The 115,343-nt window shown below is 61.6% G+C and carries 105 protein-coding genes and 3 pseudogenes; 57 read left to right on the top strand and 51 right to left on the bottom strand.

Going from position 1 to position 115,343, the window contains the following annotated elements:
• Nucleotides 1–3: 3 nt before the first annotated feature.
• Nucleotides 4–635, top strand: a pseudogene (locus tag HAQ05_RS13060) (DUF2931 family protein).
• 122 nt (nt 636–757) lie between these two features.
• Here the strand turns inward: HAQ05_RS13060 and amaA are convergent.
• A complete protein-coding gene (amaA, locus tag HAQ05_RS13065; RefSeq protein WP_190421468.1) occupies nt 758–2,047 on the bottom strand; it encodes an L-pipecolate oxidase in 1,290 nt (429 codons plus the stop codon).
• Between the two features lie 82 nt (nt 2,048–2,129).
• A complete protein-coding gene (gene amaB / locus HAQ05_RS13070) occupies nt 2,130–3,620 on the bottom strand; it encodes an L-piperidine-6-carboxylate dehydrogenase (RefSeq protein ID WP_190421232.1) in 1,491 nt (496 codons plus the stop codon).
• Between the two features lie 261 nt (nt 3,621–3,881).
• Between amaB and hglS the strand changes: the two genes are divergently transcribed.
• On the top strand, nt 3,882–5,294 hold the full coding sequence (hglS, locus tag HAQ05_RS13075) for a 2-oxoadipate dioxygenase/decarboxylase HglS (RefSeq protein ID WP_190421234.1): 1,413 nt from the start codon (nt 3,882–3,884) through the stop codon (nt 5,292–5,294).
• 112 nt (nt 5,295–5,406) lie between these two features.
• Here hglS and HAQ05_RS13080 read toward each other — a convergent pair whose 3' ends face one another.
• A complete protein-coding gene (locus tag HAQ05_RS13080) occupies nt 5,407–5,682 on the bottom strand; it encodes an HU family DNA-binding protein (RefSeq protein ID WP_190421236.1) in 276 nt (91 codons plus the stop codon).
• Nucleotides 5,683–5,897: 215 nt separating this feature from the next.
• Nucleotides 5,898–6,065 (bottom strand): rubredoxin, encoded by a 168-nt coding sequence (locus HAQ05_RS13085; protein WP_190421238.1) that lies wholly within the window; start codon nt 6,063–6,065, stop codon nt 5,898–5,900.
• Between the two features lie 89 nt (nt 6,066–6,154).
• Here HAQ05_RS13085 and HAQ05_RS13090 point away from each other — a divergent pair, with 89 nt between their 5' ends.
• The 5 genes from HAQ05_RS13090 (at nt 6,155) to HAQ05_RS13110 (ending at nt 11,353) form a co-directional block, all read left to right on the top strand.
• Complete coding sequence (locus HAQ05_RS13090) at nt 6,155–6,709, top strand: chorismate lyase (protein WP_190421240.1); 555 nt, start codon at nt 6,155–6,157, stop codon at nt 6,707–6,709.
• A complete protein-coding gene (ubiA, locus tag HAQ05_RS13095; RefSeq protein WP_190421242.1) occupies nt 6,709–7,599 on the top strand; it encodes a 4-hydroxybenzoate octaprenyltransferase in 891 nt (296 codons plus the stop codon). The genes HAQ05_RS13090 and ubiA overlap by 1 nt, the downstream gene beginning before the upstream one ends.
• A 158-nt stretch (nt 7,600–7,757) precedes the next feature.
• On the top strand, nt 7,758–8,447 hold the full coding sequence (phoB, locus tag HAQ05_RS13100; RefSeq protein ID WP_190421244.1) for a phosphate regulon transcriptional regulator PhoB: 690 nt from the start codon (nt 7,758–7,760) through the stop codon (nt 8,445–8,447).
• 126 nt (nt 8,448–8,573) lie between these two features.
• Nucleotides 8,574–9,887: a phosphate regulon sensor histidine kinase PhoR gene (phoR, locus tag HAQ05_RS13105; RefSeq protein ID WP_190421246.1), complete on the top strand. Its 1,314-nt coding sequence runs from the start codon at nt 8,574–8,576 to the stop codon at nt 9,885–9,887.
• 122 nt (nt 9,888–10,009) lie between these two features.
• Nucleotides 10,010–11,353 carry a hemolysin family protein gene (locus HAQ05_RS13110; protein ID WP_190421248.1) on the top strand — a complete coding sequence of 448 codons (1,344 nt, stop codon included), beginning with the start codon at nt 10,010–10,012 and terminating at the stop codon, nt 11,351–11,353.
• A 101-nt stretch (nt 11,354–11,454) separates the two neighbouring features.
• On the opposite strand, the gene HAQ05_RS13115 is transcribed toward HAQ05_RS13110, so the two are convergent.
• The 8 genes from HAQ05_RS13115 to HAQ05_RS13150 all read right to left on the bottom strand — a co-directional run bounded on the left by HAQ05_RS13115 (nt 11,455) and on the right by HAQ05_RS13150 (nt 21,747).
• Nucleotides 11,455–12,348 carry a peptidoglycan DD-metalloendopeptidase family protein gene (locus HAQ05_RS13115; RefSeq protein WP_190421250.1) on the bottom strand — a complete coding sequence of 298 codons (894 nt, stop codon included), beginning with the start codon at nt 12,346–12,348 and terminating at the stop codon, nt 11,455–11,457.
• 198 nt (nt 12,349–12,546) lie between these two features.
• Nucleotides 12,547–13,452 (bottom strand): response regulator, encoded by a 906-nt coding sequence (locus HAQ05_RS13120; protein WP_190421252.1) that lies wholly within the window; start codon nt 13,450–13,452, stop codon nt 12,547–12,549.
• Between the two features lie 151 nt (nt 13,453–13,603).
• Entirely contained in the window at nt 13,604–14,362 is a 759-nt protein-coding gene (phoU, locus tag HAQ05_RS13125; protein ID WP_190421254.1) for a phosphate signaling complex protein PhoU, read from the bottom strand.
• A gap of 63 nt (nt 14,363–14,425) precedes the next feature.
• A complete protein-coding gene (gene pstB / locus HAQ05_RS13130; protein ID WP_190421256.1) occupies nt 14,426–15,253 on the bottom strand; it encodes a phosphate ABC transporter ATP-binding protein PstB in 828 nt (275 codons plus the stop codon).
• Nucleotides 15,254–15,280: 27 nt separating this feature from the next.
• A complete protein-coding gene (gene pstA / locus HAQ05_RS13135) occupies nt 15,281–16,951 on the bottom strand; it encodes a phosphate ABC transporter permease PstA (protein WP_190421258.1) in 1,671 nt (556 codons plus the stop codon).
• 17 nt (nt 16,952–16,968) lie between these two features.
• Nucleotides 16,969–19,254 carry an ABC transporter permease subunit gene (locus tag HAQ05_RS13140; RefSeq protein ID WP_190421260.1) on the bottom strand — a complete coding sequence of 762 codons (2,286 nt, stop codon included), beginning with the start codon at nt 19,252–19,254 and terminating at the stop codon, nt 16,969–16,971.
• Between the two features lie 97 nt (nt 19,255–19,351).
• The gene (locus tag HAQ05_RS13145) at nt 19,352–20,344 is read right to left on the bottom strand and encodes a phosphate ABC transporter substrate-binding protein PstS family protein (RefSeq protein WP_190421262.1); all 993 of its coding nucleotides are present in this window, start codon (nt 20,342–20,344) and stop codon (nt 19,352–19,354) included.
• Between the two features lie 113 nt (nt 20,345–20,457).
• On the bottom strand, nt 20,458–21,747 hold the full coding sequence (locus tag HAQ05_RS13150; protein WP_190421264.1) for an MFS transporter: 1,290 nt from the start codon (nt 21,745–21,747) through the stop codon (nt 20,458–20,460).
• A 345-nt stretch (nt 21,748–22,092) separates the two neighbouring features.
• Between HAQ05_RS13150 and HAQ05_RS13155 the strand changes: the two genes are divergently transcribed.
• Together HAQ05_RS13155 and HAQ05_RS13160 are read left to right on the top strand one after the other, a co-directional pair.
• The gene (locus tag HAQ05_RS13155; protein ID WP_190421266.1) at nt 22,093–22,494 is read left to right on the top strand and encodes an acyl-CoA thioesterase; all 402 of its coding nucleotides are present in this window, start codon (nt 22,093–22,095) and stop codon (nt 22,492–22,494) included.
• 55 nt (nt 22,495–22,549) lie between these two features.
• Nucleotides 22,550–23,452 carry a D-hexose-6-phosphate mutarotase gene (locus tag HAQ05_RS13160; RefSeq protein ID WP_190421268.1) on the top strand — a complete coding sequence of 301 codons (903 nt, stop codon included), beginning with the start codon at nt 22,550–22,552 and terminating at the stop codon, nt 23,450–23,452.
• A gap of 248 nt (nt 23,453–23,700) precedes the next feature.
• Here HAQ05_RS13160 and HAQ05_RS13165 read toward each other — a convergent pair whose 3' ends face one another.
• The 4 genes from HAQ05_RS13165 to HAQ05_RS13180 form a co-directional block, all read right to left on the bottom strand.
• Complete coding sequence (locus HAQ05_RS13165; protein WP_190421270.1) at nt 23,701–23,949, bottom strand: GlsB/YeaQ/YmgE family stress response membrane protein; 249 nt, start codon at nt 23,947–23,949, stop codon at nt 23,701–23,703.
• A gap of 78 nt (nt 23,950–24,027) precedes the next feature.
• Nucleotides 24,028–25,104: a 5-(carboxyamino)imidazole ribonucleotide synthase gene (locus HAQ05_RS13170; protein ID WP_190421272.1), complete on the bottom strand. Its 1,077-nt coding sequence runs from the start codon at nt 25,102–25,104 to the stop codon at nt 24,028–24,030.
• Nucleotides 25,105–25,116: 12 nt separating this feature from the next.
• On the bottom strand, nt 25,117–25,608 hold the full coding sequence (purE, locus tag HAQ05_RS13175; RefSeq protein ID WP_190421273.1) for a 5-(carboxyamino)imidazole ribonucleotide mutase: 492 nt from the start codon (nt 25,606–25,608) through the stop codon (nt 25,117–25,119).
• Nucleotides 25,609–25,787: 179 nt separating this feature from the next.
• Entirely contained in the window at nt 25,788–26,705 is a 918-nt protein-coding gene (locus HAQ05_RS13180) for a LysR substrate-binding domain-containing protein (protein WP_190421275.1), read from the bottom strand.
• Between the two features lie 176 nt (nt 26,706–26,881).
• Here HAQ05_RS13180 and HAQ05_RS13185 point away from each other — a divergent pair, with 176 nt between their 5' ends.
• Entirely contained in the window at nt 26,882–28,306 is a 1,425-nt protein-coding gene (locus tag HAQ05_RS13185) for an aspartate ammonia-lyase (RefSeq protein WP_190421277.1), read from the top strand.
• 205 nt (nt 28,307–28,511) lie between these two features.
• The gene (locus HAQ05_RS13190) at nt 28,512–29,495 is read left to right on the top strand and encodes an aliphatic sulfonate ABC transporter substrate-binding protein (protein ID WP_190421279.1); all 984 of its coding nucleotides are present in this window, start codon (nt 28,512–28,514) and stop codon (nt 29,493–29,495) included.
• 118 nt (nt 29,496–29,613) lie between these two features.
• Here the strand turns inward: HAQ05_RS13190 and HAQ05_RS13195 are convergent, their stop codons facing one another.
• Nucleotides 29,614–30,453 carry an SDR family oxidoreductase gene (locus HAQ05_RS13195; RefSeq protein WP_190421280.1) on the bottom strand — a complete coding sequence of 280 codons (840 nt, stop codon included), beginning with the start codon at nt 30,451–30,453 and terminating at the stop codon, nt 29,614–29,616.
• A gap of 111 nt (nt 30,454–30,564) precedes the next feature.
• On the opposite strand from HAQ05_RS13195, the gene HAQ05_RS13200 reads away from it, so the two are divergent.
• From HAQ05_RS13200 to HAQ05_RS13215, 4 genes are all read left to right on the top strand, one after another.
• Nucleotides 30,565–31,461, top strand: coding sequence for a LysR substrate-binding domain-containing protein (locus HAQ05_RS13200; protein ID WP_190421282.1), 897 nt, complete (start codon nt 30,565–30,567; stop codon nt 31,459–31,461).
• Between the two features lie 247 nt (nt 31,462–31,708).
• On the top strand, nt 31,709–32,707 hold the full coding sequence (locus tag HAQ05_RS13205; RefSeq protein ID WP_190421284.1) for an asparaginase: 999 nt from the start codon (nt 31,709–31,711) through the stop codon (nt 32,705–32,707).
• A gap of 445 nt (nt 32,708–33,152) precedes the next feature.
• The gene (locus HAQ05_RS13210; RefSeq protein ID WP_190421286.1) at nt 33,153–33,839 is read left to right on the top strand and encodes a GNAT family N-acetyltransferase; all 687 of its coding nucleotides are present in this window, start codon (nt 33,153–33,155) and stop codon (nt 33,837–33,839) included.
• Between the two features lie 294 nt (nt 33,840–34,133).
• Entirely contained in the window at nt 34,134–34,988 is an 855-nt protein-coding gene (locus HAQ05_RS13215; RefSeq protein ID WP_190421288.1) for an AraC family transcriptional regulator, read from the top strand.
• 140 nt (nt 34,989–35,128) lie between these two features.
• On the opposite strand, the gene HAQ05_RS13220 is transcribed toward HAQ05_RS13215, so the two are convergent.
• From HAQ05_RS13220 to HAQ05_RS13240, 6 genes are all read right to left on the bottom strand, one after another.
• Nucleotides 35,129–36,595 (bottom strand): efflux transporter outer membrane subunit, encoded by a 1,467-nt coding sequence (locus tag HAQ05_RS13220; RefSeq protein ID WP_190421290.1) that lies wholly within the window; start codon nt 36,593–36,595, stop codon nt 35,129–35,131.
• Between the two features lie 89 nt (nt 36,596–36,684).
• Nucleotides 36,685–37,035 (bottom strand): hypothetical protein, encoded by a 351-nt coding sequence (locus tag HAQ05_RS28680; RefSeq protein WP_238936522.1) that lies wholly within the window; start codon nt 37,033–37,035, stop codon nt 36,685–36,687.
• A 37-nt stretch (nt 37,036–37,072) separates the two neighbouring features.
• Entirely contained in the window at nt 37,073–37,765 is a 693-nt protein-coding gene (locus tag HAQ05_RS28685) for an MFS transporter (protein WP_238936523.1), read from the bottom strand.
• 1 nt (nt 37,766) lies between these two features.
• On the bottom strand, nt 37,767–38,861 hold the full coding sequence (locus HAQ05_RS13230) for an HlyD family secretion protein (protein WP_202988067.1): 1,095 nt from the start codon (nt 38,859–38,861) through the stop codon (nt 37,767–37,769).
• A gap of 320 nt (nt 38,862–39,181) precedes the next feature.
• Nucleotides 39,182–41,002, bottom strand: coding sequence for a sodium-extruding oxaloacetate decarboxylase subunit alpha (gene oadA / locus HAQ05_RS13235; protein ID WP_190421292.1), 1,821 nt, complete (start codon nt 41,000–41,002; stop codon nt 39,182–39,184).
• 101 nt (nt 41,003–41,103) lie between these two features.
• Entirely contained in the window at nt 41,104–42,519 is a 1,416-nt protein-coding gene (locus HAQ05_RS13240) for an acetyl-CoA carboxylase biotin carboxylase subunit (protein ID WP_190421294.1), read from the bottom strand.
• A 185-nt stretch (nt 42,520–42,704) separates the two neighbouring features.
• Between HAQ05_RS13240 and HAQ05_RS13245 the strand changes: the two genes are divergently transcribed.
• A complete protein-coding gene (locus tag HAQ05_RS13245) occupies nt 42,705–43,685 on the top strand; it encodes a LysR family transcriptional regulator (RefSeq protein ID WP_190421295.1) in 981 nt (326 codons plus the stop codon).
• Here the strand turns inward: HAQ05_RS13245 and HAQ05_RS13250 are convergent.
• Nucleotides 43,669–43,809: a PA3496 family putative envelope integrity protein gene (locus tag HAQ05_RS13250; protein WP_190421297.1), complete on the bottom strand. Its 141-nt coding sequence runs from the start codon at nt 43,807–43,809 to the stop codon at nt 43,669–43,671. The two genes, HAQ05_RS13245 and HAQ05_RS13250, sit on opposite strands and share 17 nt — an antisense overlap.
• Before the next feature lie 96 nt (nt 43,810–43,905).
• On the bottom strand, nt 43,906–44,772 hold the full coding sequence (gene hexR / locus HAQ05_RS13255) for a transcriptional regulator HexR (RefSeq protein ID WP_190421299.1): 867 nt from the start codon (nt 44,770–44,772) through the stop codon (nt 43,906–43,908).
• Nucleotides 44,773–45,059: 287 nt separating this feature from the next.
• Here hexR and uvrD point away from each other — a divergent pair, with 287 nt between their 5' ends.
• The 4 genes from uvrD (at nt 45,060) to HAQ05_RS13275 (ending at nt 50,215) form a co-directional block, all read left to right on the top strand.
• Nucleotides 45,060–47,240 (top strand): DNA helicase II, encoded by a 2,181-nt coding sequence (gene uvrD / locus HAQ05_RS13260; protein WP_190421301.1) that lies wholly within the window; start codon nt 45,060–45,062, stop codon nt 47,238–47,240.
• 250 nt (nt 47,241–47,490) lie between these two features.
• Complete coding sequence (locus HAQ05_RS13265; protein WP_190421309.1) at nt 47,491–48,342, top strand: Tim44 domain-containing protein; 852 nt, start codon at nt 47,491–47,493, stop codon at nt 48,340–48,342.
• A 270-nt stretch (nt 48,343–48,612) separates the two neighbouring features.
• Nucleotides 48,613–49,020, top strand: a complete 408-nt coding sequence (locus HAQ05_RS13270; RefSeq protein ID WP_190421311.1) for an SMI1/KNR4 family protein — start codon at nt 48,613–48,615, stop codon at nt 49,018–49,020.
• A gap of 697 nt (nt 49,021–49,717) precedes the next feature.
• The gene (locus HAQ05_RS13275; protein WP_190421313.1) at nt 49,718–50,215 is read left to right on the top strand and encodes an acyl-CoA thioesterase; all 498 of its coding nucleotides are present in this window, start codon (nt 49,718–49,720) and stop codon (nt 50,213–50,215) included.
• A 112-nt stretch (nt 50,216–50,327) separates the two neighbouring features.
• Here HAQ05_RS13275 and pdxY read toward each other — a convergent pair whose 3' ends face one another.
• Nucleotides 50,328–51,194 carry a pyridoxal kinase PdxY gene (gene pdxY / locus HAQ05_RS13280; protein ID WP_190421315.1) on the bottom strand — a complete coding sequence of 289 codons (867 nt, stop codon included), beginning with the start codon at nt 51,192–51,194 and terminating at the stop codon, nt 50,328–50,330.
• A gap of 119 nt (nt 51,195–51,313) precedes the next feature.
• Between pdxY and HAQ05_RS13285 the strand changes: the two genes are divergently transcribed.
• Entirely contained in the window at nt 51,314–51,703 is a 390-nt protein-coding gene (locus HAQ05_RS13285; RefSeq protein WP_190421317.1) for a DUF3301 domain-containing protein, read from the top strand.
• Here HAQ05_RS13285 and HAQ05_RS13290 read toward each other — a convergent pair.
• Nucleotides 51,694–52,650 (bottom strand): CobW family GTP-binding protein, encoded by a 957-nt coding sequence (locus HAQ05_RS13290; RefSeq protein WP_190421319.1) that lies wholly within the window; start codon nt 52,648–52,650, stop codon nt 51,694–51,696. The genes HAQ05_RS13285 and HAQ05_RS13290 overlap by 10 nt on opposite strands.
• 18 nt (nt 52,651–52,668) lie before the next feature.
• On the opposite strand from HAQ05_RS13290, the gene HAQ05_RS13295 reads away from it, so the two are divergent.
• Nucleotides 52,669–53,022, top strand: a complete 354-nt coding sequence (locus HAQ05_RS13295; protein WP_190421321.1) for an NADH:ubiquinone oxidoreductase — start codon at nt 52,669–52,671, stop codon at nt 53,020–53,022.
• A gap of 155 nt (nt 53,023–53,177) precedes the next feature.
• Here the strand turns inward: HAQ05_RS13295 and HAQ05_RS13300 are convergent, their stop codons facing one another.
• Nucleotides 53,178–53,699 carry a DUF3617 domain-containing protein gene (locus tag HAQ05_RS13300; protein WP_190421323.1) on the bottom strand — a complete coding sequence of 174 codons (522 nt, stop codon included), beginning with the start codon at nt 53,697–53,699 and terminating at the stop codon, nt 53,178–53,180.
• A 131-nt stretch (nt 53,700–53,830) separates the two neighbouring features.
• Here HAQ05_RS13300 and cls point away from each other — a divergent pair, with 131 nt between their 5' ends.
• The 18 genes from cls to HAQ05_RS13390 all read left to right on the top strand — a co-directional run bounded on the left by cls (nt 53,831) and on the right by HAQ05_RS13390 (nt 73,444).
• A complete protein-coding gene (cls, locus tag HAQ05_RS13305) occupies nt 53,831–55,270 on the top strand; it encodes a cardiolipin synthase (RefSeq protein WP_190421325.1) in 1,440 nt (479 codons plus the stop codon).
• A 108-nt stretch (nt 55,271–55,378) separates the two neighbouring features.
• Entirely contained in the window at nt 55,379–55,678 is a 300-nt protein-coding gene (locus tag HAQ05_RS13310) for a hypothetical protein (protein ID WP_190421327.1), read from the top strand.
• Between the two features lie 422 nt (nt 55,679–56,100).
• Nucleotides 56,101–57,249, top strand: a complete 1,149-nt coding sequence (locus HAQ05_RS13315) for a leucine-rich repeat domain-containing protein (protein ID WP_190421329.1) — start codon at nt 56,101–56,103, stop codon at nt 57,247–57,249.
• Between the two features lie 740 nt (nt 57,250–57,989).
• Nucleotides 57,990–58,631 (top strand): gluconate 2-dehydrogenase subunit 3 family protein, encoded by a 642-nt coding sequence (locus HAQ05_RS13320; RefSeq protein ID WP_338050218.1) that lies wholly within the window; start codon nt 57,990–57,992, stop codon nt 58,629–58,631.
• A gap of 36 nt (nt 58,632–58,667) precedes the next feature.
• Nucleotides 58,668–60,437, top strand: a complete 1,770-nt coding sequence (locus HAQ05_RS13325; RefSeq protein ID WP_190421333.1) for a GMC family oxidoreductase — start codon at nt 58,668–58,670, stop codon at nt 60,435–60,437.
• An 11-nt stretch (nt 60,438–60,448) separates the two neighbouring features.
• Complete coding sequence (locus HAQ05_RS13330; RefSeq protein WP_190421335.1) at nt 60,449–61,813, top strand: c-type cytochrome; 1,365 nt, start codon at nt 60,449–60,451, stop codon at nt 61,811–61,813.
• 415 nt (nt 61,814–62,228) lie between these two features.
• On the top strand, nt 62,229–63,131 hold the full coding sequence (locus tag HAQ05_RS13335) for a LysR family transcriptional regulator (RefSeq protein ID WP_190421337.1): 903 nt from the start codon (nt 62,229–62,231) through the stop codon (nt 63,129–63,131).
• Nucleotides 63,132–63,260: 129 nt separating this feature from the next.
• Entirely contained in the window at nt 63,261–64,094 is an 834-nt protein-coding gene (rutD, locus tag HAQ05_RS13340; protein ID WP_190421339.1) for a pyrimidine utilization protein D, read from the top strand.
• A gap of 2 nt (nt 64,095–64,096) precedes the next feature.
• A complete protein-coding gene (locus HAQ05_RS13345; RefSeq protein ID WP_190421341.1) occupies nt 64,097–65,215 on the top strand; it encodes an LLM class flavin-dependent oxidoreductase in 1,119 nt (372 codons plus the stop codon).
• Complete coding sequence (locus tag HAQ05_RS13350) at nt 65,215–65,610, top strand: RidA family protein (protein ID WP_190421343.1); 396 nt, start codon at nt 65,215–65,217, stop codon at nt 65,608–65,610. Before HAQ05_RS13345 ends, HAQ05_RS13350 begins: the two co-directional genes overlap by 1 nt.
• Nucleotides 65,611–65,666: 56 nt before the next feature.
• A complete protein-coding gene (locus tag HAQ05_RS13355) occupies nt 65,667–66,629 on the top strand; it encodes a BMP family protein (protein WP_190421345.1) in 963 nt (320 codons plus the stop codon).
• A 5-nt stretch (nt 66,630–66,634) separates the two neighbouring features.
• Nucleotides 66,635–68,143, top strand: a complete 1,509-nt coding sequence (locus HAQ05_RS13360) for an ABC transporter ATP-binding protein (protein ID WP_190421347.1) — start codon at nt 66,635–66,637, stop codon at nt 68,141–68,143.
• Complete coding sequence (locus HAQ05_RS13365; protein WP_190421348.1) at nt 68,136–69,221, top strand: ABC transporter permease; 1,086 nt, start codon at nt 68,136–68,138, stop codon at nt 69,219–69,221. The genes HAQ05_RS13360 and HAQ05_RS13365 overlap by 8 nt, the downstream gene beginning before the upstream one ends.
• A complete protein-coding gene (locus HAQ05_RS13370; protein WP_190421350.1) occupies nt 69,203–70,144 on the top strand; it encodes an ABC transporter permease in 942 nt (313 codons plus the stop codon). Before HAQ05_RS13365 ends, HAQ05_RS13370 begins: the two co-directional genes overlap by 19 nt.
• A 59-nt stretch (nt 70,145–70,203) precedes the next feature.
• Nucleotides 70,204–70,605, top strand: coding sequence for a Rid family hydrolase (locus tag HAQ05_RS13375; RefSeq protein ID WP_190421352.1), 402 nt, complete (start codon nt 70,204–70,206; stop codon nt 70,603–70,605).
• Between the two features lie 20 nt (nt 70,606–70,625).
• On the top strand, nt 70,626–71,633 hold the full coding sequence (locus tag HAQ05_RS13380; RefSeq protein ID WP_190421354.1) for an aldo/keto reductase: 1,008 nt from the start codon (nt 70,626–70,628) through the stop codon (nt 71,631–71,633).
• Between the two features lie 39 nt (nt 71,634–71,672).
• Nucleotides 71,673–72,119 carry a flavin reductase gene (locus tag HAQ05_RS13385; RefSeq protein ID WP_202988068.1) on the top strand — a complete coding sequence of 149 codons (447 nt, stop codon included), beginning with the start codon at nt 71,673–71,675 and terminating at the stop codon, nt 72,117–72,119.
• 332 nt (nt 72,120–72,451) lie between these two features.
• Entirely contained in the window at nt 72,452–73,444 is a 993-nt protein-coding gene (locus HAQ05_RS13390) for an oxidoreductase (RefSeq protein WP_338050219.1), read from the top strand.
• 163 nt (nt 73,445–73,607) lie between these two features.
• Here the strand turns inward: HAQ05_RS13390 and HAQ05_RS13395 are convergent, their stop codons facing one another.
• The 4 genes from HAQ05_RS13395 to HAQ05_RS13410 are packed head-to-tail and all read right to left on the bottom strand — an operon-like array spanning nt 73,608 to nt 77,666.
• Entirely contained in the window at nt 73,608–74,063 is a 456-nt protein-coding gene (locus HAQ05_RS13395) for a Csu type fimbrial protein (protein ID WP_190421356.1), read from the bottom strand.
• Nucleotides 74,060–76,423, bottom strand: coding sequence for a fimbria/pilus outer membrane usher protein (locus HAQ05_RS13400; protein WP_338050220.1), 2,364 nt, complete (start codon nt 76,421–76,423; stop codon nt 74,060–74,062). Before HAQ05_RS13400 ends, HAQ05_RS13395 begins: the two co-directional genes overlap by 4 nt.
• A complete protein-coding gene (locus HAQ05_RS13405; RefSeq protein WP_338050221.1) occupies nt 76,420–77,151 on the bottom strand; it encodes a fimbrial biogenesis chaperone in 732 nt (243 codons plus the stop codon). Before HAQ05_RS13405 ends, HAQ05_RS13400 begins: the two co-directional genes overlap by 4 nt.
• A gap of 11 nt (nt 77,152–77,162) precedes the next feature.
• Nucleotides 77,163–77,666, bottom strand: coding sequence for a Csu type fimbrial protein (locus HAQ05_RS13410; RefSeq protein ID WP_190421362.1), 504 nt, complete (start codon nt 77,664–77,666; stop codon nt 77,163–77,165).
• Between the two features lie 871 nt (nt 77,667–78,537).
• Between HAQ05_RS13410 and HAQ05_RS13415 the strand changes: the two genes are divergently transcribed.
• Together HAQ05_RS13415 and HAQ05_RS13420 are read left to right on the top strand one after the other, a co-directional pair.
• Nucleotides 78,538–79,707: a GlxA family transcriptional regulator gene (locus HAQ05_RS13415; RefSeq protein ID WP_190421364.1), complete on the top strand. Its 1,170-nt coding sequence runs from the start codon at nt 78,538–78,540 to the stop codon at nt 79,705–79,707.
• A 511-nt stretch (nt 79,708–80,218) separates the two neighbouring features.
• Nucleotides 80,219–81,361: an alpha-hydroxy acid oxidase gene (locus HAQ05_RS13420; protein ID WP_190421366.1), complete on the top strand. Its 1,143-nt coding sequence runs from the start codon at nt 80,219–80,221 to the stop codon at nt 81,359–81,361.
• A gap of 53 nt (nt 81,362–81,414) precedes the next feature.
• On the opposite strand, the gene HAQ05_RS13425 is transcribed toward HAQ05_RS13420, so the two are convergent.
• From HAQ05_RS13425 to HAQ05_RS13445, 5 genes are all read right to left on the bottom strand, one after another.
• On the bottom strand, nt 81,415–82,146 hold the full coding sequence (locus tag HAQ05_RS13425) for a class II aldolase and adducin N-terminal domain-containing protein (protein WP_190421368.1): 732 nt from the start codon (nt 82,144–82,146) through the stop codon (nt 81,415–81,417).
• 57 nt (nt 82,147–82,203) lie between these two features.
• A complete protein-coding gene (locus HAQ05_RS13430; protein ID WP_190421370.1) occupies nt 82,204–83,037 on the bottom strand; it encodes an ABC transporter substrate-binding protein in 834 nt (277 codons plus the stop codon).
• Between the two features lie 27 nt (nt 83,038–83,064).
• Nucleotides 83,065–83,937 carry a phytanoyl-CoA dioxygenase family protein gene (locus HAQ05_RS13435; RefSeq protein WP_190421372.1) on the bottom strand — a complete coding sequence of 291 codons (873 nt, stop codon included), beginning with the start codon at nt 83,935–83,937 and terminating at the stop codon, nt 83,065–83,067.
• Nucleotides 83,938–83,972: 35 nt separating this feature from the next.
• Nucleotides 83,973–85,496: an amino acid ABC transporter permease/ATP-binding protein gene (locus HAQ05_RS13440; RefSeq protein WP_190421374.1), complete on the bottom strand. Its 1,524-nt coding sequence runs from the start codon at nt 85,494–85,496 to the stop codon at nt 83,973–83,975.
• Nucleotides 85,497–85,913: 417 nt separating this feature from the next.
• Entirely contained in the window at nt 85,914–86,888 is a 975-nt protein-coding gene (locus tag HAQ05_RS13445) for a LysR family transcriptional regulator (RefSeq protein ID WP_190421376.1), read from the bottom strand.
• A 314-nt stretch (nt 86,889–87,202) separates the two neighbouring features.
• Here HAQ05_RS13445 and HAQ05_RS13450 point away from each other — a divergent pair, with 314 nt between their 5' ends.
• From HAQ05_RS13450 to argE, 12 genes are all read left to right on the top strand, one after another.
• Nucleotides 87,203–88,453 carry a flavin-containing monooxygenase gene (locus HAQ05_RS13450; protein WP_190421378.1) on the top strand — a complete coding sequence of 417 codons (1,251 nt, stop codon included), beginning with the start codon at nt 87,203–87,205 and terminating at the stop codon, nt 88,451–88,453.
• A 195-nt stretch (nt 88,454–88,648) separates the two neighbouring features.
• Nucleotides 88,649–89,074, top strand: coding sequence for a RidA family protein (locus tag HAQ05_RS13455; RefSeq protein WP_190421380.1), 426 nt, complete (start codon nt 88,649–88,651; stop codon nt 89,072–89,074).
• 28 nt (nt 89,075–89,102) lie between these two features.
• On the top strand, nt 89,103–90,263 hold the full coding sequence (locus HAQ05_RS13460) for an ABC transporter ATP-binding protein (RefSeq protein WP_190421382.1): 1,161 nt from the start codon (nt 89,103–89,105) through the stop codon (nt 90,261–90,263).
• A gap of 72 nt (nt 90,264–90,335) precedes the next feature.
• A complete protein-coding gene (locus HAQ05_RS13465) occupies nt 90,336–91,340 on the top strand; it encodes an NAD(P)H-quinone oxidoreductase (RefSeq protein ID WP_190421384.1) in 1,005 nt (334 codons plus the stop codon).
• A gap of 44 nt (nt 91,341–91,384) precedes the next feature.
• The gene (locus HAQ05_RS13470; protein WP_190421386.1) at nt 91,385–91,999 is read left to right on the top strand and encodes a glutathione S-transferase; all 615 of its coding nucleotides are present in this window, start codon (nt 91,385–91,387) and stop codon (nt 91,997–91,999) included.
• 16 nt (nt 92,000–92,015) lie between these two features.
• Nucleotides 92,016–92,465, top strand: a complete 450-nt coding sequence (locus tag HAQ05_RS13475; protein WP_190421388.1) for a type II 3-dehydroquinate dehydratase — start codon at nt 92,016–92,018, stop codon at nt 92,463–92,465.
• Entirely contained in the window at nt 92,462–93,394 is a 933-nt protein-coding gene (locus HAQ05_RS13480) for a 2-hydroxyacid dehydrogenase (protein WP_190421390.1), read from the top strand. Before HAQ05_RS13475 ends, HAQ05_RS13480 begins: the two co-directional genes overlap by 4 nt.
• Nucleotides 93,395–93,592: 198 nt before the next feature.
• Entirely contained in the window at nt 93,593–94,621 is a 1,029-nt protein-coding gene (locus tag HAQ05_RS13485) for a polyamine ABC transporter substrate-binding protein (RefSeq protein WP_190421393.1), read from the top strand.
• 73 nt (nt 94,622–94,694) lie between these two features.
• Entirely contained in the window at nt 94,695–95,549 is an 855-nt protein-coding gene (locus HAQ05_RS13490; RefSeq protein WP_190421395.1) for an ABC transporter permease, read from the top strand.
• A gap of 1 nt (nt 95,550) precedes the next feature.
• Complete coding sequence (locus HAQ05_RS13495; protein WP_190421397.1) at nt 95,551–96,369, top strand: ABC transporter permease; 819 nt, start codon at nt 95,551–95,553, stop codon at nt 96,367–96,369.
• A gap of 60 nt (nt 96,370–96,429) precedes the next feature.
• On the top strand, nt 96,430–97,104 hold the full coding sequence (locus HAQ05_RS13500; protein ID WP_190421400.1) for a DUF1028 domain-containing protein: 675 nt from the start codon (nt 96,430–96,432) through the stop codon (nt 97,102–97,104).
• Nucleotides 97,105–98,253, top strand: coding sequence for an acetylornithine deacetylase (argE, locus tag HAQ05_RS13505; RefSeq protein WP_190421401.1), 1,149 nt, complete (start codon nt 97,105–97,107; stop codon nt 98,251–98,253).
• Between the two features lie 172 nt (nt 98,254–98,425).
• Here the strand turns inward: argE and HAQ05_RS13510 are convergent, their stop codons facing one another.
• The 5 genes from HAQ05_RS13510 to HAQ05_RS13530 all read right to left on the bottom strand — a co-directional run bounded on the left by HAQ05_RS13510 (nt 98,426) and on the right by HAQ05_RS13530 (nt 104,388).
• A complete protein-coding gene (locus HAQ05_RS13510) occupies nt 98,426–98,938 on the bottom strand; it encodes a flavin reductase (protein ID WP_190421473.1) in 513 nt (170 codons plus the stop codon).
• A gap of 8 nt (nt 98,939–98,946) precedes the next feature.
• Nucleotides 98,947–100,752, bottom strand: coding sequence for an ABC transporter permease subunit (locus HAQ05_RS13515; RefSeq protein ID WP_202988069.1), 1,806 nt, complete (start codon nt 100,750–100,752; stop codon nt 98,947–98,949).
• Entirely contained in the window at nt 100,749–102,080 is a 1,332-nt protein-coding gene (locus tag HAQ05_RS13520) for an LLM class flavin-dependent oxidoreductase (protein ID WP_190421403.1), read from the bottom strand. Before HAQ05_RS13520 ends, HAQ05_RS13515 begins: the two co-directional genes overlap by 4 nt.
• 42 nt (nt 102,081–102,122) lie before the next feature.
• Complete coding sequence (locus HAQ05_RS13525; RefSeq protein WP_190421405.1) at nt 102,123–103,193, bottom strand: extracellular solute-binding protein; 1,071 nt, start codon at nt 103,191–103,193, stop codon at nt 102,123–102,125.
• Nucleotides 103,194–103,269: 76 nt separating this feature from the next.
• Nucleotides 103,270–104,388: an ABC transporter ATP-binding protein gene (locus HAQ05_RS13530; protein WP_238935027.1), complete on the bottom strand. Its 1,119-nt coding sequence runs from the start codon at nt 104,386–104,388 to the stop codon at nt 103,270–103,272.
• 630 nt (nt 104,389–105,018) lie between these two features.
• Here HAQ05_RS13530 and HAQ05_RS13535 point away from each other — a divergent pair.
• Nucleotides 105,019–105,693, top strand: a complete 675-nt coding sequence (locus HAQ05_RS13535) for a DUF1028 domain-containing protein (RefSeq protein WP_190421407.1) — start codon at nt 105,019–105,021, stop codon at nt 105,691–105,693.
• A 24-nt stretch (nt 105,694–105,717) separates the two neighbouring features.
• Here the strand turns inward: HAQ05_RS13535 and HAQ05_RS13540 are convergent, their stop codons facing one another.
• The 3 genes and pseudogenes from HAQ05_RS13540 to HAQ05_RS28695 form a co-directional block, all read right to left on the bottom strand.
• Complete coding sequence (locus HAQ05_RS13540) at nt 105,718–106,644, bottom strand: LysR family transcriptional regulator (protein ID WP_190421409.1); 927 nt, start codon at nt 106,642–106,644, stop codon at nt 105,718–105,720.
• A 350-nt stretch (nt 106,645–106,994) separates the two neighbouring features.
• Nucleotides 106,995–107,345 carry a hypothetical protein gene (locus tag HAQ05_RS13545; RefSeq protein WP_190421411.1) on the bottom strand — a complete coding sequence of 117 codons (351 nt, stop codon included), beginning with the start codon at nt 107,343–107,345 and terminating at the stop codon, nt 106,995–106,997.
• A 179-nt stretch (nt 107,346–107,524) separates the two neighbouring features.
• Nucleotides 107,525–107,741, bottom strand: a pseudogene (locus tag HAQ05_RS28695) (EamA/RhaT family transporter); the annotation flags it as partial.
• Between the two features lie 144 nt (nt 107,742–107,885).
• On the opposite strand from HAQ05_RS28695, the pseudogene HAQ05_RS28700 reads away from it, so the two are divergent.
• A pseudogene (locus HAQ05_RS28700) lies at nt 107,886–108,137 on the top strand (hypothetical protein); the annotation flags it as partial.
• A gap of 74 nt (nt 108,138–108,211) precedes the next feature.
• On the opposite strand, the gene HAQ05_RS28705 reads toward HAQ05_RS28700, so the two are convergent.
• Nucleotides 108,212–109,252, bottom strand: a complete 1,041-nt coding sequence (locus HAQ05_RS28705) for a hypothetical protein (protein WP_238936525.1) — start codon at nt 109,250–109,252, stop codon at nt 108,212–108,214.
• A 128-nt stretch (nt 109,253–109,380) separates the two neighbouring features.
• Between HAQ05_RS28705 and HAQ05_RS13555 the strand changes: the two genes are divergently transcribed.
• Entirely contained in the window at nt 109,381–109,941 is a 561-nt protein-coding gene (locus HAQ05_RS13555) for a hypothetical protein (RefSeq protein WP_190421413.1), read from the top strand.
• A 543-nt stretch (nt 109,942–110,484) separates the two neighbouring features.
• Here HAQ05_RS13555 and HAQ05_RS13560 read toward each other — a convergent pair.
• Genes HAQ05_RS13560 through HAQ05_RS13580 form a run of 5 tightly spaced genes read right to left on the bottom strand, consistent with a single transcriptional unit; the run spans nt 110,485 to nt 115,177 of the window.
• Entirely contained in the window at nt 110,485–111,765 is a 1,281-nt protein-coding gene (locus HAQ05_RS13560; protein WP_202988070.1) for a M20 family metallo-hydrolase, read from the bottom strand.
• Nucleotides 111,758–112,852, bottom strand: coding sequence for an arginase family protein (locus tag HAQ05_RS13565; protein WP_190421415.1), 1,095 nt, complete (start codon nt 112,850–112,852; stop codon nt 111,758–111,760). The genes HAQ05_RS13560 and HAQ05_RS13565 overlap by 8 nt, the downstream gene beginning before the upstream one ends.
• A gap of 38 nt (nt 112,853–112,890) precedes the next feature.
• Entirely contained in the window at nt 112,891–113,727 is an 837-nt protein-coding gene (locus HAQ05_RS13570; protein ID WP_190421417.1) for a substrate-binding periplasmic protein, read from the bottom strand.
• Between the two features lie 8 nt (nt 113,728–113,735).
• Nucleotides 113,736–114,491: an amino acid ABC transporter ATP-binding protein gene (locus HAQ05_RS13575; RefSeq protein ID WP_190421419.1), complete on the bottom strand. Its 756-nt coding sequence runs from the start codon at nt 114,489–114,491 to the stop codon at nt 113,736–113,738.
• 17 nt (nt 114,492–114,508) lie between these two features.
• Entirely contained in the window at nt 114,509–115,177 is a 669-nt protein-coding gene (locus tag HAQ05_RS13580) for an amino acid ABC transporter permease (protein WP_190421421.1), read from the bottom strand.
• Nucleotides 115,178–115,343: the final 166 nt, after the last annotated feature.

The raw sequence follows: 115,343 nt of genomic DNA on the forward strand, positions 1-115,343 counted from the left end.
GTATTGGCAATCGTTGCGTCGCTACTCGCTTCCTGTACCAAAGGGCAAAGCGGCCTGCCTTACGATGCTTGGCGCTTGGGCTTTTTTGCACCTAACTACATGGACGTTTGGATCGAAACCGCTGATGTCGTCGACATCAAGGGCCGGATTTTTCGGAGGGCGATGGCGGGGGTTGCGTCAATTAGCAGGCCCGCCGGATTGAAAGGCAACCCAAGGGGCTGGCCTACCGATCCTGGCTGGGGCGCCGGCAAGCATGTACGTGGCGCAGCGCTCCCTCGACTGATATACGTTCGCTGGCAATCGCTGGTCGAACCACAAACCTACGAAGCTTACATCCCCATCCCCGAAGCCACACACATCGCGATGGTGAAAGGCAAAAAACATTTCGCGAGTTCGACGGCAAATGGATCATCGACCACCGCTACGGCCTGACCGTCGGTCTGGCGCCTGGAGGCATCGCCAAGGTCTGGATCTCAGGGCCCTGCTTGGCCCCTATCGAGGTCACGAGGGTGCAAGCCGACGTCGCGAAACTGGGCCCCGATAGCGGCCGCTCGGGCGGCGTTTATGCGCTTCCCCTCAAGCCCCAGAGCGAAGCCTACATTCAGAAATACGGCATTCCTTACGACACCTGGTGACCTCGCCGGGCCAAGGCGGGTGGCGGCCAACCACCTGCCTCATACCTAAAAAATAGCTCTGCCTCGTTGCTGCCACCCCGCAGAGCCATACCCTCGGCGTGGGCGCGGAGCAAACCTGCCGCTTACAAAATCACCCGCAAGCACTGCCCGGCGTGGTACAGCGAAAACCCGGTTTCATAAAATGCACTGCGCAGCCCCGGCACGCTGACCGGTTTATTGGCCGAAAACGGAATGGGCAGGTCTTCGGCGCGGTCGGTCAACAGGAATTCAGCCAAGGCGCGGCCCACCACCGTGCCGGTGGTGTTGCCCCGGCCGTTGTAGCCGGTTACGGCTACCAGCCCGGCGGCTGGTTCATACAGGCGCATCAGGTGGTCGGGGGTGAAGTCGAGCATGCCTGTCCAGTGCATGTCCCATTCCACCTTGCCCAGCGCGGGAAAGTAATGGCGCTGGATACGGTCGGCCCACGCCTTGATGAACCAGGCCGGCTTGTTGTCGACCCGGCCCAGGCTACCCAGCAATAGCCGGCCCTCGCTGTCGCGGCGGATGCTGCTGAGCACCGCGCGGGTGTCCCACGAGCCCTGGCCGTGGGGCAGCACGCCCTCGGCCGCGGCGCCTTCCAGCGGGCGCGAAGCCACTTGGTAGTAATAGCCACGGAAGTAATTGCCGCGTACCACGCTCCATTCACCCTCGGTATAGGCACCGGTGGAGATCACCACTTTATCGGCCAGTACACTGCCGGCGGCGGTATGGGCCCGCCAGCCGAACCCCTCGCGCTGCAGGCCGGTGACTGCGCTTTGCTGGAACAACCTGCCGCCCAGGCGCTCGACCACCGCGGCCAGGCCACGGGCGTAGGCCATCGGGTTGAGGGTGCCGGCACGGCGGTCTAGCAGCGCCGCCGCCACCTTGTCGGTGCCGCAGTACTCTTCGCAGCGCCCGCCGCTCAGCAACTCGACGTCCGCGCCACGGCGGCTCCATTGCGCGTGGCGGGCGCGCAGGTCTGCCACCCCGGCGGGGTTATGGGCCATGTGCAAGGTGCCTTCGTTGCGGGCCTGGCAGTCGATGCCGTGGCGCTCGATCATGGCGAACACCTCGGCCGGGGCCTGGCCCAGTACGCTGTTCAAGCGCGCACCCTGCACCGGGCCTAACGTGGCCTCCACGTCGTCGGGCTTGATCCAGGTACCGGCGTTTACCAACCCCACATTGCGCCCGGAGCCGCCATGGCCGACCCGATTCGCATCGATCACCACCACCGTGCGGCCCTGTTCCAGCAGATGGATCGCCGCGCATAAACCGGTAATCCCCGCACCGATCACGCACACCTCGGCGGTGGTTTCCCCAGCCAACGGGGTGCCGGGCGCGGACGGCGGCAGCACGTGTTCCCACAAACATTGTTGACGCAGTTGGCTGGCCATTTGGTTTTGCGGACCTCGCGAAGGCATGAATTAACCCACGAAAGTGCCCGCCAGGGCGGGCACAAACCGAGGATACCGGGGCTCAGTCGAAGACGATACCCTGGGCCAGGGGCAACTCCCGGGAATAGTTGATGGTGTTGGTCTGCCGGCGCATGTAGCCCTTCCAGGCATCAGAGCCAGACTCACGGCCGCCGCCGGTTTCTTTCTCGCCGCCGAAGGCGCCGCCGATTTCCGCACCGCTGGTGCCGATATTGACGTTGGCGATACCACAGTCGCTGCCCGCCGCGCCCTGGAAACGCTCGGCTTCGCGCAGGTCGGTGGTGAAAATGCACGATGACAGCCCTTGGGGCACATCGTTGTTGAGCTTAAGCGCTTGCTCAAAGCTGTCATAGCCGAGCACGTAAAGGATCGGCGCAAAGGTTTCATGGCGCACCACGGCGGTTTGCCCCGGCATGTCGACAATGGCAGGGGCGACGTAATAGGCATTGGGGTACTGCTCGGCCAATTGGCGCTCGCCGCCGGATACCTGCCCGCCTTCTTCACGGGCTTGGACGAGGGCGCTTTGCATGGCCTCGAAAGAGGCTTTGTCGATCAACGGCCCGACCAGGTTGTTCTGTCGCGGGTCGCCGATGCGCACCTTGGCATAGGCGGCCTTGACCCGGGCTAGCAGTTCATCCTTGATCGAGTGGTGCGCGATCACCCGGCGCAGGCTGGTACAGCGTTGGCCGGCAGTGCCCACAGCGGCGAACAGGATGCCACGCACGGCAAGGTCGAGGTCGGCGCTGGGGGCGACGATCATGGCATTATTACCGCCCAGTTCAAGGATGCTGCGGCCAAAGCGGGCGGCCACGCGCGGGCCCACTTCGCGGCCCATGCGGGTGCTGCCGGTGGCGCTGAGCACCGCCACACGGGGGTCGTCGGCCAGGGTTTGGCCCGCTTCACGGGCGCCCAGTACCACGCTCGCCAACCCCACTGGGGCGTCACCGAACCTTTGCAGGGCTTTTTCGAGCAGCGCTTGGCAAGCCAGCGCGGTCAGCGGGGTTTTCTCCGATGGTTTCCACACCACCGCGTTACCGCACACCAACGCCAGGGCGGTGTTCCAAGACCATACCGCTACCGGGAAGTTGAACGCGCTGATCACCCCCACCACACCCAGCGGGTGCCAGGTTTCACGCATGTGATGGCCGGGGCGCTCGGAGGCGATGGTCAGGCCATACAGCTGCCGCGACAGGCCCACGGCGAAGTCGCAAATGTCGATCATTTCCTGCACTTCCCCCTGGCCCTCCTGGGTGATCTTGCCCGCCTCGATGCTCACCAGTTCCCCGAGCGCAGCCTTGTTCTCGCGCAGCACTTCGCCGAACACCCGCACCAACTCACCACGGCGCGGCGCCGGCACATTGCGCCAGTGCTCGAACGCCAACTGGGCTTGGCCAAGGGCCTGCTCAACCGCCGCTTTGCCTTGCAGCGTCACTGAAGCGATCTGGCTGCCGTCGATGGGGGTATGCACCGGGTGGTTGCCGTTCTGGTAGGCCGAAGCCGGTACGCCCAAGCTTTGAAGCAGGCCATCGATCATGGGAGCTCTCCTGAGAAGCAGGTAAAAAACGCGTGATATCGCACCGAGTATCGGCCCGCCAAGGCCCCACCGACAAGCGAGGAATCGGCAGCATATTATTCCTTGCCGGAATGCTCTATGGGCGAGCACGGCCTATAGGGGCTATGGTTCGCGCCCCACGTTCGCTACTTTGCGGAATGACACCCGGACTTTTTTTCGCTTGCGCCGCTTGTTTTTCCTCGCTTTGATGAACCCCCACGCCACGTTGCCGGAGCCCCCACCATGCCTGCCTCAGGTTTTGTCAGCCCCGATGCCATCCGCGCACAGTTTTCGCGCGCCATGTCGGATATGTACAAGCAGGAAGTACCCCTGTACGGCACCTTGCTGGAGCTGGTGGCCGCTACCAACGAGGCCGTGCTGGCCGAGCAACCCGCCGTTGCGCAGGCCCTGCGCCGCAGCGGCGAGTTGCAGCGGCTTGGCGCCGAGCGCCATGGTGCGATCCGTGTGGGCACCGCCGAGGAATTGGCCACCGTGGCCCGGCTGTTCGCGGTGATGGGCATGCAGCCGGTGGGTTACTACGACCTGACGCCCGCCGGCGTACCGGTGCATTCCACGGCATTTCGCGCCGTGCATGAAGCGTCGCTGCAGGTGAGCCCGTTTCGCGTGTTCACCTCGTTGCTGCGCCTGGAATTGATCGCCAACGCCGAGTTACGCGATACCGCCGCGCAGATTCTCGCCCGCCGGCAGATTTTCACGCCTGGCGCCCTGGCGCTGATCGAGCAACACGAAACCGCCGGCGGCCTCGACCCAGCCCAGGCGGATGAGTTCGTGCGCCAAGCGCTGGAAACCTTCCGCTGGCACCATGAAGCTACCGTCACCTCGGCGCAGTACCGGGCATTGCATGAGCAACATCGCCTGGTCGCCGACGTGGTAGCGTTCAAGGGGCCCCACATCAACCACCTGACCCCACGCAGCCTCGACATCGACCGCATTCAGCAGGGCATGCCGGCCAAAGGCATCGTGCCCAAAGCGGTGATCGAAGGCCCGCCACCACGCCGCCACCCGATTTTGCTGCGCCAAACCAGCTTCAAGGCACTGCAGGAGCAGGTCGCGTTCACCGACCAACGCAGCGCCGAAGGCAGCCACACTGCCCGCTTTGGCGAAATCGAACAGCGTGGCGCCGCCCTGACCCCGGCCGGCCGGGCACTCTACGACCGCCTGCTGGCCACCTCGCGCGAGGCGCTTGCGGGTGTGCCCAGCGAAGGCAACGCCAGCGATTACATGCGCCTGCTGGGGGAGCATTTCAGCGAATTCCCAGATAACCTGGAGCACATGCACAACCAGGGCCTGGCGTGGTTTCGCTACCGCCCCACCGAGCGGGGCCTGGCCGCCGCGGCTGGGCATGGTCGCACCCTGGACGCGCTGGTCCGCGATGGGCATGTGGTGTTCGAGCCGATCGTGTACGAAGACTTTTTGCCGGTGAGCGCCGCCGGTATTTTCCAATCGAACCTGGGCGACGATGCACAAAACGAGTACGGCCAAAACGCTAACCAGGCTGAATTCGAGGCCGCGCTCGGCCGTGCGGTGATCGACGAAATGAGCCTGTATCAGGCCACCCAGCAGCGGTCGATCGAGCAGTGCCTGCAGCGCTTCGGGTTACCGGCTGCACCTGAGGCGGGTAGCATGCCCTCGTAACGGCATCGTCGAGGGGTTTGCCACAGGGCGCACATTGAGCATAACGGCCACCCCTGGAAGGGGTATGGCCGTTGCGAGGTGGCCCCACCGGTTCGCTTGGGCGAAGCCGGCCTTAGGACAGCACGCACTCCTTGAGCTTCTTGCCAGGCCGGAAGGCTACCGTGTTACTGGCGCGAATTTTCAAGGGTTCGCCGGTTTGTGGGTTTTTCCCCGCGCGGCCGCCGCGGTGGCGCTTTTCGAAGGTGCCGAAGCCCACCAGCGTAACGTTCTTGCCCTGCTTTACGCTCTCGGTGATTTCCTCAAGCAACGCATTGAGAACCAGGGTGGCTTTGTCTCGGGTTAGGTCGGCCTTTTCGGCGATGGCATTGGCCAGGTCGGGTTTGCGCATTGGTGATACCTCGTGTTTGGTTTTTTGTTTTTATAACGCGCTGCTTTGCCGCAGCTACGCCACAGCCCACGGGCTCTGGCCCGCGGCTGGTAGGCAGGAGAATGGCACGGCCAAGGGCGCCGCGCCAGTGGCGGCGAAGCGTTTAACCCTGGGAAAAGCGGGGGTTTCCGACGAACAGTAAGGCAGTTTGGCCAACTATCCCAGCGCCCGCTCGATCACCCAATGGCCACCATTTCGAAGTCGCCCTTGCCGACGCCACAATCCGGGCATAGCCAATCTTCGGGAACGTCTTCCCAGCGCGTGCCGGGCTCAATACCATCGTCAGGCCACCCCAAGGCCTCATCGAAGATGTAATCGCACACCACGCATTGCCACTTTTTCATCATCACCACCCACTTGCCGTTGCGAGCCAAACCCGTATGGCAAACATGCTAAGCTGCTGCCCCTTCAATTAGCCAATGCCTTTGACCCCGTGCCACATCAACCCTTGCATGCATCGCTCGCGAGCTGGGCCCTTGAAGCGACCGGCGCCACCGACCAGGTGCGGCAGTGGCTGTACGACAGCAGCTCGCTGACCCGCAAACTCACAGCCGCATCCGCGCACCGGTTCACCGTCACACCCCTGCGCGAAGGCTGGCAAACCCTGCGCGACGACGAATGCCTGGCGCTGGGCCTGCCGGCGGCCAGCCAGGGCTGGGTGCGCGAGGTATTCCTGCGCGGCCGTGGCGAAGCCTGGGTGTTCGCCCGCAGCGTGGCAGGGCGCCAAGCCCTGGAAAACGACGACTTTGCCCTGGCCGCGCTGGGCACCCGCTCGCTGGGCGAGTTGCTGTTCAGCGATGCGGCGTTTCAACGCCAGCCTTTCGACGTATGCCGTTACCCACGCGGCTGGCTGCCCCGGGAGGTCGCCACGGATGGCCTCTGGGCGCGCCGCTCGCGGTTCGACCGGGCAGCCCTTGCGGTGTTGGTCATGGAAGTGTTCTTACCGGCGCTGTGGCGAGCGGTCGGCACCTGCGAAGAGAACCCTTGATGTATGTGAACCTGCTGCGCTCGCTCAACCGGCTGCACCCACGCTGCTGGGATTTTATCCAGTTGGCGCGCTTCGACAAGCCGATCGGTATCTACCTGCTGCTGTGGCCCACCCTGTGGGCGCTGTGGGTGGCCGGTGAAGGCTCACCGGCGCCGGCCAATGTGCTGGTGTTCGCGTTGGGCGTGGTATTGATGCGCGCGGCCGGCTGCGTGATCAACGACTTCGCCGACCGCAAGTTCGACGGCCACGTGAAACGCACCGAGCAACGCCCGCTGGTCAGCGGCAAAGTGCGCGGCCGCGAAGCCCTGGTGTACTTCGCGGTGTTGGTACTCGCCAGTTTCGCCCTGGTGCTATGCACTAATGCCGCCACGGTGTGGTTGTCGTTCGGCGGGTTGTTGATCGCCTTTTGCTACCCCTTCATGAAGCGATACACGCACTACCCCCAGGTGGTACTGGGCGCAGCGTATTCCTGGGGCATGCCGATGGCCTTTACCGCCGAAACCGGGCATGTGCCGGCCGCCGCCTGGCTGTTGTACCTGGCCAACCTGCTGTGGACGGTGGCGTATGACACCTACTATGCCATGACCGACCGCGAAGATGACCTGAAGATCGGCGTTAAATCCACGGCGATTCTGTTCGGCGACTCCGACCGCTTGATCATCGCCATCCTCCAGGGCCTGGCTGTGGCCTGCCTGTTGCTGGCGGGGGCGCGCTTCGGCCTCGGTGGCTGGTTCTACCTGGGGGTGGCCGGGGCGGTGGGCTGCTTTGCCTGGGAGGCCTGGAAAACCCGCCACCGCGAGCGGCTGGCGTGCTTCGAGGCATTCTTGCACAACCACTGGGCAGGCCTGTCGATTTTCCTGGGTATCGCCGCCGATTACGGCTTACGCTGAAACCACCCTCGCCTGGTGTGGCGGCTCTGCGGTTCGCACGCGTCAAAAGATGCTGCCAACGCCCGAGCCACCACACCCGGTGCCCGCTTTGTCACATCGCTGCAATAATTCCGTTATCTAATGCTGCGCATAACACGGAATTGAAACGAGGCTAAAGCATGGTTGGCAGGAATATTCTCATCGTTGACGACGAGGCGCCTATCCGCGAAATGATCGCCGTCGCGTTGGAGATGGCCGGCTATGAGTGTTTCGAAGCGGAAAATGCACAAAACGCCCATGCCATCATCGTTGACCGCAAGCCCGACTTGATCCTCCTCGATTGGATGCTTCCTGGCACTTCGGGCATCGAACTGGCCCGCCGGCTCAAGCGCGACGAGCTTACGGCGCGCACGCCGATCATCATGCTTACGGCCAAGGGTGAGGAAGACAACAAAATTCAGGGCCTGGAAGTGGGTGCCGACGACTACATCACCAAGCCGTTCTCGCCCCGCGAGCTGGTCGCGCGCCTGAAGGCGGTGCTGCGCCGCGCCGGGGCCAGCGATGGCGAAACGCCGATCGAAATCGGCGGCCTGCTGCTCGACCCCGCCAGCCACCGGGTGACCATCGATGGCCGCCCGGCCGAGATGGGGCCCACCGAATACCGCCTGTTGCAGTTCTTCATGACCCACCAGGAACGCGCCTATACTCGTGGCCAACTGCTCGACCAGGTTTGGGGCGGCAACGTTTATGTCGAAGAGCGCACCGTCGACGTGCACATCCGCCGCCTGCGCAAGGCCCTGGGCGATGCCTACGAGAACCTCGTCCAGACCGTGCGGGGCACTGGCTATCGTTTCTCCACCAAAAACTGAAACGCGCATGTGGGGTTGCACCCGGGCGGTAACCTGCTGCCGAGCGGCGTGGCTAAAAGGGCTGTTTAATGGCGCCATCGCCCTGCGGGGTTATCCGCACCAGGTTTTGCATGGGGTGGGCGCTCATTGAACCGGAACTGGCTGCGCGCCCTGGTTCGCCATTTGGCGCTATTGGTCGCCGCCTGCCTGCTGGTCGGGTTGGCCACGCAGCACATCGGCTGGAGCCTGGCGGCGGGGCTAGGGCTGTACCTGGCCTGGACCCTCAACCAACTGCTGCGCCTGCATCGCTGGCTGCAGGGCCATGCGCCTGGCGAACCCCCTCCGGAAGCTCGTGGCTTATGGGGCGACGTATTCGACAGCATCTACCTGATCCAACGCCGCGACCAACGCGCCCGCGAGCGCTTGCAAGCGGTCATCGACCGCGTGCAGGAATCCACCGCGGCGCTGCGCGACGGTGTGATCATGCTCGACAGCGACGGCAACCTTCAGTGGTGGAACCACGCCGCCGAAGCACTGCTGGGGCTCAAATCGCCGCTGGACGGCGGCCAGCCGATCACCAACCTGGTGCGTAACCCGCGGTTCTTCGAGTATTTCCATGGGGGCAACTACACCGACCCGCTGGAGATGCCCTCGCCCATCCACGATCGGCTGCGTATGCAGGTGATGGTCACCCGCTACGGCAATAACGAACACTTGGTGATCGTGCGCGACGTCACGCGGCTTTACCAGCTCGAGCAAATGCGCAAGGATTTCGTGGCCAATGTCTCCCATGAACTGCGCACGCCGCTGACCGTGATCACCGGCTACCTGGAAACCCTGCTAGACAACAGCGAAGGCATCAACCCGCGATGGCTGCGCGCCCTGCAGCAGATGCAAACCCAGGGCAGCCGCATGCAAACCTTGCTCAACGACCTGCTGCTGTTGGCCAAGCTCGAAGCCACCGATTACCCTTCGGACAACCAACCGGTAGCCCTGGGGCCGCTGCTCAAGGCAATCCGCAACGACGCCTTGGCGCTGTCCGGGGCACGCGCGCACAGCATCATCGTGGAAGCCGAACCGGGCCTGCACCTCAAAGGCAGCGAGCCGGAACTACGCAGCGCGTTTTCCAACCTGGTATTCAATGCGGTGAAGTACACCCCGGACAACGGCCGCATCGTTATCCGGGCCTGGCAAGATGACCACGGCGCGCACCTGAGCGTGAATGACTCAGGGCTAGGCATCGATGCCCAGCATATCCCGCGCCTGACCGAGCGCTTCTACCGGGTGGACTCCAGCCGAAACGCCGATACCGGCGGCACCGGGCTGGGCCTTGCTATCGTCAAGCATGTGCTGCTGCGCCATCGTGCGCAGCTGGCGATCACCAGCGTGCCAGGGCATGGCAGCACCTTCACGTGCCACTTCGCAGCGGTGCAAATAGCCACCCCGGCGCCGGCTTCCTGAACAGATACCGGGTTTTTTCCCTTTGCAAGCGGCGCACTAATCGCTAAATTGCCAGGTTCGCGCGGGCCATTTGCCCGTGGCGTACCCCTAATGTTTACACACGGATTCTTACACGCCCCATCATGGACCCTTCCCCCGGTTTAAGCCTTACCTCCCTTTTTGCCGACTTCGGCATGATCATCTTTGCCTTCTTGCTGGTGCTGCTCAATGCCTTTTTCGTGGCTGCCGAGTTCGCCATGGTTAAACTGCGCTCGACCAAGGTCGAATCGCTCGCCGAGCAGAACGGCTGGCGCGGGCGCATCCTGCGCACAGTACACAACCAACTCGACGCCTACCTGTCGGCCTGCCAGTTAGGGATCACCCTGGCGTCGCTGGGCCTGGGCTGGGTCGGTGAGCCGGCCTTCGCCCACCTGCTCGAACCACTGCTGCATGCCGCTGGCGTGCAGGCACCGGAGCTGATCAAGGGGGTATCGTTTTTCACAGCGTTTTTCCTGATCTCGTACCTGCACATCGTGGTGGGCGAGCTGGCGCCGAAGTCGTGGGCGATCCGCGAGCCGGAGCTGCTGTCACTGTGGACGGCGGTGCCGTTGTACCTGTTCTACTGGGTGATGTACCCGGCTATCTGGGTGCTCAATGCCAGCGCCAACGGCATCCTGCGCATCGCCGGGCAAGGCGAGCCAGGGCCACACCATGAGCACCAGTACAGCCGCGAAGAGCTCAAGCTGATCCTGTACTCCAGCCGTGGCCAGGACCCCAGCGACCAAGGCATGCGGGTGTTGGCCTCGGCGGTGGAAATGGGCGAGCTTGAAGTGGTCGACTGGGCCAATTCCCGTGAAGACCTCATCAGCCTGGACCATGGCGCCAGCCTGCAAGACATCCTCGATAAGTTTCGCCGCCACAAGTACAGCCGTTTCCCGGTCTACGACCCGGAAAAAGGCGAGTTCATCGGCCTTTTGCACATTAAAGACCTGCTGCTGGAACTGACCGCCCGCGACCACGTGCCCGAAGCCTTCGACCTCGACGAACTGATCCGCCCCGTGGAGCGCGTGTCCAAGCACATGCCGCTGTCACGCCTGCTCGAACAATTCCGCAAGGGTTCAGCGCATTTTGCCTTGGTAGAAGAAGCCGATGGTAAGGTGGTCGGGTACCTGACCATGGAAGATGTACTGGAAGTGCTGGTCGGCGATATCCAGGATGAGCACCGCAAAGCCGAACGCGGGGTGCTCGCCTACCAACCCGGCAAACTGCTGGTGCGGGGCGACACCCCGCTGTTCAAGGTCGAGCGCCTGCTGGGCGTTGACCTCGACCATATCGAAGCCGAGACGCTCGCCGGCCTGGTGTACGAAACCCTCAAGCGCGTACCCGAAGATGAAGAAGTGCTAGAGGTCGAGGGCCTGCGCATCATCATCAAAAAAATGAAAGGGCCGAAGATCGTGCTGGCGAAGGTGCTCAAGCTCGGCACCTGAGCCTGGTGTGGTGTTCAGAAGGGCGAGCAGCGGCAACGCAGCCGTGCAGCAAAAAGCATCGCCAAAAGCGTGCAGCCCCACGCCAGAAACACCCCACCAGGTTAGCGCCCGCCCACCGCGAAGTTGGGCAGGGCATTGACCGGTTGATCGAATTGGTAGGGGATAGACTCCAACGCCAACCCGGTATTGCGCTGCACCACGAAATGCAAGTGCGGCCCGGTGCTGTTGCCGGTATTACCCGAGCGCGCCAGCGCCTCGCCCACGGCCACCGGCTGGCCCTCGCGCACGACCACCGAGCCGCGCAGCAAGTGCAGGTATACGGCCATGGTCCCGTCGTCGTGCAACACCCGCACAAAATTACCCGCCGGGTCATTGCCCCGGCCACTTTGGTCGTTCTCCACCTTTACCACCACGCCCGCGCGGGCGGCGACGATGGGGGTGCCTTCCGGCATCGCGATGTCGATGGCATAACGGCCCTTGGGCCCGGTATGGCTATAGGGGCCATTGGCGCCCTGGCTGATACGAAACGGCCCGCCCAACCAGGGTAAGGCGTAGCGGTAGCCCTGGGTCGCCAGCGCGGGGTCGCCCAGGTAATAGCTGAAGTTGGGCTGGTAGTGCATGGGCTGGCCCGCGTCACGGGCCTCCAAGGTGGCCAAGGTGAGCCGGCTGCGCGGCGGGACCACCCGGCTGACGCTGGCCGGGGCCCCTGCCACGTTGGCCAGCCCGCTGAAGCGCAGTTGCACTTGCACCGGGGCATACAGCTCGTTGCGTGCGCTGAACACCGCTTTGCCGTGGGGCGTGTCTACGTCCAGGTGCACCTGCCGCTCAAGGTGCTCGGCCATGCGGTCGTTGAACACAAACACCCGGGCACCGGCGGTCGGTTTGTCGGTGTAGGTGGTTACGCCGTTGGCATCGACGTATTTGTACACCGTGGGGCGGGCCTGGGCCCCCAGGCTTGCCAATACCAGGCAAATAATTAGCAGGTTACGAGGCATGAGGTTCAAAACGGCGGGTGGGTTCCGCCAGCATAGCAGCGCCGCCCATCAGCGGCATGGCCATGCTGCCTGAAAGCCCCAAGGCAGGGCGGCACTGCTGGCACCCGGGGGCAATGCCTCAGAAGCATTGACGCACCAATGTGTTACCGGGCAATGCGCCGCAAAAGCGTGCGACCAACTGCCAAGGCCCCCTAAGCGTCACGCACCTGGCACGAAGTGCTTCAGCGTAGTGCCGCGGGCGATCAGCCGGGACAGGTAATCGAGCTTTTGCGCATCCTGGTCCACGAAGCGAAAATTCAGTTGCAACCAGTCGCTGTCAGGTTTGGGCTCGACGGCGGTAATGGCATGTAGGTAACCGTTCAGGCGTGCTATTTCGGCGTTTTCGCCCTGTTCGAGGTCGAGTACCGCGTGTTCCAGGACGTGTGGCAGTTGTTCGCCACGCTTGGCCACCAGCAGGGCTTCTTTAAGGCTCAGCCCCTTGATCACCACGTGCAGGCTAGCACCGCTGGCCAAACGTAACTGGGCCTGGCCACGGCCGTTGGCGGTCGCGCTACTCGGGGCGGCAGCGGCCGTAGCCCGCGCAACGGGCGCAGCGCTCGGGCGCGCCGCAGCGGGGGCGGCAGCCGTTTCGGGGCGCCCGCCCGTTAGGGCATTCAATGAGTCATTGGCCAGGGCATTGGCCATGGGCCGGGCCTGTGCGGCGCTGGCCAGTGCGTCCAACTTGCCGGCCTTGTGCAGGGCTTTTTTAACCTTGGCCACCAACTGCTCGTTGGTGAACGGCTTACCGACGTAATCCGATACGCCGGCATGGATGGCTTGCACCACGTTGTCTTTGTCACCACGGCTGGTCACCATGATAAACGGTACATGCTTGCCGCCCTCTTGCTGGCGCAACCATGTGAGCAGCTCCAGGCCGGACATCTCTGGCATTTCCCAGTCGCACAGCACGAGGTCATAGGGTTCGCGGGCCAACAGTGCCTGTGCCTTACGGCCGTTGACCGCGTCTTCGGTATGTATGCCGGGAAACGCATTGCGCAAACACTTTTTCATCAGATCGCGGATGAACGGCGCATCATCCACAACCAGAACACTGACCTTAGCCATCGACCGCTCCTAAAAAACCCCGCCCAGCATAGCGCTGTATAATGGCCAAGTGCCAAAAAAAACGGGCGGCCACCGCCGGGTGGCCCACACCAACCTCTGCCCCCTGAACGAAAACGCCCGGCCGAGGCCGGGCGCGCAAACACAGGCAAACTTATTTATCGTCGGCGGCGGGCGAAACATTAGCCCGGTCGGTGCCACGTTGCACTTCCTGGCGCATGCGCTCCAAGCCCAAATGGCGAACGTCTGTCCCTTGCACCAGGTAAATCACCAGTTCGGCGATGTTGCGCGCATGGTCACCGATACGCTCCAATGAACGCAACACCCAGATCACGCTGAGCACCCGCGAGATCGAGCGCGGGTCTTCCATCATGAAGGTCACCAGTTCGCGCAGGGCGCTTTTGTACTCACGGTCGATGGTTTTGTCGTACTGGGCCACCGACAGCGCCAGGTCGGCGTCGAAACGGGCAAAGGCATCCAGGGCATCGCGGACCATGGCGCGCACCTGGCCGCCAATGTGGCGTACCTCGACGTAACCCCGTGGCGACTCGCCTTCCTCGCACAGTTGGATGGCGCGCCGGGCGATCTTGGTAGCCTCATCGCCAATCCGCTCCAAGTCGATCACCGACTTGGAAATGCTGATGATCAGCCGCAGATCCGAGGCGGCCGGCTGCCGGCGCGCCAGGATACGCAAGCATTCTTCATCGATGCTGCGCTCCATCTGGTTGATGTCGTCATCGATCTCGCGCACTTGCTGGGCCAGGCCGGAGTCGGCCTCGATCAGCGCGGTCACGGCATCGTTGACCTGCTTCTCGACCAAGCCACCCATCGCCAGAAGATGGCTGCGAACCTCCTCGAGCTCGGCGTTGTATTGCTGGGAGATATGGTGATTAAGGCTGTGCTTGTCAATCATGGTCAAAAACCCTTTGGAGCGTCCGGTGGAGGGGTGCTGCAACGTATCCAGGTCACCCGGCCATCAACCGTAGCGGCCGGTGATGTAATCTTCCGTGTGTTTCTTCGCCGGGTTGGTGAACAACCTGTCGGTATCACCGAACTCGACCAGCTTGCCCAGGTGCATGAAAGCGGTGTAGTCCGAAACGCGTGCCGCCTGCTGCATGTTGTGGGTGACGATGACAATGGTGTACTTGGATTTCAATTCGTAGATCAGCTCTTCCACCTTGAGCGTGGAAATCGGGTCCAGGGCCGAGCATGGCTCGTCGAGCAACAGCACCTCGGGTTGTACCGCGATGGTGCGGGCAATCACCAACCGCTGCTGCTGCCCACCGGAAAGCCCCAGGGCGGACTCGTGCAGGCGATCCTTGACCTCATCCCACAGCGCCGCGCCACGCAACGCCCATTCAACGGCCTCGTCGAGTGCGCGCTTTTTGTTCACCCCCTGGATGCGCAACCCGTAGACCACGTTTTCGTACACGGTCTTGGGAAATGGGTTGGGCTTTTGGAACACCATCCCCACGCGGCGGCGCAACTCGGCCACGTCATGGCCCCTGGCATAGATGTTCTGCCCTTCCAAGTTGACCTGGCCGTCGACACGGCAGCCATCGACCAACTCGTTCATGCGGTTGAAGGCCCGCAGCAGCGTTGATTTGCCACACCCTGAGGGGCCGATAAAGGCTGTGGCCCGTTGCCGGGGAATGTCCAGGTTCACATCGTGCAACGCCTGGGTAGCACCGTAATAGAGGTTCAGGCCCAGCACCTGCAGGGCGATATCCGACGGCTGCAGTGCAGTGCGCGGGTTGGGCGGGGCCAGCCCCCGGCTGCGTTGGGGTGAGTTGAATCGGTCCATGGTCGCTCTCTTGTGGGCACGCCAGCCTCAGCTGTCGAGCGCCTTGTATTTTTCCCGCAGGTGGTTACGTAGCGCCACCGCGGCCAGGTTCAGCAACACGATGACCAGCACCAGCAGCAGGGCGGTGGCGTACACCAAGGGCCTCGCCGCTTCGACATTGGGGCTCTGGAAGCCGACATCGTAGATATGAAAGCCCAGGTGCATGATTTTTTGGTCCAGGTGCACATAGGGAAAATGGCCATCTACCGGTAGCGAGGGCGCCATCTTCACCACCCCGACCAACATCAAGGGGGCGACTTCGCCCGCCGCGCGGGCGATGGCCAGGATCATCCCGGTCATCATCGCGGGGCTTGCCATCGGCAACACCACCTTGAACAGTGTCTCGGCGCGGGTAGCGCCCAATGCCAAGGAGCCTTCGCGCAGGCTGCGCGGGATGCGTGCCAGGCCTTCTTCGGTAGCCACGATCACCACCGGCACGGCCAACAGCGCCAGGGTCAGCGATGCCCACAGCAGCCCCGGCGTACCCAAGGTGGGCGCGGGCAGCGCTTCCGGGAACAACAGCCGGTCCAGCGAGCCGCCCAGTACATACACGAAAAAGCCCAGGCCAAACACCCCATAAACAATCGACGGCACGCCCGCCAAGTTATTCACCGCAACGCGAATCAAGCGTGTGACCCACCCCTGGCGCGCGTATTCGCGCAGGTATACCGCGGCCAATACGCCGAAGGGGGTCACGATCACCGCCATGATCAGTGTCAGCATCACCGTACCGAAGATCGCCGGGAATACACCGCCCTCGGTATTGGCCGCGCGCGGGCCGCTGCTCAGGAACTCCCACAACTGGGTGCAGTAAAACCCCGCCTTGGCCAGCGGCCCCATGGCATTGGGGCGGTAAGCGTGGGCGACCTGCCCGAGGCTGATGGGCACGGCCTGGCCACCGGCTTCGACGGCCGTGAGGCTGTCGCGGTCGATCTGCGCACGCAAGGCTTCAAGCCGCGCCTCGGCTTCATCGTAGCGTGCGTTGAGGGCGCTTTGCTCGGCACCCAGGTCGGCCTGGGCGGCCGCATCGAAACGGCCGCTGAGTTGCAGCTTGCGGGCCTGCAAGCGGGCGTTTTCCAAACCGCGGTTGATCGCGCTTAGCTCCTGCGCTTCGAGGCGGTCTAGCGCGCGGCGCAAGTGGCGCACGCGCTCAAGGCGGGGCGCCAGCTCAGCCCAGGCATCGGCCCCTTGGGCGACCACCTGGCCGTGCTCACGGATGTCCAGCAGCCGCCCATAGAAATTGCCCCATTCGCGGCGCTGCAGCACCAGCAGGTCGGCGGGGGCCTGCACGTCGGCAAGCCAATCGGCCACTACCCACACGAAATCGCTACCGTATACGTCGCGGTTGCCTACCTTGAGCAGTTCGCGGGTCATGGTCAAGGGGCCGTCGGCCGGCACTGCGGTGCTTGTAGCACGCAGGCGCGCGCGCGGCACCTGTTCGCGCGCCACCACTTCGCCCACCAACGTTTGCGCAGGCGAGCCCGGCACCTGATAGCTGGCCTGCAGCACATCAGCCGGCCAGAAGTAACCCAGCCCGCGTACCGCGATCAACAGCAGCAGGCCCACGGTCATGATCACCGCGATGGAAACGGCGCCCGCGCTAAGCCACACCCCGGGGGCGCCGCTTTTGATCCAACCTTTTATGCTTTGGTTCTTCACCCTGGCCTGCCTTGGCGTCACAACGACGAGTATTTGTTGCGAAGCCGCTGGCGGATCAGCTCGGCCAGGGTGTTCATGGCGAAGGTGAACGACAGCAATACCAATGCCGCCAGGAACAATACGCGGTAGTGGCTACTGCCTGTCGCCGACTCGGGCATTTCCACGGCCACGTTGGCGGCCAGCGTGCGCATGCCCTCGAACAGGTTCATGTTCATGATCGGCGTATTGCCGGTGGCCATCAGTACGATCATGGTTTCACCCACGGCGCGCCCCAGGCCGATCATCAGGGCCGAAAAAATGCCGGGGCTGGCCGTGAGCAGCACCAACCGGGTCAAGGTTTGCCAGGGCGTCGCACCCAGCGCCAACGAGCCGTGGGTAAGGCTGCGCGGCACGCTGAAAATGGCGTCCTCGGCAATGGAGTAAATGCTCGGGATAACCGCGAACCCCATCGCCAGGCCCACCACCAGCGCGTTGCGCTGGTCGAAGCCCAGCCCCAGGTTCTGGCTGAGCCACTGGCGCATGTCGCCCTGGAACCACCAGGTTTCCATAGTCGGGCTTAGCCACAAGGCTAACCCGCCTACCAGCACGATCACCGGGACCAACAGGGCGCTTTCCCAGCCGGCCGGCAGCCCTAGCCGCCAGCGCGCCGGCAACCGGCTAAAGCCCAGCGCCGCAAGCAATATGCCCAGCGGGGTCACGATCAACAGGCCGAAGATCCCCGGCAGGTGCCCCTCTACATAGGGCGCCAGCACCAAGCCGGCAAAGAACCCCAGAATGACCGTGGGCATGGCTTCCATCAGCTCGATCACCGGCTTGACCTTGCGGCGCATCGGCGCGGCCATGAAATACGCCGTGTAAATGGCCGCCGCGACCGCCAGCGGCGCGGCCAGCAACATGGCATAGAAGGCGGCCTTCAAGGTGCCGAAGGTTAACGGTGCAAGGCTAAGCTTAGGTTCGAAATCGCTGTTGTCCGCCGTGGACTGCCACACGTATTCGGGTTTGTCGTAGTTTTCGTACCAGACTTTTTCCCACAGTGCGCTCCAGGACACCTCCGGGTGCGGGTTGTGCACTGCGATCGGCAACCACTGGCGGCCTTGCTCGACCAGTAGTAAATCGGCACGCGGCGACAGCGCCATGGCGTCCCCGTGGGTGGCCACTTGTTGCACCAGCAATGTGCGATGGGCCGTGCTATGAAACACGCCCAACCTCCCGGCACTGTCGAGGGCGAGGAAGCCCTTGCGGCGCTGCTCGGCGCGGATAAATGCAATGGGCTGGTTACCCAGGGTGAAATCGCGGATATGGCTCAGCCGCGGCTCACCGTCGACGTCGCGGGCCATGAACCATTGGCTGAGGGTGCCCTTGGACGTACCGATCATCAACGACACACCACCGGCCAATTGCTGGCTGGCGGTCACATACGCCTCGGCGTCTTCAAGCAATTTGTAACGGCCGTTGAGGGCACGCGTTCGCAAATCGAACACATCGGCTTGGGCACGGCCGTTGAGCACGTACAACCATTGCTGGCGGGGGTCGAGGTAAATTGCCTTCACCGCCTCGGCCATTTGCGGCAAATCGATGTGCGCCTGCTCAAGGCGCGGTTGCCCGGCCAGGGGCCCAGCGGCTTGGGTGAGCGCCAGCACGTTGACCTGCGCGCCGCTGGCGCCGGCCAGCAACAGCCTGCTGTCGGACGCTGTCACGGCCACGTGTTCGAGGGCCCGGCCTTGGGGGTCCACGGTGAACGGCGCCTGGCCGTAAGGGAACTCCAACGCTGGGCTGAGGGTAGCGCTGTTTTGTGGGTACGGCGCCGTGTAGCGGGTACGCATCAGCAACACCTGGCCATTGGACAGCCCCGCCACCCACCAAGGCGTACCGGGCTCACTGCCGGCGATCGACACCAACCGCACCCCGTTTGGCAACGGCAGGCTTAGCGTTGCCAATACGTCGCCTTTTTGCGCGTCGAAAAACACCGCCTGGCCTTGGTCGGATACCCGCAGGCCCACCTTGTTCTGCTCTTCGACGGTAAGCAGCAGCGGCTTGCCCGCGCCCTGCAACCAGCCGGGTGCTACCGGCGCCCCTGCCTGCAGCCGCGCACCTTGGAACAGCGGCAGCACCACGTAGGCCAGGTAGAAAAAAATCATCGTAATGGCCACTAATACCGCCAAGCCACCCACCAGCACGTAACCGTGGGTCAAACGGTCGACCCAGGCACGCAGGCGACGCTTGCGCCGGAAACCGGGCGCATTGAAGTCGATGCGGGGCGCAGGCGAACCCTGAGCCATTTTAGGATCAGTCAGGTCATTCATCCACACACCCTAGCCGGCCGATATGACAGAAACATTACAGCGCCTGGGCGCAGTGGGCCTACTGTGGCGTATCAGAAGTTGACGCACCACAGTAGCGTCAATGGGCGGCGGGGCTGCCCTGTGGGCTCAGGCCAAGCTCTGCCAGCGAATGCTCGATGGCCCCAGCCGGCAGTGGAATATAACCGTCTTTGCTGACGATTTGCTGCCCAGCCTGGGACAACACCAGCTTGATGAATTCGGCCTCCAGCGGCGCGAGCGCGCGATCCGGCGCCTTGTTCACGTACACGTACATATAACGCGCCAGCGGGTAGCGACCGTTGAGCGCGTTGGCTTCGCTGTCTTCCACATAGGGCCCGCCCGCGTCACGGGCCAGGGGCACACTACGGACGCCAGCGGTGCGATAGCCAATACCGGAGTAGCCGATGCCATTGAGCGAGCTGCTGACCGCTTGCACCACGGACGCCGAACCCGGCTGTTCGTTCACATTGGCCTTGAAGTCGCCCTTGCACAGGGCTTGCTCCTTGAAGAAGCCGTATGTGCCCGACACCGAGTTGCGCCCGTACAACTGCAAGGGGGTGCCCGCCAAGCCGGCGCCCACGCCCAGCTCACCCCAGGTGCGCACCGGCGCGGGGGCGCCGCACAGGCGGGTGGATGAAAAAATCGCGTCGACCTGTGCCAGCGTCAGGCCCTGAATGGGGTTGTCCTTGTGCACGAACACCGCCAGGGCATCCATCGCTACCGCCACGGCAGTGGGCTTGTAGCCATACTTTTGTTCGAACGCCTGCAGTTCGACATCGCGCATCTTGCGGCTCATCGGGCCCAGGTTGGCGGTGCCCGCGGTCAGCGCGGGCGGGGCCGTCGAAGAACCCGCAGCCTGCACCTGCACGTTCACGCCGGGGTATTCGTGCCGAAACGCCTCGGCCCATAGGCTCACCAAGTTGGCCAGGGTATCGGAGCCCACGCTGCTGAGGTTGCCGGCCACACCACTGGTGGTGTGATACGTCGGGATCAGCGGGTCGACCTCGGCATGCGCGATGCCCAGGCCCGCCATGGCCAGGGTAAGGATACCCACGAACTGCTTGAACGCCATACCCTGGGGGCCCCCGGCAAGCTGGAAGTGCTACAGCGTTGGCAGCGCGCGTGCGCTGCGGGGCCACTGTATGAAACGCATATGAACCTGATATGCCAGTAGGCTCGCCCTGCTCAGCGCCGTTTGGCCAGTAAATATAACCCCAGCACCACGCCCATGGCGCATACCGCGGCAACGTATACGGCGGGGCCCATCGGGTTGGTCTTCATCATCAGGCTGACCACCATGGGCGTGAGCCCACCAAAAATCGCATACGAAAGGTTGTATGAGAACGACAGCCCGCTGAAGCGCACCACTGGCGGAAAGGCCTTGACCATCACGTATGGCACGGCACCAATGGTACCCACGAACAGCCCCGCCAGCGAATAGAGCGGGAACAACCATTGCGGGTGGTCACCTAGCACGTGATAGAGCAGCCAGGTACACACCCCCAGGCCCAGGCTGCCGAAGGTAAATACCCGCCCCGCACCAAAACGGTCGGCCAAATGGCCCGCGCCGATACAGCCGATGCTGAGGAACACAATGGCTAGGCTGTTTGCCTGCAGCGCCTGCTTGGGGCTGAAGCCAAACAGTTTTTGCAGCAGCGTGGGGGTCATCAGGATAACCACCACGATGGCGGCCGATAACAGCCAGGTCAGCAGTATCGAGATCGTCACCGCGCCCAGGTGGTCGCGCAACACCGCCCGCAGGGGCAGCTCGGCGGCCAATGCCTTGCGCTGCTGCAGCTCGGTGAACACGGGGGTTTCGTGCAGCCAGCGGCGCAAGTATACCGAGACCAAGCCGAATACACCCCCGAGCAGGAACGGGATGCGCCAGGCAAAGCCGGCGACCTGTTCGGCGCTGTAGTGGCTATTGATCGCGGTGGCCACCAACGAGCCCAGCAAAATGCCGGCAGTGAGGCCGCAGGTCAGGGTGCCGCAGGCGAAACCAACGTTACGCCCCGGCACGTGCTCAGAAACGAATACCCAGGCGCCAGGCACTTCGCCACCGATGGCTGCGCCCTGGATTACCCGTAAAAGCAACAACAGTATGGGTGCAGCCAAGCCGACCTGGGCATAGGTCGGCAGAAGGCCCATCAACAGGGTGGGCAGCGCCATCATGAAAATGCTCAGGGTGAACATCCTCTTGCGCCCCAACAGGTCACCGAAGTGGGCCATGACGATGCCGCCCAGCGGCCGCGCCAGGTAGCCCGCGGCAAATATACCGAACGTCTGCACTTGGCGTAGCCAGTCGGGCATGTCGGCGGGGAAGAACAATTGACCCACCACCGCTGCAAAAAACACAAAGATGACGAAATCGTAGAACTCCAGGGCGCCCCCCAAGGCAGCCAGGGAGAGGGTCTTGTAATCGTTTCGGGTCAGCGGGCGCGAAGGCTGCGCGACGCTGGAAGGCACACTACTCATGTTGGCTTCTCTTATATAGCTATATAGCGCGACCCTGATGAGGTGTTCAGCCATTGCCTACACCGTTTCAACGCAGGAATATTGCTGCCAGCGGCGCTGCCAGCGCAGCATAGCCCTGCTATGGCGCGGCATGGCGCCCTGCCTGGCAGCACTATTCATGCGCTAAGGCGTGTACCCATGGCTGAAATCCGTCATCAGAAAAGTCGCATACGGCTCGGCAGGTGTCGCAAGATAGCAAATTGCTTGAAAAAGCACATATATCTATGGTTGAACGGTTATGTGGCTTGGCATGGCTCTATATACTGAGCCAGCCACCTTTCTTGAGTTTGGTTCAGAGGCACTCGCATGATTGAGCTCGAACAAGAAGATCCGATCCCTCAGGGCGACCTGGCCCTGCAGATTACCGCGCTGCCCCGGGAAACCAATGGTTTCGGTGATATCTTTGGCGGCTGGCTGGTGGCGCAGATGGACTTGGCCGGCACCGCCATGGCGAGCAAGCTGGCGGGCGGCCGGGTCGCCACCGTGGCGATCGACCGCATGGCGTTCCTGGTGCCGGTGGCGGTCGGCGCGCAACTGACCTTCTACACCCAAACACTGGAGGTCGGCCGCAGCTCGATCCGCATGATGGTCGAGGTCTGGAGCGACGACCCGCTGTCCAGCGAATGGCGCAAGGTGACCGAGGCCACGTTCGTGTTCGTGGCCATCGATGGCAGCGGCCGCACACGCAGGGTGCCACCGCGCAGCTAAACTTCGGCGCACTGTCGTGGTCAACCCGCCACCCCCTGCTCACGAGGAAGTTCGCATGCCCACACCCGACCTGGAATCGGTAACCGTTGGTGAATTGCCCTGCTGGCGCATCCGCAATGGCCAGGCCGAACTGCTGGTGGCCCAGCAAGGTGCCCAGGTGCTGAGCTATCAGCGCGAAGGCGAACAGCCGCTGATCTGGCTCAACGACCACGCCACGTTCACACCGGGCACCCCCATCCGCGCCGGTGTACCGGTGTGCTGGCCGTGGTTCGGCAACCTTGGCAAGAACCCCGAGGCCGTACAAGCCATGCACCAAGGCGAAGGCTCGGCGCCCTCCCATGGCTTGGTCAGGGCGCTGCCTTGGCAACTCGATAACCTCGAGCACGCGGGCACGCAGACCACGCTGCATTTGTCGCTGCCACAAGCGGCGGCGGGTAGCCTCCCTGGCTGGCCGCACAAAGCCGAGCTCAGGCTTGCCCTCACCCTGGGTGACGACCTTGCCGTACAACTGACCACCCGCAACCTAGGGGAGCAACCGCTGGCGATCAGCCAGGCGCTGCATACCTATTTCGCCGTCAGCGATGTTCGGCAGGTTAACGTTGCCGAGGTGGCGGGCCTTAACTACATCGAAACCCTGGAAAATTGGGAAACCCGTAACCAGCAGGGGCCGCTGGAAGTGGCCGGGGAAACGGACCGCATTTACCTCGATACCCCAGCCCGGCTCAGCATTGCCGACAGTGGCTGGAACCGCCGCGTGCTGATCGACACCGAAGGGTCACACAGCACAGTGATCTGGAACCCGTGGATAGAACGCGCCATGGCCTTCCCCGACATGGCCGACGACGGTTGGCAGCGAATGTTCTGCATCGAAATCGCCAATGTACTGGGCGACGCGCTATCGCTGGCCCCAGGCGCTAGCCATACGCTGGGCTACCGGGTGGCTAGCGAGCCGCTGTAAAAAAGGGCGCCTGCGCCTAATAGCCCAGGCGCCATGGCCGATGCATTCATGGCGTAAGCCGCATCGGCCCTGGTGTGGTGTTTCAGAAGTCGGCTGCACCATTTGGCAGTGGCTTTTGCTGGCGGCCTGCGTCGCCGCGCCTCGCCATAGCCCTGCTATGGCGCGTCACGACGCCTTGCCCGACAGCAACATTCACGCGTCAATTCTCACGCGAACGCCTGAAACGCCATACCGGCGCTGCAGCGGCCTCAGCGCTTCTTGACGATCAAGCCGTAAATCACTAACAGCACGACCGCACCGACCAACGCACCGAGGAAACCGGCAGCTTGGCCGGCCTGGTAGATACCCAGCGCTTGGCCGCCGTAGGTGGCGACCAATGAGCCGCCGATACCCAGCAGAATGGTCAGAATAAAGCCCATGCTGTCGTCGCCGGGCTTGAGAAAGCGGGCCAGCAGGCCAACGATGAAACCGATGACGATAGTCCCGATAATACCCATGTGAATCCCCTCCAATGGCTGCGCCGCGGTATAGCGGCCTCAGCCATCAGAGAGCAAGGGCAAGGGTTGGTTCCGCCATTAAACCAGCGCCTGTACCTGCACAATGCGCTTTTTCAGCGTGTCGCTGTCTGAACAGCGCAGCGTGGCGTGGCCCACCTTTCGGCCAGCCTTGAACGCCTTGCCATAGTGGTGCAAATGGCAATCGGCTACGGCAGCCACCTGGGCGACCGGGGGCACTTCGCCGATGAAATTGACCATCGCGCTTTCGCCCACTTTGGCGGTGGACCCCAGCGGCAGCCCGGCCACCGCACGCAGGTGGTTCTCGAACTGGCTGCACTCGGCGCCTTCGATGGTCCAGTGCCCGGAGTTATGCACCCGCGGGGCGATTTCATTGGCCTTCAGCCCGCCGTCTACCTCAAAAAACTCAAAAGCCAGCACGCCCACGTAGCCAAGGTGTTCGAGCACCCGGCCGGCGTACTCTTCGGCCAGGGCCTGCAGCGGGTGTGCATCACTGGCCACCGACAGGCGCAAGATGCCGTTCTCATGGGTATTGTGCACCAGCGGGTAAAAGCGCGTCTCGCCGTCACGGCCGCGCACCGCCACCAGCGACACTTCGCCCGTGAAGGGCACGAAACCTTCCAGCAGGCAGGGTACGCTGCCCAGCTCGGCGAAGGTGCCTTCGACGTCTGCACCGCTGCGCAGAACCTTTTGGCCTTTACCGTCGTAACCCAGGGTGCGGGTTTTGAGCACCGCCGGCAGGCCGATGTTGGCTACCGCCGCCTCGAGGCCCGCCTGCGACTGGATATCGGCGAAGGCCGGGGTGGGGATGCTCAGGTTTTGGAACAGGGTTTTTTCGAACAGCCGATCGCGAGCCACCCGTAGGGATTCAGCGCTCGGAAAAACCGGTACGAATTGCGACAGGAATGCCACCGTTTCGGCTGGCACGCTCTCGAATTCGAAGGTGACCAGGTCCACTTCGTCGGCCAACTGGCGCAGGTGGGCCTGGTCGTTGTAGTCAGCCCGCAAGTGCTCGCCCAAGGCAGCCGCACAGGCATCCGGGGCTGGGTCGAGGAAGGCGAAGCTCATGCCCAGCGGGGTTCCTGCCAGGGCTAGCATGCGGCCCAACTGGCCGCCACCGATAACACCGATTTTCATGGATCAAAAACCTCAGGCCTGGCGCGGGTCGGGGTTGTTCAGCACGGTTTGCGTCTGTTCGGCGCGGAACCGCTCGAGCGCCGCGTGGTACTGCGGGTACTTGCCACCCAAGATGCTTGCCGAGAGTAACGCGGCGTTGACCGCCCCAGCCTTGCCGATGGCCAGCGTCGCCACCGGAACGCCCGCGGGCATCTGCACGATAGACAGCAGCGAATCGACGCCGGACAGCATCGACGACTGCACGGGCACGCCCAACACCGGCAAGTGGGTTTTCGCCGCGCACATGCCTGGCAGGTGAGCCGCACCGCCGGCACCGGCAATGATGACCTCGATGCCATGCCCGGCGGCCTGTTCGGCATACTGGAACAGTAGGTCGGGGGTGCGATGGGCCGACACCACCTTCACTTCGAAGGGGATGCCGAGCGTTTCCAGCATATCGGCGGTGTGGCTAAGGGTGGACCAATCGGACTTCGAGCCCATGATCACGCCAACCAGTGCACTCATCGTCGAGCCTCTTTCATCGTGGCGCCGCGCGGCGCGTCAAAAAACAACAAGCCACGCGGGAAACCGGCGTGGCTTGTGGCGATGGCCGACCGGTGTGTACCACCGGCCAAAGGCCGCGCAGTATACCGCAAACGGTAGGAAAAAACGGCCTAACCTAAAGGTTGCCGGCCGAGCGCCCGCTAAACGGTTACAGGGGGCTGCGCGGCCTTGGCTTCCAGCTTGCGCCACAGCAGCCGCACATTGGCCTTGCGCATCAGGGCGCATCGGTACAAGCGAATCTCGAGCGGCACCTGCCAGCGCGGCCCCCCGCACACCGCCAATTCGCCCCGGGCCAATTCCGAGCGCACACTCAGCCGAGGCACCCAGGCCACCCCTAGCCCTTCGAGCGCCATGGCCTTGTGGCTATCGGCCATGGCCGTTTCGTACACAGTGGTGTAGCGCAGGTTTCGCTGGCGCAGCAGGCCACTGACCGAGCGCCCGAGAAACGCCCCAGCGCTGTAGGCCAACAGCGGCACACTGGTGTCGCTGTCAAGGTCGTAAAGCGGTTTGGCGTTGGCGCCCACGGCGCACACCGGGAGCATTTCCGTGACGCCCAGGTGCAGCGAAGGGAAGATCTCCGGGTCCATTTGCATGGCTGAATCCGGGTCGTAGAACGCCAGCATGATGTCGCAGCCACCCTCGCGCAGGGCGTGCACGGCATCCCCCACATTGGTGGCGACCAGCCGGGTAGCCATCGGCAGGCCGTCGTTACGCAACTGCGCCACCCACCCGGGGAAAAAGCCCAACGCCAGCGAATGCGCGGCGGCAACTTGGATCACCTCACCCTGGCCGCCTTCAAGGTGGTGCAAGTGGCGCAACACTTCGGCCAGTTGGTCCACCACCGTGCGCGCCGTCACCAGGAACAACTGCCCGGCCTCGGTAAGCTCGATGGGGGTGCGCGAACGGTTGACCAGGGTCAGCCCGAGCGCGGCCTCAAGGCTACGGATGCGCCGGCTGAAGGCCGGCTGCGTCACGAAACGGCGCTCGGCGGCCTGGGAAAAACTGCGGGTACCGGCCAGCGCGCTGAAATCTTCGAGCCATTTGGTTTCAACGTTCATCACCCACTCCGGTAATACCGTGGCCCCACACGCACGCATGCAGCATAAGGTCACATCGATCATTATGCCGTTTGTGCATAGGCCAGTGTGGAACAGCATTGGCCAGCGTGCGGCTACAAGCTCAGTATTATAGGCATTCCGGCATTGCCCGGGCCATCACCGAGATGATCTCTATCATGTCCTCTGCTGCATCACTGCGCATCGAAAAAGACCTGCTTGGCGCTCTGGAAGTCCCCGCCAGCGCCTACTACGGCATTCAAACCCTTCGAGCGGTGAACAACTTCCGTTTGTCGGGTGTGCCGTTGTCGCATTACCCCAAACTGGTCACTGCCCTGGCGATGGTCAAGCAGGCGGCGGCAGACGCGAACCACGAGCTGGGGCATCTGGCGCAAGCCAAGCATGCGGCGATCAGCGAGGCATGCGCCCGCATCATCCGCGGCGATTTCCACGAGCAGTTCGTGGTCGACATGATCCAAGGCGGCGCCGGCACCTCGACCAACATGAATGCCAACGAGGTAATCGCCAACATCGGCCTGGAGGCAATGGGCAAACAAAAGGGTGAGTACCAGTACCTGCACCCCAATAATGACGTGAACATGGCGCAGTCGACCAACGACGCCTACCCCACCGCCATTCGCCTAGGCCTGCTGCTGGGCCACGATGCCCTGCTGGCCAGCCTCGACAGCCTGATCCAAGCTTTTGCCGCCAAGGGCGAAGCGTTCGCCCACGTATTAAAGATGGGCCGCACGCAGTTGCAAGACGCCGTGCCGATGACCTTGGGCCAGGAATTCCATGCCTTCGCCACCACTTTGGGCGAGGACCTCAACCGCCTGCGCAGCCTGGCGCCAGAATTGCTCACCGAAGTGAACCTGGGTGGCACCGCGATCGGTACGGGCATCAATGCCGACCCGCGCTACCAGCACTTGGCGGTACAGCGCTTGGCGACCATCAGCGGGCAACCGCTGGTACCCGCCGCCGACCTGATCGAAGCCACCTCCGACATGGGCGCTTTCGTGTTGTTTTCCGGCATGCTCAAGCGTACTGCGGTGAAGCTCTCGAAAATCTGCAACGACCTGCGCTTACTCTCCAGCGGCCCACGCACCGGCATCAACGAAATCAACCTGCCAGCGCGCCAGCCGGGCAGCTCGATCATGCCTGGCAAGGTGAACCCGGTGATCCCGGAAGCGGTGAACATGGTCGCCTTCGAGATCATGGGCAACGACTTGGCGTTGACCATCGCCGCCGAAGGTGGCCAGTTGCAACTCAACGTGATGGAGCCCTTGATCGCTTACAAAATCTTCGACTCGATCCGCCTGTTGCAACGGGCCATGGACATGCTGCGCGAGCATTGCGTGGTGGGCATTACCGCCAACGAACAACGCTGCCGTGAATTGGTCGAGCACTCCATCGGCCTGGTGACCGCGCTGAACCCCTACATCGGCTATGAAAATGCCACCCGCGTGGCCCGCACCGCGCTGCAAACCGGCCGCGGTGTGTTGGAACTGGTGCGTGAAGAGGGCTTGCTCGACGAAGCCATGCTCGCCGACATCCTGCGCCCGGAAAACATGATCGCACCGCGGTTGGTGCCCCTGAAGGGCTGACCGCCATCCCGCCTCACCAGGTCGAGAGGGTAGACACCTCTCACCTTTCAAGGCTCCAGGGCCCCGCCCGGAGCCTTTTTTTTCGCGAAGGCTTCCCACGCCCGCGAAGCATAGCCTTATGCAAATAAATTATAAATATGCAGCCATTCAATAACCTCCAGCAATGATAAATTGCCGCCCAAGGGGATTATCAAGGAGCGGCACCATGGATAACGGTAACAATAAACGGCTCAACGCCCTCTCCCGGCGCAACGTGATCAAGGCGGGTATCGGCCTTGCCGCCGCATGGCAACTTGGCTCGGTGCACGCCGCCGAGGCCAGTACGCTGCGGATCGGCTATCAGAAGTTCAACACACTCAACATCCTCAAGGGCACCGGCCTGTTCGAGAAGGCGCTACAGCCCCACGGCATCCAGGTCGAGTGGCGCGAGTTTCCCGGCGGTTCGCAATTGGTCGAGGCGCTCTACACCGGGGCCATCGATGTGGGGCACGCCTCGGACGCGGTGTCGGTATTCCAGCAGGCCACGGGGAAGAACCTTAATTATCTGGCCGCCGAAAGCCCGTACCCGGGAGGTATTGGCCTGCTGGTCAAGGAGGATTCGCAGATCACCCAAGTGGCCCATTTGAAGGGGCGCCGGGTCGGCGTGGGCAAAGGCTACAACATCCAGTACGCGCTGATCCGGGCTCTGCAAAGTCATGGCCTGGCGTATAGCGATATCGAGCCGGTGTACATCGTCACAGCCTCCGATGCGGTGGCCGCCTATCAGGCCGGTAGCATCGACGCCGTGGGCTTGTGGGACCCGTTCCTCGCCGGGGCGCAACTGGCCACGCCGTCACGGTTGTTGTTCGATGGCACAGGGCTGTCGAATAACCGCACGTTCCATTTAGCCCGCCCCGAGGCTATCGAACCGCACCGTCAGGCGCTCGCACTGCTGTTCGAAACGCTCAAGCAGACCAACCAGTGGGCCGAGCAAAACCCCGATAAAGTCGTGGCGTTGCTGGCGCCACAGTTGGGCATCGACCCGAACATCCTTGACCTGGCGACCAAGCGCCGACGCTATGGCATCGTCCCGCTCAGCGCCGCCATTGCCGAAGAACAGCAACGCATGGCCGACGTTTTTCTTGAGCTGAAGCTGATCCCCAATAAAATCGATGTGCAAACGCTGTTCAGCACAGCAGTGGTGGTGTAGGTACAACTGTTGCCGGCGCCTGGTGTGGCGTTATGAAGCTGAAATGAAGCCCGTGGCGTAAAGCCCACCGGTGCCGATCGAACTGGCCGACGCCACATCAACAGCTGATAAACGCCGCCTAAAGGTGGCTTGAATCGATCTCGGTGCTCATGGCCACTTCCCGTTGCCGCTCCAGCGCGGCTAATCGCTCAGCCAACGCTGTGTGCACCCGGGCATAGGCACCGCTACCGAGCAATAAACGCCTGGGCGCAGGCTGGGCGTCGGCCACCTCAAGCATCGCTTCGGCCATTTTTTGTGGGTCGCCCGTCAGCGGGAAAGCACCACTGGCCACCGCTCTACGCACGTCACCGGCAGGCGTGTGCTCATACTCGGCCATCACCGGGGGGCTAACCAGCGCCGCGCCAAAGTTGGTGCGTGTGGGGCCGGGCTCTACCAGGGTGAATTCGATTCCGAATGGCGCCACCTCTTGGGCGACCGATTCGACAAAACCTTCAATGGCCCATTTGCTCGCGTGGTACAGGCTGAAGTTAGGGTAAGCGAGTTGCCCGCCCTCCGAGGACACCTGCAATACCCGGCCCCCACCTTGCGCGCGCAAAAAAGGTAAGCACGCACGGATAACCTGGATCGAGCCCACTAGGTTCGTGCGCAACTGTTGGTCGATTTGGTCGTCGCTGACTTCCTCCGCCGCGCCAAATAGTGCATACCCGGCACTGTTCACGACCACATCGATGCGGCCCAGCTCGGTAAACGCCCGGTGGACCACATCGCGGATGGCCACTGTGCTGTTCACGTCCAATTGGGCCGCCCATAGCCGTTCCCCATAGCGCGCTTTGAGCTCGCTCAACGCATCCGGGTGGCGCAGGGTGGCAGCAACGCGGTCGCCGCGCGCCAGCAATTGCTCGACCAACGCTCGGCCGATGCCAGAGGAGCTTCCGGTGATTAACCAGGTGTGGTTCATAGGCTTAACCTCAACGTGCGTAGCCAGTTTGGCTATCGAGGTGTAAACACTACGCGCCCTGAACTGCTGCTACTATCCAGCCAATCAGGGATGCACCCATGAAATTCACCCATGAATAAACTGCCGCTTTCCCTTTCCGAGTTGCGCGCGCTGGCAACGATTGCCACCTACCGAAGCTATCGCAAGGCAGCAGATGAACTCGGCTTGTCGGCTTCTACCCTGAGCCACATGATGCGAACCCTGGAGGCGAACCTGGGCGTGCGCCTGCTTAACCGCACCACGCGGAGCGTGGCCGTTACAGCGGCAGGTGCGCAACTGCTCAAGCGGTTGGCACCGCTGTTGCGTGAATTCGAGTTGGCCGTGGAAGAGGTTAATCAGTTTCGCGAATTGCCCAGTGGCACACTTCGAATCAATGCCAGCGAGCCGGCTGCACGCATTCTAATGGAGGCCATCCTGCCCAGGTTCCTGATGCGTTTTCCGCAGATGTCGGTTGACCTGGTCACCGAAGGCCGCCTGGTCGATATCGTCGCCAATGGCTTCGACGCCGGCATCCGCTTGGCCGAGTCCGTCCCTCAGGACATGATCGCGGTGCCCATAGGCGCGGATACGCGTTTTGTCACCGTCGCTTCGCCGGCCTACCTGGCGAGCCGCTCCAGGCCATTGGCACCAGATGATCTGTTGCGGCACCCGTGCATCTGTATTCGCATGCCCAGTGGTAAACCCTACCGTTGGGAATTCGAAAAGCGTGGGCAAGCGCTGGTAATAGACGTTAAAGGCCAACTGACCCTCGACAATGCAGAAATCATGGCCGACGCAGCCGTTCAAGGGCTGGGCATCGCCTATGTGCAGGAGCACACGGTGGCCCGGCATTTGGCCGCCGCGCAATTGGTGACCGTTCTGGAAGACTGGTGCCCCCGAACCGGCGGCTTGTTTTTATATTATCCGGGGCATCGCCATATCCCGGCAGGGTTGCAGGCGTTCATTGAAGTGTTGAGGGGCATTGATTGAGCCAGCGCATTGGCCGCAAGCGCGGGCTGCGTACCGGCGGGGCGGTAGTTTTTGTCACTCTTTAATCGCGCCGGCCACTTCGTGGCAAGCGCTCGTTTCGTTCGTGGGTATTTCGTAGGTATAGTGCCCGCCCATCTCCCGTAGGCGGCCCAAACCGCCCCTGCGCCGCGGCGCCGCTGAGCGGCGCAGGGGCGCTGGCGCAACCGGGGGTACTGCTTGGCGACGCATTCACAACGGAGGCTTGTGCATGAATACCCCTCAACCGGCTCGCCACATCCGCGTGCTTTATACCGGTGGCACCATCGGCATGCTGCAGAACGCCAACGGCAGCCTGGCGCCGGCAGCAGGCTTCGAAGCGCGCATGCGTGCGCAGTTGCAGGGGCAGGCAGTGGCCGTGCCGGCCTGGAGCTTCCAGCCCATGCAGCCGCTGATCGACAGCGCCAACATGGCGCCGGCCTATTGGCAACAACTGCGTGAGGCGATCGTCGCAGCGGTGGACACCGATGGCTGCGATGCGCTGCTGGTGCTGCACGGCACCGATACCCTGGCGTACAGCGCGGCGGCGATGGCCTTCCAACTGCTGGGCCTGCCGGCGCCGGTGCTGTTCACAGGCTCCATGCTGCCAGCCGGGGTGCCCCAAAGCGATGCTTGGGAGAATGTGAACGGTGCCCTGGCCATGCTGGCCGCTGGCCAGCCGCCCGGCGTACAGTTGTACTTCCATGGCGAGCTGATCGCACCGAGCCGCTGTGCAAAAATTCGCAGCTACGGCCGCCGGCCATTTGCCTCGTTACAGCGCAATGGCGGGGCGGCACCTGCCCAGGCACTGCCGGTGCAGTTGAGCTACCGCCAGCATAAAGAAGTGGCCAACGTTGCCGTACTGCCCTTGGTGCCGGGCTTTGACGCCGCGCTGCTGCATGCGGCGGTCGGCCAAGGTGCGCAGGCGCTGGTGCTGGAATGCTATGGCAGCGGTACGGGGCCCAGCGACAACCCGGCCTTCCTTGCGGCACTGCGCCAGGCAACGGCCAACGGTGTCATTGTGGTCGCCATTACTCAATGCCATGAGGGCGGCGTGGACCTGGACGTATACGAAGCCGGCAGCCGCCTGCGCGATGCCGGCGTGCTCAGTGGCGGCGGCATGACCCGCGAAGCGGCCCTGGGCAAGCTGCACGGCCTGCTCGGCATTGGCCTGGCACCGAGCGAAATCCGCCGCCTGGTCGAACTCGACCTGTGCGGCGAATTGCGCTGAGGCAGCCTTTTAGACCAACCTGTGGATAACCCTGGGCGAAGCTGTGGATGAAACTGCGGGCCGTTTCACATTGTGCCGCCGGGCATGAAAACTTCGCCACCCAACCCGTGCTGCCAGGGGGCCTGCGCGCGAGCCAGGCAGGCTACCGCTGCGTTGGCTGCACGGGGTAGCCGCCCAGCGGGGCAGGCTCATCAGGTTTGCTACCGCGGTTGTTCAATGCTTAAGAACTCTTGCTATCCGCGGCATCTAATCGTCTGCGGGGCTGGATGCAGCCACGCCATAAGGCAGCGGTCGGATGGCGACCTATACCAGCAAGCCAAGGCCATTGGATGGGCGAATCGGTACCCGCTGCCCCTGAAACCTAGCCTTCGTTATCGGCTGTCATTGAAAACGCGCCGAGCACTACGGTTTCATACCTTTCGTAAAGGCCACCTAGGAGCCAATAATGCCTACAGCATTGCACTGGAACCCCGTGAAGGCCCCTGTGGCCAAGACGATCGAAGGCCGCTTCATGCGCTTGGAAAAGCTCGAGCCGGCGCGCCACGGGGATGATCTGTGGGAACTGCTCCATGGGCCGGCCGCCGACGAAAAGCAGTGGGAGTACCTGCCCTATGGCCCCTTTGGCGACCGGGAGAGGTTCGACATCTGGCTCGATGGCTACGCGGTAAGCCCAGACCCACTCGGCTATTGCGTGGTGGATAAACAAAGCGGCCAAGCACAGGGCATTCTGAGCTTGATGTCGATCGTGCCAGCCCATGGCCGTATCGAGATAGGCCACGTGGCGTTTTCCTCGGCGATGCAGCGTACCCCCAAGGGCACCGAGGCGATCTACCTGCTGGGCAATATGATCTTCAGCCTGGGCTACCGCCGGGTGGAATGGAAATGCGACGATGAAAACGCACGCTCCAAGCGCGCTGCCGAGCGCTTCGGCTTTACCTTCGAGGGGGTGTTTCGCCAGCATATGGTGGTCAAGGGCCACAACCGCGACACCGCCTGGTTCTCCATCCGCGACAGCGATTGGCCAGCCATCGCGCAGGGGTTCGAGGCCTGGCTGGCAGAGGCGAACTTCAAGCAGGGCCAGCAGATACACAGCCTGGAAACGCTGCGCGGACGGTACGCCATCAAAAAGTGATACCGGTTAGCGGATCCCGGTCAGTCCGGCAGCATTCCTCGAAGCGCCGCGCCCGCCAGCGCGGCCTGCGGATTTTAGAGATATAGCCGCACCGTATGAAGGCGCGCGCTGCGCGGGCATTGGAAGAAACACCTTTTCCCCTATAAGGCGCCATTCCATAAGGGTATGGCCTTTCGTTCAAGCAAAATGGCTTTCATGCGACCGCGTAGGCCGCTGGACGCCGTCGCATAAATTCATAATGATGGCGGGCAATTCCGCCAAACGAACCGCCCCGATTAAGGCCAAGCCCCCAGCATGTCGAAGGCGATAAGCAAGAATTTGATCGTAACCAAGGATGTGGATAGCGTCCCTCGGCCTGTTTTCGCCGTCGGTAACACAATGGTGTCCAAAGACTGGGAAGCGGCGAGGCATCAGCACCGCAAAGCCCAACTTTTCTATTCCGTGCGTGGCGTCCTTAACTGCGAGATCGAAGATGGCGTGTGGATTGTGCCGCCACAATGTGCGGTGTGGATACCGGGGGGTTTACCGCATTCGGCACGCGGCTCCGGAGAAACAGAATGCTATTGCCTGTTCGTGGAGCCCAACGCCGCACCGGACCTTCCGAAAACCTGCTGCACCCTCGCGGTATCACCGCTGCTACGCGAGTTGATTCTGACGGCCGCAGGGTTCCCTGAGCTCTATGCACGAGGGGGCCGCGAAGACCGCCTGATCGCCACGTTGCTGGATGAGCTGGCGGCTGCCCCGGTGGAGGGCCTGCATTTGCCCATGCCACGCGATGCGCGGTTATGCCGGCTCGCGGAAATGCTGTTGGCCGACCCTACTGACAAAACCTCGATGGGCGACTGGGCTACCCGTATCGGGATGAGCGAGCGAAGCATGAGCCGGCTTCTGTTGCACGAAATCGGAATGAGCTTCGGCCGCTGGCGCCGGCAACTGCATGTAATCCTTTCGCTTCAGCGCCTGACCAAGGGTGACAGTGTACAGACGGTGGCGCTAGACCTGGGCTACGAGAGCGCGAGTGGTTTTGTCACCATGTTCCGTAAAGCCGTAGGCAAACCACCGGCGCGATACCTTTCGGATCGAATGGCCAACACCACGGGTGGCGAAGCCCACGTTGGCCCGGGCATCATGCTTTCTAACCAGGGTTAATCTGGCTCGCTTAACGTGAACCCCACCCTGCCTCAGGGGTGAGCGCCTCGATATCCACAGCGGGCCACCTTCTCTGCCATTGCGCACTTGCTGTATTCAGCATTGACCATCGCCGCTGTAGTTCGATGGTTGCGCCTTATTCACTGATCGCTTCCATTTGCGGCAGAAGTGGACAAGACAGCGCTATCACTTTCGGCAGCACTGTTTCCCCGCGACCCAAGCGGAGGATCGGTGATGCCGCCGCCTACCGCCAGGAATAGGTTGACTGTCTGTACATAACGCTGCGTTCGCGCTTGAACCAGCTGAATCTCTGCAAGTTGCTGAAGGCGTTGTGCATCGAGAACCTGAACGACCCCGGTATTGCCCATGCTGTATCCCAACCGGCTCAGCCTGAGCGCGTCGCTGGCCGAGTGCAGTGCCTGCTGCTCGGTCACCAGTGCATCAGCGGAGTTTGCCAGCCCGTGTAAGTGATCTGCGACCTGTTTGAATGCGTCGAGCACCGTTTGCTGGTATTGCGCAAACGCCGCCTGATAAGCGTCTTGCATTTCGCGGCGATGTGCCGAGAGCGCACCTCCGTTGAAGACGGGCGCCGTCAGGCCGCCGATGAGATTCCAAGCCATGCTGGCAGGGCCGGAGAATAGCCCTTGCTGGCTGATGCCCGAACTCAAGGTGAGGTGCGGATACATATCGGCCGTGGCTATGCCTACCGCAGCGCTGGCGGCATGAAGCCTGGCTTGCGCGGCACGTATGTCTGGCCGGCTGCGCACTAACTCCGATGGCACCACCAAAGGAATGTCTTGCACAAGCGTCAACGCTTCGAGATTGAAGTCCGGGGCAGCCCAAGTCGCTGGCGATTGGCCTACAAGCACCGCCAACGCATCCTCCGAGAGGTTGAGTTGTTGATGCAGCGGCGGGAGCAAGGTGCGATCGTGATCGAGCTGGCTTTGTGCCGAGGTGACGTCGCCCTGTGTCGCTACGCCGACTTCACAGGCTTTGCCGACCAACGCCAGGTTTCGTTGATCGGACGCGATCACACTTGTCACTACATTTATCTGGGCCCTGACCGAGGCGATTTGCAATGCTTCGAGAACCGTGTCGCCGGCGATATTCAGGCGGGCGGCATTCAGGACTTCTTCCTGCACTTCGGCATTGGCTGACGCCAACTCGACCTGGCCGCGCCGCACCCCGAATGCATCGAGGTCGTAGCTGACCGCCGCGCCGCCTTCGTAAGCGGAGAACACCGGAAGGCTGGAGCCTTGATCAAAGGCCCCATACTTCTGGCGCTCGGCACCGGCTGTGAGGTCAATGGTTGGAAACAAGCCGCCGCGGGCGACCTTGATCGTTTCTTGCTCTTTGGCCAAGCTTGCTCGGGCAACCTCGATGGACCAATTGTAGGTGAGCGCCTGCTCGACGAGCTGATTGAGCGGCGGCGACTCCAGCGACGCCCACCAGTCCTTACGTAGCGCTTCACCTATGGACACGTGCTGGCCAATGTCGCGGGAACTGGCCGCGTGGTTTTGCTGAACATAGCCCTGGGCGCTAGGTGGGGCGGGCGCCTCATAGCTCGGGCCGACCGTGCAGCCACCGAGGGTCAGCGTTACGAGCAACCCTACCGCCGCGGGCGGGGGAGTGCCGCGTAGGTAATTAAGGCCTATTGAAAGGGGCTTGGAATGTGAGCGTTGCGACTTGTCCACAGTCAATGTGCTTCTCCGGTAGAACCCGTCCTGGTTTTCTTCAGCATCAGAACCGCGAGCAGCGCCAGCCCGAGAAGTGCGCTTTGAAGAATGATCGTGTCGCTGTAGGCGAGGATTGACGCCTGGCGGTGAATGCCGCGCCCGATGGCGACCATGGCTTTATGTTGGGCGTAGGCCGCGTCGGAGACGCCATGCTGTAGGAAATACTGCGTGAGCTGATTCAAACGGGTGCGCGTGGCGTCGTTAAGCAGTGACACCTGCGGGGTCAGCACGTCGGAGTGAAACTGCGTTCGCTTGGTTAGAAATGTTTGGATCACGGCAATGCCGATAGCGCCGCCCATATTGCGAATCATATTGAAGATGGCAGCCGCCGAACCCGCGTGTTCGCGTTCAATTCCCGAGACCGCAATAGCAGCCTAACCAGTCACCGCGTCGCAATAATCCTAATTGGCGTGGCTCGGGATCGAGCGAATACCAAAGCATCGCGAACATAAAAGCACCGGGCAAAAGATTCACGTAGAAAATTGATTGCCAACCGAAAGTCTGGTTGCACAAACCACCGATCACCGGCCCGATCGAGGGCGCGAAGATAGCGGAGATCGAATAGATCGACAGGCCGATCGGATGCTTGGAGGGCGGCAACCGGGTCATGATGATGGAAAACGCCAGCGGAATGAGCACGCCACCGGCGAACCCCTGCAGTGCGCGAACCACTATCATCTGCCCCAAATTGGTGGTGAACGCGCAGGCGACCGTCAGGAGCAGAAACAGGAACGTATTCGTAAGCAGATACGTTCGCACGGAAAATACGCGCGCAAGCCAGCCACTCATTGGGATGACTATGATTTCTGCCACCAGATAAGCCGTGGTAATCCACCCACCCTCATCCGCCCCCGCGCCGATGGCACCCTGAATGTCGGCCAGCGAGGAACTGACGATCTGGATGTTCAGGATCGCGAGGAACGCGCCAAAAGCGGCGCCGACGACAGCAACCCACGTCTTGACCGAGACAGGCGCCTCGCCGGCGTGGCGCGGGGGGCCCGGTTCTGCGGCCCTGGTAGCGGTAAGTGCGGCATTGGCCATGTTATTCCCCTTGAATGCGCCCAGAGGCCGGCGCTCTGGTATCGATCGACGCTTCGACCGACATACCCGGCCGGAGGTGACCTACGAGCGCATCGTCGAGCGGGAATAGGATCTTTACGGGGATACGTTGAACGATCTTTGTGAAATTGCCGGTCGCGTTGTCGGGGGGCAACAGGCTGAATTCCATGCCGCTGGCGGGGGCGATGGTGTCGACTCGGCCGATGATGTCGTGGCCTGGGAATGTATCGACCCGAACGTGCACCCTCTGCCCCGGCTCAACCCCTGTGAGTTGAGTCTCTTTGAAATTGGCGATGACATAGACGTGCTGTAACGGCACGAGTGCCATGAGCTGGGTGCCCGCCTGAACATACTGCCCCCTGCGCACGGTGCGGTTCCCCACGGTGCCGTCGATAGGGGCGACGATACCGGCGTAGCTAAGGTTAAGCTCAGCCTGATGCTTGGCGGCCTCGGCTGCCGCCAATTGGGCTTGCGCAAGCTGCCGCTGCGTTCTGAGAATTGTGACCTGGTCCCGAGCTGTCAGTGCCGCAGCCTGCAGCCGATCAAGCTCCGCACGCCCCTGCTTCGCGCTTGTCGAGGCATTGTCCGCTTGCTCTACCGAACCATAACCAACCTGTGCCATCGTCCGGCGTCGGGCATCATTACGTTGGGCCAGGTCCAAGGACGCGGCAGCCGCGGTGGCGCTCGCGTCAGCTTGGCGGATCAACGAACCCTGGGCAGCAAGCTGCGCGTCCAGATGGGCAAGCGATGCGATAGCCGCAGTAACATCGGCCGTCGCGCCATCCAAGGCATTGCGAAGGTCATGGTCGTCGATGCGCGCAAGGAGCTGGCCCGCCTTCACTGGCTGGTTATCGTCCACGGTCACGTCTGCAACATAACCAGAGACTTTTGGCGCAATAATCGTGGCGTCTGCTTTCACGTAAGCGTCATCCGTTGATTCGATGAATCGACCGACGTTCCAGTAGCGGGTACCCTCTATACCGCCCACAATAAACACCGCAGCAATGGCCACTATGGCAACGGCATGTGTGAACATCTTTCGAGGCCCCGCCTTTTCGGCGGGACTGACTGGATTCATGGGTTCTTCCCTTTGGCGAAAACCGGCTGGCTGGCCAAGCGGCATCTGCTGACGCACGGCAAACCATCATCAGACGTAGCCTAACCGGGGCAACAGGCTTCCGTGTTGCGATAATTGGTCAATTTATTATCCAATCCAGCCAAACCGAGCTGAAACGTACTTCGATGCCGCGCGATGGGGTGAAGGAAGCGTTGGGGCGGGGTGTCGCGCAGACGCCCGATTTGCCATCGTGCGGCGCGGAGGTCGCTACTATCGGAAGGCGGCGGCCTAAAAAAAAGGGAGCCGAAGCTCCCCTAGAGGTTAACCAGTGAAACGGTGGCTCAGCCGTCGATTTCGATCAGTACTTCACCCGGGTTGACGCGGTCGCCCTTGGCGATATGAATGGCCGACACCTTGCCGCCAATGGGCGCCTGCACTTCGGTTTCCATTTTCATCGCTTCGGTGATCAACAGGGCCTGGCCCGCCTTGACCTGGTCGCCCACCGTTACCAACACATCGACGATATTGCCCGGCATGGTGGTGCTGACATGCCCGGGGGCGCTCGCTTGCTGGCGCTTGCCATTGCCAGCGCTGGCCACGAATTCGTTCAAGGGTTCGAACACCACCTCTTCCGGCACCCCGTCGATCGACAGGTAGAAATGCCGCTTGCCCTCAGCCTTCACGCCTACGCCGGTGATATCGACACGGTAACTTTCGCCGTGCACATCGATGATGAATTCGGTGGGTACGCCGCCGCCGCTGGCCGCCGTAGCGCCACCGCCAGCCCCAGGCATGGGGATGGGTAGCAGGGGCTCGGGCGTGAGCGTGCCCGCCGCGCGCTCTTGAAGGAACTTACGGCCGATGTCGGGGAACATGGCGAACGTGAGCACATCCTCTTCGTTGTGCGCCAGCTCACCGATGTCGGCGCGCAGTGCGTCCATTTCAGGCTTGAGCAGGTCGGCCGGGCGCACGTCAATAACCTCTTCGCTGCCGATGGCCTGGCGCCGCAATGTTTCGTTGATGTGCCCGGGCGCCTTACCGTAGCGACCCTGAAGGTACAGCTTCACCTCATTGGTGATGGTTTTGTAACGTTCGCCCGCCAGCACATTGAAGAACGCCTGGCTGCCCACAATTTGCGATGTCGGCGTGACCAGTGGCGGGTAGCCGAGGTCTTCACGCACCCGTGGTATTTCTGCCAGCACTTCGCCCATCCGGTTCAGCGCCCCCTGCTCCTTGAGCTGGTTGGCGAGGTTGGAAATCATCCCACCCGGCACCTGGTTGACCTGCACCCGGGTGTCTACCGAGGTGAATTCGCTCTCGAACTGATGGTACTTCTTGCGCACCGCATAAAAGTACAAGCCAATTTCCTGCAACAGCGCCAGGTCCAGTTCGGTGTCGAACTCAGTGCCCTTGAGCGCGGCCACCATCGATTCGGTGCCGGGGTGGCTGGTGCCCCAGGCAAAGCTGGATATCGCCGTGTCGATATGGTCCGCGCCGTTCTCGATCGCTTTGAGCTGGCACATGGCGGCCAAGCCGGCCGTGTCGTGGGCATGCACGAACACCGGCAGTGACTGCTCGGCCTTCAATGCCTTGACCAGTTCCCCCGTGGCGTAGGGGGTCAGCAGGCCGGCCATGTCCTTGATCGCCACCGAATCGCAGCCCATGGCTTGCATCTGCTTGGCCTGGGCAACGAACGCGTCGATGGTGTGTACCGGGCTGGTGGTGTAGGCGATGGTGCCTTGGGCATGCTTGCCCGCGGCCTTCACCGCCTCCACGGCCACCTGCAGGTTACGCACGTCGTTCATGGCGTCGAAAATGCGGAATACATCGATGCCGTTATCGGCCGCCTTGGTCACGAACGCCCTGACCACGTCGTCGCTGTAATGGCGGTAGCCAAGCAGGTTCTGCCCACGCAGCAACATTTGCAGGCGGGTGTTGGGCAGCGCCGCGCGTAACGTGCGCAAGCGTTCCCATGGGTCTTCCTTGAGGAACCGCACGCAGGTGTCGAACGTCGCACCTCCCCAAACCTCCAGCGACCAGTACCCCACCTTGTCGAGCTTATCGCAAATCGGCAGCATGTCTTCGGTGCGCATGCGGGTCGCCAACAGCGACTGGTGGGCGTCACGCAGGATGGTGTCGGTAACGAAGATTTTCTTAGACATTGTAAGCTCCTCTTAAGCAACACGCGCCAAGCGACCAGCCCAAGCAAAAGCGCGCCTTGCCTTTACTTGCAACCCATCGCTTGCGGCATGCCGCCGCTTATTCATAAGCCTGCATGTGCCGCAATGGCAGCGGCGATGGCCAGGGCCAGTTCTTCGGGTTTGCGCTTGATCGAGTATTGGGTGAGTTCCGGGTGGCTCTCGACGAAACTGGTGTTGAACTGCCCGCTGCGAAACTCGGCATTACGCAGGATTTCCTGGTAATACGCGGCCGTGGTCTTCACCCCCTGCACGCGCATGTCGTCCAGCGCACGCAGGCCGCGGTCCAAGGCTTCTTCCCAGGTAAGTGCCCAAACCACCAGCTTCAGGCACATCGAGTCGTAATAAGGGGGAATGGTGTAGCCGGTGTAGATCGCCGTGTCCGTGCGCACCCCTGGGCCGCCGGGTGCGTAGTAGCGGGTAATCTTGCCAAAGCTGGGCAAGAAGTTGTTCTTCGGGTCTTCGGCGTTGATGCGAAACTGCAATGCGAAGCCGCGGTGGACGATGTCTTCTTGTTTGACCGACAACGGCAGGCCGGAGGCGATGCGGATCTGTTCACGGACGATGTCGATCCCGGTGATTTCCTCGGTGATCGTGTGCTCGACCTGCACGCGGGTGTTCATTTCCATGAAGTACACTTCGCCCTCGGCGAGCAGAAACTCCACGGTGCCTGCGTTTTCATAGCCCACGGCCTTGGCGGCACGCACCGCGAGGTCGCCCACATAGGCGCGCTGTTCGGGCGTTAGCTGGGGGCTGGGGGCAATTTCGATCAGCTTTTGGTTGCGCCGTTGGATCGAGCAGTCACGCTCGAACAAGTGCACCACATTGCCGAAGCTATCGCCCAGTACCTGGGCTTCAATGTGCTTGGGGTTGACGATGCATTTTTCCAGAAACACCTCGGCCGAGCCGAATGCCTTGGTGGCCTCGGAAATCACCCGTGGAAACGCCTGCTCGAGTTCCGCCCGGCTATTGCACCGGCGGATGCCGCGGCCGCCCCCGCCGGAGGTGGCCTTGAGCATCACCGGGTAGCCGATGCGCTCCCCCTCGGCCAATGCCTCTGCAAGGTCTGCCACGTTGCCTTCGGTGCCCGGCGTGCAGGGCACGCCCGCGGCCACCATGCTACGCCGCGCCTCGGTTTTGTCGCCCATGCGGCGAATAACCTCGGCGCTTGGGCCGATGAACTTGATACCTCGCTGGGCGCAGATGTCTGCGAGCTCAGCGTTTTCCGAGAGAAACCCATAACCCGGATGCAGCGCATCGCAACCGGTTTCCACCGCCAAATTCACCAACTTACGCGGGTTCAAATACCCGGCCAATGGCTCCGCGCCGATACTGTGCGCCTCGTCGGCACGCTTGACGTGAAGGGCATGGCGGTCGGCCTCGGAGTAGATCGCAACGGAGCGAATGCCCATTTCTGCGCAAGCTCGCACGATTCGGACGGCAATTTCACCCCGGTTGGCGATGAGGATTTTTCTTATCACTTGGGCTTCCCTCGATCTGCAATCGAAATGGGCCAGCAGCGCTGGCCCGCGACCGGAACGCCAGTAACCTGTCGCACCGCCACGTTAGCCCCGTACAGCAATTAACTAAAATTAATCTTTGTTAGGTTACACATTAGCAATCACTTATAGTTGGTCCGAAACGCCGCCAAAGAGCACACAAACAAATGCGTAAATCCCTGATGCGTATCACCTTGCGCCAACTGCAGGTGTTCAACGAAGTGTGCGACTTGCGCTCATACAGCCGCGCCGCGCAAGAAATGTCCCTGACGCAGCCGGCGGTAAGTTTGCAAATTCGCCAGCTTGAGGACGTTGTCGGCCAGCCGCTGTTCGAATACGTGAACAAGACCTTGTACCTCACCGATGCGGCTGAAGCCTTGCAGCATGCCAGCCGCGACATCTTCGGCCGCCTCGAAAGCTTCGACATGCAGCTTTCGGATATGCAGGGGTCGCTGCAAGGGCAATTGAAACTGGCGGTGGAATCCAGCGCCAAATATTTCGTGCCGCACCTGTTCGCCGCCTTCAAGCGTGAGCACCCTGAGGTGAGCTTGAACCTTACGGTAGCCAACCGCGCCCAGGTAATTCGCCGGCTGTCGGACAACCGCGACGACCTCACCATCATGTCGATGGTGCCGCAGGACATGGGCCTGGAGTTCTTGCCATTCTTGAACAACCCGATCGTGGCCGTGGCGCCAGCGGGCCACCCGTTGCTACTGCACAAACGTTTACGCTTGCAGAACCTGGAGCCGTGTTGCTTATTGGTTCGGGAGCAAGGCTCTGGCACCCGCCAAGCCTGCGACGAGTTCTTCAAGGAAAAACGCGTGCATTTTTCCCAAACGCTGGAGGTCGCCTCGGCGGATGCACAAAAAGAATGCGTCAGTGCCGGGCTAGGCATTGCCTTGATGACACGCCATGCGCTGCGCTTGGAGTTGCGCCTCGGTGTGCTCGCCGAGCTGCCGGTGGAGCAGTTACCGCTTTACCGCACCTGGTGCGTGGTCAATGCCAAGGCCAAGCGCCAATCACCGGTGGCGACGGCCTTTCTGGCCTTCATACGGGGCCAGCGCCAGCAGATCAGCACCCTGGCTGAACACTTCGCCAGCCCAACGCTGGCGGGCGTTGCCATAAGCCCGATCAAGGAAAATCGCTGAGCTGGGCAAGCAGCCGCCGTTCATCCTCCCGGCGTTCGATCGCACGGCGCAACGCCATGCGGCGGGTATCTTCTTGTTGCTTACGGGTTTTGCGGTTGCCTTGCCCTTCGAAGGAACGCGCCATGGGTGTCATCCTGTTCGAGTTCGGGGCCTCCAGGGTGGCGCCTGCGCGTTACGCTTTAAGGGCGGCGGTATGACACCGGCATGACGGGCCAATGCCTCAGTCGTCCAGGGATTTCACCGACTTGGGCGATAGGCGCAAGCTGCGCAGGCTACGCTTGACGCTTTTGAGGTGGTTTACCAACGCCGGCCCGCGGGCCATGGCCACCCCCATCGCCAGCACATCGATCACCACCAGGTGGGCGATACGCGACGTCAAGGGGGTGTAGATTTCCGTGTCTTCGTGCACATCGATCGCCAGGTTCACCGACGACAATTCTGCCAGCGGCGTTTGGCTGGGGCATAGCGTAATCAGCGAGGCGCCGGTTTCCCGAACCAGGTTGGCGGTAATCAGTAAATCCTTGGAACGGCCGGACTGCGAAATGCACACGGCCACGTCGCCCGGCTTGAGGGTGACCGCCGACATCGCCTGCATGTGCGGGTCTGAATAGGCCGCTGCGCTCAGCAACAAGCGAAAAAACTTGTGCTGGGCATCGGCGGCCACCGCGCCGGAAGCACCGAAGCCATAGAACTCCACCCGCTGCGCCTGCGCCATGGCGGTGATTGCGCGTTGCAGGGCCCGCGGGTCGAGCTGCTCGCGCACTTCCATCAGGGTATGCAAGGTGGTGTCGAAAATTTTCAGGCTGAAATCTTCGACCGAGTCGTCTTCATGGATGGCGAACTGGCCAAAGCTTGCCCCCGCTGCCAAGCTTTGCGCCAACTTGAGCTTGAGGTCTTGGAAACCGCCGCAGCCGATTGCGCGGCAAAATCGCACGATCGTCGGTTCGCTGATGCCCACATGGTGGGCCAGGTCCGCCATCGAACTGTGCATAACGGCCGCAGGATCATGCAAAACATGATCGGCCACCTTCAGCTCGGATTTGCGCAGAAGGTGGCGTGACTGTGCGATATGCTGCAAAAGGTTCAAAGGCAGGAACTCATCTCATGGCTGGCATGGCCCGAAAGGCCTCTTTTTTGTAGTTATACTACATGCCTGTTGCCAGGCCCAGCTAAACCGCCGGGCACATTATAGGGCATGCTCAAGCCCATAGCGGCGCGGCTATGGGGCCACGCAAGTGGTAGCTCTACACCCCCGCCCAGTGCAGCCGATGCAGCGCTTATCGTCGCCCGGCGGTTCGCCCGCTTTGCCCACTACCTGCGGCCCCGGCCACCATCAAGTTTGCCGCCGCCGCCCGCGCGCCCTAGAATGCGCCGATGCACGATGACGTCTCCCTACTGCTTAACTCACTCAACGATGCCCAACGCCAGGCGGTAGCCGCCTCGCTGGGGCGCCAGTTGGTTCTTGCCGGTGCCGGCTCGGGCAAAACCCGTGTGCTGGTGCACCGCATCGCCTGGCTGATGCAGGTTGAAGGCGCCTCGCCGCATTCGCTGCTGTCGGTGACCTTCACCAACAAGGCTGCCAGCGAGATGCGCCAACGCATTGAACAACTGATCGGCATCAGCCCCGCCGGCATGTGGGTCGGCACCTTCCACGGCCTGGCGCACCGGTTGCTGCGCGCCCACTGGCAGGAGGCGCGGCTGTCGCAGAATTTTCAGATCCTCGACAGCGACGACCAGCAGCGGTTGGTCAAGCGAGTGATTCGCGAACTCGGGCTGGATGATACCAAGTGGCCCGCACGCCAAGCCCAATGGTTCATCAACGGCCAGAAGGACGAAGGGCTGCGCCCACAGAACCTACAGCCCAGCGGCGATTTGTTCATGACCACCATGCGCTCGATCTACGAAGCGTATGAGCAAGCGTGCGAGCGCGCCGGTGTGATCGATTTTTCCGAACTGCTGCTGCGCGCGCTCGACCTCTGGCGCGACCACCCCACGTTGCTGCAGCACTATCAGCGGCGCTTTCGCCATGTGTTGGTCGACGAATTTCAAGACACCAATGCCGTGCAGTACGCCTGGCTACAGTTGCTGGCCCGTGGCGGCGAGAGCTTGATGGTGGTGGGTGACGACGACCAGTCCATTTATGGGTGGCGCGGGGCCAAAATCGAGAACATCCAGCAATACTCCAGCGATTTCCCAGATGCCGAACTCATTCGCCTGGAGCAAAACTACCGCTCCACCGGCATGATCCTCAGCGCGGCCAATGCGGTGATTGCCAACAACAGCGGGCGCCTAGGCAAGGAGCTGTGGACCGCCGGCAGCGAAGGCGAGGCTATCCACCTGTACGCGGCCTATAACGAGCAGGACGAGGCACGTTATGTGGTCGAAACGATTGAAAGCGCGCTGAAAACCGGCTTGGCTCGCCGGGAAATTGCCATCTTGTACCGTTCCAACGCACAATCGCGGGTGCTCGAAGAGGCACTGCTGCGCGAGCGCATTCCCTACCGTATCTACGGTGGCCAGCGCTTTTTCGAGCGCGCCGAAATCAAGAATGCCATGGCTTACCTGCGCCTGCTCGATGGCCGCGGAAACGACGCCGCGCTGGAGCGCGTAATCAACGTGCCACCCCGTGGCATCGGCGAAAAAACCGTGGAAGCCATTCGAACCCATGCCCGCCAGGCGGGAGTTTCAATGTGGCAAGCCATGGGTGAGCTGGCGGCGGCCGGCAAAGGCCGGGCCGCCAACGCTTTGGCCGCGTTCATCGAGCTGGTCGAAGACCTGGCGGCCAAGACCCTTGAACTACCCCTGCACAAAATGACCCAATTGGTGATCGCGCAGTCGGGGCTGATCGAATACCACGAAGCCGAGAAAGGTGAAAAAGGCCAAGCCCGGGTGGAAAACCTCGAGGAACTGGTCAGTGCTGCACGGGCATTCGAAAAAGAAGACCCCGAAGACGACCAAACCCTACTGGCCGCCTTTCTCGGCCACGCATCGCTTGAAGCCGGCGACACCCAGGCCGACGAACACGAAGACAGCGTCCAATTGATGACCCTGCACAGTGCCAAGGGCCTGGAGTTTCCCCATGTGTTCCTGGTGGGGCTGGAAGAAGGCCTGTTCCCCCACAAAATGAGCATGGAAGAACCCGGCCGGCTCGAGGAAGAGCGGCGCTTGGCCTACGTGGGCATCACCCGGGCGATGCAGCACCTGGTGCTGACCTACGCCGAAACCCGCAGGCTCTATGGCAGCGAAACCTATAACAAGGTGTCGCGGTTCGTGCGCGAAATCCCGCCGCAGCTGCTGCGCGAGGTACGCCTGTCGAACAGCGTCAGCCGCCCCTATGGCCAACCCACCTCCAGCACCAGCAGCCTGTTCGCCAATGCAAGCATCCCGCAAACGGCCTTCAACCTGGGCCAACGCGTTCAGCATGCGGTGTTCGGTGAAGGCATAATCATGAACTTCGAAGGGTCAGGGGCCCAGGCGAGGGTACAGGTGAACTTCGATGAAGGCAGCAAGTGGCTGATGCTGGGCTATGCCAAGCTGACGCCGCTGGAAGGTTGAGCGGCCGGGCGCGTGGCGTGTTTCGAACGTTCGCACCAGCACCGATGGGTGAATAGGGTTGCCGGGCGAGCAGCGGTAATGCCGCCCGCTAGCAAAAGGTGGCCGCTAACCTGTGTTCCGCCAGCGCTCGAAACCGCCCATTCGCCATATCTTGTAAACATTTGGTAAAAGCCGGAAACAATCTCCAGCTAGCCTACGGCTACCTCTGTGTGCAACATGGGGCTTATCCGTACAAACAGTGGAAACCGCTATGAAACGTTTTCTCAGCATTGCCATGGCGCTGTGCATCGGCTTGACGATGAGCCTGGATGCTACCGCCAAACGCTTCGGCGGCGGCAAGAGCATGGGCGCAGCCCCCACCCACCAAACCCGCCAGGCCGCACCGGCCACCCCCGCGGCAGCCCCTGGTGCCGCCCAGGCCGGGCGCCCGGCGGCCAGTGGCGCTTCGCGTTGGTTGGGCCCGCTGGCAGGTATCGCCGCAGGCGGCCTGCTGGCATCGATGTTCATGGGGGATGGCTTCGAAGGCTTCCAGTTCTTCGACTTCCTGATATTGGCCCTGATTGCCTTCGTGATATTCCGGTTCATCGCCGCGCGCCGCCGCCAACACCAGCCACCCCAGGCGGCCACTGCCGCCGGCCCAGTACCGTTCCAGCGCGAAGCGGCCAATACTTCCGCATCCGGCACCTTCGGCGGCGCTGCCGCATCCACCGCCAGCCCAACCGCCCATGCACCGGCCTGGTTCAACGAGCAATCGTTCCTGGGTGCTGCACGTGAGCACTTCAATGCGTTGCAGCAGCATTGGGATGCCAATGAAATGGACAGGATCGCCGAGTTCGTCACCCCAGCCATGTTGCAATCGCTGAAGCAGGAGCGCGCCGCACTGGGCGATGGCTACCAAGCCACCTACATCGATAACTTGCAGGTTCAGGTGGACGGTGTCGAGGACCGCGCGGACAAAACGATCGCGACCCTCACGTTCACCGGCGTCTCCAAAGAGTCGCGTTTCGACCAGGGCGAATTCTTTAGCGAAAGCTGGAACATGGAGCGCGCGCCGGGTGAAAACCAGCCTTGGCTGATCGCCGGTATACGCCAGAACAGCTAATGTTTCAGTAATTTACATAAGCGTCAGCATGTAAACCGTGTCGCCGGGCGAGCAAAGCGCAACGCGCCCCGGCAGCAAAACCCGGCGCCAACGTTGTGCCGCCAGGCGTCTGAACTACGGCACGGTACCATTCGGCGTAAAAACCACGCTTCACAGACCCCGGGCCGGCCCCGGGGTTTTGCTTTATGTAAATTGCTCTACTATCGGGAATGAGTAGTCGGGGCAAACTGCCCTGGTAGTCGCCAGAACCAACCGAGAAGGACATTTTCCATGGAAGACGTGATCGAACAGTTGCGCGAGGCCAATGAACCGGTGCCCGTGCCGCTGGAACTTCCAGAAGAAGAATTGCTGGTAGAGATCCAAGAATTACTGCTCATCCACATTCCGGAAGAGATGAAGGAGTATTTGCTTACCGTAAGTGACGTCATCTACGGCACCTTGGAGCCGGTGACGGTCACCGACCCTAAGTCTCATACCTACCTGCCTGAAGTCGCCGCCACCGCCTGGGATGTTGGCCTACCGCGTGAACTGGTGCCATTGTGCCAAGACGGGGCAAACTACTACGCCGTCGAGGAAACCGGCACCGTGTTGCTGTGGGACGCCGACGAAGGGGCCGTGACCGATGACAGTTGGGACAGCGTATGGGACTGGGCCCGCGACGTGTGGCTAGAGTCCTGACCGGCCGGCTTAGTGCGTGAGTGAAGGGCCCGCAGTTGGCATTGCTGAAGGTTTCCAGCAGTGCCAACTGCGGGCAAGCGGATCATCCAGCGCCATCACTGCACCGCCACCAGGCCGATGATCGCGAGCCGTTGCGGGTAGGCCGAATGCCCGCCGACAAGGCCTCCAACCTCGGCGCCGTTATTGGGGATCATTTTGGCGACGGTCTGTGCACCCCGTTGCGTAGGGTGCCCGGCCCATTCACTTCAGCCAATAGCATCGTCAGCGCCTTGATCTTGCGATAAGCCGCGATTAAAACAGCAGCACGACCAGCAACGCCAGCCCGCGAAACAATGCCGTTTGCCTACTACCGTCGCCCGCTACCCGATGGGCCCTGTATTCGCCCAGCATTGGCGCAAGGTGGCAATAGCGTGATCCCCAACTACTCGAGCAAAATGGCAGGCTGAATCAGCGAACCCATAGGCGCTGAATGAATGCGATGGCGGGCAGTGTGAAAACTTCTTTATTCCGCCACGGCTTCTGTTACAAACGCCAAGATAACATTGCGGCTCGCTTCGAAGCCGCTGTGCAATACGCAAAAAACAGAACCGCCGGCCGTGACGGGCGAGCGCTGTTCGGCGTCAGCAACAGCAGGATGGGAAAACGCCCTAGCCAGCGCCTACAAGAGCGTGTCGATCAAACTGACCGTGAGCACATTATGGAACCTGGAAACGCACAGCTAACGATGACGGTGCTGATGACGCCGGACATGGCCAACTTCTCTGGCAATGTACACGGCGGTACGCTGCTCAAATACCTCGACGAAGTGGCCTATGCCTGCGCCAGCCGGTACGCCGGCCGTTATGTGGTCACCTTGTCGGTCGATCAGGTTATTTTCCGCGAGCCCATCCACGTCGGCGAGCTGGTCACCTTCCTGGCCTCGGTGAACTACACAGGCAATACGTCCATGGAAATTGGCATCAAGGTGGTCACCGAAAACATCCAGCAGCGCTCGGTTCGCCATGCCAATAGCTGCTTTTTCACCATGGTCGCCTTGGACGAGCAACGCAAACCCGCCCCTGTGCCCCCCTTACAGCCGCACAATGCCGATGGCAAGCGGCGCTTTGCCCAGGCCCAGCAACGCCGGCTGATTCGCCAGGAACTTGAAAAGCGCTACCGCGACCTTCGCGCCGAAGATACCGGCGAGGCCGGCTAGTGGGGGTGTGCCCCAGCAGTTCGCACAAGGCGTGTGCAGGGTGTTGCCGGGCAAAGCACCGCCCAGCAGCAAAACGCCCCGTCGAAATTGTGCAGCCAACGCTTGGCACCCACTAGAGCGCGACCGCGGCAAAACGCTCGCGCGGGTAAACGATCCGATCTTGTGCCCGTACCAGTTGCAACTCGTAAGTGGTACAGGCCTGAGTCTCCAGCAACACTTCATGCACGGCGGCACCGGTGGCTTCCATCGCCTGCACGGGGTTGTCGCCGAGCAATAAGCGGGAGAGAAACAGCCCGGAGGTAAGGTCACCCACGCCGACTGGGGCTTTTGGAAACACCAACAATGGGCGCCGCAGGTGCCAGGCCCCACCTGCGGTGACCAATAGCATTTCGAATACCTGCGGGTCTTTTTCGCCATAGAACAGGTGTTTCACCAGCACCATGCTGGGGCCACGGGCCAGCAGGCTTCGGGCCATTTCCACGCAATCGGCCAGTGTTTGCGCCGTGCGGCCACAAAAGGTATTGAGCTCCAATTGGTTCGGGCATAGCACATCAGCCCGTGGCAATGCCCCTTCAAGCAAGAACTCAGACACCTGTGGCGCAACGATGCAGCTTTTTTCCGGGTGGCCCATCACGGGGTCACACAGGTAGATAGCCTTCGGGTTTACCGCTTTTACCCGCTGCACCACCTCAAGAATGGCCTGGCCCTGGGCCGCGTTGCCCAAATAACCGCTGAGTACGGCATCGCACTGGGGCAGCTCTCCAATCGCTTCGATGCCAGCGACCAACGAAGGAATTTGCTCATAATCGAGCACTTGGCCCGTCCAATGACCATACTGAGTGTGATTGGAAAATTGCACGGTATTGAGCGGCCATACGTTCACCCCCATGCGTTGCATGGCGAACACCGCAGCGCTGTTTCCGGCATGGCCGAAAACCACGTGGGACTGAATAGCGAGCAGGTGTGGCGTGCGTTTCATCGGTAAATCCAGGTCGGTAGAAAAGGTAACTGGGGGGTGCCAGTATGGCGCCAAAAGTGGCCTATACGACAGGCCTGGGACGCAGGTAAGCTGAAGGTGTTCAGTTGGAGCATTCGTAGATGTTGACCCTTGAGAATCTGTTGGTGCTGATGCTGTTCATAGGCTTCGCTGCCTGGCTTTGGCATAACCATGGCTTGAGGGAAAAGGCTTTGGCCCGGGTGAAGGCCCACTGTGCCCAGCTCGACCTTGAGCTATTGGATGAAAACGTTGCGTTCAAACGCTTCGCCCTGGTGCGCGATGCCAAGGGTATACGGCGTTTCGCCCGCCTTTACACGTTCGAGTTCACCGTTACCGGTGAGCAGCGCCACCCCGGTACCCTTACCCAATTCGGTGCCCATTCTGCTCAAATTGAGCTAGCGCCCTATCCGTTCGAGATCAAACCGCAGCCCTCGGCAGAGATCATCGAACTCAGCCAATGGCGGCAAGACCACAAAAAGCGTCAACCTTGAGCGCTTAGGCAAGCCCCTACGGCGGCCTGCAGCTCGTCCCATGCTTGCGGCGCGCCGAAAATCAACTCTAGCCGGCTGTCACGCCGCCATTGGGAAGGCTCCCAATCCAGTTCGGCAGGTGTGCGGGCGTTCAGGCTCAGCCAGCCACCACGGCTGTGGATAACTGCTTTGGCGCGTTGCCATGGCCACGCCCGTAGGCAGCTAATCAGCGCACCCGTGCTGAGGGTAGACGCGGCGGGCCATTGCCAACCTATCGACCAATAACCAGCCAGTTGTTGGGTTTGTACCCGGGGCACCGGCGGCAAGGGGGCCGGCCACTCAAGGCTGGCAGGCAATGCCTGGCCGTTATCCACAGCGGGCACGCGGCTTAGCGGCAAGGCCCCATAGGGTAATTGGCCATGGCTGACACAGCGGTACGCTCGGCCGCTCCACCGCTGGCGAGCTACCGCCAGGTCGCCCGGCGTGGCCAGGTCGGTTTTGTTGATCACCACCAACCCGGCCGCTTCATAAGCGTCCGCCGAGCCCTCTGCCGGCACCGCCCCACCTGCTGCCTCAAGCAGCATCACCAGCGGCTGCACCTGCAACACCCCAGCCCAGGGCGGCTGCTGCAATTGCCGCAAAAGCGGTAATGGGTGCCCCAAGCCGGAGGCCTCGATAAATAGCTGGTGCGGCCGCGCCTTGCGCAGCAACCGCGCCAACGCCACTTGAAAAGGCGCACCGTTGACACAGCAAATGCACCCCCCAGCCACTTCCCCAATTGCGATACCATCGCTGTCGCAGGCCAACAACGCTGCGTCCAGGCCCACTTGGCCGAACTCATTGACTAAAACCGCCCAGCGCTGCCCAGGTGGTTTCTGCCCGAGCAAATGGCGGACCAGGCTGGTTTTACCGGCCCCTAGCGGCCCGGCGATCAGGTGCGTGGTGATGTCGCTGAGCTTGGTATTCATTAAAAGGTGTAAACAGCAATGAGGGGAATGTGGATAATTTTTCTCGGCATCATCAGCACATCATGCTGGGGGCAAGCCTGCATTGTCCACAGCGAGGCTGACCACTTGGACGTGAAGGTATGCGAGGAAAACCGAAATATCCCCAGCCAATTGTTCGCCGAGGGCTTTTGCAAACCTTCATTGAAGGGGCAGAAGGTCACTGTCAGTTATGCCGAACACTGCCCCGCCGGGGCTTTCGGGGTCTGCAGCAATGCCCATGTGGATAACATGCCTTACCGGCAAGATATCCATTATTACGGCGTGGCGGCCGACGAGCGATTCCTGCAACCCTTCTGCGCGCAGAAGAGCCAGGGCGTGTGGATAAAACCCTGACCCGCCCCTCCCGCCAACCCGACCCAAGGGCTGTGACCCGTAGTCAATCAGACTTATCCACACCCCGACTGCGCCGGTAGAACACCCCAGAGTCAGTGCACAGGGTACGCTATAAATTATGTTGTAACGCTATGGCGAGGGTTCCACGTGGAACGTTAACTGCGTGGTTTTACGGCGCCGCAGTCGGTGCCCAACCATAAGGCCCGGGTATTCATGCTGCCCTGCTGGCTTGTGCCAGAGGCATTAAACGTCCCCGATACGGTGGTGGTGAATTCGCGATCGCTGAGAAAATGTGCCTCACCTGCCCCCTGAGCCTTCGGGCAATTGAAGCGGAATTTCCACACGTTGCCTTTACGTTCCGTGATCTGCTGGGTGCAGCCGGACTTCGGGTCTTGCAGAGGGATGTCGTTGGTTTTGACTTGCTCGGGGGTCAGGCAGGAGCGGATGCCGTTACCGCCCACGGTAATACCCTGGTTCGCGAGTGCCTGCTCCATCATCGTTCGCTGCTCTGGGGCCAGGTTCTTCAGTTGGTCGAGCATAAACTGCATGTCTGGCAGCGGCTTACCATCGACTTGCATGTTGCTGGTGGTGAGCTCCCATAAGCCGGGTTGTAACATTTGCCCGTGGGCCAGGGGCGCCAACAACAAGGTTAAAAGTACCGCGGCGCGAGAACGCATGAAAATGCCTCCAGTGATCAACAGGCACTTTGACACGAATAAGAACAATACGTTGCGCAGGGGTAGATGCCGCGTCGGAACCCCGCTATGGTCCCAGGCAGCACAATGTCGTTTTCCTGGCGTGGAACCTTATGGATTATCACATACCCGTTTTTCTCGTTTACGTGCTTGGCTTTATACACCTGTTGGGCGTCGCCGCCGCGATACACGCGCTGTTTACCGTACGCACCGCCCAAGGCGCCATCGCCTGGGCCATGTCGCTGTTTTTCATCCCTTACGTTACGTTGGTGCCCTACCTGATCTTCGGCCGTAGCGCGTTCGATGCTTACATCCGTGCGCGGCGCCAAGCCAATAGGGAGATGCACAATGCCATCGCCGACCTTAACTGGCGGCCATGGATCGAAGAAGCCATCGCGGCGAAGGCGTCGGAGGCGTATGGCGCGCTGCGCGCATTGCGCAGGCTCGGGCGCACGCCTTGCCTGGCTAATAACCGGGTGGGCCTGCTGATAAACGGGGAGGCGACCTTTACCGAGATCCTAGGCGCCATACGTGACGCGCGCCACGTGGTGCTGGTGCAGTTTTTCATCATCCACGACGACCTGATCGGCCGCAGGCTGCAAGCGTGCCTGATGGAAAAGGCTGCCGAAGGGGTGGAAATCTATGTGCTATACGACAAAGTCGGCAGCCATGCCCTGCCTTCGGCCTACATCGCCACGCTGCAGCGGGCCGGCGTGAAAATCAAAGCCTTCGCCACCCGCAAAGGCTTGATCAATCGATTCCAGGTCAATTTTCGAAACCACCGAAAAATCGTCGTCGTCGATGGCGAAAAGGGCTTTGTCGGTGGCCTCAACGTGGGCGACGAATACCTGGGCGACGACCCGCGCCTTTCACCCTGGCGAGATACCCACGTGTGGGTAGTCGGCCCGGCCGTGGCCAGTTTGCAGGAGTCGTTCGCCGAGGATTGGTACTGGGCGGCCCGGGAGCTTCCACCGCTGTTACTACCCGACCACTACCCGGAAGACGGCGTGCTTTGCCAAGTATTGGCAACCGGCCCAGCCGACCCTAACGAAACCTGCGCATTGTTTTTTCTCGAAGCCATCCACAGCGCGAAGCGACGAATCTGGATCACCAGCCCTTACTTCATCCCCGATGAAGCGATGCTCGCGGCCTTGCGCTTGGCGGTGTTGCGTGGCGTGGAGGTACGCATCCTGCTGCCGGCCCGGCCTGACCACAAGATAGTATATGCCGCGTCCAGCTTGTATGCGTTCGAGGCGGTACGCGCGGGCGTGCGGATGTTCCGCTACCGCCCGGGCTTTCTCCATCAAAAGGTGGTACTGATCGACGACCACGTGAGCGCCATTGGCAGCGCCAACATGGATAACCGGTCTTTCCGCCTGAATTTCGAGGTGATGTTGATTACCGTGGACGCTGACTTTGCCGCCCAGGTAGAACACATGCTCGATGCCGACTTCGCCCTGGCACGGGAAATTACGGCACAGGACAGCGAGCGTACGCACCGCCTGCAAAAGCTGGGGATGCGGGTGGCCCGGCTGATTTCACCGATTCTTTAGCCTTGAGACAATTGAAGGAGTTTCCTACAGCAAGTGGGGAATTATCCTGCATCCAGCTCTTATGCCGACGGCGTTTAATCCACCTTTTCCAATAAGGTGAAAAAACCCATGCCCAAACATAATCTTTTCCCGACGGTGCCAAGTACCCTCGGGGATGCGGTGGTCGAGAGCTGCTTGTCCATCAACACCCCCAGCGCACAGATAGGCCTGTTGAACCTACTGGAGCTGGCCGAGCACAGTATTTGCCAAGAGAACGACGAAACGCTGCATACCCTGGTGTTTCGTAGCGGCAAACGCTTGCGCATCCACAGCGACGGCAAGGTAGTCACCGTGGTGGGCCGGCGGATCGCCTTCCACCCCAGCGAAATTTACCCGTTCAATACCTTGCTGGGAGAACCCGGCGCCTGATAGGAAACCACTCCGGCCAGAGGCCCAGCGTGCACAAAATAGATCGAACACCCCCCGGGGTGTTCACTGTCGGGCAGCAGATGGCAGGGCGCCGGAGCCACCCTCTACATCCTCTGCCCCCAGCGGCAACCACTAGGGCCCCACCTAACCCACTTCTAAAACAGCGCCCAAATGCGGAACTCACTTCGCTGAAACCGCCACACACCACGGCAGCTTGAGCGTTCTGAGGGAGCAGCTGGTCGTGCGGCTTCGGCTGTACACGCCCCATCGGATAGCCAGGCGGTGTTCTTCGGCAGTGAACAGGTAGAAGGCATATGGTTGGATTCACCGCGCATTTTAACTCTTTGATGAACTTGGGCAGGTCGCAATTTGAGGAGCCTGCCCCGACCGCCACCGAGCATAAGCTGCCAGCAGAACTGCGTTTGAAAATCGTTCAGCAGGTTGCTGCGGATACGTTGTCTGACGCTCAACGGCAGGCGTGCTCGCGCCAGCATGCAGAAACCATGGCAGCCAAAGCGCTAGCCCGCCTGGCCCTGGGCAATAAGGGGTGGGCCCAGTGCGCATTCACCGCCGAACAAGACCGCCCCTCGGTTGGCCTGACAATGAGCCGCAATGCCATTGCTCGGCTGGCGCGCCGGTCAGGTGGCGATATCGACCGGTTCCGCACCAGCGTCAGCCATCTGCTGAACCAGCGTAAGCACATTGAGGTGCCATTCAGCATGCTGGCCGAGGAGCAACAGCAAGTCGTATTCCAGGCCCTGCTCAAAACGCCGCCGTCGCACCATCTGCATTTGAAAGGGTTTGCCCCGCACAACGCTGCTTACGTTCCGCTCATAGCCGAGCGAGGCCCGGCGTCGATGAAAGTCTCGGTAGACCTGACCGACCAAGCGCTCGACGACAGCCACCTGGCGCAGTTGAATGCACTGTTCGCCTCGCCCCAGCCTAAGTTGGCCAGCATCGATTTGCGTTGGAACCCATTCTCACAGGCCCAACTGGACGCGTTACCCCCGGTGCATGGGGCGACGCAGCTGCAGCACGAGTGGAACGACATGAGCGCTCAGGCTGCGAGTATTGTGCGTAACGTGCTCGATCAGGGCGAAGACAAATCGATTTTGGACCTTTCCAGCTTTCGCGACCTGGCCGATGAAGACCTGCAGGCGATCACCGCCGCGATGGAAAAAAATATTGGTCGCCATTCTGCGTTGTATCTGAACCACGGGTTAGGCCCCACCAACCGCATCGCCGAACAGGGCACCCGGGCGATTGCCTCGATGCTGGAACATCCGGATTGCCGCCTGGCCATACTCAACCTGGTTGCGGGCGGCGTGAACGATCAGGGGGCCAGTGCCCTCGCGCGGGCATTGGCCAGCGGGCATTGCCCGTTGGTCAAACTCAACTTGAGCGCCAATGAGATAACCCCGGCGGGTGCCACCGCACTGGCAGACGCCATCAATCGATCTCACGGCAAGCTGGAATCCCTTAACCTGCGCGACAATCTGTTGGACGGGCCCAGCCGGGCAGTTTTACGGGCCGCCGCCGATCTCAAGGGGATACTGCTGGATATGGGCTGAACGGGTTCACAACGCGTCGCCGGGCACTGCCAACCTAATGTGGCACCTCTTCGCTTGGCTGCACGATTTTAGCGGTGCTTGCGCTACCGGGCCGCATTGCTGCTTCTTGCCTTAGCTTGGGTCGGGCTCGTCGCAACGCCTCGCCCCACAGCAGCCTTACCCGCCAGCGCTCATATGAACGTCTGAAACACCACATTAGCTGATTTGGGAGACGCACTCGGTCATCGTACAAGATGGTTTGCAACCATGCACAAGGGCCTGGTCTGTCGCTTTTAGCCTTTCAGTTCGGCACCCGTAGCAGATAAGCGCTGCGGCTTTCGGTCACGCTTGACACCCATAAAAATTTCACGATGCCATTCTTGACGAACGGTAGTATGATGACTGCTCCGTGATGAGCCAGACGATACCCAAGTATCGCGCTCTTTCTGTCGTGCTGGTGTTAGCCCGCCGCGCCGATGTGATCAATCATAAGTAGAGCAGCCGCCCAGGCCTGCCACCCCTTCCCTGCCTATGCGGCCTATCCGCGCCTTACGTTCGCCTGTGACATGGCGGGTCGGGCAGGCTGGCGGCTGGTTTTCCGAAGGGGCTTGCACACCGTCTAGAGAGCGCTCGGCCGTTATCTTGCGTCGTCCGGTTCTGCAAGCAGCTTAGGTGAGCCCAATATGTTGTTAGCCTCGCAAACGTCCCGACGAAAGTTTTTGCTCTCTTCTTTGATCGCCCTACCTGCAATGGGCGTTTCGGTGAAAGGCCTGAGCGCCGCCATCGCGGCGGATATGGTGGCACCGAGCCTCGAAACCTATAAACCGGTGTTTTTCGATGCGGCCGAATGGGCCTTTATCATGGCGGCATGCGACTGCCTGATACCGGGCGGTGGCCGCGGCCCCGGCGCGCTAGACACCAATGTGCCGGTATTCGTCGACCAACAATTGGCCGGCGACCTGGGCAGCGAAATCTACCTGGAAGGCCCGTTCGACCTCAAGGCGCCCGCCACCCTGGGCTATCAGTTGCCGTATCGCCCCCAGCAGGTGCATCGCAACGGCATCAAGGCCGCCCAGGCCTGGTGCCAGCAGGCCCACGGCGCCAACTTCGCCGCGCTGGACGCCGCCGCCAAAACCGACGCCCTGAAAAACCTGCAAGCCGGCAAGGTGGATTTCACCGCGTTTGGCGAAGAGGTCGTGGGCTCGAAGTTCTTCTTTGGCGAACTGCTCGCGCTGGTCAAGCAAGGCTACCTAGCCGACCCCATCTACGGCGGCAACAAGGGTATGAAGGCCTGGATCGCCATCGGCTTTCCCGGTGCGCGTGCCAGCTACCTGGAGTGGGTCGCCCAGCACAACGTCAAATACCCCTTGGGCCCGGTCAGCCTCAGCGGCGAACGCGGCTAACCCGCGCTTACTGCGACTCAACTTATCGAGAGATTTATGGCAAACATTACCAATGACGAGGTCGACGTTGTGGTCGTCGGCCTGGGCTGGGCCGGCTCGCTGATGAGCATCGAACTCGCCCAAGCAGGCTTGAAGGTTCGTGCGCTGGAGCGCGGCGAGGACCGCAACAAAGCGGATTCCGCCTACCCGAAACCGGCCGACGAATACGCCTATGGCGTGCGTAACAAGATCATGGTCACCCCCAGGGACGGCGCCCTGACCGTTCGCCACAACCTCAACGATACCGCGCTACCTACCCGCCAGTGGGGCGCGTTCGTACCCGGCACCGGCGTCGGCGGCTCGGGCCTGCACTGGACGGGGGTATTGATTCGCCCCACGCCCACCGACATCAAGCTAAAAACCTACGCCGACCAGGCCTACAAACCAGGGCAACTGGGCGAGGGCATGCAGGTGCAAGACTTCCCCTTCACCTGGGAAGAGATCGAGCCTTACATGGACAGGTTCGACAAGATCTGTGGCCTCTCTGGCAACACCGGCAACCTGCAGGGCCGCATCCTCGAAGGCGGCGACCCGTTCGAGGGGCCGCGCTCCAGCCCCTTCCCGCTGCCGGCGCTGGAAGACACGCTCAATACCAGCATGTTCGCCGAGGCCGCGCGCAAGCTGGGTTACCACCCGTTCCCCAACCCTTCGGCCAACGTGTCGCGTGCGTGGACCAACCCCTACGGTAATCAGATCGCGCCGTGCAACTACTGCGGCTACTGCAGCAAGTACCCCTGCCTGAACTTCTCCAAGGCTTCGCCGCAAACCGCGGTGCTGGATTCGCTCAAGCGCATGGAGAACTTCTCTTACCGCACCCATGCCAACGTGCTGCGGGTAGACCTGCACCCGGATGGCAAGACGGCGCGCGGGGTCACCTACGCCGACGCCCAGGGCAACGAAGTGTTCCAGCCGGCGAAGATCGTGGTGCTGGCGGCGTTCCAGTTCGTCAACGTGCGGTTGATGCTGCTGTCGAAAATCGGCCCGGCCTATGACCCGGTCAGCGGCACGGGCACCGTGGGCCGCAACTATGCATTCCTCAGCAACGGCGCCACCACGCTGTTCTTCAAGGATAAGAACTTCAACCCGTTCGCCACCGCTGGCGCGACCGGGCAGATGTTCAACGACGTGTCGCCGGGCAATTTCGACGGCCCGGCGCTGGGGATCATTGGCGGCGCCAAGATCCACAGTTCCCAATCCACCGGCACGCCCATCAGCACCTCGCTGCCGGCCGGCACGGCGGGCTGGGGCCAGGGTTGGAAAGACGGCATGGTGGACTGGTACGGCCATTCGATGAAGATCGGCATCACCACCAGTTGCATGTCCTACCGCGGCCACTACCTTGACCTCGACCCGACCTACAAAGACCCATGGGGGCTGCCGCTGCTGCGCATCACCTTCGACTGGAAGCAGAACGAACTGAAGCTGCAGCAATACCTGCGCAAGATCGTGCTCAACATCACCCAGGAACTGGGCCCAGACAGCTATAGCGAAGGCTACCTGGGGCTGGACGCGCACTGGGACATCACCAAGTACGTGTCTACCCACAACGTGGGCGGCGCGGTGATGGGCGACTCGCCGAAAACCAGCGCGCTGAACCGTTACCTGCAAAGTTGGGACGTACACAACGTGTTCGTGCCCGGTGGCAACGCCTTCCCGCAGAACTTCCAGGCCAACCCCACCTCGATGATCGGCTCGCTGACCCTGTGGGCTGCCCAGGCTATCAAGGACCAGTACCTGAAGAACCCCGGCCCACTGGTGAGCGTATGAGGAACGACGCCATGACAAACACCCGCCGTTCCCCCTGGCTGATCGTGCTGGCAATCGTTGTGATCCTGGCCTTGGCGGCCTGGGCGGTGAGCTATGTGCTCAATCGCAGCGGCGACGCCTCGGCGCAGATGTCACAAGCCATTACCCCCGAGTTGATCCAGCAGGGCGAGTACCTGGCCCGCGCCGGCGACTGCGTGGCCTGCCACACCGGCCTGGGCGGCAAGCCCTTTGCCGGCGGCCTGGGCATCAAATCGCCGATCGGCACCATCTACTCCACCAACATCACCCCGGATGCCAGCACCGGCATTGGCGGCTGGACCTATGGCGAGTTCGAGCGCGCCGTACGCCGGGGCATTGGCCACGATGGCAGCGCGCTGTACCCGGCGATGCCATTCCCTTCGTACGCCAAGGTCAGCAATGCCGACACCGAGGCGCTGTACGCCTACTTCACCAAGGCCGTGGCGCCGGTGCAGCAGGCCAACAAGGCCAACGATATCCCTTGGCCGCTGTCGATCCGCTGGCCACTGGCGTACTGGCGAACCCTGTTCGCCCCCGCGCCTGAAAACACCGAGGCTACCCGCCAGGCCAGCACCGATGCACGTATCGAGCGCGGCGCCTACCTGGTGCAGGGCCTGGGCCATTGCGGCTCGTGCCACACGCCTCGGGCGCTGACCATGCAAGAGCGTGGCCTGGACGAAACCACCCCGGCCTACTTGACCGGCGCGGAGCTCAACGGCTGGGCGGTACCGGCCTTGCGTGGGGCGAAGCACTGGAGCGAGGATGAATTGGTGGCGTACCTGGCCAGCGGCCGTAACAGCACGGCAGCCGTGGGCGGTGAAATGAAGGACGTGGTTGCCAACAGCACATCGCACATGACCGACCAAGACCTACACGCCATCGCCGCTTACCTGCAATCGTTACCTGCGGACAGGCCGCCGGTGTATCAGTACCAGGCCGAGCGCAGCGACGCCACGGCCAAACAACTGACCGCCGCCACCGACCTGAACCTTGGCCAACGCCTGTACCTGGACAACTGCGGCGCCTGCCACTTCGTCACTGGCCAAGGCGCCCCCCGGGTGTTCCCACGGCTGGATGGCGCCTCTGTGGTCAATGCCGAGAAACCGGCCGGGCTGATTCACCTGATCCTCGCCGGTGCGCAAACGCCGTCGACCGCGCAGTCGCCTTCAGTGCTGCCGATGCCAGGCTTCGCCGGGCGGATGAGCGATAGCGAGGTCGCGGAACTGGCCACCTTCGTCCGCAATGGCTGGTCGAACAACGCCCCGGCGGTGTCGGCCGATCAGGTGCGCGACGCCCGGGCCGCGCTTAACAAGCAACGGGTTGGCGAAGTGGCGTTGGGGGCCAACAACGCGCAATAACCCCTACGGCGCGGGCGCCCAGCCAGGGGCGCCCGCGCCGTGAACGGGCGCCGTGCGGCTAAGCCGCTACCACCGGCCCCTTTTGCGGCGCGCCTGGGTCGGCGACCCCCTGCCGAAACTCAGCTTGCGCCTGATGTGTCCAAACCCAACCTTCAGTGGCTGCCTCCGGCCATGCCCCTTTTCAGCGCAACCGCTGCAAGCTGACGCGGGCCCGCCCCGTACCCCCAGGCACAGATTGTGCACGGCAACTGCCGCATCGGCACCTAGGCATCATCAGCGCGCCGCCCCATTCACCCTCAGCTAAACCACCGCACTGCCGGATCCAGATCACGGCAAGTGGCCCGCTACACCCTACCTGTTGCCCAAATCGCAACAGGCACTGCATCAGCACCCCAACGCCGTTCGGGAGGCAACCTTGAACTTCACCGCTTTTCGCTATTTCAACGAGGTCGCAAGATCCAAGGCCATCCGCCGCGCCGCGGACCGGCTGCACGTCACCCCGTCGGCGGTCAGCCGGCAGATTTCCCTGCTGGAGCATCAGTTCGGTGCGCCCTTGCTGGAGCGCTCGAAACACGGCGTCGAGCTCACGGCCGCCGGTGTCATGCTAGAGCGCTATACGCGCACGCTGTTCAGGAACCTGGAACGTGTTCAAGAGGGGATCGCCGCCTTTCGCTCGCTAGACCAGGGCGAGGTGAAAGTCCACGCCATGGAAGGTGTGCTGTCGAACTTCCTGCCCGAGACAATAGCCGCCTTTCTTGCGCTGCACCCGCGCATCGATTTCCGTATTACCACTTGCTCCAGCGACTTGATCGTCGAAGCGTTGATCCGCGATGAAACCGATATCGGCATCATCTACAACCCCGAATTGCGCTTTGAAATCGAAGTGGTGGCCGAGCGCAAAGAGCCCGTAATGTGCTTGGTGGCCAAGCACGATGAACTGGCCAACGAGCCCAGCGTGAGCCTGCAGCAATTGTGCAAAAAGCCCTTGGCCCTGCCCCGCCAAAGTTTCGGCTTGCGTCAGCTTTTCGACCGCACAGCGGAGTCCAAGCTCTTGAAGCCGCGCATCGTCGTGGAGGCTAACAACCTGGAGATTCTGCGCGCCTCGGCGGTGCTGGGCACCTGCGTCACCATCGGCCCGGAGATTGCAGCGCGCCGCGAAATTGAAGCCGGGCTGTTGAAGGCAGTCCCCATCGAACTGGAGTCGTTCAAAAACGTGCGTTCGGCGGTTTGCGTGCACCAGGAACGGGTGCCCAGCTATGCCAGCAATGCCTTCTTGAAGTTCCTCAAGGGCCGCTTTCCTGTCGGCGCAACGGTGTGAGGGCGTTCTAATTTGGGCAACACGCCATGCAGCAATCCCTGTTACGGCCGGGCCGTCGCGCTGTGCAATAAAGGCATCCGTGAATGCCGCCATTTGGCGTTCAGCCCGAACCCGAATAGAGGACAAGAGATGCCGAGCATCGTCACCAATGGAATCCGGACTCATTACGAGATCCATGGCAGTGGGCCGGCGCTTATTTTCGCCTCTGGGTTGGGGGGCACAGGGGCCTACTGGGCACCGCAGGTCGAGGCATTTTCGAATGATTTCACCGTGGTCACCTATGACCAGCGTGGTGCTGGCAAGTCCGAACACCCGGCCGGGCCCTACAGCATCGAGATGCTCGCCGATGACCTGCAAGCGCTGATTGCGGCGTTGCACCTGGACCGCCCGGTACTGATCGGCCACTCCACCGGCGGCGCCATCGGCCAATGCCTGGCCGCCCGCGCGCCGCACCTGCTGGCCGGCATGCTGTTGTATGCGAGCTGGGCGAAGTCCGATGCGCACTTCAATTGGTGTTTCCGCATGCGCCGTGCCCTGCTCGAAGGCACCTCGTTGGAAGAGTACGTGCACGGCAGCGCGTTGTTTCTGTACCCGCCGGAGCACGTGCGTACCCATGCCGAAAGGTTATCGCCGGCGTTGCTGGCTTCCGTAGCGAACTTCCCGGCACGGGAGACGGTGCTGCATCGGATCGACGCGATCATGGCCCATGACGCCAGTGCGCAGTTGGCGAAGATCCAGGTTCCCGTGTGGGTGGTGTGCGCCCAGGACGACATCCTTACCCCGCCCTACCAGTCGCGGCTGCTGGCCGAGGGTATCCCCGGTGCCCAGTTGCAGGTAGTCGCCCAAGGCGGCCACAGCTTCTCGGAAACCGAAACAGACACTTTCAACCGTATCGTGCTCGCCTTTCTTTCCAGAATCGGCCTCGCACACACCGACCTGCCCGTTATTGAAGCAAGGAGTTGAGCATGCTTGGCAACGACCACAGAACCGTGGAGTTGGGTGTTTTCCTGCCCGTAGGCAATGGCGGCTGGATCACCTCCACCACCAGCCCTCAACTGCCGGCCACCTACGACTACAACAAGCAAGTCACCCTGCTGGCGGAAAACCTGGGCTTCGATTTCGCCCTGTCGATGGCCAAATGGCGGGGTTACGGTGGCCCGTCAAAGCATTGGGACGTGACCCTGGAAAGCCTCACGACCATGGCCGGGCTGGCAGAAGCCACCCGCCGCATCGGCGTTTGGGGTACCGTTCACACCATGGTCTTCCACCCCGCCGTGGTGGCCAAGATGTCAGCCGTGCTCGATCAAATCTCCAAAGGGCGCTTCGGCCTGAATATCGTGTCGGGCTCCAACCCCACCGACCAGGGGCAGATGGGCCTGTGGATGGACCTGGACCACACCGAGCGCTACGAAATAGCCGAGGAATGGCTCACCGTGCTCAAGCGCCTGTGGGCCGAGGACCGCGTGGACCACAAAGGCAAGCATTACGAACTGACCGACTGCATGTCGAACCCCAAACCCGCGAGCCCCCCGCCGATCATCTGCGCGGGTGCCTCGGACCGGGGCTTCCTGTTCACCATCCGTAACTGCACAGGCAGCTTCATGCTCGGCTCCGACCACGATGACTTCATCAAGACCGGCCTGCGCGCCAAGCAACTGGCCGCGCAGGAAGGCAAGCCCGGCTTCAAGACCTACGGCCTGTTCACCATCGTTCCGGGCGCCACCGATGCCGAGGCCCGTGAGCGGGTTGCCTTGTATGACGCCGGCGTCGACACCATCGCGCTCGACAACCAAACGCGTGAGTACTCCGGCGACAAGAGCTTCAAGCAAAACACCATGGCCCAGCGCTTCGTCTCCCAAGGCGAGCAGCGCAACTCGATGACCCGCGCGGCGCTGGTGGGCTCGCCGGAAACCATCGGCAACAAGCTCGCCGAAATCGTCAAAGGGGCGCAGCTTGACGGCGTCACGGTGATCGTGCCGGATTTCATCGACGACCTGCGAACGGTGGGCACCGAGGTACTAGAGGTGCTCGAAATGAACGGCGTGCACACCCATGCACGCGCGCAGCAAAAGGCGGCGAGCTGATGATATCCGGACCATTCAACCCCGCGGGCCTTAAGCGCCAGAGCTATTACAACCACGCCATCGTCCGCGCTGGCCAGCCGGTATTCCTCACCGGCCAGGTGGCCTGGGACGTCGAAGGCCAGGTGGTGGGCAAAGGCGATATCGATGCCCAGGCACTGAAGATCTGGGAAAACATCGGCCTGGCCTTGGCCGACCTCGGCGTGGGCCCGCAAGCCGTGGTGAAGCTGACCACCTATGCGCTGTCGCGGGAGGCGATCCCAGCATTGCACCGCGCCCGCGCGGCCTTTTTCGCCGGCCATCCATTGCCTGCCAGCACCTTTATCGTGGTGGCGGGGCTTGCCGACCCGGAGCTTCTGGCCGAAATCGACGTGACATTGATCCTGCCACTGAACTGACTGCATCACTGAAGCCCCCTCTGCCTTTCGTCGCAGTGCGACCAGGAGTCTGGACCATGAAAACTCACACGATGCTGGCTATTACGGCGGCTGCGGCCATCAACTGTGCTTCGTTCGCCCATGCAGCGGACGCGCCGCGCGTGGCCGCGCTGTTCACCCAGACCGTTACCCAGGGCACCTGGGATACGGCAGGCTACGCAGGCTTCAAGGCGATGGCCGAGCAACAGGGCATGAAGCCCAGTTACCTGGAGAATACCTCCTACGAATCGGCGCCCGCCGCACTGCGCCAATTGGCCTCAGACGGGGTCAAGCTGATCATCGCGCACTCGTCGGGCTACTCGGCGGCGATCAAGGAAGTGGCACCGGCGTTCCCCAATACCCAATTCGTGCTCTATTCCTACGAGGGCTCAACGGGCAACCTGCCGAACTATTCGGCCTGGTCGGTGGACTGGGATGAGTACGGTTTCGTGCTAGGCGCACTGGCCGCGGCGGCGAGCAAATCGGGCCATATCGCGGTGATTGGCGGCGAGTCCATCCCCTCCTCCGAACGCACCATGCAATTCATCAAAAAGGGCGCGGCCTACGTCAACCCCAAGGTGCAGGTCGATACCGCCTATGTGGGCTCATTCGTCGATGTCGCCCGGGCCAAGGAGATCGCCACGGGGGTGATCGCGCGCGGTGCGGATTTCGTGATTCCCTCGGCCGACACCGCCGATGCCGGCATTCAGCAGGCGGCGGATGAAGAAGGGGTGCTGACCATCGGCTCTTATGCCGACCAGGCGGAAACCTACCCCAACTCGGTGGTGACCTCCACAGTGATGAACTTCAACAAATCCTACGCCGACATCGGCAAAGACTACGCGGCGGGCAAACTCGGCAACCGCCTCGTTACCGAGAACCTCGCGTCCAGCGGCTGGTCGCTGAACATGCCCTTTGCCCATGTTGACCCAAGCGTGCAAGCCAAGGTGGTGAAGGTGATGGACGACCTGAAGGCCGGCAAGATCAACGTCGAAGAGTAATGATCATGCCCGCCCCGCTCATCGAACTCGACCACGTATCGAAGCGCTACCCCAACGGTTTTCTCGCCCTGGACAACGTGTCGCTGGCCTTCCATGCCGGCGAAATTCACGCCCTGCTGGGTGAAAACGGCGCGGGTAAGTCGACGTTGATGAACATCCTCTACGGCGTCCATGAACCCACCGAGGGCGGCGTTTTGATGCAGGGCCGGGAGGTTGTCCATCGGCGGCCGGCCGACGCCATTGCCCACGGCATCGGCATGGTGCACCAGCATTTCAAGCTGGTAATGCCCTTCACCGTCACGGAAAACCTGGCGCTGGTGGCCAAGGGCGCGCGCCGCGCGGCGCTCAGGCGGCCCGCCGATGTTCGGGCCTTCATGGAAGGCTATGGCGTGGAGCTCGACCCGGCCGCCGTGGTCGGGCATTTACCACTGGCGTTACAACAGCGGGTGGAAATTCTCAAGGCGCTGGTCAATGACAGCCGGGTGCTGCTGCTGGACGAGCCCTCGACCATTCTGACGCCGGCAGAGATTGAAAACCTGTACGCCACGCTACGGCGCATTCGTGATCGCGGGACGGCGGTGGCCGTGGTCACGCACAACGTCGATGAGGTACTGGCCCACGTCGAGCGCTACACCGTGCTCAAGCGCGGCAGAACCAACGGCACTGGCCTGATCGCGGGCACCACGGCGGCGGACCTGGTAGAGCGCATTGTCGGCCACGCCGTGGCCAACACCGAGCGCATCGGCCAGCCACACACGGCCGGCGCCGAACGCATGCGCCTGGCCGGCGTTTCGCTTCGGCCCAGCAGCGGCTCACCGGGCTTGCACGAAGTTGACCTGGCATTGCATGCCGGGGAAGTGGTGGGGGTCGCGGGTGTCGAAGGCAATGGCCAGACCGAACTGTTCGAGCTGCTGGCCGGCCAACGGCGCCCGGAGGCGGGGTTAGTGCAACACAGCGGCCCACGCAATACCGTTGCGCTGGTGCCTCAAGACCGCCACCACGAAGGGCTATCGCTGGACCTCTCGGTCGCGCAGAACCTGCTTTACCCAAAGATCATGCGGGGTGAATACCACCGCGCGGGCCTGCTCGATCACCGGGCGATCGGCAAACAGGCGCAGGCCATGATCGCCGAGGCCGATATCCGCACCCATTCCCCTGCCAGCCCGGCACGGTCGCTGTCTGGCGGCAACCAGCAGAAAATCGTCGTGGCCCGCGCCATGGCGGAAGCCGCCTCGGTGGTGGTCGTTTACCAGCCCACCCGCGGGCTCGATGTGGCCGCTGCGTTGGCGGTGTTACAGCGCCTGGCGACCGCGGCGGACGCCGGCACCACCGTGGTGATCATCTCATCGAACATCGAAGAACTGATCCGCGTCTCGGACCGCATCGTGGTGCTGAACGGCGGCCGCATCACCGGAGAACTCAGCGCTGCGAACGCGTCCGTGCAGGCCATCGGCCGGCTGATGACCCTTAGCCAGCCAACCCATTCAATGCCACTGGAGCCTGTCGATGCCTGAGCCGAAACGCCTGATCCCCGACCTACGCCGGCTGCTGGCCCGGCTCAGCGTACCGCTGTCGCTACGGGTAACGCTCAGTGCGTTCGTCGGTTCGTTGCTGCTGGGGCTGGGCTTGATCGCCTGCCTCGGCTTCCCGCTGCTGGCGGCGATACGCGTGGCAGTCGAAGGCGCGTTCGGTGACACGCGGGCGATCGCCGACACCTTGGTGTTCATGACGCCCAGGCTGCTGGTCGCCCTCGGGGCATTGGTGGCGATTCGCGGCGGTATGTTCAACCTCGGCGGCGAAGGGCAACTGCAAATGGGCGCGATCGGCGCCATGTTGCCCTTCCTTGCCTTCGGCGATATCGGCCCGGCGTTGCTGCCAATGGCCATTCTCTGCGGCGCGCTGTGTGGTGCGCTTTGGGGTGTGATCCCAGCGGTATTGAAATTATGGCGGGGAGCCGACGAGATCATCGTTACGCTGTTGATGAACTTCATCGCGATCTACTGGCTAAAATACCTCGTTCAAGGGCCTATGCGGCCCAAAGGCTCGACCTTCAACATGTCGGCGCAACTGCCGCGCGACGGGCTTTTCCTGCCGCTGATCGAGGGCACCCGCCTGCATATGGGGGTGATCCTGGCAGTGCTGATCACCCTCGGCGTCTGGGTGATGCTGCAGCACACCGCCTTTGGCCTGAAGCTGCGCGCAAGCGGGCAAAGCCCAGGGTTCGTTCGCCTGCAGGGGGAATCGGCCGGGCGCACGATCCTCACGAGCATGGCGCTGTCAGGCGCCATCGGCGGCCTGGCAGGTACCTTCGAGGTGCTGGGCGTGCAATATCGCCTGATCGACGGTTTTTCCTCGGGCCTCGGTTTCGAAGGCCTCGCGGTCGCCTTCCTGGCTGGCCTGGAGCCGTTTGGCGCGCTGGTCGTCTCGTTGTACTTCGGGGCGATCAACAACGCGGCCCTGGCCCTGCAAAGCACGCTGTCGATCCCGGCGGCGCTGGCCGACGTACTCAGCGGGCTACCCATTCTTCTCCTTGCCGTGATCAGCGGCGCCATGCTTACCAAAGGAAGGCCCGTATGGACATCAACGCGGTAACCCTGGCGCTGTTCCTGGCCGGTGGCCTAAGGCTCAGTGTGCCGGTGCTGCTCGCCGCCCTGGGTGAACTGGTATCGGAGCGCGCCGGTGTATTCACCATCGGCCTGGAGGGCCTGATGCTGTTCGGCGCCGTGGCTTCCGCCGTGGGCCTGGCGGCGACCGGCTCACCGATTGCCGCCTTGGCGCTGGGCATGCTGGGCGGCCTGCTGGCGGCCTGCGTGCTGGCGCTGGGCACCGTGCTGGCACGCGCCAATCAGATCGTGATGGGCATCGGTTTCAACGTGTTCGCCCTGGGGGTAACGTCACTGGTGCGGCAGCTTGTGCTGGTCGACGCGCCACCGGCTGGCGCATTGCGCTCGGTGACGATGATGAAACTCCCCTGGTTGTCGGACATCCCCGTGCTCGGCCGCGCGCTGTTTTCCCAGAGCCCGGTGTTCTACTTCGCGGTGCTGCTTGCCGTCGCCCTGTGGCTGATGTTGCGCTTCACCCGGCTGGGGCTGCTGCTGCGGGCCGTGGGTGAGAACGCCGCCGCGGCCGATGCGGCCGGCCAACCGGTACTGCGCCTGCGATTTTCCGCCGCCGTGTTTACCGGGCTGTTGGCCGGGCTGGGCGGCGCCTATTTGTGCATCGTTGCGTCCGGCGGCACCTTTATCGACAACATGACCGCCGGCCGCGGCTACCTGGCCATCGCCATCGCGATTTTCGCGCGCTGGATGCCGCTGCGTGCCCTGCTGGTGGCCGTAGCCCTGGGCTTGCTCGAAGCGCTGCAGTTCCAGGGGCAATACCTGGGCATCGAGCTTCCCGCGCCGCTGCTGATGGCAACACCGTTCGCCATTGCCTTGGTCGCCTGGATTGCGATGGGCCGGGCGGGCGCTGCGCCTGCCGACCTGGGCCGGCCATTTTTGCGCGGTGAAGGCCGCTGACCGTTCACAACCCATGGGCCAACCAACCCGACACGCTGTCCCGACAATAGGAGCATTACATGAATCAGGCAATCAACCCTGCAGGCTGGATCATCGGCAAAACCGCAACCGGCCTGAACCACCTCAACTGGGGTATCAAAGCCGGCAACCATGTTTATGTCGCCGGCATGCTCTCCACCGACCCCATCGATGGCCACCTGGTAGGTGAAGGCGATATCGAGGTGCAGACGCGACGGGTGCTGGACAGCATCAAGGTGGTGCTGGAGGCGGCCGGCAGCAGCATGGACCACGTGACCATGAACCAGATTTTTCTGCGCAACCTGGACGATTACCACGCGTTCAACGAGATCTACGTGAGCTACTTTCCGAACCTGTTGCCAGCACGCTTTTGCGTGAAGCTGGAGATGGTCAGGCCAGAGTTCCTGGTCGAGATTGCGACCACCGCCGTGATTCCATCCTGACCGCCACGAGGGTACCGCACATGCAATACCGCTACCTGGGCCGCAGTGGGCTCAAAGTCTCCGAAATCTGCCTGGGCACCATGATGTTCGGCGGTGCCACCGACGAGGCGACGAGCCAGCGCATTATCGCCAACGCCCGCGACACCGGGGTCAACTTCATTGACACCGCAGACATGTACAACAAGGGCGAGTCGGAGCGAACCGTCGGCCGCGCCATTGGTGCCGAGCGTGACCGCTGGGTGCTCGCCACCAAGGTCGGAAACCCGATGGGGCAAGGCCCGAACCAAAGCGGTATGTCGCGCAAGTGGATCCGCGAAGCGGTACACGGCTCGCTGCGGCGCCTGGGCACCGACTACATCGACATCCTATACATGCACAAGGCCGACTTCGAAGCCCCGCTGGAGGAAATGGTGCTCGCCTTCGCCGATTTGATCCGGGCAGGCAAGATCGGCTATTTCGCCGTGTCCAATTTCAAGGCCTGGCGCCTGGCCGAAAGCGTGCGCCTGGCGCGGGAGGCGGGCATCAGCGGGCCGGTGGCGGCGCAACCGCTGTACAACCTGGTCAACCGCGAAGCCGAAGTCGAGATATTGCCCGCAGCCGCCCACTTCGGCGTTGGCACGGTGTGCTACAGCCCGCTGGCACGAGGCATTCTCACCGGCAAGTATCGCCCCGGTGCCGAACCCGCCGCCGACAGCCGCGCCGGCCGTGCCGACCCACGCATGCTCGAAGCCGAATGGCGACCCGAATCACTGGCGGTGGCCGCGCAACTGGCCGCCTATGCCGAACGCACCGGGCGCAAGCCGGCCCACCTGGCGCAAACCTGGGTGATGCGCAACGCTCAGGTCACCAGCACCCTGGTTGGCCCAAGAACCTTCGAACAGTGGGACGATGCAATCGCTGCCCTGGCGTGCCCGTGGGCTGAAGAAGACGAAGCGTTCTGCGACCGGCTCGTTTCACCCGGCAAGGGTTCGAGCCTAGGCCCGGTGGACCCGCACCATCCTATCGAAGGCCGGGTGCCCACGCTGTAACTGACCCGGCGGCCGCTAAAAATACCTGAAGGATTGCCCATGACACGCCCCGATCAACCCCTTGCACCCGCCCCTGCCGGCCCGGGTGCAACTGCCGACGCCTATCGCGCCGGCATGAGCCTGCTCGCGGCCGGTGTGTGCCTGATCACCAGCAGCCGCGCCAACGCGTTAAGCGGCATGATCGCCACCGCCGTGACCTCGGTCAGTGCCGACCCACCTACACTGCTGATTTGCCTCAACCGCAACGCCTCGTTGTTCGACATCGTCAAAAGCACAGGCACCTTTTGCGTGAATGTATTAACCACCCAAGCGGTTGCGCTGGCCGACGTGTTCAGCAACTCGGCCCGCCGGGCAGAACGCTTCCAGGGCGGTGAATGGCGCCTGCTGCCCAGCGGCGCCCCCATGTGCGCCGACGCGTTGGTTGCCTTCGACTGCCAGGTGGCCAAGGTCATCGATTGGCACACCCATGGCATCTTCTTGGGGTAGGTGCGCACGGTGGTCCATTCCGGCACTCAGGCAAAGCCACTGCTGTACATGGACCGCCGCTTCCATCACCTGGGGGATGTGCCGGTCAGCGGCTAGGCGGCGTAATTGAAAACAGGCGGCTGAGGCTTCCAGGCCACAGGGCGTGGGCCCGCAGGGTATCCGATACCCTGCGGCAACGGTTACGCCACCCAACGGGGCATGCCGAAGGCGGCGGAGGTTAACGCCGCAATAGAGGTGTCGGGCCGCCTTTCAGCCGCCATCGAGCAACATGAAATAGCGCCCGGTAAACCGTGATTATTGAAACGTCTGGGGTGAAACAGGCTCATACCTGAGTGCTCGCTGCTAACGAATGGGGCAGCGTGTATGGGGTCGCTATCGGCGCAAGCGGCATCGTGATTACCCCTGCCTGCAGCGGCCTGGCCAATGCGCCGGGAGGGCTGGCGCCAACACCACCTATCTCCCGTCGTAGCGAGGACAACAGCATGGCCCCCACACCCCGCAATTGGCTTATCACGGGTTGCTCGACAGGTTTCGGCCGAGCCCTGGCTGAAGTATTGATTGCCCGTGGCGAGCGCGTGTTCGCCACGGCCCGCCACCCCAACGATCTCAATGACGTGTTCGCGGGCCACGACAACGTGCAAGTGCTGCAATTGGATGTAACCCAGCAGGAAGACATCCATGCCGTGGTGGATGTGGTGAACAGCGAAGGGGGCGTCGATGTGCTCATCAACAACGCCGGCTATGGCTACATCGCCGCCATCGAGGAAGGCGACGAGCACGCGTACCGCCAGCTCTTCGAAACCAACGTGTTTGGGCTGATCGCCATGACTCGCGCAGTGCTTCCTGGAATGCGCGCGCGGGGCTCGGGGCATGTGGTGAACATCTCATCGGTAGGCGGCATGGTGGGCAACCCCGGTTCGGGTTACTACGCCGCAACCAAATTCGCGGTGGTGGGCTTCTCCGAGGCACTGGCTAAAGAGGCCAAGGACCTCGGCATCAAGGTCACGGTGGTGGCGCCTGGCCCGTTCCGCACCGACTGGGCCGGTAGGTCGCTCAAAACGGCAGAGCACCCCATTGCCGCGTATGAGCATTCCGTTCATGCGCGCCTTAAGTCCCTGAGCCAGATCAGCGGCCACCAGCAGGGCGACCCTACCCGCGGCGCCGAGGCCATTCTGGCGGCGGTCGACAGCCCAAACCCGCCCGTTCATCTCGTATTGGGCGCCCCCGGGCTTGAGATGGTCCGCCAGCACCTGACATCGCTGGGTGAAGAAATCGATGCGTGGGAAGCGGTAACCCTAGGCGCGGACTTCCCGCACAATGCTTGAGCAGGGTAGTTGCATAAGCGGTGTTGATAACTTTTAGCGAGGCGGGGCCGACCTTCGGCCGCGTGGCGCATTCGGGTTGGCTTATACGGGGGAAAGCAAACCCGCCACGTCAGCGGGGAGTGTTCCGAATGCGTAACCGGTACGGTCGAACATCCAGCATGGATCAGTAAACCAACCGCACCACACCGACGTCGCTATACAGCCCTGGGCTGTCGGTACGCCCGGGGTGCATCCGCGCATAGACGGTGTAAGTGCGCGAAACGCTAGAATGGGCTGCAAGGCTGTAACTATCGGAAATCGTACCGCCACTGCCGCCGCCCCCCCACACTTGCTGGTAGGTATTGGAGGTATAGAGCTGGTACTCGGTGTGGCCATCCGCCGAGTCCATACGGCGGTTTGCGCTACCGGTGGTGTCGTCGAGGAGTATCTCGTAACTGACGTTCGCCGCGCTGGCATCGGTTTGGCAAACAACGGTAATGGTGGACGTACTCTGTTGCTGCCGCCCGGCGACACCTTCAACCACGCCGAAATTTAATGGAGTCACAGCAATCGAGCAGGTGTAGGCGAAAGCCTTAGCGCTGCATAGCGCGATGAGCATGAACAACGCAAAGGGTTTCATGGGCGGCCTCCGGTCGAACAGGTTAACGGACCGATTTCGGGGATGCTGTTGGCTTGCGGCTGATAATCGAATGCCACGTGGCATGCGGGTTTGCCTGGCGGCTCGACCACCAGTTCATTGTGCGCGGCAAGCCCGTCGAAAAAGGTCAAGCCGTCATAGCCGACAACGCCTTGGGCACCGTTATGATTCAGCGTGACCTGGCTGCCGAGCGCTATCGGTCGATGCTGTTCATCCACTAGGCGAAGTGTGGCGCCGTAGCTGCGCGAAATAGGGAACTTGACCACCACGCCCGCGCGATCTCGTGGCCGCACACGACGTTCGACATTATCCAGTGCAGCGTCGATGGGAACATCGTTGGCATCGATGGCCAGCAGGTTGCTTTCGTAAGCGCGCAGGTCTTCGACGAACAATATCCCGGACGCATTAGTGCGGCCGACAGGACGGTTCTCCTGCAAAACCATCACACCTGGCTGGCCGTCTGTGTCCACAATGGCGAAGCTGTCGTTGACACTGTTCGACGCGAACAAGTGCCCGTCCATGGTGGTGATCGCGCCTCGTGCGCTGGCACGAAAGGCATCGCCATCGTCGCCGGTTTCGGTTTCCGCGCCGACCAGTGCCCAAGGGGTTTTGTACTCCACACCCAGCGTCTGGCGGTTCTGGTCACCGGTTTGGCGAGCGACTCGCCAGCCAACATCGCCTTGTTGCACCGCGTTCTGCTGGGCCTGGACGGTTTGATAAGCCTTGCCGCCGCTGACGTTGCTGCTGGCGCTGGCCGTCGCCCGTTGCCCGATGGGGATCGAAATACCGACGAAAAACCCATTGCCACTGGCCCCTTCGAAATCATGAAACGTTGTGATGAAGCCGAACGTTTTCCAAGGCAGGCGCGTTGAAAATGTCGCTGAAAGGGTGGATGTGTGGATGCTTTCCGACTGGGTGACGTACCTATCATCGAAGTCATACAGTTCATACAAATTGACCAACTTTTTGGCGTACACCAGCCCGAACGATCCGATCCCCGGCAGCGGAATGCCCAGGTTCGCACGCAGGGTGGTCCGGGGCATGGCATCGCCGTTGACCGAAGCAATATCGGAAAACTGCCCATCAGCCTGCAAGATACTAAAGCCATAGTTGATGCTGGGTGTAACGTGAGAGAAGCCCAGCCCATACTGCAGGCCGGCCCCCCCTGCATGTTCGCTGGCAGCCACCGTGGCAGACAAAACGCCGAGGTTGCCCACCAAGTAACTTGAACCGATGCCTCCCATCGCCAACCCAGATGTACTCTCCAAATGGCTTTCCAGGGTCAGTACGGGGGTTATGCCTCGTCGATAACTGACGGAAGCAGCGCCACCGCTGTAGTCGTTCGAGGCGCTGGCGTAGTGCCGGCGTACTGAGCCGACTTCCACCGACATATCGCCCAGCCCGGGTTGCAACAAGGCTGTGCTCGCGTAAAAGGGCAGGGTTTGGCTGACCTCACGGCCGTTGGCGTCTTTGACCACCATCGAAATATCACCGCCGCCATTGCTCACCGGCAGTTGAGACACCTCAAACGGCCCGGAGTCGACCCGGCTGGTCAATTGGTGCAAACCGTTTACGAATACATCGACAGACGAAGGTACAGCCACGTTGCCACTGATGCCTGGCAAGGGGAATGTGACCAGGTCCGGGCGCAGCCCGAAATTGGTGGCTATCTGTGCGCCAGCCATGCGCACGGGCCGTGACCAAGACAACCCACCGTTGATGAAATCGCCAACATTATAAGTTCGCAAGTTGACCACATCGGAATAGGTGTAAGTGCTATCCAGGCGCACGGTGCTTTGCCGATAAGGGTTGGTGCTGCGCTGGGCGTCTGTCTCGAACACACCACGGTCACTGAAAAAACGCAGGCCTACCAGCGTGCTCGAACTGATCTGGCCGCCATAGCGAGTGGCTTGAGCGTCGTAATTGAGCATCGCCCCGGGGTCGCTTTTCAGCGGCAGATCGCTGAAACCGGCTCGCTTGCGAGACACGCGGTGCGGCACCAAATCGCTACTGGGTATCTGCAACCGGATGCTCTGCGCCGCAAGGTCCAACTGATAGGACCAACCGGGAATACTGGCTAGGTCAACCAGGCCCTGCTGACTGTTTTCGGGTAAAATCAGGCCCAAGTTCGCCAGGTCGCTGCCATTGACAAGCACCGCGCCTTGAACCTGGGTGAACTCCAACACATTGTCGCGGTTATTGCCGTTGACGAGCACATTAAGCAACAAGATTTGCCGTTCAGCCGAACGCCCTGTATCGGCGGCGTTCGCCACATTGGCCCACCATGCCATCAGCGTTGCGATAAAACACAACGGCACGCACAACAGGCGGGCCGAATTCACATGCCGCCGCCGACGACGAGCCATTGCTCCTTCGGCCCGCCGGGGCCCGACGTTCTCAACCGCACCCGAACACCATTGCCGAGCTGCTGTTGCGCGGCGGCGATAGGCCAATGCCGCTCGGCGCCAGCTAACACATACGGCAAACCCTGATTCAGCAATTTAAGGTTGTGCCCGTTGGCTTCGCTCAATTCCAGGCCCAACAGTTTGCCGTGCTGCAGGCCATGGTTGACGGCAATCAAGGTTGGAACACCGGCCGATGACTCAATGCGCCACTGCACATCCGGTTTAGCTGTTTGCGAAGCGCTGGCAAACACCGGCACGGTCAATCGCAGGGCCATTTCAACCTTGCCGTTAAGGTTGCCGGGAAGTTGGTCGAACACAATACGATAGGCCCGTTCGGCGTCACCGGTGTGTTCGCGCAGCATAACCCTCACGGTCTGCGATTGGCCGGGGGCGATGCGTGCGAAGGGCGGGCTGATAACCAGTTGGTCCGTATTTTGAAAAACATCCCCTTGCGGAGTTTGGCCCCACCCGAAGCTGCGTATCTGGATAATCGCTTCGCTCTCGGATTGGTTGGTCACGGTAAAGCTCGCGGAACGTTGCCCAGGCGCCAGTTGTTGGCTGATCGGTACGATTTGCAACGCTTGTGCATGAATGCACGAAGAGAAACTGCATATTGCCGCGAGCGTCAGGGCTATAAAAAAAGTGAAATATCGGGTCGCGGGCACTGGCGGCCTTATTAATAGTTGATAGTAACAAGTACCGTGTCGGTGTAATCGCCGACCGTGGACGTAGTTTGGCCAGCCGGGATGTCGCCATAGACCGTAATCGGCTGCGCAGTACCGTCACCCGTGCCCGCGACGGTATCGGTACCGACCACGTCGCCCCAATTGGTGGAGTGACTTGATTCCTGGTAGAGGCCATAGTTCAGAGTCACGTTGTCTGCACCATTGGTGAGCGCGCGCGTCGACGTAGTCGCGTTGCTACCGCCCCCTTCACCCAGGCCGACCGTGTAGGGCGCTCCATTGGTACACGTAACGGTCAAATCCGCAGTGCCGGAAACCTCAGTCCCTGTATATGTACTAAACGCCAGCGGGACGGTTGTTACGGTACAAGCAGCGGCGACAGATGCCGTGACGGCCAAGTCGGCCGTAGTGGTTGCAGCGTTCGCATTCAGGGAAAGCATTACGCCGAGACCGAGCGCCGAGACGGCTACAACATTGCTGATAAGTTTAATGGACATAGCGTTTTACCTGAAGAGCGCGAGTAGAGTACGACCGGATTGGCTGGCTGACCAACTCCCCCGCCCATGTTAGCCGTGCCGGCTGTTTCAGGAATAGAAAAACCTCTGCATATCCGGCCATAGTAGCTGCATAAATGGCCAAGACCAGGCTCATGCCGCACAGCGTACAAATGGAGGGCCCGCCCTTCCCAACCCATTGAATCAGTTCAAATAAAAAGTATCCTATATCTTACCAGGTTGATACAGAATGATATCGACAGGTGTGCTTTGAGTTTTTCCGATGTTGCTTGAATTTATTTTTGCCAGCCGGATTCGGCTACGCTATGCTGACGCGCTGAAAAGTCATAGCGCGGGCCGTGCCCGCATGTTTCACAGCATTAATGATTGCCTCGCTCGACATTGAGCGATGGTTATCGTGCACCGCGGGGCAGTGCGTACTGGCCGTCTCCTTTTGGTAAAGGCTTCATGCTTGACCGGGGGATACGATGTGCCTATATTGCAATTTGTAACGTCAAAAGTGCAAAGCAATGCAGGTTATAACGATTATCCGGTATGCCGTAATGCCCTCGCCGGGCTTTTTTTTTGAAAGCATCGGCAGCTGCAAGCGTTTCAATGTGCACTTTATATAGGCGAGAGTCGACCACTCAATCAATGTAAAAACTGATATGAACGTGACGAGACGGCAGTCCGCTATACCTTCAGAGTATCATCGTTTCACTCATTCTATTTGAAACGATTCTACCCATCGGTTGCTATCTGCTTTTCCCGTCTCGGTATCGCCAACTTAAGTACGTATGCAATCAAACTGGCCATGTTTCGGTTTGCCCACTGCACCTCGGAGGGTTGATCTGAGCGATCGGGAGCCAATCGAATGCTCTATAAGAGATTAATACACCGTGTTATTCCGTCTGAGCTCGTGACGTTAGGCGCCAATATAGAGGCTGGTGTTCGGCCAGTGGTTATCCTGGCTTATACAGGTTGTTTCGTCGGTGACGTTGTCAAACTGTTAGAGGCTCTTGGCTCGGTCAACGAACGCGCGACAGCCCACGGGCGCAAGGGCATTTATGTAGCGCAGGTTTACTCCCTTGAGGGGGGTGTGCTGATGTCACCCTCTACGCCCTTCCTTACGGTCGAAACGCGGGCCATTTGTTCCTATAAGCCGATTGACATCGACATGTTGATGATCGCTCACGGGTCTCGGGATGCAGTGGCCGAGCTGCCGCACTCGACACTCGATTGGTTACAAAAAATCTCCCCCCGCGCGCGACGGATCTTGGCCCTGGGTGCCGGGGTATTTTGGTTGGCAGCTGCGGGGCTATTGAACAATCGCCGGGTCACGACCCATTCCGCCTTGGCAGGGGCGCTTCGTTCGCGCTTCCCGGCCGTACACGTGGAGCCAGGTAGGCGACTGCAAATAGACGGCCCGTTTCACACCACGAGCGAGTGCATCGATACCGGTGATATGGCCCGGCTGATGCTGCGCGAGGAGTCCGCCGGAGCGGTGTTCGACACGCTCCAAAGCCACCGGCATCGGCCCGCTTCGCAACCGAGTGACCTCACAGCGTTCAGCGTAGCGGTAATGCGAGCCGACTCCACCGTTTATCGCGCCTGTGTGTGGTGGCTCAGGCATTTGGACCAGGATTTGAGCATGGCGCTTTCGGCAAGGAGCCTGGGCATGAGCGAACGAAATTTTCGTCGCCATTTCAAACTCGAGACGGGCTACCCTCCTTATTATTTTCTATTGCTGCTGCGGCTGGAAATGGCTCGCCAAGCGTTGGTCGACAGCAGCCTACCGGTGGATAAAGTCGCCCGCCGCGGGGGCTTGCGCGACGGTCAGCAATTGGCCCGAATATTCCGAAAATATATTGGCCTCTCACCTCAACAGTATCGGGCAAACATGCGCGCAGGTTATATACCGCTGAGCCACCCGGACTACGCTCGGCTATTCAATGCCAAAGTTCAGCCACCCTGGCTGGAAAAGCTCATGGCAGACGTTCATCGGACGCTCAGTGGGGGCTCCGAGCCGGGCTTTGAACGGTGAGCCAAAAGCAACCCTGGGGTGATCACCTCACCTACGCACCCTTGTGCCGAAATCGCTGAGCCGCCCAGCCCGCTACACGGCGGGTAATGGATAATCACAGCCGCCATATAATGCCTGTGCCATTGACCCCATACATAACGCATGTCACCGCACCAAACTTTATTTGGCAACGACACGGCGAACTTCCGGTAGAGCACGTTCGGAATACCTTGAGAAACCTCAGCGAGAAGGCCAGGGCGCAGGGCGAGTTTTCCCGGCAGGGTTAGGGTGACACCCGTAGACCATGGAATGCCGCAACACCTCGGTGAAAGGCTACTCCGAGCGGCGCAACAAACCCAAAACGCAACGTAGCCGCCGGGGTGTCACCAACCGCAACTCATCAAGCCTGCAACGTAGCCGGTTCGCTTTTGCCTAAGCATTACCCGGCGCAAATGCTGGTTTCGTAAACCCTGGCGCGGTGTGAAGCTTAACACTCCATTCACCCAGCCACCGGCGTGCGACAAGGGGCTTCATGGCCGAAATTACTTGCATCGAAGACCTGCGCAGGCTCGCGCGCAAGCGGGTGCCGCGCATGTTTTACGACTACGTCGACGGTGGGTCGTGGACCGAATATACCTACCGCGCCAATGAAGCGGACTTTCAGCGCTTGGAGTTTCGCCAGCGCGTCGCCTTCGATATCACCCAGCGCAGCACCGCCACCACCATGGTGGGCCTGCCGGTGAGCATGCCGGTGGCCATTGCGCCGACCGGGTTGACCGGCATGCAGCACGCCGACGGTGAAATTCTGGCAGCACGTGCCGCGAAGGATTTTGGCGTACCCTTTACCCTGTCGACCATGAGCATTTGCTCGATCGAAGCGGTGGCGCAAGCGACTGACCATCACCCGTTCTGGTTTCAAGTGTACGTGACCCGTGATCGAACCTTCGTCGAAGGCTTGATCGAACGCGCACGCCATGCTCATTGCTCGGCGCTGGTGGTCACCATGGACCTGCAGGTGTTCGGCCAGCGGCACAAGGACAAAAAGAACGGGCTGGCGATACCGCCCAAACCGACCCTGCGCAACCTCGCCAACATGGCAAGCAAACCGCGCTGGTGCCTGAACATGCTGCGCACCCGCAATCGTCAGTTCGGCAACATCGTTGGCCACGCCAAGGGCGTCGACAACATCAGCTCACTGGTCGATTGGACCCGGGAGCAGTTCGACCCACGTTTATCGTGGCAGGATGTGGCGTGGATCAAGCAGCGTTGGGGCGGCAAGCTAATCGTCAAGGGCATCCAGGACCCCGAAGATGCCCGGCTTGCAGTGGAGCACGGTGCCGATGCGATCATCGTTTCCAACCACGGCGGGCGGCAACTGGATGGCGCGGCCTCATCGATTTCGGCATTGCCGGCGATCGTGGAGGCGGTGGGCAGGCATGCCGAAGTGCACCTGGATGGCGGTATCCGCTCGGGCCAGGATGTGCTCAAGGCGGTTGCCCTGGGCGCACGCGGCACCTACATCGGCCGCGCCATGCTGTATGGGCTGGGCGCCCTTGGCCAGCAAGGGGTGAGTACGGCCCTGGAGGTGATCAGGAACGAGCTCGATTTGTCCATGGCATTCTGCGGCAGAACCGACATCCGCGAGGTCAACCGCGAAATTCTGCTCCACCGTTGAACGGCCCCCAGCGCCAGCGCCCGACGGATGCCGGCGCCGGGCCGGTGGAAACGTCAGTCGAGCAATGACGCGTCGGCTTCGATCATGATCTGTTTCATTTCTTCGAAATGCTGGCGGGAAAAATCCGCGATCTTCTCCCAATCCTGGGCGGTTTTCTCGGCGACCTCGTCCGCCAACAGGCGCAACGGTTGGCCGGTGGACCACGCCGTTACCAGGATCTGGCAAGCGCGCTCCAGCGTCCAGATATCATCGAATGCCTCGCCGATGTCCGGCGCAATCACCATCACCCCGTGGTTACCCATCAGCAATCGGCGTTTGCCGCCCAGCAAGGCGGCCAGGCGCGCACCCTCGGCCTCGGTGTCGGCCATGCCACCATACATCTCGTCGACAGCCATGCGGTTGAAATAGCGCGCGGTGTTCTGGTCGATCGGCGGCACCTGCGGGTTGGCCAAGCAGGCCACGGCGGTGGTGTAAACCGGGTGCAAGTGCAGCACCGCCCGGGCTTGCGGCAGGCGTTGGTGAATCTGCCCGTGAATGGACCAAGCGGTCGGGTCGACGTCCGGGCGCCCGGCGCAGGCGGGGTCGTCAGCGTCCAGCAGCAGCAGGTCACTGGCGCGAATGCGGGAGAAGTGTTTCCACTTCGGGTTGATCAAAAACTTTTTGCCGTCTGCAGAGACTGCAGCACTGAAATGGTTGGCCACCGCTTCGTGCATGCCCAAGTGGGCAACGATACGAAAGGTCGCCGCCAGATCGATGCGGGCCTGCTCTTCGATTGATAACGCCATGAATCTTTCTCCGCCGGGCGTGCCGCGCTGAGGTGCGGCACGCGCTATAGGGCCGTATCAGGGTTTGGGCATCAGCGTCGCGATATCTTCATCGGTGGGCGCCTGGAAGTTGTACTTCTTCAACAGCGCCGCATATTCGGGCGTGGCGCGGTATTTATTCAGTGCATCTACCAAAGCGTTCTTGACCTCGTCGTTGCCTTTTTTCACGCCCCAGCCGTTCAGTACTGGGTAGATCAAGGTATCGGACGAAATCACCACGCGCCCGCCCAGCTTGTCGACCACACCACGGGCCACTGCCGCATCGGTGATCTGCGCCTCGACGGCATGGGCCAGCATTGCCTGGGTGGTTTGCGGGTCGGTGGCGTATTCGCTGATGGCGATGGGTTGCAGGCCATTCTTCAGGCAGTATTCATCCGACAGCTTGTGCATCTGCTGCAACCAGGAGGTTGCCGCCATCGAGCCGATCTTGTGGCCGCAGAAGTCTTCCGGGCGCTTGGGTTGGAACGCGCCATCTTTGAGCGCCAGGATGGATTCGCCGCTTTTCAGGTAGGGGATCATGTCGATCACTTTCACCCGTTCAGCGGTGATGTACATCGAGGAGTTGGTAACGTCGAAACGCCCGCCCTGCAGGCCCGTGATCAGGTTGGGAAAGCGCGTGTCGACGGTTTCTACCTTGCGCCCCATGACCTTGCCCAGGCCGTCGAGAAACTCGATATCAAACCCTGCCGGCCGATTGTTATCCATGTATTCATAAGGGAAGAACGTTACATCGGAACCGGCAATGATCTTGCCATCTTGTTGGAAGGCCGAAGCGGCCAACGAGGTCATTGCAACCGCTGCGCCAACCAGGCTCAGGGCAATAGGGCGAACGATCTTGTGCAACGCTGTCATGGTAAATCCCCATAAGGTTAATAGAAGTTAGGCAGTGGCTGCGTCTTGCCCAGCCTGTTGCACAAAGAAAGAGGCGCCACGGGGCTTTTGCGGCAAGCGCATCTGGTTGGCCGTGCAGCGCACCAGGCCGCTTTCCCGGCCGGCCACCAGCAGCCCGGAGTGCTCGCTGGGCAAAGGGTTTTCGCCAAATGGCAGCGCATCTTCAGCGGCATAAACGCTGATGAACAGAGTGCGCGGCAGTTCGGTCTCATTGGGGCTTGAAGCATGCAACAATCGCGTATGCATGAAGCACACGGAACCGGCAGGGCCGAAACAGGCGACCGGCGCCTGGCACTGGGTTTCCACGACCTGGTCAGCCACCGCGCCGGTAAAGCGCTGATCGTGCCAATGCGACCACAAGGGGCCCTTGTGGCTGCCGGGGATGACGTTCAACGGGCCGTTTTGCGGCGTCACCTCGCTGACCATCAGCAACGCGGTGACGATGTCGTCGTTACTGTGCGGGGTGAACAAAAAATCCTGGTGCCACTTCACTTGGGTGGTGGTGTGCGGCAGCTTGGAATTGATCTTGCTGTGATGAAAGCGCGCACCACTGCCGCCGACCAACTGCGCCGAAATGGCCGCCATGGGTGACTGCAATGCGGCGCGTTGGTAAGCGGGCGAAATCTCGGTAGGCGAACTCACCCGGCGCAGCGACGGATGGTCAGCCCGGTGGTCGCCTTCCAGATCGAAGCGCGCACGGCCGTCCAGGGTTTCGCCCCAGCCCTGCGCGTGGCCACGGCTCTCTGCTACCCACTGGTCAAAGTCGTGCTGCAATGCGGCCACTTCTTCGGCGGCAAGGACCCCTTCCACCACCAGAAACCCGTCCCGGTGGAACTGTTCAACCTGCCATTGCTCGATCATGTTCTTTCCTTCTTGAAACCCGAAACGATAAACAATCACGCCAGCGAGACATCCTTAAGGAACGCTTCGACCCGTGGATTGAGGCCGCTGCGCAACACCTGGGGCTTGTCGTCGCACACCACGCGGCCCTTCTCCATGAACACGATCCGGTCGGACACCTTGAACGCGAAATTCATTTCGTGAGTGACGATCACCATGGTGATGCCTTCCTGGGCGAGGGCTTCGATGACCTGCAACACCTCGTTGACTTTCTCCGGGTCCAGCGCCGAGGTCGGTTCGTCGAACAGCATGATTTGCGGGCGCATCATCAAGGCCCGGGCAATGGCCACACGTTGCTGCTGGCCACCAGACAACTGATGCGGGTACTTCCAGGCGTGATCGAGCATGCCCACCTTGTGCAACAGGGCGTAGGCCTGTTGCTTGAGGGCGTCCAAACGGTCCAGCCGGTGGTAACGCGGCGCCATCAGCAGGTTGTCGAGCACGGTCAGGTGCGGGAACAGGTTGAAGCTTTGGAACACCATGCCGATGTTCAGCCGGTGCTCGGCATGCTCCACGTATTGCGGTTTCTGCGCGCCCTGTTTGCTCAGGTGAATGAAGGGCTGGCCATTGATCTGGATATCGCCGTTATCGATTTGCTCAAGGCCGTTGAGCAAACGAATCAGCGTGGTCTTGCCCGAGCCGGACGGCCCGATCACCGAGACCACTTCGCCGGGCTGAACCTGTAGGCTAACGGCACCAAGCACCTCGACATCGTTATAAGCCTTGTGCAACCGGGTAGCCTGCAACGCCGGGGCTTGCGGCTCGGTGCTGGCCGCACGCTGTACCACTGCGCGCTGTTGGGTGGCCAGCGCCAACACTTCGGCGTCGGGCACACGGGAAACGTTGCGCTGGTTGACGTCGAGAAACTTCTCAAGGCGCTTGAGCAAAAAGTCGAACACCGTGACGATCAGCACGTAATAGAACGCGACCGCCGCCATCGTTTCCATCACCAGAAAATTCTGCGAGTAAAGCCGTTGGCCGACCATGAGGATCTCGGTCAACGAGATTACCGACACCAAAGAGCTGAGCTTCACGATCGAAATGTATTCGTTGGCCAGCGACGGCAATGCCACCCTGAGCGCCTGAGGAATCACCACACGCCATTGGGTCCCGAGAAACTTCAGCCCCAGGGCCCGCGCCGCCTCGGCCTGGCCCTTGTGAATCGACAGCAGGCCGCCACGATGGATCTCTGCCACATAAGCCGTTTCGCACAAGACCATGGCCAGCAGGCCGGCCCAGAACGGATCACCCAGCACCACCGACGTGGCGGGAAACGCTTGGGGAATGTTATAGACGAAGATCAGCAGTACCAGCAGCGGCAGGCTGCGAAATAGCCAGATATAGGCACGTGCCGGCGCGCTCAGCAACGGGCGCTTCGACTGCTTGGCCAGGGCCACGAAAAACCCCAGCCCGATACTGATCACCCATGTCACGAAACTCAGCTTGATAACGGTCCACGTCGCTCGCCAGAATTCGGCATCGAACAGCAAACCAAACATGTAATTCCAGTCAAATGTCATCGTCGCCGCGCTCAACATAAAAATCAAAATGTGCAACCGGGCGCCCCACTTGACCGCGTATCACGATGTGCACCGTGGCAACGAGATTCATCGAGAGAGGCACTCGCGGTCAATTAGGATTAACCGGACCAGTGAATAGGCAGAACCGATGCAGCATCACAGCGCGCCCTGCGCCGCGTTGGGCGCCGGCCCCGGCTCGCCATCGGGTCGCCCCTAAATGGCGCACTATCCATTCGGCCCCGGGGCGGGCGCCACATCTTGGTGCGGCGCGTCCCTGATCGTCCTTGGGCCCATCTCATGGCTGAAGTCTGCCGGCTCGGCGGCGCTGGTTAAATTCGTTTCTGGTTTACAACTGGGGCGAGAAAACCCGAAGCAATAGGGGTTGCCAGGCATGAGCGACAGTGGTGCAAGCCGGGCTTACTCGACACTGGCGGTCGCCCGCACAGCATGTGGATCAAAGAAGCTCGGCGCGGCCATGCCAGGGATGTATTGGTCGGATACGAACATGCGGCAGCGCTCGGTAAACGCCGCCATCACCCGGGACAACTGCGCATTGGTGGCCGTGGCATAGCCCAACTGCAACGGATGCAGGCTGCCGGCCAGGCGAATGCGGCTCAAACGCTTGCCATCCTGGGACACATTACCCTTTGGGCGTGCATTGGCGATGGTATAGCCGATACCGTTACCCACCATGGCACGCACGGTTTCAAGGTTGCTGGAACGCATGACAATATTCGGGGTAGTGCCGGCCTGGATGAACAGGCCAAGAAAATATTCCCGGCTCCAGGGTATGTCCAGCAGCACCATCGGGTGGGTTTCCAGGTCTTGCATGGTCACTGCCGGCAGGTTCGCCAGTGGGTGATAATCGCCCACCATCACGTAGGGCGGTAACTTCGCCAGGGGCTGGAAGTCGATGTCGTCACTGGTGGCCAGGTCGTAGGTCAGGGCAATATCAATCTCGGCGCTGCGCAATTTTTCCAGCAATTGCTCGTGGTCGCCTTCGACCTGGGTGATCCGCACGCCCGGAAAGGCACGGCCGAAACCAAACACCAGTTCGGGGGTGATCATCGGCGCCAGTGAATGGAGGCAGCCAATGCGCAGCGGCCCCCGCACAGTATTCAGTGATTCAGAGGCAATCGTATAAAGGTTGCTCATCTGCTCCAGGATGAGCTTGGCCTCTTGCAGCACCTGCCGCCCCACTGCCGTGAGCGATACCCCTTGAGCGTGATGGCGAATGAACAACTGAACGCCCAGCTCGGCCTCCATGTGGGTGATCGCCGCGGAGATCGAAGGTGATGACACATGAATGCGTTCCGACGCGGCGCTGATACTGCCGGCCTCCCCGGAAGCGACGAAATATTCCAACTGGCGCTGGGTAATACGGCTGAGCATCACGCCCTCCACATCTTGAGCGAGCCGGCGAACAACAGCGCCGGCCTTTGAATAACGACGTTGCACGGTTCATGCCGGGTAGCCTCAGGCCCCCCATGCATTCGACGAGGTGCCATCCTCCGATTCGGCCTGCGTCAACAGGGTTCGGTTTTTCCTAAGCTCTACGTTCAAAAAGCATAATTCCTATAAAACCATCGCTTGATCACACTGGCGCTGTAGCTGAATGGGTCCGCAAGGCTCCTGTGCCTCGACGTGGTGTCGGTGTTCAGGCATCGGCGATACCGATCAAGGTCGATTATCTTTAGGAAACTCAAATGTCAGTGGAAAAAATCAACACCTTGGTGGTCGGCGCAGGCCAGGCGGGTGTCGCGATGAGCGAGCATCTTTCACTCATGGGTGTGCCGCACGTGGTTTTGGAGCGCAACCGAATCGCAGAACGCTGGCGTTCGGAACGCTGGGACTCGCTGGTTGCCAATGGCCCGGCCTGGCACGATCGCTTCCCCAGCTTGAAATTCAACGGCATTTCGCCGGATGCCTTTGCGCCCAAAGAGCGTATGGCAGACTATTTCGAAGAGTACGCCGCCATGTTGAAGGCGCCGGTTCGCACAGGCGTCGAAGTGCTCAAGGTAGAGCGCCACGTTGGCCGCCCGGGGTTCAAGGTGACCACTTCGCAGGGCGTGATCGAAGCCTCCAACGTGGTCGCGGCGACGGGCCCGTTTCAGCGCCCAGCCGTGCCGAACATCGTCTCCGAGCAGGTAAAAGTTCAGCAACTTCACTCTTCGGCCTACAAGAACCCAGGCCAATTGGCCGAGGGCGCTGTGCTGGTGGTGGGTGCCGGTGCCTCCGGTTCGCAGATCGCCGAGGAACTGCAAAAGGCCGGGAAGACCGTGTACCTTTCGGTGGGTGAGCACTACCGCCCGCCTCGGGCGTACCGCGGCCGCGACTATTGCTGGTGGCTGGGTGCTCTGGGCCTGTGGGACGAAGTCCGTATCACCCCCAAGAAGAAGCACGTGGCCTTCGCCGTCAGCGGCTATGACGGCGGTAAAACGGTGGATTTCCGCCGCCTCGCGCACCAAGGTATTACCCTGGTGGGCCTGACCAAAGCCTGCCATAACGGTGTTATGGAGTTCGAACCCGGCTTGGCGGCCAATGTGGCTGAAGGTGACCGGGCTTACTTCGACGTGCTGCGTGACGCCGATGCCTATATCGAGCAGAACGGCCTGCCGTTCCCGCCGGAACCCGAAGCCTGGGAGCTGCTGCCTGACCCGGACTGCCTGACCCACCCGCTGCTGAGCCTGGACCTGGCGCAAGCGGGCATTACCACGATCCTCTGGGCAACGGGCTTCAAGTTCGATTTCAGTTGGCTGCAGGTCAATGCCTTCGATGAAAAAGGCGAACCCTTCCACAAGCGCGGGATCTGCGCAGAAGGCGGGATCTACTTCCTCGGGCTGCCCAACCTGGTCAACCGCGCCTCCTCGTTTATCTATGGCGTCTGGCATGACGCGAAATATATCGCCGACCACATTGTGCTGCAGAACGAGTACATGGCGTACGAGAAATCCTGAAGCCGCTACAGCGATACACTGCGATGGCGGCGCCGCCGCCCTCACGGTGTATCGCCAGACCGCCCCAGCGACGACACCCCAGCGCAGGCCGCAGGCTTTGGTTTTTCCTAACCAATGCCGTGTGCAAATACTGGTTTCGCCGAAGCGGGGGCAATGTGAAGCTTGCAGCATTCACCCCCTTAAGAGACGCCCGGCATGCCTACCCATACCCGCATCCGCATGTTCAACACCAAGCAGACCTACCCTAACCAGTCGCTGGACAACGACCTGTGCCAAGCTGTACGCGCGGGCAACACGGTCTATGTGCGCGGGCAGATCGGCACCGATTTCGATGGCAACCTGGTCGGCCTTGGCGACCCGCGGGCGCAGGCCGAGCAAGCCATGAAAAACGTCAAGCAACTGCTTGAAGAAGCGGGCTCCGACCTCTCCCATATCGTCAAGACCACCACGTACATCATCGACCCTCGCTATCGCGAGCCCGTGTACCAGGTGGTAGGCAAATGGCTCAAGGGGGTGTTCCCGATCTCCACTGGGCTGGTGATTTCCGGGCTCGGCCAACCTGAATGGCTGATGGAAATCGACGTGATTGCCGTTATCCCGGATGACTGGGCCGCCGCCTGAATCACTCGCCCTTGCTAGCGGAGCGCCCATGGCCACTGCACAGATAAACAGCCTTGAACCGGCGACCGTGGCCGCGCCCTGCGCCGCCACACCCCGGATCAATGTCGCCGTGCAACTGGACAACGTCCTCAAGCGCTTCGGCGATTCGATTGCGCTGCATGAGGTTTCGTTAAAGATTCAGGAAGGGGAATTCGTCACCCTGCTGGGCCCGTCAGGCTGCGGCAAAACCACCCTGCTCAACCTGATGGCCGGCTTTGCCGAGCCCGACCATGGCGAGATCTTCATCGACGGCCAACTGGTGACCGAAACCCCGCCCTACCAACGGGAAATCGGCATCGTGTTTCAGAACTACGCCTTATTCCCGCACATGAGCGTGGCGAAAAACATCGGCTACGGGTTACGTATGCGCGGCGTAGCCAAAGCCGAGACTGCCCAGCACGTCGAGCAGGCTCTGGCGCTGGTCAAGCTGCAAGGCTACGGCGAGCGCAAACCACGCGAGCTCTCCGGTGGCCAGCAGCAGCGAGTGGCCTTGGCGCGGGCACTGGTGATCCGGCCCAAGGTGTTGCTGCTCGATGAACCGTTCTCGGCGCTGGATAAAAACCTGCGCCTGTCGATGCAGATCGAACTGAAGGACATCCAGCGCAAGCTGGGGGTTACCACGGTGTTCGTCACCCATGACCAGAGCGAAGCCCTGAGCATGAGCGACCGGGTAGTGGTGATGGCTGCCGGCCATGTGCGCCAAATCGGCACGCCCGATGCGATCTATCGGCACCCGCAAGACCCATTCGTGGCCAGCTTCGTCGGCGACGTCAATATCCTCCCCGGTCGCTACCTGAGCCGCGACGATCTGGCCACCCTGGCACTGGGCGACAGCGTGCTGCGAGTGCCCGCCGAGCGTGTACAGGCCGAAGTCGGCGCGCGGGTAGACATCTACCTGCGCCCGGAGAACATTCGCCTGGGCCCGCTGGGCCCGGACACACTGCTCAGCGCCACCGTGGTGACCCATGTGTTCCAGGGTGACCATGTCGATATCCATCTGGACGTCCCTGCCCTGGGCCAGAACCGCCTGTTCGTGCGCCAGTCCGGGCTCGGCGCGCTGACCCGCTGGCCCGTAGGTACCGCCGCCGGCCTGAGCTTCGACGCGCAAGGCCTCTGCGCCTTCGCCGCCGGCGCCTCGCCCACCCCTTGAAGCTGAGCATTCCATGACCGCTATCGATCACCTAACCCCCACCACCCGCCACCCGCTACCGGGCCAACCCGCATGAGCCGGCTTGCTGAAACCATCAGCGCGGTTATCGCCCGGGAACCCGGTGCGCCCAGCGTGCTGCAGCGCGTCGAGCGGCCGATGCCGCGCCCCGAGCCGGGCGAACTGCTGATTCGCGTGGCCGCCGCGGGCGTCAACCGCCCGGACCTGATGCAGCGCAGCGGCATGCCGATGCCGCCCGGCACTCCAGAGGTGTTGGGCCTGGAAGCGGCGGGCACCGTGGTGGCCGTAGGCAGCGGGGCCCATGGCTTCGCCCCTGGCGATCGGGTAATGGCCTTGCTGAACGGCGGCGGTTATGCGCAGTACTGCGTCGCGCTGGCCAGCCATTGCCTGCCGGTGCCCGCCGAACTGCCGCTGGAAGAGGCGGCCGGTGTGCCGGAGGCGGCCTTTACGGTGTGGCATAACCTGTTCGAACTGGGGCGCCTGCGCGCCGGCGAAACCGTATTGATCCATGGCGCCGCCAGCGGCGTTGGCAGCTTTGCCGTGCAGTGCGCCCACGCCGCTGGCGCCAGGGTCATCGCCACCGCCGGCGGCGCCGAAAAAGTCGCCATGCTCCAGGCGCTCGGGGTCTGGCGTGCGGTCGATCGCCATGGCCAAGACTTCGTCGAAGTGGTCGCAGCATGCACCGAAGGGCGCGGCGTCGATGTGGTCCTCGACAACGTTGGCGGCCCTTACGTGGCGCGCAACCTGGAGGCCATGGCCGCGGGCGGGCGCCACGTCAGCCTGTCGTTCCTGCAAGGGGCGAAGGTCGAATTGGACCTGCAACTGTTGATGCGCAAAAGCCTGAGCCTCACGTCGTCCACGCTGCGGCCCAAGAGTGCCGAGGAGAAGGCCCGCCTGGCGGCCTGCATTCGCGAAGGGCTGCTGCCGTGGCTGGCATCCGGCCAGGTACGACCGCTGATTCACACCCGCCTACCCCTGGAGCAGGCCGCCGATGCGCACCGCCTGCTGGAAAGCAACGCTAATCTCGGCAAAGTACTGCTGATCCCCGAGGCGCCGTAGCGCCCGGCAGAATCGCCGACGCCCCATCACCCCATGGAGTTCCGATGTTCAAACTTTATTACGCCTCGACCTCCCCCTACGTGCGCAAGGTCATGGTTACCGCCCACTGCCTGGGGCTGGCCGAGCAAATCGAGAAACTCGACTCGGCGGCCCACCCGATCAAGCGCGACGAGCGCATCGCCAGTTTCAACCCGCTGGCCAAGGTGCCGGCGCTGCAGACCGCTAACGGCCTGGCGTTGTACGACAGCCGGGTGATCTGCGAATACCTCGATACCTATGCCGGCGGCTCGCTGTTCCCCCGCGAGGGCCGGCAACGCTGGCTCAGCCTGGCCCGCCAGGCCTTGGGCGATGGGCTGCTGGACGCGGCCTTGCTGGCCCGTTACGAAGCCTTCGCGCGGCCGGCCGACAAGCAATGGAGTGGCTGGGTCGACGGCCAAATGGCCAAGATCCATGCGGCCCTGGCCGAAATCGAGACCCAGGCGCCGCGCTACGGCAGCGTGCCCGATGACATCGGCTTGATCACCCTCGGCTGTGGCCTGGGTTACCTGGATTTCCGCTTTGCCAGCCTCGACTGGCGCGCCAGCCACCCCGCTACGGCCGCCTGGTTCGCCGAATTCGACCAGCACCCTGCCATGGTCGCCACCCGCCCCTTTGAGTGAAGCCCTGGAGCCAGCCATGCCCCGTACCGTGTACTTTCTCAACGGCCCTAACGCCAACCTTTACGGGCTGGACAGCAGCGGCACCTACGGCAGCGAAAGCTTTGCCAGCATCGAAGCCCGCTGCCAGCGCCACGCCGCCGAACTGGGGCTGCAACTGGATTTTCGCCAGAGTAACCACGAAGGCGTACTGGTCGACTGGATTCAAGAAGCCCGCCTGCATGCCGACGCCGTGATCATCAACGCGGCCGGCCTGACCTACAGCTCTGTGCCCATTCTCGACGCATTGCTGGCCTTCGACGGCCCCATCATCGAAGCGCACATGAGCAATATCTGGAAGCGTGAGCGTTTTCGTCATCACTCCTATGTGTCCAAGGCCGCCACCGGGGTGATCGCTGGCCTCGGCGCGCTGGGCTATCGGCTGGCGCTGGCGGCGGTAGCAGAACTACTGTTGGAGGAAAAGCCATGAACTCGACCTTTGTGTTCTACAGTGAACTCGACCGTTTTGAAGAGTGGCGGGCGCTGTTGGCGCCGCTGCTGCCGGGCGTGCATATCTGCCGGGCGCAGGACGTCGAAGACCCCGCCAGCGTGCACTACGCGCTGGTATGGAAACCGCCACAGGGCTTCTTTGGCAGGTATCCGCGCTTGAAACTGCTGATCAACCTGGGGGCGGGGGTGGATTCGCTGGTGGGGCGCGACGACCTACCCGCCGTGCCCATCACCCGCATTTGCGACCCGGACATGAGCCGTATGATGGCCAGCTACGTGCTGTTCGCTGTGCTGCGCTATGCCCGGGACATCCCGGCTTTCGAGCGCGCCCAACGCGAGCGCCGTTGGCATTACCTGCACCCGCGCGTGCCCTCCAGCATCAGGGTGGGCGTGCTGGGCTTGGGCGAACTGGGTGCTTATGCGGCGCTGGAACTGGCGCGCCAGGGCCTGGATGTGCGCGGCTGGTCGCGCTCGGAAAAACACCTGGCCGGCGTCACCTGCGTAAGCGGGATGGGCAACCTGGCGGGGTTTCTCGCCAGCAGCGACATTCTGGTGGTGATGTTACCACTCACCGCACAGACCCGTGGCCTGCTGAACGCCGAACGCCTGGCCCTGCTGCCCAAGGGCGGTTGCTTGATCAATGTGTCCCGTGGCGCCGTGGTCGATCAGCAGGCGCTGACCGCCGCGCTGGCCAGCAGGCAGATCGGCCAGGCTACGCTGGACGTATTCGACCACGAACCGCTGCCGCCAGAGGATCCACTCTGGGCGCTGGATAACGTGCTGATCACCCCGCACATGGCCTCCATCGCCATCCCCGCCACGGCGGCGCAGCAGATCGCCGATAACATCCTGCGGTTGGGGCGCGGCGAAGCGGTGCTGCACCAGGTCGACCCGGCTCGCGGTTATTGAAGCAACCGGCACGGGCGCCGCACGAAGCCAAACGAGCCCCGGGGGGCTGCATCGGAAATTCCGATGCAGAAGCCCGGCAAAGGCTGTTTTACCCAAGCCAGCGGGCCGTTCCATCATGGGTTCATCGCGCTAACGCCCTGCGTGCGCCGCTGTTGGCCACAGGGCTGCCCTCTCCGAACCCGCCAGAAGGAATAGAAAATGCTGCGTCATGCCGTTGCCTTGACCCTAATGAGCACGGCCCTGCTGGCCGCGGCGACTGCCAATGCCGCGGATAAGCTGATCGTCAGCACCTGGGGCGGCAGTTTCAAAGACCTGATCGACGAAGCCATCGGGCAGCAGTTCACCCAGGAAACCGGTGTCGAGGTCGAGTACGTGACCGGCGGCACCATCGACCGCCTCAACAAGGCCAAGCTGGCCGGCACCGCCGAAACCGACCTCACCTTCACCACCTCACACGTAGGCTGGCTGTACACCCACGATGGCCTGTTCGAAACCCTGGACATGAGCAAGCTGCCCAACGCTGCCAACCTGGTGCAACAGGCCAAGCTGAGCCCCTCCCACCTCGGCGTGTGGGGGTATGTGTACACCATCGGCTACCGCCCGGACCTGGTGCCCAAGGGTGAGACCTTCGGCAGTTGGGAAGACCTCTGGAAGCCAGAGCTCAAAGGCACGTTGGCCCTGCCCGACTGGGACCCTAGCCATATCATCGCGATCTCGGCCAAGCTTTCCGGCAGCGACGCGCAGCATTGGGAAAAAGGCCAGGACAAGCTCAAGGCGTTGATACCCAACATCAAGTCGTTCTACACCAACGACGCCAACAGCGAGCAGTTGATCGCGACGGGCGAAACACCGGTGCAGGTGATGTTGTCCATGAACGCTTACCACATGATGGAAGAAGGCGTGAACATCAAGCTGGCGATGCCGAAGGAGGGCGCAGTGCTGGGCGTCGACGCCATGGGCATCAACAAGGGCAGCAAACACGCGGCGCTGGCTTACACATTCATGAACATCGCCCTGTCGCCCGAAGTGCAAGCCAAGATCGCCAAGATCAACCACGGCAGCCCGGTAGTGACCAACGCCACGGTCGACCCGGAGATCGCCAAGCTGCCCGGGATGCTCACCACGAAAGCCCAGTGGGACGCGACCGTGAACATCGACCCCGAGCTGCGCGCCGAGAAGACCGCCGAATGGCGTAAATGGTTCTCGGAGAACATCATGGCGCATTAAGCCGCGCGCCGCTTCGTGGTGAGCTTATTATTCCAGCGGCCGGCCCACCCGGCCGCACGCTGCGGAAACACCCATGACTCGAAAACCTGCGTTTGTACTGTGGTTCGTGTTGCCCTCGGCGCTTACCGCATTGGGCCTGATGGTCGCCATGCTGGCCGTGCTGCAATACAGCGTGCGCGCGTTCATTCCCGGTTCCCTGGAGGTGGGCGGCTTCACGCTCGGCAACTTCCAAGGCTTGTTCAAAAGCCTGTATGCCGAGGCGTTTCTGAATACCGTTTCGCTGAGCTTCAAAACCGCGCTGTTCGGCCTGCTGCTCAGCTATCCGCTGGCTTATGCGCTGGTGCGCACCCGGGCCGGTTGGCTGAAGTCGAGCATTTTGATCATCGCTATCACGCCGCTGTTTCTCGGCGAAGTAGTACGTACCTATTCCTGGATCATCGTGCTGGGCAGCAGTGGCTTTCTCAACAGCGTGCTGCTGGCCGTGGGCCTGATCGACAAACCCTTACAGCTGATGTTTACCCAGACCGGGGTGGTGCTGGCGCTGGTCCATGTGACGATGCCGATCATGGTACTGATGCTGGCCACAGGGCTTTCCCACATCGACCCGGCCTACGAAAAGGCCGCTACCAGCCTCGGTGCGGGGCCGATCCGTGCCTTCCTCACGGTGACCCTACCGCTGTCGCTGCCCGGCATCGTGGCCAGCCTTACCACGGCATTCGCCTGGACGTTCAGCGCGTTTGCCACGCCGCAGCTGATTGGTGGCGGCAAGGTCAGCACCGTTGCCACGCTGGTGTACCAACTGGGCTTTTCGTCGCTGAATTTCCCTTTTGCTGCCGCCCTGAGTGTCGCTGGCCTGGTGCTGACCGTGCTGTTGCTGGCCGCGCTTAAACGCATGGCCCGCTCGCTGCAACGCGCTGGAGGCTATTGATATGACCCGCTCCCATCGTGACAAATGGCTCGGCCATGCGGGGCGCTTGCTGGTCGCGTTGATCTTGCTGTTCGTGCTGCTGCCCACGATCGTGGTGATCATCTCTTCGTTCAGCAGCACCTCGGTGTTGTTCTTTCCGCCCAAGGGCTGGTCCCTGCGCTGGTTCGTGCGGGCCGCCCACTACGATGATTTTCGCAATGGCTTCTACGCAGGGCTGGTGGTCACCGCCTGGGCCTCGAGCCTGGCGGTGGTGATCGGCACCACCCTGGCCATCGCGATCAACCGCTACGATTTTCGCTGCAAGCACGCCCTCGAAGGGGTGCTGCTGTCGCCGCTGTTCATCCCCCACTTCACCATCGGCCTGGGCTTGTTGATGCTGGTGGCGCAACTGAACCTAGGCCGTGGCTACGCACTGGTGATCTTCTGCCACATCGTGCTGGTACTACCTTTCGTGCTGCGCAGCCTGTATGTGTCACTGCATAACTTGGAGCAGCGGGTCGAGCTGGCCGCCGCGAGCCTGGGGGCTTCGCCCTTGCGCGTGGTGTGGACCATCACCGTGCCGCTGATGATTCCGGGGTTGTTCGGTGGTTGGCTGTTTGCCGCTATCCTCTCGTTCAATGAGTTCACCGCGTCGCTGTTCGTGACCACGCAGGCGACGCAGACCTTGCCCGTTGCTATGTATAACTATGTGCGCGAATTCGCCGACCCCACCCTGGCGGCGCTGTCGGTGGTCTATATCGCCGCCACCGCGACCTTGCTCACACTGGCCAATCGTTTCCTTGGCTTGGGCCGCGTGCTGAACGTTGAAGGGGCACGCTGATCGCCGGCCGAAGCCGCGCAGAACATCGACGCTGAATAAGTACCAGACAGGACGACCACCATGACGTTTTCAATCATCGGCCGTTGCGCCGAAACCGGCCAACTGGGCATCGCCATCAGCTCATCGAGCATTGCCGTGGGCGCACGTTGCCCCTGGTTGCGCCCCGGGGTGGGTGCGGTGTCGACGCAAAACATCACCCTGCCGGCGCTGGGTATCCATGTGCTGGGGCAGATGGAGCTTGGGCTGCTTCCTGAGCAAGCGCTGGCCACGGTGCCGGCTTACGACAGCTACAGCCAGTTCCGCCAAGTCACGGCCATCGACCACCAGGGCAATACCGCGTTCTTCAGCGGCAGCCAAACCCTGGGCTGCCATCACGCCGTGGCCGGGGAGCAATGTGTGGGCGCCGGCAACATGCTGGCGGATACCGCCGTCGTCGATGCCCTGGTAAAGACCTTTGAAACCACGGGCGGGCCATTGGCCGATCGCTTGATCGCCGCCATGCAAGCCGCCCTGGCGGCCGGTGGCGAAGCAGGGCCGGTGCATTCGGCGGCGCTGAAGGTGGTGGGCGACCTGAGCTGGCCCATCGTCGACTTGCGCGTTGACTGGGCCGACGAAGACCCGGTGGGTACACTGGCGCAGTTGTGGGCGGCCTACCGCCCGCAGATGCAGGACTACATCACCCGTGCCCTGGACCCTACCCAGGCACCGAGCTATGGCGTGCCAGGAGATGAATGAATGAACAGCAAGGCGCTATTGGCTGCGCTGATCGGTTTCGACACCACCAGCCGCGAGTCCAACCTGCAACTGATCGAGTTCGTTCGTGATTACCTCGCCCGGCATGAGGTGCCTTGCGAACTGATCTTCAATGGCGAGCGCAGCAAGGCCAACCTGTTCGCCACCATTGGCGCGGCCGATCGCCCCGGTGTGGTGTTGTCTGGCCACACCGATGTGGTGCCGGTCGATGGCCAACCGTGGACGGTGCCGCCGTTCGAACTGAGCGAAAAGGACGGCAAGCTGTACGGCCGCGGCACGGCCGACATGAAGGGCTACATCGCCTGCGTGCTCGCCGCCGTACCGGGCCTGCTGGCCGAGCCGTTGCGCATGCCGGTGCATATCGCCTTGTCTTACGATGAGGAAGTCGGTTGCCTGGGTGTACGCAGCCTGCTCGCCGAACTGGAGCAACGCCCGCATAAACCGGCGTTGTGCATCATTGGCGAACCCACGGAGCTCAAGCCAGTATTGGGCCACAAAGGCAAACTCGCCATGCGCTGCGATGTTCACGGCGCCGCCTGCCACTCTGCCTATGCCCCGCAGGGGGTGAACGCCATTGAATATGCGGCCGACCTCATCGGCGAACTGGGCCGCATCGGCGCTGGCCTGCGCGCCGAGCATCTACAAGACCCACGCTTCGATCCGCCCTTCACGACCGTGCAGGCCGGCCTGATCGGTGGCGGCAAGGCGCTGAATATCGTTCCCGCCGATTGCCGCTTCGATTTCGAGATCCGCACCCTACCCGACCAAAACGCCCATGACGTTGCGCAGCGATTGCAGCACTATGCGCAGCAGCAGGTATTGCCGAAAATGCAGGCGGTCGATGCCGCCAGCGATATCAGCTTTTCCGAGCTGTCGTCTTACCCGGGGCTGGCCACCGACGCCCATAGCGATGCCGCGAATTTGATCGCCCAGTGCTGTGATTCCAGCGAGTTCACCACGGTGGCCTTCGGCACCGAAGGCGGGCTGTTCGACGCCATCGGCATCCCGACCGTGGTGTGCGGGCCGGGCAGTATGGACCAAGGCCACAAACCCGACGAGTTCGTCAGCGTCGCGCAGCTCGCCGCCTGTGATCGCATGCTCGAGCGCCTGACATGGGCGTTGCGCGAGTGAACCCAGCCCACCCCCGCGGCTGATGGCACCGATAAGGCAATCGTGTTGGCCGCCAGTGTGTTCAACGGGCAGCAAGTTGGCTTTGGCTGCGGCGTAACGGCCCCCATGGGCTTTTAACGCCGCGATTCAGGGCCTGACGGCCATGCCCAAGCGCAGCGCGGGACCCCGGCGCTTAGCGATCACCAGCGTTCGGGGTGTGCAACGAATGGTAGTTTCGGTCCACGTACAGCAGGCCAGGTGATTCGGTTTCACTGAGTATGGCCACCGCCTCACAGATCAGCACGTCATGGGTGCCAATCTGCAGAACGTTTACGATGCGGCAATCGAAGTTGGCAATCGCGCCATGCAACACGGGGGCGCCGGTCTGCAAGGTTGTCCATTGCCCATGGGCGAAACGTTCGGCCATCAGCGTCTTGCCGCCGAACGCCTGCGACAATGCTTGCTGCGTCGATGCCAGGGTGTTTACGCAGAGCACGCCGTTTTCCACTACAGCGGCATAGGCCGAAGCGTTTCGGTTCAAACACACCAGTAGCGTCGGCGGTGTGTCGGTCACGCTGCACACCGCCGTTGCGGTAAAGCCGGTCGCCCCCGCGGTTCCCGCGCTGGTGACCACGTGCACGGCGGCACCCAGCCGGGCCATGGCATCGCGAAAGGTCGCGATGGTCACGGGGAGGTTCTCAATCATTTGCTCGGTCACGATGCACTCACTTGATGCTCTGCGGGGCGGAAGTATTCCATGAGGAAGAACAAGGCACAGACTATCACCACTACCACCACCGAGGCAGCGGCCAGGGTCGGTGTGACTTGCAGCAGGATGTCATCCCACATTTGTTTAGGCAGCGTCGTCTTAACCCCACCACCAATGAACATGGCCACCGTCAGTTCTTCGAACGACTGCAAAAATGCCGTGACCAGCCCGGCGAACATCCCGCCCTTGATCAGCGGCAGGGTCACCTTGATGAACACCCGCCACGGCGCGGCGCCTAACGTGGCAGCGGCTTGGTCGAGGCGCCAGTCGTAATGTTTGAACGTGGCCAGCAATACCACAAACGCCATGGGCAAGGCGATCACGGTATGCCCAATGATGATGCCCAGGTTAGTCGCCACCAGCGACATTTGCGCAAAAAGGTAGAACAAAGACACGGAGATCACGATCGGCGGAACGATCATCGGGGTCATGAATAGCAAGAATGCCAGCCCGCCGAGGCGGCTTCTGCTGCGCGCCAAACCGAACGCCGCCAGGGTCGCCAGCAGCAGCGTAATGGATGCGGTAGCAACGCCGATACCGAACGAGCGCAGCGTCGAGCCTACCCACAAAGGTGACTGGAGGTATTGGCCGAACCACTTGAAACTTAGGCTGGGCGGTGGAAACGACAGAAAATCAGACCCGGTGAATGCCATCGGAATGAACGCCAGGATGGGCACGATCAGTACGGCAATGATCAGCCACGCATAAGCCGCTAACATCCAGCCCGCGTTGCGTGCGCCAGATAGGCGAGAGTAGCCACGTGCCAGGGCATCGCAGAGATTGCCCATGGCGCATCCGATTCCCAGGCCGGCGCGGCGCATCAAGCCATTATGCTGGAGGCGGTCGCTGGAGCCACCGGATAACGTCGACAGGCCAAAGGTACGGTCATAGATAAAACAGGTGACCAAGGCGGCAAGCACCAGCATAACGGCGATGGCGGCGCCCATTTGCCAGTTCTGCAGTTGGTTGATCTGCACGATGATCAATTGGCTGAGCATCGTATCCCTCGCCCCGCCCAACAAGGTTGGCGTGATGAAAAAGCCCAGCGCTGAAATAAAAACCAGCAGCCCGGCCGCCGCCACGCCAGGCATCGAGAGCGGCAAGTAAACCCGCCAGAACTGCTGCGCCGCACTAGCACCCAAGGTATCGGCGGCCTGGGCCAGTTGGCGCTCTATCTGGTTCATCGTCGGCAGCATCACCATCACCGCCAGGGGCAGCATGGTATGGACCATGGCAAACACCACCGTCGCACGCTGGAACAATAGCTCAGCGGGGGTGAAGCCCATGGCGCCCAGCAAATCGTTGATAACCCCGTTGCGGCCCAGGAACACCAGCCAGGCGAAGTTTTTAACCAACGCGCTGGTCCAGAACGGCAACAACACGAAAAGAGCTGCCATGCGTTGCCGGCGGGGGCTTAACCGGGCAAGCCAATAGGCCAGTGGATAACCCGCGAAGATGCACCACAAGGTGGTCTGCAACGCGACGATAAAGGTAGAACTCAAGGTGCGGGTATAAACGCCCCCGGCAAAGACTTTGCTGAACGCCGTCAGGGTCCAGGCACCGGTGCGCGGATCCTTGAGGCTGACGAGCAGCAGTTGGAACGATGGATAAAGCAAAAACGCCACCAGGAAGAGTACGCCCGGGACCACCAGCCAAAGCGCACTCCAGGTTACCTGAGGCTTGCGGGCCGGCTTGGCCTTAGCCGTTTGCATCGCCAACTCTGCCATCGCGGCATCCTCCGGGTCGGTCATGCGTGTCGATTGGCGGGCCGCGCCAAGCCTAGATGATCACGCAGGGTTTTGCCGGTGTATTCGGTCTTCATCAGGCCGCGTTGCTGCAACAGCGGCACGACCTGCTCGACGAAGTCCTGCATGCCCTCCGGCATGGTGTGGAAAATCATCATGAAGCCATCGGCTGCACCGGCGTCGAGCCATTCCTGCATATGGTCGGCGACTTGCGTGGCGGTGCCGCGAAAGGTCACGTTGCCCCGTTCGTAGCGCATGCACATTTCCCGCAGGGTTAGCTTCTCGACGCGGATCATGTTGACGATGTAATCAAAATAGGCGCGATGGAAGTTAGAGGTCGCTGGTATCCGCGCTTCAGGGATCGGCTCGTCCAGCGGCAGGTCTGAAAGGTCGGTTTCAAGGTCTTGAGCCAGGCGCATACGGCCAACATCCGGGTGGATCATGCTTTGCAGGTGTTGGTACTTCGCTTCTGCTTCTTCAGCGGTAGCGCCGATCACCACCGACAACCCGGTCAGAATCTTCAACTCGTCAGCAGAACGGCCAAACTTGGCCATGCGGCCCTTGAGGTCGTCGTAGAAAGCCTTGCCCTTTTCGACGGTCGGGTCTGAGGCGAACACCACCTCGGCCGTTTTCGCCGCGAAGTCCTTGCCGGTTTCCGAACCACCGGCCTGAATGATCACCGGTTTGCCTTGGGGCGCGCGGGCGATATTGAGCGCGCCGTGCACGGTGAAATACTTGCCATCGTGGTTGACCGGGTGCTGTTTTTCGGCAATGAAATTCAAGCCATTGGCCTTGTCATTGACGAAGGCATCGTCTTCCCAGGTGTCCCACAGAGCTTCCACCACCTCCATGAATTCCCTGGCCTTGTCGTAGCGCTCGGCGTGAGGGGGTAGCTTATCGAGGCCAAAATTGCGTGCCGCGTAATCGTTGGCGCTGGTCACCACGTTCCAGGCCGCCCGGCCGTGGCTAATGTGGTCGAGCGATGCGAACTGCCGTGCCAGGTTATAGGGCTCCATGAAGCTGGTCGATGCCGTGGCGCCGAGGCCGATGTGGCGCGTGGCAACGCCCAACGCCGAGAGCAAGGTAATGGGTTCGAACACGTTCATGAACATCGGGAAGCGGCTCCACGCGTACAAATTATCGGTACGCGCGGCAGGGGTGTCGGCGATGAAGAAGATGTCGAAACAACCCCGTTCGGCAAGCTGCGCCATGGCAATGAAATGCTCGATGCTGGTGGACGCATCGTCCGGCGTACCGGTTTGCATCCACGAAGCCGGGTGTGCTCCGGTGCCCTGAATCAGCGTCGCCAGGGCCATGTGTCGGGTGCTGCTCATGTGCAAATTCCTCGATCGAAGGGGTGTTGGTGGCTGGCGGGCTTAGCCCAACATCCATTCCTGGAAGCGCTCGTTGGCAGCGTCGTAGTTGTTACCCCACCACACCGAGTCCAGCTCGGTGAGGCCCTTGAAGTTGGCCGGTGCGGTCGGCAAGGTGCCCGCGCGGTCAGGGGCGATGAATTCGAACGCACGCTTGTTGCTGGGGCCATTGGTGATCAGCGACGAATACACCGCCTGCTGCTCGGGGCGCATGCAGAATTCAACGAACTTGCGTGCCAGGTCCAGTTTCGGGGTCCCCAGTGGGATCGACCAACCATCAACCGAATACAAACCTTGCCATAGCAAGCTTAACGGGGCGCCAGAAGCGATGGCCGCGTAACCGCGGGCCGACCAGGTATCGGAAATATCCACCTCGCCATTTTGCAGCGTCTGGGTATTCTGCGCGCCGGCAGACCACCACACCGCGACATCACCGCGGATCTGGTCGAGCTTTTTGAAGGCGCGGTCCACATCCAGGGGGTACAGGTCCTTGCCCGCGACACCGTCGGCGAGCAGGGCCAGCTCCAAGACGCCCCAAGGGCTTTTGTACAACCCGCGCCGCCCGGGGAAAGCTTGGGTGTTCCAGTAATCGGCCCAGCTTGTAGGGGGGTTGCCGGCGAATTTTTCTTTGTTGTAGGCCATGACGATGCCGAAAACGGAGAAGCCCAACCAGTTGTTGGTGAGCATGCCCGGCAGAATGTCCTGGCCTTTGGCGGCGGGGATATTGAGATCGGCCAGGTAATTTTTCGGCTGGGTGAGGCGCGCCACATGGTCCTGGGTCACCATGCTCACGTCCCAGATGTAGGTTTTCGCATCCACCAGCAGCTTGAACTGGGTGACCGGGTCGGCGTCATGGGCAACCCCGATCACTTTGATCCCGGTTTCTTTTTCGAACGGTAAATAAAATGCGGTACGGATCGCCGGTGCCACGGCGCCACCAACATCCGCCACGGTAATCGTCTCGGCACCAAAAGCACGGTTACCCGTCCACACGCTGGGGACCGCTATCGCGGCGGTGGCGACACCGGCCCCCTTGATCACATTGCGTCGCGAAATGTTCTTGGCATCTGACATCACTGCGTCCCCGAATTGATTGGCTTTCGAATGATTTGGCAGGCTGATGAAGCAAAAGCGTGCGGCGCTGGCAGCGTCACACCGACAGAAAATGGGGCGGGTGCGCTGGCCACTCGAGGCCGACGACGCTGCCAATTCCCAGCGGGGCCTGCCCAGACAAGCGGCGCACGACAATCAAATTTCCCGAAGCCAGCCGCACCACAATGCGGGTTTCGACGCCTGCGTAAACCGCCTCGACAACCGTTCCACGTAGCGCCCCGTGATCCGCCGCAACGACGTTCAGGTGCTCCGGGCGAATCACCAGCGCCCCAGGCGTGCCTGGCTGGCAGCCGTGCCCTTTTGGCAGCGCAACCGTAGCGTCGGCGGTTGCAAGCTGGTCGCCCTGCATGACCGTGCCCTCAAGCACATTGGAAATACCGATGAACCGTGCGACCGCGACGGTACTCGGCCGCTCGTACATCGCCTGCGGGGTGTCGATCTGTTCGATGCGACCGTTGTGCATCATGCAAATCCGGTCAGACAGCGCCAGGGCTTCATCTTGGTCATGGGTCACGAAAATGATGGTCGAACCGGTTTCACGGTGCAGCCGCTTGATCTCCATCTGCATGGTTTCGCGCAGCTTGCGATCCAGCGCGGACAGCGGTTCATCCATCAGAATCAGCGAGGGCTTGTAGATAAAACAGCGGGCCAAGGCGACCCGTTGCTGCTGCCCGCCAGACAACTCCCGAGGAAACCGCTGATGCATCGCCTCAAGCCCAACCATCGCCAGCGCCTCGTTGATACGCCGGCGGCTCTCGGCGCGCGAAACACCCCGCATGTCCAAGGCGAAACCGACGTTCTGTGAAACAGTCAGGTGGGGGAACAGGGCATAATTCTGGAACACCACGCCGATGTCCCGCTGATGGGCCGGCGCGTGGGTCTGGTCGCGCCCATCGATCACTATCCGGCCGCTGCTAGGCGCTACCAGGCCGCTGATGATCTGCAACAGCGTGGTCTTGCCCGAGCCCGATGCACCTAGCAGCGTCAGCAACTCCCCACTGCGAACGTCCAGGTCGAGCGCATGCAGGGCATCGATGTTTCCATAACGCTTGCCCAGGCCTTCAACTCGAAGTTTGATTGGCGCACCCTGCGCATTCGGGTTGTGCGCCCGGCCTTGATCCGGCGATGTGGCGGCTAGATGGGTCAGCGTGCTCAATGTGATCTCCCCCCCGGGTCGCCTTAGAGAAGCCAGGCCCTAATTAGATCCGGGTGCAGGCTCGCACCCGGACAGGCAGAACAGAATGTGGCTCGTCGGCGCATTCTGTTGGCCCCCTGGGGATAGCGAAACGATGTTTTTTATCGTCCTAAGGCAGGAAAAAACTGGGCTCTGGCCAGGCCCCACTGCCTTCGCTCAACGTGCGGCGGGTGTGATGCCCAGAATCCACACTAGCGATCTTTTTGGTTATCAAGCACCACAAAAAACCTTGTTTCGCCCCTGCCATGCCATGGACACAATGGCGTCAAAGCCATTGAGCACTGATGTTGCGGGTGATCTCACAGGTCTCGCGACCCGTGAGCCTGAGGCGAACACGCAATGAATAACGTCGAGCAGTCACTGGAAGAGGCGGGGCGCGATCTTGGTCATATCCCAAGCCCACCACTTGGTCGATCCCTCATTACTGGGAGCCGGTGTATCGGTAAGCCGGCAAATGGCTAAACGGTGTATCTGCGATTTCCACAAGGCTGGCCATTTCGAGTGTTAGAGCACCGCAAGGGTTGATGGCGATGGTAGCCATCGCTGTGATTCCCGCCCCGCTGATTTCCTAACGAACAGGAAACACACACCATGACGTTTTCCCTCGTCGGCCACTGCGCCGAAACCGGCCAACTGGGCATTGCCATCTGCTCTTCCAGCATCGCCGTAGGCGCGCGTTGCCCTTGGTTGCAGCCGGGTGTGGGGGCGGTTTCGACGCAGAACATCACCCTTCCCGCGCTAGGCCCGCAGGTACTGGAACACATGGCCTGCGGGCTGTCTCCCACGCAAGCGCTGGACAGCGCGCTGACCCGCAACGGCTATAGCCAGTTCCGGCAACTGGCGGCCATCGATTACCGGGGGCGAACGGCGCATTTCAGTGGCAGCGAAACCCTTGGCTGCCATCACACACTGCCCGGCGAGTTGTGCGTCGGCGCGGGCAACTTGTTGGCCGGTGCCTCGGTGATCGAGGCCCTAGTGCGAACCTTCGAAACCAGCGGTGGCCAACTGGCTGATCGCCTGCTGGCCGGCATGCAGGCTGCGGTGGCGGCCGGTGGAGAAGCTGGCCCTGTTCATTCGGCCGCGTTGGTGGTGGTGGGGGAGTTGACCTGGCCGATCATCGACCTGCGCGTCGATTGGGCAGACGAGGACCCTGTGGGTAAGCTCGCCCAACTGTGGGCGGCTTACCGCCCGCAAATGCAGGACTACATCGTCCGCGCGCTGGACCCCACCCAAGCGCCCAGCTATGGCGTGCCTGGGGATGAATAAAGCGGCAATGCCCCCGCTGGCGCTTCAGGCTTGGGCCAATGCAAGCGCCTTCGGCGCCAATACCTCGCGGCAATGATCGACGAACAACTGGGCCGGTTTGGTCAATTGCGCACGGCGCAACCAAGCCGCCGAAAGGCCAGAGCCGGTCACCTGTTCAGCCAAAGGCACACACACCAGCTTTTGCCCATCGTAGGTGTATTCGGAATAGGGCCGGGTGACCAGGATAGAAAACCCGAACCCACGCCCGACCATGCCACGGACCATCTCGATGGAGGGCGAGCTGAACTGAATGTTCGGGGCCAGCCCGCGCTCCTCGAAAATGCTGACGAAGTAAGTACGGCTCGGTTGCACATCGAGCAGCACCATGGGTTCGAGCACCAGATCGTTCAGTGACACCTTGGCCTGATGGGCAAAGCGATGCCCTTCGGGCAGCAATGCGTAAGGCTGCTGCGGCGCCATCAGCGGGGCGGTTTCAATGGTGCTATCCAGGTCGTGCTCATAAAGCATTGCCAGGTCAATACTGCCAGAAGTCAACGCCTGCACCAGCTCTTGTTGCTCGCCGTCGCGTATGCGAATTTCCACCCCCGGCCAGCGCCGATGAAAACCGGCGATCAGGCGTGGCAGGTACAACGGCGCCACCGTTTCGAAACAGCCGATATCGATTTGCCCGGCGACCACGTCGTTGTCTGCCAAGGCGTTCTGTTCGAACTCGTGCGCCACCCGCAACAACTCCTGCGCCTTGCGGTAGAACCGCGCCCCGCCGGGGGTCAATGAAACACCTTGAGCGTGGTGGCGGATAAATAGCTGCACGCCGAAACTCTCTTCAAGGTGCTTGACCGCGGTGGAAACCGAGGGCTGGGCGATGTACAGCTTGCGCGATGCTTCGGCCACGCTGCCGCATTCAACGGTGGTAACGAAATATTTCAACTGTCGAAGGTTGTAAGCAGCCATTATCACCTCGAGCTTGGTGCTTGAAGGGCATCAAATTGGGGCGCGCGATGACCATAGCGGCTCTTGAAGGGGGCAAAAATCGCAGCCAGGTCGCAGGTGGCTGCGTGTTCATCGGCGCTGCGATCGATGCAGGTTCTTGGCTGCTAGCCCCTTCAAGAACCGGGCCGCTTCTGAACTTCGACCGGAACCGTTTTTGGCGCCTTTGTTCTGCCTGTAGGGGTCTAATGAAACCGGACACCTATTTAGGTGAGAATGCTCGCCGTAGAGAGGTATCTGATGACCAAGCAACGTCATACCTTCACCCCTGAGGTCAAGCGAGAGGCTGCGTGCCTCGCGTTCCTCCAGGCATCCTAGCGGTTAGTGGGTTCGGGCTCGATCGTGGTGGAGAGTGCAGATTTGCCCCGCAGTAAAACATGTACCTGATACAGAGCCACCGCAGCCAACGCGATCCACAAGGCACACGCATTGATCAACAAATGACTACCGCCAGCCGTGAACAATACCCCGCCCGGCAAAGGCCCTAAAAAGAAGCCGATCTGTTTGACTTCACCGGCGCCAAAGTAAAGCGCCTTGTTGTAGGCTGGGGCGATTCTTCTCGACCCGGCACACAAGGGACTTCTGCGTTCGTGGATGGCGCCGCCGGTATTTGGGAGGGTATGACCGACCGCTTCGGGCCCGGTAGCTGCCCTTGAAAATGCCATGTCCGCACATCCTGCTGTTCGGCCGACGAATTTGGCCGTTCAATAGCCAGATCAGACCCTTTGGAAAACCCCAACTGATCATCGGCGCATCCCTCGGTATTGATCGTGCCAGCGCCTTGGCCCTGCCCAAACGCGGCGCATAGGGGTACCGCAGGAGCTAAGCAGCCGCGCAGGAGAGTTGGAGCACGATGACAACTCAGGCACCAGACGACACCGGTCAACGCAATGGCCACTAGCTCATACTCGTCAGGTATGCCGATCGCATAGAAACCCAAAAACCAACGCCGCCAAGGTTTCAATCACCAGCACTTGCCCACTGAGGGCCAAGGGGAACAGTTGGCTCGCCTGGTTCCAGCATGCGCCACCCACAACCGAAGACAAAAGCGCTACGCCGCCACAGCTGGGGGCTGCGAGGCTTAGAAACCCGGGCGCACCCTTTGGCTCGGCAGCCGATTCGAGGCTTGGCGTGTCACGGAAGGTCAGATCTGGGGGCCATCCTAGCTTATCCGCTCAGGAAACCTTGATAACGGGAAAAAAGGCGCAAGTTGGCGGGGGCCGGTCGCCAGTGGCATGCTGGCGTCGGTTCCGGTCATTGCCTGGCCGTTGGCGGTCTTCGCGCATGTCCAGGGCGGCAGCCAGGAGATGGGCAAGATCGTGAGGGGCAACGCCATTGGCGGGGCGGGGGTGTTGGGGTTCAATCTGGTGCTGGAGATGGCGATGGTGCCGTGGTGCGGGCTGCCGGCGATTGCGGCAGCCGTGGTACTGGCGGTGGTGGCGACCTTCTTGTTAGCGCACTGGGTCATAGGCACTGAGGTGGGTAACTCGGCTCAGCGAATGGGCATTCCAGCTGGCCGAGCACCGCCGTCTCAATTCTGCCAGCACTGCGCAAAGCGCTTGCACACATCAAAGCGCTGATCCAGTTCGGCCATGCGTGCCTGGTGGGCGCTGAGTGTTTCCTTGAGCAACTCGCGCTGGGTTCGGTAGTGGTACTCCAGCATCGTATTGTTGGCGGCCATGGCTTTGCTACGGTCGGCCGTCTCGCTGTCAGGCAGCAAGGTCTTGATGGTCGGTGTGTCGAGCAGGCCGAGTTGGGTGCTGTAGTAATCCTTGTACCGCTGCAACGAACCCGCCCGGGCGCTGGTCATCTCGTTGGCGAAGCGGTCCATGTTCTGGCGATATTCAGCCCAGTAGGTATCGGGCAGGCTGAAGCCGACCCGCCGTTTGCGTTCGTCCATCAGCGTGTCGAGCAACGCCTGCCGCACGGCGGGCGCCTCGCCGTCGGTGGGCTTCATCTTGGCGATGACACTGGCGTCGACGATCTGCGCGATCATCGCCGCTCGCTCCGCTGACTGCGGCTGTGCCTGGGCGGCCTTGGGGAAAATCGAATTGGTCCCTGCGCAGCCGGGCAGGCCTTTGTTGGCCAGCGCGATCGGCCCGCGCACCACCTTGCCGTCGATCTCGCGCAAGCGGCTGAGGATCACCTGGCAGCTGTTTCCCACGTAGCGGAAGTTCGCTTCGTACTCACCACCGTTCTGCGGGGTAAAGTTGAACCTCACGGTGCACACGCTGCCCGTGCTCAGGGTATTGGCTTGCACGTACAGCTCATGGCCCGGTTGCAACCGCACTTCCAGATAGGCCTTGGCATCGTCGGGCGCGGCGATGTGCATATCGGCGCGCCGGCGGGTATTGGCCGCGAGCAGGTTATTCAGCAGGCCGGCGTTCTGGCCGCCGCAGTGCTCGGCATCGAACAGGTCGAGGGTCGAGTTTTCGTTGCTGCTGATAAAGCGCAGTTTCGCTGCATCCGGCTCGCTGGCATCCGGAAAGCTGCCATTGAAACTGCAGCCGCCCAGAAGCATCGCGGCAAGACTGCCAGCGCCCAGCGCGCGCCACTGGGAGAAATCGAACATATTGATGTATCTTCCTTGATATGAAAGTGGCTAAGAGCCACTATGCTAACGAAGGTGATCGTCGCCGTCCAGCGCCCCCGGGCGCAGCACTATGTCATCTGATCCTGTTTTTCCCCCGAGGTAATGGAATGCTCAGCCCGTACCACATCGTTGCAATCGGCCTGGCTGGACTGCTGGCCGGTTGCACGCCAATGCCGACTTCCATGGCATTGGATTCAACTGCCTACAACGCGCAGAACGCAGGGCTGGTAGTCGGCGCGCTGATAGAAGGCGGCCTTTACGGCACCTACCTGGAGTTCCGTGATACCAGCAACGGCAAGACCTATGGCTGGGGTGCCCAGGATGATTACTCGGCCTGGCTGCCCGCCGGTGAATATGAGGTCAGCCGCCTGGGTAATCGCCAAGGGGTCATGGGCGCCTACTCCAGGCCGCTGCGTTTTACCGTCAAGCAGGGGCAGCTCAATTACCTGGGCGAGATGGTCTATGGCTGCCCCACGGTCGCCCAACCGGCGGCGGTGTATGGCGTGATGAGCTGCGGCTTCCTGGCCCTTGGCGAATGCACCGTCCCCTACGCCAGCATCAACGTCTGTGTGGTGGACCGCCAGGATCAGGCGCTCAAGTACTTTTTGCAGCAGCATCCAGAAAGAGCTTCGCTACCCGTGCACAGCGAGGTGATGTCGCAGCGCTAGCGGTCAACTAAACCCGAACACCGCGTTAAGTTTTTCCTCGGCAACCGCAGGCGGTAGCCCTTCGGTGAATTGATGTGGCCGCTGATGCCTAAACTCGTACTCGGCACCGCCCCCTGACATCAATACGAACACGCTTCGGACAACGTTTCGATCAAGACTTCTGTCGCGACCCCATGACTGCCAATGCTCGCCACGTGCACCTGACGTAGGGTGAGAAAGCGCAGGATCAGCGAGGGTGAAAAGCTTGCTGAACCTGATCGATGATTTCCAACGTGTAATCTTGGGCGTTGGGTTCCCGTAGCGGCGCTACTAGGATCAAGCTATTGCTGGTGCACCTTTATTCGTTGCCTATCGAATAACACCGTCCATTGAGCGCGTTTCGCGGCATTGATTGACTGGACGGCCAGGGTAGGGTGTTGAGGCGCGCCCTGTATGAGCCTTTGTTTCCGGCTGATTACTGCCTCTCAACACGCCGGGGCACAGGGATCTCATCCCCGCAACTTCTATTGCGCAGCCGCCTCACCCATGAAGGGTCCATGCGCCTCAGTTGGCCTGCCGAGCAAGGCGCAGAATGCTTTCGGCCAGTACCTGCGCACCGGCGGCCAGATCCTCCCGCTTGGTATTTTCCCGTTGATTGTGGCTGATGCCGTGCTCACAGGGAACGAACAACATCCCGCTCGGGGTCATCGCATTCAGCCATTTGGCATCGTGTGTCGCACCGGAAATCAATACCATGCGCGGCACCCCCCAAACTTGCGCGGACTGATCCAGTAGATGCTGAACCGATTCGGAAAACTCGATGGGGGGTGACTCGCTCAGTTGAGCGATAGTCACCTCGCATACCCCGCGATAGGCCTGGCACCGATCTTCAATGGCTTGGCTGAACGCTGCAAGGCTTTCCGCTTTTTGATGCCGTAGATCGATGGTGAACTTCACACGTCCCGGTACCGTGTTGGGCGAGCCGGGCTCGGTTCGCCATCGGCCAATGGTAAAGCGGACTTCATCGCCGATGCCATCGAAGTACTCAAACAGCGCATGGGCCAGGTTGACGGCCGTGTGCAGGGCATCGGCGCGCGCAGCTTTTGGTGTGGTGCCTGCATGCGCCTCCTGGCCGCACACCTCTATTTCAAACCAGCGCAGGCCTTGAATGCCTGTCACGATGCCAAGCGCGCGTTGCTCGGCCTCCAGCACCGGCCCTTGCTCGATATGCGCTTCCACATAGGCAAACGGAATCAGATCGAGCGCGACGGGCAAAGGGCCATGGGCGTCTAAAAAAGTAGGCAAAACCTCGCTCAAGCGCTCCCCATGTTCGTCTTGCGCCTGCAGTGCCTGGGCAAGCGAAAGGCTTGCGGCGAACACGCTTGATCCCATGGTTGTCGGGGCAAAGCGCGAGCCTTCTTCGTTGGCCCAGATCACCAGTACAATGTCGCGCAAGGTCTCGCACCCAGCGTCATGAAAAGTCTCGAGCATTTCCAGGCCTGCCAGCACGCCATATGCGCCGTCGAATTTGCCACCGGTGGGCTGGGTGTCCAGATGAGAACCGGTGAAGACCGGCGCCAGCTCCGGCCGTGTTCCGGGCCGACGCAGGAATAGGTTGCCAATGCTGTCCAGCGATGCCAGTAGGCCGATGCGCGCGCCCCAATCAATGACCCGCAGCCGGGCCTGGGCATCGATTGGCGAGAAAGCAGGGCGGTTCACTCCGCCCTGATCCAAGGCACCGAATGTCGCCAGTGCCATATGCCGATCCCACAAGCGCTGCATTTGAATGGCTGGCGCCTCAGGCGAGCGCCATGTGGCTTGGACCGGGCTCAAATCTTCAGGCATTTGGGGCTTCCTTATCGGCGCTTTGCGCCTTGGCAATCTTGCGCATCGCCAGGCCTGCGAGGAAGTAAGTGAGCACGTACACAACCACGCGATACTGCACGGCGGACCCGGGGGGGATGCACAGGAACGAAAACCCATCGCACCCACGCTTGCCGATTTCATGCGCAATACGAATGGCTTCATAGTCAGTCATGCCCATCGGCTCGGCCAGCTCACCCAACAGATCGCCGTCGCCAGGGCCCGCACCGCCGAGCACGTCCATGTCGAAGTGTGCGTACACCCCCGCAGTGCCCTGATAGGCCTGATCCAGATTCTTGATCACGCCCTCGATGCCCAGCTCCGTACGGACCTTCCACATGGGCATGAAGCAGGCGCCGTTATTCACGTAGTGGCGAACGACCTCAGGGCTCTCCAACATGCCGCGCTCACCGATTTCCACCAGATTGGGAATGCCGTAGCCGGGGCAATCGCGAAACAGCTTGTCCTTCCAGTTAGTGGAACCGGCGATGTGCGGGCTCATGGTTGCCCAGTCATAAGGCCACGCATCCCAGTGGGTATCGAGGCTGATCATGCCCATCGGGCCGTTGATGTGCTCTGCCACCGGGCGACCGACGCCGTAGGAAGCGCAGGGTGAGTTCTGCCCGATGACCACCGGGACAGCGCCTGCCACCAGGGCCTGTTTCACTTTCCGTTCTACCGCCTCCTGTGCTTCAAGGATGCGTTCCACGGTGCTTTCGTAGCTGGCTTCGACAGGGATGTCGGCTTCGCCATAGTCCACCACTTTCAGGTATTCGAAGATGTCCAGGTCAAACTCTTGCACATAGCCGCCGCGATAACGGATGGACTGTTGGCGCACGCGGGTAGTGGCGGCCAGCCATTCGGCTTTGTCTACGCCGCTGTACTTGCTGCCCCAGCCTGCAGCGAAAGGTGCGCCGATGATGACAACGTCAGCGCCCTGTAGATCGTCCTCGCGGATAGCGTGGGGAACGCCGAGAAAGGTTGGCATGTCTTCCTTGATGCGGGGGAAGTGCGTGGTACGCCAATGCTTGCCCGCCAGGATTTCAGGCCAGGTTGGATAATGGGACATGGATCACCTCGGGGAAATGGCTCGGTTGAACGGGCGAGTTACTGGGCCGCCTTCGGAAATTCGCGCAGGTTCGGCTGATTGACGAAGCGCCCGCCGTGGATGTATTTGCCGACGATCAGGTCCCACTGCCCGGAGATCAGTAGGTTGCCCAGGCCAATGTTCAACACCGACAGCAACTCTTGGTTGCCCTTGTTCACTGTCCAGGCAATAGGCAGGAAATTCACCGGCTTGTCCGCGAACAGGGTTTTGACGCTGGGCTGTTGTTCGACGAACCGGCTGGCGGTGAACTGGTCTTCGAAGCTGACATCCGCCCGGCCGGCGGCAACTTCCATGAACCCCGCCGTGAGGTTGCCGGTGTTCAACGCGGTGATCCGGGCCTTAGGCAGGTTATTGCGCACGTAGTTTTCCGCCGCAGTACCCTGGATGACCGCGATTTTCACGTCGGGGCTATTCATGTCGGCGAGGGTGGTAAAGCGCGTATCGTCCTTTTTGACCACGGCGACGGTGCCCAGGTAAAACAGCGGCGTTGTAAAGTCCACGGCCATGGCGCGCTTCACGGTGGCGAAGGTAGAGGCGATGGACATGTCGAACTGACCCGATTGCAGGCCGGCGACAAAGTTGGCCCAAGTGGTTTCAATGAACACCGGCTTGACGCCCATGTCGGCCGTCAACGCGGTGATGGCATCAATGTAGAAGCCGCTCAGCTCGCCGGTAATTGGGTCCTTGACCGCGCCTGGCGGGGACGGGATATAGCCGATACGCAGTTGGCCGGCTTGGTTGATCTTGTTCAGTTCGCCCGTGGCCTGTGCGGTGCTGAACCAAAGCGTCGAGCCCAGTGCCAGCACCGGAAGGAGTAAGCGAATCAGTGTTTTCATCAAAAACCTCAATGTAGAACTCGGGAAAGAAATTGTTGAGTACGCAGGTTGTCCGGTTGCCTGAAGATCTTTTCGGGAGGCCCTTCTTCGACGATTTCCCCCCCCTCCATGAAAATCACCCGGCTGGCGACTTCACGGGCGAAGCTCATTTCGTGAGTGACGATCACCATGGGCATGCCTTCTGTCGCGAGCTGGGCGATGATACTCAGCACTTCGCCGACCAGCTCCGGATCGAGCGCCGATGTCGGCTCGTCGAACAGCATCAGCCGGGGGCGCATGGCCAGGGCGCGGGCGATGGCGGCGCGTTGCTGCTGGCCACCGGATAGCGTGGACGGTCTGGCGTGTGCCTTATCCTGCAGCCCGACCTTCAGCAGCAACGCCTGGGCACGGTGCTCGACCTCGGCCCTGTTTTCACCCAACACCTGGACCGGTCCTTCCAACAGGTTTTCGATCACGCTCATGTGAGGAAACAGATTGAAGTTCTGAAACACCATGCCTATTCGGGCGCGCAGCAGATTAGTGACTTTTTCCTTGGCCAGGTGCTTGCCGGCGCTGTGTTCCCGATAGCCGACCAACGTGCCCTCGAAACGGACTTCGCCACCGTCGTAGGGCTCTAGAAAGTTGAGGCATTTGAGCAGTGTGCTTTTGCCTGAACCACTCGGACCAATTACCGCGACGACCTCGTTGGCGCCGATTTCGACGCTGATGTCCTTAAGGATCACCAAGTTGCCATATGATTTGCTCAGGTGTTTGACGCTTAACATGTTGCCCTCCGAGGTGTTCAGGCGCGCCGTTGCAGGCGGGCTTCGAAACGCTGGGATAGAAGTATCCAGGGGTAGGTAATCAGGAAAAACACCAGGGCCAGGAATGTGTAGATCTCCAGCGGTCGGTAGATCGTGGCGATGAGGTTGTTTGATTCCTGCAACAACTCGTAGACGGCAATGGTCGAGCCGAGGGTCGACAGCTTCATGATGTTTGCGAATTCATTAATGAAGGGCGGGATCATCTTCTGCCCGGCCTGGGGCAGGATGATTCGCCGCAGAGCCAGCAGCGAACTCATCCCGATGGACTTGGCCGCCGCGAACTGGCCCCGATCAACGGCGTTGATCCCGGCGCGGACGATTTCTGCCACGTAGGCCCCGGTGTGAATGCCCAGCGCCACGATCATGGTGACTTCGGCGCTCATCTGCAGGCCGAACAGAATCGGGAAGCAGTAGTAAATCCAGACGATTTGCACCAGGGCCGGCGTGGCCCGGATCGATTCAACGTAAACCGAGACCGGCAAGCGTACCCAGCGCGATCTAGCCTGCCTGAGCACGCCGACGGGCAAACCGATCAATAACCCCAATGCGGTGGCGGCGAAGGTTATTTCGAGCGTGGTGAGAGCGCCGCGCAGGAAAATTGGCCAATACTGAAATAAGATCGTGAACTGCCATTCGTAACTGCTCATGAATCACCCTTTGTATCGAAGCGCGTGTGTGCCCGGAGCATCACTCGACCACCTGCTTTCATGTGCATGCGTGCTGGTGTGCCGAAATAGTATTATTCATGTACATGAATTAGGTTCAAGCTAGAATTGTGCCAACAACACATTTGTCAGAAGCGGGGAATTGCCG

Origin of the sequence: Pseudomonas typographi (assembly GCF_014694385.1) — a bacterium.
Taxonomy (GTDB): Bacteria; Pseudomonadota; Gammaproteobacteria; order Pseudomonadales; family Pseudomonadaceae; genus Aquipseudomonas; species Aquipseudomonas typographi.

Bases quoted from the DNA above. Each gene is read 5' to 3' on its own strand.
- HAQ05_RS13275 (WP_190421313.1), top strand. From the start codon at position 49,718: ATGGAACCTGGAAACGCACAGCTAACGATGACGGTGCTGATGACGCCG.
- HAQ05_RS13300 (WP_190421323.1), bottom strand. From the start codon at position 53,699: ATGCGTTCTCGCGCCGCGGTACTTTTAACCTTGTTGTTGGCGCCCCTG.
- HAQ05_RS13510 (WP_190421473.1), bottom strand. From the start codon at position 98,938: ATGATTGAGAACCTCCCCGTGACCATCGCGACCTTTCGCGATGCCATG.
- HAQ05_RS13365 (WP_190421348.1), top strand. From the start codon at position 68,136: ATGCCTGAGCCGAAACGCCTGATCCCCGACCTACGCCGGCTGCTGGCC.
- HAQ05_RS13430 (WP_190421370.1), bottom strand. From the start codon at position 83,037: ATGACAGCGTTGCACAAGATCGTTCGCCCTATTGCCCTGAGCCTGGTT.
- pdxY (WP_190421315.1), bottom strand. From the start codon at position 51,194: ATGAAACGCACGCCACACCTGCTCGCTATTCAGTCCCACGTGGTTTTC.
- HAQ05_RS13190 (WP_190421279.1), top strand. From the start codon at position 28,512: ATGGATAACGGTAACAATAAACGGCTCAACGCCCTCTCCCGGCGCAAC.
- HAQ05_RS13410 (WP_190421362.1), bottom strand. From the start codon at position 77,666: ATGTCCATTAAACTTATCAGCAATGTTGTAGCCGTCTCGGCGCTCGGT.
- HAQ05_RS13285 (WP_190421317.1), top strand. From the start codon at position 51,314: ATGTTGACCCTTGAGAATCTGTTGGTGCTGATGCTGTTCATAGGCTTC.
- HAQ05_RS28705 (WP_238936525.1), bottom strand. From the start codon at position 109,252: ATGTTCGATTTCTCCCAGTGGCGCGCGCTGGGCGCTGGCAGTCTTGCC.
- HAQ05_RS13165 (WP_190421270.1), bottom strand. From the start codon at position 23,949: ATGGGTATTATCGGGACTATCGTCATCGGTTTCATCGTTGGCCTGCTG.
- HAQ05_RS13110 (WP_190421248.1), top strand. From the start codon at position 10,010: ATGGACCCTTCCCCCGGTTTAAGCCTTACCTCCCTTTTTGCCGACTTC.
- HAQ05_RS13295 (WP_190421321.1), top strand. From the start codon at position 52,669: ATGAGGGGAATGTGGATAATTTTTCTCGGCATCATCAGCACATCATGC.
- HAQ05_RS13140 (WP_190421260.1), bottom strand. From the start codon at position 19,254: ATGAATGACCTGACTGATCCTAAAATGGCTCAGGGTTCGCCTGCGCCC.
- HAQ05_RS13485 (WP_190421393.1), top strand. From the start codon at position 93,593: ATGCTGCGTCATGCCGTTGCCTTGACCCTAATGAGCACGGCCCTGCTG.
- HAQ05_RS13560 (WP_202988070.1), bottom strand. From the start codon at position 111,765: ATGCCTGAAGATTTGAGCCCGGTCCAAGCCACATGGCGCTCGCCTGAG.
- HAQ05_RS13540 (WP_190421409.1), bottom strand. From the start codon at position 106,644: ATGGCTGCTTACAACCTTCGACAGTTGAAATATTTCGTTACCACCGTT.
- HAQ05_RS13290 (WP_190421319.1), bottom strand. From the start codon at position 52,650: ATGAATACCAAGCTCAGCGACATCACCACGCACCTGATCGCCGGGCCG.
- HAQ05_RS13565 (WP_190421415.1), bottom strand. From the start codon at position 112,852: ATGTCCCATTATCCAACCTGGCCTGAAATCCTGGCGGGCAAGCATTGG.
- HAQ05_RS13570 (WP_190421417.1), bottom strand. From the start codon at position 113,727: ATGAAAACACTGATTCGCTTACTCCTTCCGGTGCTGGCACTGGGCTCG.
- HAQ05_RS13230 (WP_202988067.1), bottom strand. From the start codon at position 38,861: ATGAATCCAGTCAGTCCCGCCGAAAAGGCGGGGCCTCGAAAGATGTTC.
- HAQ05_RS13435 (WP_190421372.1), bottom strand. From the start codon at position 83,937: ATGATCGAGCAATGGCAGGTTGAACAGTTCCACCGGGACGGGTTTCTG.
- HAQ05_RS13545 (WP_190421411.1), bottom strand. From the start codon at position 107,345: ATGGCATTTTCAAGGGCAGCTACCGGGCCCGAAGCGGTCGGTCATACC.
- HAQ05_RS13520 (WP_190421403.1), bottom strand. From the start codon at position 102,080: ATGAGCAGCACCCGACACATGGCCCTGGCGACGCTGATTCAGGGCACC.
- HAQ05_RS13085 (WP_190421238.1), bottom strand. From the start codon at position 6,065: ATGAAAAAGTGGCAATGCGTGGTGTGCGATTACATCTTCGATGAGGCC.
- HAQ05_RS13270 (WP_190421311.1), top strand. From the start codon at position 48,613: ATGGAAGACGTGATCGAACAGTTGCGCGAGGCCAATGAACCGGTGCCC.
- HAQ05_RS13425 (WP_190421368.1), bottom strand. From the start codon at position 82,146: ATGGCGTTATCAATCGAAGAGCAGGCCCGCATCGATCTGGCGGCGACC.
- HAQ05_RS13450 (WP_190421378.1), top strand. From the start codon at position 87,203: ATGTCAGTGGAAAAAATCAACACCTTGGTGGTCGGCGCAGGCCAGGCG.
- HAQ05_RS28680 (WP_238936522.1), bottom strand. From the start codon at position 37,035: ATGATTCGCAATATGGGCGGCGCTATCGGCATTGCCGTGATCCAAACA.
- HAQ05_RS13350 (WP_190421343.1), top strand. From the start codon at position 65,215: ATGATATCCGGACCATTCAACCCCGCGGGCCTTAAGCGCCAGAGCTAT.
- HAQ05_RS13185 (WP_190421277.1), top strand. From the start codon at position 26,882: ATGTCCTCTGCTGCATCACTGCGCATCGAAAAAGACCTGCTTGGCGCT.
- HAQ05_RS13490 (WP_190421395.1), top strand. From the start codon at position 94,695: ATGACTCGAAAACCTGCGTTTGTACTGTGGTTCGTGTTGCCCTCGGCG.
- ubiA (WP_190421242.1), top strand. From the start codon at position 6,709: ATGTATGTGAACCTGCTGCGCTCGCTCAACCGGCTGCACCCACGCTGC.
- HAQ05_RS13210 (WP_190421286.1), top strand. From the start codon at position 33,153: ATGCCTACAGCATTGCACTGGAACCCCGTGAAGGCCCCTGTGGCCAAG.
- HAQ05_RS13345 (WP_190421341.1), top strand. From the start codon at position 64,097: ATGCTTGGCAACGACCACAGAACCGTGGAGTTGGGTGTTTTCCTGCCC.
- HAQ05_RS13155 (WP_190421266.1), top strand. From the start codon at position 22,093: ATGATTGAGCTCGAACAAGAAGATCCGATCCCTCAGGGCGACCTGGCC.
- HAQ05_RS13310 (WP_190421327.1), top strand. From the start codon at position 55,379: ATGCCCAAACATAATCTTTTCCCGACGGTGCCAAGTACCCTCGGGGAT.
- uvrD (WP_190421301.1), top strand. From the start codon at position 45,060: ATGCACGATGACGTCTCCCTACTGCTTAACTCACTCAACGATGCCCAA.
- HAQ05_RS13355 (WP_190421345.1), top strand. From the start codon at position 65,667: ATGAAAACTCACACGATGCTGGCTATTACGGCGGCTGCGGCCATCAAC.
- HAQ05_RS13205 (WP_190421284.1), top strand. From the start codon at position 31,709: ATGAATACCCCTCAACCGGCTCGCCACATCCGCGTGCTTTATACCGGT.
- HAQ05_RS13200 (WP_190421282.1), top strand. From the start codon at position 30,565: ATGAATAAACTGCCGCTTTCCCTTTCCGAGTTGCGCGCGCTGGCAACG.
- HAQ05_RS13500 (WP_190421400.1), top strand. From the start codon at position 96,430: ATGACGTTTTCAATCATCGGCCGTTGCGCCGAAACCGGCCAACTGGGC.
- HAQ05_RS13115 (WP_190421250.1), bottom strand. From the start codon at position 12,348: ATGCCTCGTAACCTGCTAATTATTTGCCTGGTATTGGCAAGCCTGGGG.
- amaB (WP_190421232.1), bottom strand. From the start codon at position 3,620: ATGATCGATGGCCTGCTTCAAAGCTTGGGCGTACCGGCTTCGGCCTAC.
- HAQ05_RS13250 (WP_190421297.1), bottom strand. From the start codon at position 43,809: ATGGCGCGTTCCTTCGAAGGGCAAGGCAACCGCAAAACCCGTAAGCAA.
- HAQ05_RS13420 (WP_190421366.1), top strand. From the start codon at position 80,219: ATGGCCGAAATTACTTGCATCGAAGACCTGCGCAGGCTCGCGCGCAAG.
- pstB (WP_190421256.1), bottom strand. From the start codon at position 15,253: ATGGACCGATTCAACTCACCCCAACGCAGCCGGGGGCTGGCCCCGCCC.
- HAQ05_RS13580 (WP_190421421.1), bottom strand. From the start codon at position 115,177: ATGAGCAGTTACGAATGGCAGTTCACGATCTTATTTCAGTATTGGCCA.
- HAQ05_RS13535 (WP_190421407.1), top strand. From the start codon at position 105,019: ATGACGTTTTCCCTCGTCGGCCACTGCGCCGAAACCGGCCAACTGGGC.
- HAQ05_RS13180 (WP_190421275.1), bottom strand. From the start codon at position 26,705: ATGAACGTTGAAACCAAATGGCTCGAAGATTTCAGCGCGCTGGCCGGT.
- HAQ05_RS13080 (WP_190421236.1), bottom strand. From the start codon at position 5,682: ATGCGCAAACCCGACCTGGCCAATGCCATCGCCGAAAAGGCCGACCTA.
- HAQ05_RS13475 (WP_190421388.1), top strand. From the start codon at position 92,016: ATGCCCCGTACCGTGTACTTTCTCAACGGCCCTAACGCCAACCTTTAC.
- HAQ05_RS13395 (WP_190421356.1), bottom strand. From the start codon at position 74,063: ATGAAACCCTTTGCGTTGTTCATGCTCATCGCGCTATGCAGCGCTAAG.
- HAQ05_RS13465 (WP_190421384.1), top strand. From the start codon at position 90,336: ATGAGCCGGCTTGCTGAAACCATCAGCGCGGTTATCGCCCGGGAACCC.
- HAQ05_RS13385 (WP_202988068.1), top strand. From the start codon at position 71,673: ATGACACGCCCCGATCAACCCCTTGCACCCGCCCCTGCCGGCCCGGGT.
- HAQ05_RS13380 (WP_190421354.1), top strand. From the start codon at position 70,626: ATGCAATACCGCTACCTGGGCCGCAGTGGGCTCAAAGTCTCCGAAATC.
- HAQ05_RS13145 (WP_190421262.1), bottom strand. From the start codon at position 20,344: ATGGCGTTCAAGCAGTTCGTGGGTATCCTTACCCTGGCCATGGCGGGC.
- rutD (WP_190421339.1), top strand. From the start codon at position 63,261: ATGCCGAGCATCGTCACCAATGGAATCCGGACTCATTACGAGATCCAT.
- HAQ05_RS13330 (WP_190421335.1), top strand. From the start codon at position 60,449: ATGACAAACACCCGCCGTTCCCCCTGGCTGATCGTGCTGGCAATCGTT.
- HAQ05_RS13445 (WP_190421376.1), bottom strand. From the start codon at position 86,888: ATGCTCAGCCGTATTACCCAGCGCCAGTTGGAATATTTCGTCGCTTCC.
- HAQ05_RS13440 (WP_190421374.1), bottom strand. From the start codon at position 85,496: ATGACATTTGACTGGAATTACATGTTTGGTTTGCTGTTCGATGCCGAA.
- HAQ05_RS13375 (WP_190421352.1), top strand. From the start codon at position 70,204: ATGAATCAGGCAATCAACCCTGCAGGCTGGATCATCGGCAAAACCGCA.
- HAQ05_RS13460 (WP_190421382.1), top strand. From the start codon at position 89,103: ATGGCCACTGCACAGATAAACAGCCTTGAACCGGCGACCGTGGCCGCG.
- HAQ05_RS13215 (WP_190421288.1), top strand. From the start codon at position 34,134: ATGTCGAAGGCGATAAGCAAGAATTTGATCGTAACCAAGGATGTGGAT.
- HAQ05_RS13265 (WP_190421309.1), top strand. From the start codon at position 47,491: ATGAAACGTTTTCTCAGCATTGCCATGGCGCTGTGCATCGGCTTGACG.
- HAQ05_RS13525 (WP_190421405.1), bottom strand. From the start codon at position 103,193: ATGTCAGATGCCAAGAACATTTCGCGACGCAATGTGATCAAGGGGGCC.
- HAQ05_RS13455 (WP_190421380.1), top strand. From the start codon at position 88,649: ATGCCTACCCATACCCGCATCCGCATGTTCAACACCAAGCAGACCTAC.
- HAQ05_RS13470 (WP_190421386.1), top strand. From the start codon at position 91,385: ATGTTCAAACTTTATTACGCCTCGACCTCCCCCTACGTGCGCAAGGTC.
- HAQ05_RS13245 (WP_190421295.1), top strand. From the start codon at position 42,705: ATGCGTAAATCCCTGATGCGTATCACCTTGCGCCAACTGCAGGTGTTC.
- HAQ05_RS13555 (WP_190421413.1), top strand. From the start codon at position 109,381: ATGCTCAGCCCGTACCACATCGTTGCAATCGGCCTGGCTGGACTGCTG.
- HAQ05_RS13415 (WP_190421364.1), top strand. From the start codon at position 78,538: ATGCTCTATAAGAGATTAATACACCGTGTTATTCCGTCTGAGCTCGTG.
- HAQ05_RS13370 (WP_190421350.1), top strand. From the start codon at position 69,203: ATGGACATCAACGCGGTAACCCTGGCGCTGTTCCTGGCCGGTGGCCTA.
- amaA (WP_190421468.1), bottom strand. From the start codon at position 2,047: ATGGCCAGCCAACTGCGTCAACAATGTTTGTGGGAACACGTGCTGCCG.
- oadA (WP_190421292.1), bottom strand. From the start codon at position 41,002: ATGTCTAAGAAAATCTTCGTTACCGACACCATCCTGCGTGACGCCCAC.
- HAQ05_RS13170 (WP_190421272.1), bottom strand. From the start codon at position 25,104: ATGAAAATCGGTGTTATCGGTGGCGGCCAGTTGGGCCGCATGCTAGCC.
- HAQ05_RS13495 (WP_190421397.1), top strand. From the start codon at position 95,551: ATGACCCGCTCCCATCGTGACAAATGGCTCGGCCATGCGGGGCGCTTG.
- HAQ05_RS13150 (WP_190421264.1), bottom strand. From the start codon at position 21,747: ATGAGTAGTGTGCCTTCCAGCGTCGCGCAGCCTTCGCGCCCGCTGACC.
- phoU (WP_190421254.1), bottom strand. From the start codon at position 14,362: ATGATTGACAAGCACAGCCTTAATCACCATATCTCCCAGCAATACAAC.
- hglS (WP_190421234.1), top strand. From the start codon at position 3,882: ATGCCTGCCTCAGGTTTTGTCAGCCCCGATGCCATCCGCGCACAGTTT.
- phoB (WP_190421244.1), top strand. From the start codon at position 7,758: ATGGTTGGCAGGAATATTCTCATCGTTGACGACGAGGCGCCTATCCGC.
- argE (WP_190421401.1), top strand. From the start codon at position 97,105: ATGAACAGCAAGGCGCTATTGGCTGCGCTGATCGGTTTCGACACCACC.
- HAQ05_RS13120 (WP_190421252.1), bottom strand. From the start codon at position 13,452: ATGGCTAAGGTCAGTGTTCTGGTTGTGGATGATGCGCCGTTCATCCGC.
- HAQ05_RS13195 (WP_190421280.1), bottom strand. From the start codon at position 30,453: ATGAACCACACCTGGTTAATCACCGGAAGCTCCTCTGGCATCGGCCGA.
- HAQ05_RS13325 (WP_190421333.1), top strand. From the start codon at position 58,668: ATGGCAAACATTACCAATGACGAGGTCGACGTTGTGGTCGTCGGCCTG.
- cls (WP_190421325.1), top strand. From the start codon at position 53,831: ATGGATTATCACATACCCGTTTTTCTCGTTTACGTGCTTGGCTTTATA.
- HAQ05_RS13515 (WP_202988069.1), bottom strand. From the start codon at position 100,752: ATGACCGACCCGGAGGATGCCGCGATGGCAGAGTTGGCGATGCAAACG.
- HAQ05_RS13160 (WP_190421268.1), top strand. From the start codon at position 22,550: ATGCCCACACCCGACCTGGAATCGGTAACCGTTGGTGAATTGCCCTGC.
- HAQ05_RS13480 (WP_190421390.1), top strand. From the start codon at position 92,462: ATGAACTCGACCTTTGTGTTCTACAGTGAACTCGACCGTTTTGAAGAG.
- HAQ05_RS13360 (WP_190421347.1), top strand. From the start codon at position 66,635: ATGCCCGCCCCGCTCATCGAACTCGACCACGTATCGAAGCGCTACCCC.
- HAQ05_RS28685 (WP_238936523.1), bottom strand. From the start codon at position 37,765: ATGGCCAATGCCGCACTTACCGCTACCAGGGCCGCAGAACCGGGCCCC.
- purE (WP_190421273.1), bottom strand. From the start codon at position 25,608: ATGAGTGCACTGGTTGGCGTGATCATGGGCTCGAAGTCCGATTGGTCC.
- HAQ05_RS13575 (WP_190421419.1), bottom strand. From the start codon at position 114,491: ATGTTAAGCGTCAAACACCTGAGCAAATCATATGGCAACTTGGTGATC.